The organism is Mesorhizobium sp. IMUNJ 23033 (assembly GCF_044778005.1).
Classification (GTDB): Bacteria; Pseudomonadota; Alphaproteobacteria; order Rhizobiales; family Rhizobiaceae; genus Mesorhizobium; species Mesorhizobium amorphae_A.
The window spans coordinates 57,238-170,789 of sequence record NZ_JBJACT010000002.1; the positions used below are offsets into that span (position 1 = coordinate 57,238).

Annotated in this window: 99 protein-coding genes, 2 other RNA genes and 1 pseudogene (2 of these 102 only partly in view); 62 read left to right on the top strand and 40 right to left on the bottom strand. The window is 64.0% G+C overall.

Translation table 11 applies throughout. The annotated features are described in order from the left end of the window. Positions 1 to 326: the start of a D-amino acid aminotransferase gene (locus tag ACFX5Q_RS03590; protein WP_404275430.1), read on the bottom strand. Its footprint begins 637 nt before the window's first position; the window shows 326 of its 963 coding nt (coding positions 1-326); the start codon lies at positions 324 to 326; its stop codon lies beyond the left edge, outside the window. Between the two features lie 150 nt (positions 327 to 476). Here ACFX5Q_RS03590 and ACFX5Q_RS03595 point away from each other — a divergent pair, with 150 nt between their 5' ends. Next, positions 477 to 989: a hypothetical protein gene (locus tag ACFX5Q_RS03595; protein WP_404275431.1), complete on the top strand. Its 513-nt coding sequence runs from the start codon at positions 477 to 479 to the stop codon at positions 987 to 989. Positions 990 to 1,001: 12 nt separating this feature from the next. On the opposite strand, the gene ACFX5Q_RS03600 is transcribed toward ACFX5Q_RS03595, so the two are convergent. Next, positions 1,002 to 1,316 carry a DUF2293 domain-containing protein gene (locus ACFX5Q_RS03600; protein ID WP_404275432.1) on the bottom strand — a complete coding sequence of 105 codons (315 nt, stop codon included), beginning with the start codon at positions 1,314 to 1,316 and terminating at the stop codon, positions 1,002 to 1,004. Continuing rightward, positions 1,313 to 1,819, bottom strand: coding sequence for a tRNA (N6-threonylcarbamoyladenosine(37)-N6)-methyltransferase TrmO (tsaA, locus tag ACFX5Q_RS03605; protein WP_404275433.1), 507 nt, complete (start codon positions 1,817 to 1,819; stop codon positions 1,313 to 1,315). The genes ACFX5Q_RS03600 and tsaA overlap by 4 nt, the downstream gene beginning before the upstream one ends. A gap of 146 nt (positions 1,820 to 1,965) precedes the next feature. Here tsaA and ACFX5Q_RS03610 point away from each other — a divergent pair, with 146 nt between their 5' ends. Beyond that, a complete protein-coding gene (locus ACFX5Q_RS03610; RefSeq protein WP_192180825.1) occupies positions 1,966 to 2,988 on the top strand; it encodes a metalloregulator ArsR/SmtB family transcription factor in 1,023 nt (340 codons plus the stop codon). Continuing rightward, positions 2,988 to 3,905 carry a methylenetetrahydrofolate reductase [NAD(P)H] gene (gene metF / locus ACFX5Q_RS03615; RefSeq protein ID WP_006204186.1) on the top strand — a complete coding sequence of 306 codons (918 nt, stop codon included), beginning with the start codon at positions 2,988 to 2,990 and terminating at the stop codon, positions 3,903 to 3,905. The genes ACFX5Q_RS03610 and metF overlap by 1 nt, the downstream gene beginning before the upstream one ends. Before the next feature lie 503 nt (positions 3,906 to 4,408). Here the strand turns inward: metF and ACFX5Q_RS03620 are convergent. Further along, positions 4,409 to 5,326 (bottom strand): DMT family transporter, encoded by a 918-nt coding sequence (locus ACFX5Q_RS03620; RefSeq protein ID WP_404275434.1) that lies wholly within the window; start codon positions 5,324 to 5,326, stop codon positions 4,409 to 4,411. Between the two features lie 252 nt (positions 5,327 to 5,578). On the opposite strand from ACFX5Q_RS03620, the gene ACFX5Q_RS03625 reads away from it, so the two are divergent. Continuing rightward, on the top strand, positions 5,579 to 6,799 hold the full coding sequence (locus tag ACFX5Q_RS03625; RefSeq protein ID WP_404275436.1) for an alanine racemase: 1,221 nt from the start codon (positions 5,579 to 5,581) through the stop codon (positions 6,797 to 6,799). A 93-nt stretch (positions 6,800 to 6,892) separates the two neighbouring features. Here ACFX5Q_RS03625 and ACFX5Q_RS03630 read toward each other — a convergent pair whose 3' ends face one another. Together ACFX5Q_RS03630 and ACFX5Q_RS03635 are read right to left on the bottom strand one after the other, a co-directional pair. Next, positions 6,893 to 8,071 carry a lytic murein transglycosylase gene (locus ACFX5Q_RS03630; protein ID WP_404275438.1) on the bottom strand — a complete coding sequence of 393 codons (1,179 nt, stop codon included), beginning with the start codon at positions 8,069 to 8,071 and terminating at the stop codon, positions 6,893 to 6,895. 130 nt (positions 8,072 to 8,201) lie between these two features. Continuing rightward, positions 8,202 to 9,002, bottom strand: a complete 801-nt coding sequence (locus ACFX5Q_RS03635; RefSeq protein ID WP_404275439.1) for a GH25 family lysozyme — start codon at positions 9,000 to 9,002, stop codon at positions 8,202 to 8,204. A 222-nt stretch (positions 9,003 to 9,224) separates the two neighbouring features. Between ACFX5Q_RS03635 and ACFX5Q_RS03640 the strand changes: the two genes are divergently transcribed. Continuing rightward, a complete protein-coding gene (locus ACFX5Q_RS03640; protein ID WP_404275440.1) occupies positions 9,225 to 10,604 on the top strand; it encodes a serine hydrolase domain-containing protein in 1,380 nt (459 codons plus the stop codon). Here ACFX5Q_RS03640 and ACFX5Q_RS03645 read toward each other — a convergent pair. The 3 genes from ACFX5Q_RS03645 to ACFX5Q_RS03655 all read right to left on the bottom strand — a co-directional run bounded on the left by ACFX5Q_RS03645 (position 10,601) and on the right by ACFX5Q_RS03655 (position 16,335). Next, positions 10,601 to 11,269, bottom strand: a complete 669-nt coding sequence (locus ACFX5Q_RS03645; protein WP_404275442.1) for a class I SAM-dependent methyltransferase — start codon at positions 11,267 to 11,269, stop codon at positions 10,601 to 10,603. The genes ACFX5Q_RS03640 and ACFX5Q_RS03645 overlap by 4 nt on opposite strands. Beyond that, positions 11,266 to 12,564, bottom strand: coding sequence for a DUF3419 family protein (locus tag ACFX5Q_RS03650; protein ID WP_404275444.1), 1,299 nt, complete (start codon positions 12,562 to 12,564; stop codon positions 11,266 to 11,268). The genes ACFX5Q_RS03645 and ACFX5Q_RS03650 overlap by 4 nt, the downstream gene beginning before the upstream one ends. 159 nt (positions 12,565 to 12,723) lie before the next feature. After that, a complete protein-coding gene (locus ACFX5Q_RS03655; protein WP_404275446.1) occupies positions 12,724 to 16,335 on the bottom strand; it encodes a hydantoinase B/oxoprolinase family protein in 3,612 nt (1,203 codons plus the stop codon). 179 nt (positions 16,336 to 16,514) lie between these two features. Here ACFX5Q_RS03655 and ACFX5Q_RS03660 point away from each other — a divergent pair, with 179 nt between their 5' ends. From ACFX5Q_RS03660 to rnpB, 5 genes are all read left to right on the top strand, one after another. Beyond that, positions 16,515 to 16,721 (top strand): hypothetical protein, encoded by a 207-nt coding sequence (locus ACFX5Q_RS03660; RefSeq protein WP_404275448.1) that lies wholly within the window; start codon positions 16,515 to 16,517, stop codon positions 16,719 to 16,721. Between the two features lie 190 nt (positions 16,722 to 16,911). Next, positions 16,912 to 17,631, top strand: coding sequence for a TerB family tellurite resistance protein (locus ACFX5Q_RS03665; protein WP_404275450.1), 720 nt, complete (start codon positions 16,912 to 16,914; stop codon positions 17,629 to 17,631). After that, on the top strand, positions 17,628 to 18,395 hold the full coding sequence (locus ACFX5Q_RS03670) for an N-acetylmuramoyl-L-alanine amidase (RefSeq protein WP_404275452.1): 768 nt from the start codon (positions 17,628 to 17,630) through the stop codon (positions 18,393 to 18,395). Before ACFX5Q_RS03665 ends, ACFX5Q_RS03670 begins: the two co-directional genes overlap by 4 nt. A gap of 184 nt (positions 18,396 to 18,579) precedes the next feature. Further along, complete coding sequence (locus tag ACFX5Q_RS03675; RefSeq protein ID WP_404275454.1) at positions 18,580 to 19,290, top strand: lytic transglycosylase domain-containing protein; 711 nt, start codon at positions 18,580 to 18,582, stop codon at positions 19,288 to 19,290. A 64-nt stretch (positions 19,291 to 19,354) separates the two neighbouring features. After that, positions 19,355 to 19,776: RNase P RNA component class A (gene rnpB, locus ACFX5Q_RS03680), an RNA gene on the top strand. 71 nt (positions 19,777 to 19,847) lie between these two features. Here rnpB and ACFX5Q_RS03685 read toward each other — a convergent pair. Further along, a complete protein-coding gene (locus tag ACFX5Q_RS03685; protein WP_404275456.1) occupies positions 19,848 to 20,963 on the bottom strand; it encodes a cystathionine gamma-lyase in 1,116 nt (371 codons plus the stop codon). Positions 20,964 to 21,370: 407 nt separating this feature from the next. Here ACFX5Q_RS03685 and mraZ point away from each other — a divergent pair, with 407 nt between their 5' ends. The 23 genes from mraZ (at position 21,371) to ACFX5Q_RS03800 (ending at position 48,442) form a co-directional block, all read left to right on the top strand. Further along, on the top strand, positions 21,371 to 21,829 hold the full coding sequence (gene mraZ, locus ACFX5Q_RS03690) for a division/cell wall cluster transcriptional repressor MraZ (protein WP_404275458.1): 459 nt from the start codon (positions 21,371 to 21,373) through the stop codon (positions 21,827 to 21,829). Continuing rightward, complete coding sequence (gene rsmH, locus ACFX5Q_RS03695) at positions 21,826 to 22,842, top strand: 16S rRNA (cytosine(1402)-N(4))-methyltransferase RsmH (protein ID WP_404275459.1); 1,017 nt, start codon at positions 21,826 to 21,828, stop codon at positions 22,840 to 22,842. Before mraZ ends, rsmH begins: the two co-directional genes overlap by 4 nt. Positions 22,843 to 22,846: 4 nt before the next feature. Continuing rightward, positions 22,847 to 23,242: a hypothetical protein gene (locus ACFX5Q_RS03700; RefSeq protein WP_192180841.1), complete on the top strand. Its 396-nt coding sequence runs from the start codon at positions 22,847 to 22,849 to the stop codon at positions 23,240 to 23,242. Continuing rightward, positions 23,239 to 24,984, top strand: coding sequence for a peptidoglycan D,D-transpeptidase FtsI family protein (locus ACFX5Q_RS03705; protein WP_404275461.1), 1,746 nt, complete (start codon positions 23,239 to 23,241; stop codon positions 24,982 to 24,984). The genes ACFX5Q_RS03700 and ACFX5Q_RS03705 overlap by 4 nt, the downstream gene beginning before the upstream one ends. A gap of 54 nt (positions 24,985 to 25,038) precedes the next feature. Then, positions 25,039 to 26,493 (top strand): UDP-N-acetylmuramoyl-L-alanyl-D-glutamate--2,6-diaminopimelate ligase, encoded by a 1,455-nt coding sequence (locus tag ACFX5Q_RS03710; RefSeq protein ID WP_404275463.1) that lies wholly within the window; start codon positions 25,039 to 25,041, stop codon positions 26,491 to 26,493. Further along, positions 26,490 to 27,923 (top strand): UDP-N-acetylmuramoylalanyl-D-glutamyl-2,6-diaminopimelate--D-alanyl-D-alanine ligase, encoded by a 1,434-nt coding sequence (locus tag ACFX5Q_RS03715; RefSeq protein WP_404275464.1) that lies wholly within the window; start codon positions 26,490 to 26,492, stop codon positions 27,921 to 27,923. The genes ACFX5Q_RS03710 and ACFX5Q_RS03715 overlap by 4 nt, the downstream gene beginning before the upstream one ends. Before the next feature lie 24 nt (positions 27,924 to 27,947). Continuing rightward, the gene (gene mraY, locus ACFX5Q_RS03720; protein ID WP_404275466.1) at positions 27,948 to 29,030 is read left to right on the top strand and encodes a phospho-N-acetylmuramoyl-pentapeptide-transferase; all 1,083 of its coding nucleotides are present in this window, start codon (positions 27,948 to 27,950) and stop codon (positions 29,028 to 29,030) included. Positions 29,031 to 29,038: 8 nt separating this feature from the next. Then, a complete protein-coding gene (murD, locus tag ACFX5Q_RS03725; RefSeq protein ID WP_404275468.1) occupies positions 29,039 to 30,439 on the top strand; it encodes a UDP-N-acetylmuramoyl-L-alanine--D-glutamate ligase in 1,401 nt (466 codons plus the stop codon). Further along, on the top strand, positions 30,439 to 31,590 hold the full coding sequence (gene ftsW, locus ACFX5Q_RS03730; RefSeq protein ID WP_404275470.1) for a putative lipid II flippase FtsW: 1,152 nt from the start codon (positions 30,439 to 30,441) through the stop codon (positions 31,588 to 31,590). Before murD ends, ftsW begins: the two co-directional genes overlap by 1 nt. Before the next feature lies 1 nt (position 31,591). Next, a complete protein-coding gene (gene murG / locus ACFX5Q_RS03735; protein WP_404275472.1) occupies positions 31,592 to 32,716 on the top strand; it encodes an undecaprenyldiphospho-muramoylpentapeptide beta-N-acetylglucosaminyltransferase in 1,125 nt (374 codons plus the stop codon). Then, complete coding sequence (gene murC / locus ACFX5Q_RS03740) at positions 32,713 to 34,119, top strand: UDP-N-acetylmuramate--L-alanine ligase (protein ID WP_404275474.1); 1,407 nt, start codon at positions 32,713 to 32,715, stop codon at positions 34,117 to 34,119. Before murG ends, murC begins: the two co-directional genes overlap by 4 nt. Further along, a complete protein-coding gene (gene murB, locus ACFX5Q_RS03745; protein WP_404275476.1) occupies positions 34,116 to 35,081 on the top strand; it encodes a UDP-N-acetylmuramate dehydrogenase in 966 nt (321 codons plus the stop codon). Before murC ends, murB begins: the two co-directional genes overlap by 4 nt. A 310-nt stretch (positions 35,082 to 35,391) precedes the next feature. Beyond that, positions 35,392 to 36,318 (top strand): D-alanine--D-alanine ligase, encoded by a 927-nt coding sequence (locus ACFX5Q_RS03750; protein WP_192180849.1) that lies wholly within the window; start codon positions 35,392 to 35,394, stop codon positions 36,316 to 36,318. After that, on the top strand, positions 36,306 to 37,247 hold the full coding sequence (locus ACFX5Q_RS03755) for a cell division protein FtsQ/DivIB (protein ID WP_404275479.1): 942 nt from the start codon (positions 36,306 to 36,308) through the stop codon (positions 37,245 to 37,247). Before ACFX5Q_RS03750 ends, ACFX5Q_RS03755 begins: the two co-directional genes overlap by 13 nt. Then, the gene (gene ftsA, locus ACFX5Q_RS03760; RefSeq protein WP_404275481.1) at positions 37,244 to 38,551 is read left to right on the top strand and encodes a cell division protein FtsA; all 1,308 of its coding nucleotides are present in this window, start codon (positions 37,244 to 37,246) and stop codon (positions 38,549 to 38,551) included. Before ACFX5Q_RS03755 ends, ftsA begins: the two co-directional genes overlap by 4 nt. A 67-nt stretch (positions 38,552 to 38,618) precedes the next feature. Then, on the top strand, positions 38,619 to 40,277 hold the full coding sequence (gene ftsZ, locus ACFX5Q_RS03765) for a cell division protein FtsZ (protein WP_404275483.1): 1,659 nt from the start codon (positions 38,619 to 38,621) through the stop codon (positions 40,275 to 40,277). A gap of 281 nt (positions 40,278 to 40,558) precedes the next feature. Beyond that, on the top strand, positions 40,559 to 41,509 hold the full coding sequence (gene lpxC / locus ACFX5Q_RS03770) for a UDP-3-O-acyl-N-acetylglucosamine deacetylase (protein WP_404275486.1): 951 nt from the start codon (positions 40,559 to 40,561) through the stop codon (positions 41,507 to 41,509). A gap of 217 nt (positions 41,510 to 41,726) precedes the next feature. Then, entirely contained in the window at positions 41,727 to 42,596 is an 870-nt protein-coding gene (locus tag ACFX5Q_RS03775) for an outer membrane protein assembly factor BamD (RefSeq protein WP_404275487.1), read from the top strand. Then, entirely contained in the window at positions 42,596 to 44,269 is a 1,674-nt protein-coding gene (gene recN / locus ACFX5Q_RS03780) for a DNA repair protein RecN (RefSeq protein WP_404275489.1), read from the top strand. The genes ACFX5Q_RS03775 and recN overlap by 1 nt, the downstream gene beginning before the upstream one ends. 153 nt (positions 44,270 to 44,422) lie before the next feature. After that, positions 44,423 to 46,630 carry an NAD-dependent DNA ligase LigA gene (gene ligA, locus ACFX5Q_RS03785; protein WP_404275491.1) on the top strand — a complete coding sequence of 736 codons (2,208 nt, stop codon included), beginning with the start codon at positions 44,423 to 44,425 and terminating at the stop codon, positions 46,628 to 46,630. Continuing rightward, on the top strand, positions 46,630 to 47,316 hold the full coding sequence (locus tag ACFX5Q_RS03790; protein WP_404275492.1) for a DUF2461 domain-containing protein: 687 nt from the start codon (positions 46,630 to 46,632) through the stop codon (positions 47,314 to 47,316). The genes ligA and ACFX5Q_RS03790 overlap by 1 nt, the downstream gene beginning before the upstream one ends. Before the next feature lie 104 nt (positions 47,317 to 47,420). After that, on the top strand, positions 47,421 to 48,149 hold the full coding sequence (locus ACFX5Q_RS03795) for an AzlC family ABC transporter permease (RefSeq protein ID WP_404275494.1): 729 nt from the start codon (positions 47,421 to 47,423) through the stop codon (positions 48,147 to 48,149). Further along, positions 48,146 to 48,442 carry an AzlD family protein gene (locus ACFX5Q_RS03800; protein WP_192180859.1) on the top strand — a complete coding sequence of 99 codons (297 nt, stop codon included), beginning with the start codon at positions 48,146 to 48,148 and terminating at the stop codon, positions 48,440 to 48,442. Before ACFX5Q_RS03795 ends, ACFX5Q_RS03800 begins: the two co-directional genes overlap by 4 nt. Before the next feature lie 250 nt (positions 48,443 to 48,692). Here ACFX5Q_RS03800 and ACFX5Q_RS03805 read toward each other — a convergent pair whose 3' ends face one another. The 3 genes from ACFX5Q_RS03805 to ACFX5Q_RS03815 all read right to left on the bottom strand — a co-directional run bounded on the left by ACFX5Q_RS03805 (position 48,693) and on the right by ACFX5Q_RS03815 (position 52,192). Next, the gene (locus tag ACFX5Q_RS03805) at positions 48,693 to 50,537 is read right to left on the bottom strand and encodes an aminopeptidase P family protein (protein ID WP_404275496.1); all 1,845 of its coding nucleotides are present in this window, start codon (positions 50,535 to 50,537) and stop codon (positions 48,693 to 48,695) included. Between the two features lie 141 nt (positions 50,538 to 50,678). After that, positions 50,679 to 51,551 carry a 50S ribosomal protein L11 methyltransferase gene (locus tag ACFX5Q_RS03810; RefSeq protein ID WP_404275497.1) on the bottom strand — a complete coding sequence of 291 codons (873 nt, stop codon included), beginning with the start codon at positions 51,549 to 51,551 and terminating at the stop codon, positions 50,679 to 50,681. Between the two features lie 65 nt (positions 51,552 to 51,616). Then, the gene (locus ACFX5Q_RS03815) at positions 51,617 to 52,192 is read right to left on the bottom strand and encodes an SCO family protein (RefSeq protein ID WP_282595050.1); all 576 of its coding nucleotides are present in this window, start codon (positions 52,190 to 52,192) and stop codon (positions 51,617 to 51,619) included. Positions 52,193 to 52,397: 205 nt separating this feature from the next. Here ACFX5Q_RS03815 and ACFX5Q_RS03820 point away from each other — a divergent pair, with 205 nt between their 5' ends. The 3 genes from ACFX5Q_RS03820 (at position 52,398) to ACFX5Q_RS03830 (ending at position 54,158) form a co-directional block, all read left to right on the top strand. Beyond that, entirely contained in the window at positions 52,398 to 52,886 is a 489-nt protein-coding gene (locus ACFX5Q_RS03820) for a CreA family protein (RefSeq protein ID WP_006204882.1), read from the top strand. A gap of 69 nt (positions 52,887 to 52,955) precedes the next feature. Continuing rightward, complete coding sequence (locus ACFX5Q_RS03825; RefSeq protein WP_404275499.1) at positions 52,956 to 53,597, top strand: DapH/DapD/GlmU-related protein; 642 nt, start codon at positions 52,956 to 52,958, stop codon at positions 53,595 to 53,597. A gap of 132 nt (positions 53,598 to 53,729) precedes the next feature. Beyond that, positions 53,730 to 54,158, top strand: coding sequence for a low affinity iron permease family protein (locus ACFX5Q_RS03830; RefSeq protein ID WP_404275501.1), 429 nt, complete (start codon positions 53,730 to 53,732; stop codon positions 54,156 to 54,158). 3 nt (positions 54,159 to 54,161) lie between these two features. On the opposite strand, the gene ACFX5Q_RS03835 is transcribed toward ACFX5Q_RS03830, so the two are convergent. Beyond that, on the bottom strand, positions 54,162 to 55,028 hold the full coding sequence (locus ACFX5Q_RS03835; protein WP_404275502.1) for an SDR family NAD(P)-dependent oxidoreductase: 867 nt from the start codon (positions 55,026 to 55,028) through the stop codon (positions 54,162 to 54,164). Between the two features lie 133 nt (positions 55,029 to 55,161). On the opposite strand from ACFX5Q_RS03835, the gene ACFX5Q_RS03840 reads away from it, so the two are divergent. Next, complete coding sequence (locus ACFX5Q_RS03840; RefSeq protein ID WP_192180865.1) at positions 55,162 to 55,443, top strand: hypothetical protein; 282 nt, start codon at positions 55,162 to 55,164, stop codon at positions 55,441 to 55,443. Positions 55,444 to 55,649: 206 nt separating this feature from the next. Continuing rightward, positions 55,650 to 56,837: an MFS transporter gene (locus ACFX5Q_RS03845; protein WP_404275504.1), complete on the top strand. Its 1,188-nt coding sequence runs from the start codon at positions 55,650 to 55,652 to the stop codon at positions 56,835 to 56,837. A gap of 3 nt (positions 56,838 to 56,840) precedes the next feature. On the opposite strand, the gene ACFX5Q_RS03850 is transcribed toward ACFX5Q_RS03845, so the two are convergent. After that, positions 56,841 to 58,313 carry an MATE family efflux transporter gene (locus ACFX5Q_RS03850; RefSeq protein WP_404275506.1) on the bottom strand — a complete coding sequence of 491 codons (1,473 nt, stop codon included), beginning with the start codon at positions 58,311 to 58,313 and terminating at the stop codon, positions 56,841 to 56,843. A gap of 317 nt (positions 58,314 to 58,630) precedes the next feature. Between ACFX5Q_RS03850 and ACFX5Q_RS03855 the strand changes: the two genes are divergently transcribed. Further along, a complete protein-coding gene (locus tag ACFX5Q_RS03855; protein ID WP_404275507.1) occupies positions 58,631 to 59,425 on the top strand; it encodes a L,D-transpeptidase in 795 nt (264 codons plus the stop codon). Between the two features lie 79 nt (positions 59,426 to 59,504). On the opposite strand, the gene ACFX5Q_RS03860 is transcribed toward ACFX5Q_RS03855, so the two are convergent. Continuing rightward, on the bottom strand, positions 59,505 to 60,971 hold the full coding sequence (locus tag ACFX5Q_RS03860; RefSeq protein ID WP_404275509.1) for an esterase-like activity of phytase family protein: 1,467 nt from the start codon (positions 60,969 to 60,971) through the stop codon (positions 59,505 to 59,507). Between the two features lie 322 nt (positions 60,972 to 61,293). Continuing rightward, positions 61,294 to 62,319, bottom strand: a complete 1,026-nt coding sequence (locus tag ACFX5Q_RS03865) for a LacI family DNA-binding transcriptional regulator (RefSeq protein ID WP_404275511.1) — start codon at positions 62,317 to 62,319, stop codon at positions 61,294 to 61,296. Positions 62,320 to 62,517: 198 nt separating this feature from the next. Between ACFX5Q_RS03865 and ACFX5Q_RS03870 the strand changes: the two genes are divergently transcribed. The 5 genes from ACFX5Q_RS03870 (at position 62,518) to ACFX5Q_RS03890 (ending at position 67,482) form a co-directional block, all read left to right on the top strand. After that, positions 62,518 to 63,549 carry a Gfo/Idh/MocA family protein gene (locus tag ACFX5Q_RS03870; protein ID WP_404275513.1) on the top strand — a complete coding sequence of 344 codons (1,032 nt, stop codon included), beginning with the start codon at positions 62,518 to 62,520 and terminating at the stop codon, positions 63,547 to 63,549. Next, complete coding sequence (locus tag ACFX5Q_RS03875; protein WP_404275515.1) at positions 63,546 to 64,454, top strand: sugar phosphate isomerase/epimerase family protein; 909 nt, start codon at positions 63,546 to 63,548, stop codon at positions 64,452 to 64,454. The genes ACFX5Q_RS03870 and ACFX5Q_RS03875 overlap by 4 nt, the downstream gene beginning before the upstream one ends. Positions 64,455 to 64,560: 106 nt before the next feature. Then, entirely contained in the window at positions 64,561 to 65,574 is a 1,014-nt protein-coding gene (locus ACFX5Q_RS03880) for a substrate-binding domain-containing protein (RefSeq protein WP_404275517.1), read from the top strand. 64 nt (positions 65,575 to 65,638) lie between these two features. Next, positions 65,639 to 66,436: an ATP-binding cassette domain-containing protein gene (locus ACFX5Q_RS03885; RefSeq protein ID WP_404275518.1), complete on the top strand. Its 798-nt coding sequence runs from the start codon at positions 65,639 to 65,641 to the stop codon at positions 66,434 to 66,436. Further along, positions 66,433 to 67,482 (top strand): ABC transporter permease, encoded by a 1,050-nt coding sequence (locus ACFX5Q_RS03890; protein WP_404275520.1) that lies wholly within the window; start codon positions 66,433 to 66,435, stop codon positions 67,480 to 67,482. The genes ACFX5Q_RS03885 and ACFX5Q_RS03890 overlap by 4 nt, the downstream gene beginning before the upstream one ends. A 21-nt stretch (positions 67,483 to 67,503) precedes the next feature. Here ACFX5Q_RS03890 and ACFX5Q_RS03895 read toward each other — a convergent pair whose 3' ends face one another. From ACFX5Q_RS03895 to ACFX5Q_RS03905, 3 genes are all read right to left on the bottom strand, one after another. Continuing rightward, positions 67,504 to 70,197, bottom strand: coding sequence for an ATP-dependent helicase (locus ACFX5Q_RS03895; protein WP_404275521.1), 2,694 nt, complete (start codon positions 70,195 to 70,197; stop codon positions 67,504 to 67,506). A 142-nt stretch (positions 70,198 to 70,339) separates the two neighbouring features. Further along, positions 70,340 to 71,620 (bottom strand): flavin-containing monooxygenase, encoded by a 1,281-nt coding sequence (locus ACFX5Q_RS03900; RefSeq protein ID WP_404275523.1) that lies wholly within the window; start codon positions 71,618 to 71,620, stop codon positions 70,340 to 70,342. 185 nt (positions 71,621 to 71,805) lie between these two features. Continuing rightward, positions 71,806 to 73,446: a LuxR C-terminal-related transcriptional regulator gene (locus tag ACFX5Q_RS03905; RefSeq protein WP_404275525.1), complete on the bottom strand. Its 1,641-nt coding sequence runs from the start codon at positions 73,444 to 73,446 to the stop codon at positions 71,806 to 71,808. Positions 73,447 to 73,711: 265 nt separating this feature from the next. Between ACFX5Q_RS03905 and ACFX5Q_RS03910 the strand changes: the two genes are divergently transcribed. After that, positions 73,712 to 76,024 (top strand): glucose/quinate/shikimate family membrane-bound PQQ-dependent dehydrogenase, encoded by a 2,313-nt coding sequence (locus ACFX5Q_RS03910; protein ID WP_404275527.1) that lies wholly within the window; start codon positions 73,712 to 73,714, stop codon positions 76,022 to 76,024. Between the two features lie 15 nt (positions 76,025 to 76,039). On the opposite strand, the gene ACFX5Q_RS03915 is transcribed toward ACFX5Q_RS03910, so the two are convergent. From ACFX5Q_RS03915 to ACFX5Q_RS03925, 3 genes are all read right to left on the bottom strand, one after another. Continuing rightward, positions 76,040 to 78,115, bottom strand: a complete 2,076-nt coding sequence (locus ACFX5Q_RS03915) for a putative bifunctional diguanylate cyclase/phosphodiesterase (protein WP_404275529.1) — start codon at positions 78,113 to 78,115, stop codon at positions 76,040 to 76,042. 349 nt (positions 78,116 to 78,464) lie between these two features. Then, positions 78,465 to 79,262: a methyltransferase domain-containing protein gene (locus ACFX5Q_RS03920; protein WP_404275531.1), complete on the bottom strand. Its 798-nt coding sequence runs from the start codon at positions 79,260 to 79,262 to the stop codon at positions 78,465 to 78,467. A 9-nt stretch (positions 79,263 to 79,271) separates the two neighbouring features. Further along, the gene (locus ACFX5Q_RS03925) at positions 79,272 to 80,576 is read right to left on the bottom strand and encodes a cytochrome P450 (protein ID WP_404275532.1); all 1,305 of its coding nucleotides are present in this window, start codon (positions 80,574 to 80,576) and stop codon (positions 79,272 to 79,274) included. 311 nt (positions 80,577 to 80,887) lie between these two features. On the opposite strand from ACFX5Q_RS03925, the gene ACFX5Q_RS03930 reads away from it, so the two are divergent. Then, positions 80,888 to 81,790 carry a dienelactone hydrolase family protein gene (locus tag ACFX5Q_RS03930; protein ID WP_404275533.1) on the top strand — a complete coding sequence of 301 codons (903 nt, stop codon included), beginning with the start codon at positions 80,888 to 80,890 and terminating at the stop codon, positions 81,788 to 81,790. Positions 81,791 to 81,802: 12 nt separating this feature from the next. Here ACFX5Q_RS03930 and ACFX5Q_RS03935 read toward each other — a convergent pair whose 3' ends face one another. Continuing rightward, the gene (locus tag ACFX5Q_RS03935; RefSeq protein WP_404275535.1) at positions 81,803 to 82,708 is read right to left on the bottom strand and encodes an EamA family transporter; all 906 of its coding nucleotides are present in this window, start codon (positions 82,706 to 82,708) and stop codon (positions 81,803 to 81,805) included. Between the two features lie 89 nt (positions 82,709 to 82,797). Here ACFX5Q_RS03935 and ACFX5Q_RS03940 point away from each other — a divergent pair, with 89 nt between their 5' ends. Continuing rightward, positions 82,798 to 83,274 (top strand): Lrp/AsnC family transcriptional regulator, encoded by a 477-nt coding sequence (locus ACFX5Q_RS03940; protein WP_404275537.1) that lies wholly within the window; start codon positions 82,798 to 82,800, stop codon positions 83,272 to 83,274. Positions 83,275 to 83,406: 132 nt separating this feature from the next. Here ACFX5Q_RS03940 and ACFX5Q_RS03945 read toward each other — a convergent pair whose 3' ends face one another. Both ACFX5Q_RS03945 and ACFX5Q_RS03950 read right to left on the bottom strand, forming a co-directional pair. Continuing rightward, the gene (locus ACFX5Q_RS03945; protein ID WP_192180881.1) at positions 83,407 to 83,604 is read right to left on the bottom strand and encodes a hypothetical protein; all 198 of its coding nucleotides are present in this window, start codon (positions 83,602 to 83,604) and stop codon (positions 83,407 to 83,409) included. A gap of 143 nt (positions 83,605 to 83,747) precedes the next feature. Further along, positions 83,748 to 84,233, bottom strand: coding sequence for a thioesterase family protein (locus ACFX5Q_RS03950; RefSeq protein WP_404275539.1), 486 nt, complete (start codon positions 84,231 to 84,233; stop codon positions 83,748 to 83,750). A 101-nt stretch (positions 84,234 to 84,334) separates the two neighbouring features. On the opposite strand from ACFX5Q_RS03950, the gene ACFX5Q_RS03955 reads away from it, so the two are divergent. Continuing rightward, complete coding sequence (locus tag ACFX5Q_RS03955; protein WP_404275540.1) at positions 84,335 to 85,747, top strand: FAD-binding oxidoreductase; 1,413 nt, start codon at positions 84,335 to 84,337, stop codon at positions 85,745 to 85,747. Between the two features lie 90 nt (positions 85,748 to 85,837). After that, positions 85,838 to 89,863 carry an AsmA-like C-terminal region-containing protein gene (locus ACFX5Q_RS03960; RefSeq protein WP_404275542.1) on the top strand — a complete coding sequence of 1,342 codons (4,026 nt, stop codon included), beginning with the start codon at positions 85,838 to 85,840 and terminating at the stop codon, positions 89,861 to 89,863. Between the two features lie 87 nt (positions 89,864 to 89,950). Here ACFX5Q_RS03960 and ACFX5Q_RS03965 read toward each other — a convergent pair whose 3' ends face one another. The 4 genes from ACFX5Q_RS03965 to ACFX5Q_RS03980 all read right to left on the bottom strand — a co-directional run bounded on the left by ACFX5Q_RS03965 (position 89,951) and on the right by ACFX5Q_RS03980 (position 91,749). Further along, complete coding sequence (locus ACFX5Q_RS03965) at positions 89,951 to 90,181, bottom strand: ribbon-helix-helix domain-containing protein (protein ID WP_404275544.1); 231 nt, start codon at positions 90,179 to 90,181, stop codon at positions 89,951 to 89,953. Between the two features lie 10 nt (positions 90,182 to 90,191). Further along, positions 90,192 to 90,389, bottom strand: a complete 198-nt coding sequence (locus tag ACFX5Q_RS03970) for a DUF4169 family protein (protein WP_404275545.1) — start codon at positions 90,387 to 90,389, stop codon at positions 90,192 to 90,194. 18 nt (positions 90,390 to 90,407) lie between these two features. Next, positions 90,408 to 90,941 carry an SspB family protein gene (locus tag ACFX5Q_RS03975; protein ID WP_404275547.1) on the bottom strand — a complete coding sequence of 178 codons (534 nt, stop codon included), beginning with the start codon at positions 90,939 to 90,941 and terminating at the stop codon, positions 90,408 to 90,410. A gap of 118 nt (positions 90,942 to 91,059) precedes the next feature. Next, positions 91,060 to 91,749 (bottom strand): TetR/AcrR family transcriptional regulator, encoded by a 690-nt coding sequence (locus ACFX5Q_RS03980; protein WP_404275548.1) that lies wholly within the window; start codon positions 91,747 to 91,749, stop codon positions 91,060 to 91,062. A 209-nt stretch (positions 91,750 to 91,958) separates the two neighbouring features. Here ACFX5Q_RS03980 and ACFX5Q_RS03985 point away from each other — a divergent pair, with 209 nt between their 5' ends. Then, positions 91,959 to 93,164, top strand: a complete 1,206-nt coding sequence (locus tag ACFX5Q_RS03985) for a multidrug effflux MFS transporter (RefSeq protein ID WP_404275550.1) — start codon at positions 91,959 to 91,961, stop codon at positions 93,162 to 93,164. A 139-nt stretch (positions 93,165 to 93,303) separates the two neighbouring features. Here the strand turns inward: ACFX5Q_RS03985 and ssrA are convergent. After that, positions 93,304 to 93,663: a transfer-messenger RNA gene (gene ssrA / locus ACFX5Q_RS03990) on the bottom strand. Between the two features lie 168 nt (positions 93,664 to 93,831). On the opposite strand from ssrA, the gene ACFX5Q_RS03995 reads away from it, so the two are divergent. After that, entirely contained in the window at positions 93,832 to 94,143 is a 312-nt protein-coding gene (locus tag ACFX5Q_RS03995; protein WP_192180890.1) for a DUF2853 family protein, read from the top strand. A 251-nt stretch (positions 94,144 to 94,394) separates the two neighbouring features. Then, positions 94,395 to 95,189 carry a thymidylate synthase gene (locus ACFX5Q_RS04000; protein WP_404275842.1) on the top strand — a complete coding sequence of 265 codons (795 nt, stop codon included), beginning with the start codon at positions 94,395 to 94,397 and terminating at the stop codon, positions 95,187 to 95,189. A gap of 38 nt (positions 95,190 to 95,227) precedes the next feature. Here the strand turns inward: ACFX5Q_RS04000 and ACFX5Q_RS04005 are convergent, their stop codons facing one another. Beyond that, a complete protein-coding gene (locus tag ACFX5Q_RS04005) occupies positions 95,228 to 95,434 on the bottom strand; it encodes a molybdopterin-binding protein (protein WP_006204920.1) in 207 nt (68 codons plus the stop codon). 161 nt (positions 95,435 to 95,595) lie between these two features. Between ACFX5Q_RS04005 and modA the strand changes: the two genes are divergently transcribed. The 4 genes from modA (at position 95,596) to ACFX5Q_RS04025 (ending at position 98,641) form a co-directional block, all read left to right on the top strand. Beyond that, positions 95,596 to 96,384, top strand: a complete 789-nt coding sequence (gene modA / locus ACFX5Q_RS04010) for a molybdate ABC transporter substrate-binding protein (RefSeq protein WP_404275552.1) — start codon at positions 95,596 to 95,598, stop codon at positions 96,382 to 96,384. 16 nt (positions 96,385 to 96,400) lie between these two features. Next, positions 96,401 to 97,105 carry a molybdate ABC transporter permease subunit gene (modB, locus tag ACFX5Q_RS04015; protein WP_404275554.1) on the top strand — a complete coding sequence of 235 codons (705 nt, stop codon included), beginning with the start codon at positions 96,401 to 96,403 and terminating at the stop codon, positions 97,103 to 97,105. After that, positions 97,102 to 98,214: a molybdenum ABC transporter ATP-binding protein gene (modC, locus tag ACFX5Q_RS04020; RefSeq protein ID WP_404275556.1), complete on the top strand. Its 1,113-nt coding sequence runs from the start codon at positions 97,102 to 97,104 to the stop codon at positions 98,212 to 98,214. The genes modB and modC overlap by 4 nt, the downstream gene beginning before the upstream one ends. A gap of 85 nt (positions 98,215 to 98,299) precedes the next feature. After that, positions 98,300 to 98,641, top strand: coding sequence for a winged helix-turn-helix domain-containing protein (locus tag ACFX5Q_RS04025; RefSeq protein ID WP_404275558.1), 342 nt, complete (start codon positions 98,300 to 98,302; stop codon positions 98,639 to 98,641). A 53-nt stretch (positions 98,642 to 98,694) separates the two neighbouring features. On the opposite strand, the gene ACFX5Q_RS04030 is transcribed toward ACFX5Q_RS04025, so the two are convergent. The 8 genes from ACFX5Q_RS04030 to cobF all read right to left on the bottom strand — a co-directional run bounded on the left by ACFX5Q_RS04030 (position 98,695) and on the right by cobF (position 108,520). Then, a complete protein-coding gene (locus ACFX5Q_RS04030) occupies positions 98,695 to 99,648 on the bottom strand; it encodes a D-ribose ABC transporter substrate-binding protein (protein ID WP_404275560.1) in 954 nt (317 codons plus the stop codon). Between the two features lie 32 nt (positions 99,649 to 99,680). Continuing rightward, positions 99,681 to 100,838, bottom strand: a complete 1,158-nt coding sequence (locus ACFX5Q_RS04035; protein WP_404275561.1) for an ABC transporter permease — start codon at positions 100,836 to 100,838, stop codon at positions 99,681 to 99,683. After that, positions 100,801 to 102,381: a sugar ABC transporter ATP-binding protein gene (locus tag ACFX5Q_RS04040; protein WP_404275562.1), complete on the bottom strand. Its 1,581-nt coding sequence runs from the start codon at positions 102,379 to 102,381 to the stop codon at positions 100,801 to 100,803. Before ACFX5Q_RS04040 ends, ACFX5Q_RS04035 begins: the two co-directional genes overlap by 38 nt. Next, on the bottom strand, positions 102,378 to 103,037 hold the full coding sequence (locus tag ACFX5Q_RS04045; RefSeq protein ID WP_404275564.1) for a DUF2291 family protein: 660 nt from the start codon (positions 103,035 to 103,037) through the stop codon (positions 102,378 to 102,380). Before ACFX5Q_RS04045 ends, ACFX5Q_RS04040 begins: the two co-directional genes overlap by 4 nt. 318 nt (positions 103,038 to 103,355) lie before the next feature. Then, complete coding sequence (locus ACFX5Q_RS04050) at positions 103,356 to 105,098, bottom strand: glycerol-3-phosphate dehydrogenase/oxidase (protein WP_404275566.1); 1,743 nt, start codon at positions 105,096 to 105,098, stop codon at positions 103,356 to 103,358. Beyond that, positions 105,095 to 105,871 carry a DeoR/GlpR family DNA-binding transcription regulator gene (locus ACFX5Q_RS04055; protein ID WP_006204930.1) on the bottom strand — a complete coding sequence of 259 codons (777 nt, stop codon included), beginning with the start codon at positions 105,869 to 105,871 and terminating at the stop codon, positions 105,095 to 105,097. The genes ACFX5Q_RS04050 and ACFX5Q_RS04055 overlap by 4 nt, the downstream gene beginning before the upstream one ends. Beyond that, a complete protein-coding gene (locus ACFX5Q_RS04060) occupies positions 105,855 to 107,402 on the bottom strand; it encodes an FGGY-family carbohydrate kinase (protein WP_404275568.1) in 1,548 nt (515 codons plus the stop codon). Before ACFX5Q_RS04060 ends, ACFX5Q_RS04055 begins: the two co-directional genes overlap by 17 nt. Before the next feature lie 341 nt (positions 107,403 to 107,743). Then, positions 107,744 to 108,520, bottom strand: a complete 777-nt coding sequence (gene cobF, locus ACFX5Q_RS04065; protein ID WP_404275570.1) for a precorrin-6A synthase (deacetylating) — start codon at positions 108,518 to 108,520, stop codon at positions 107,744 to 107,746. 151 nt (positions 108,521 to 108,671) lie between these two features. Between cobF and ACFX5Q_RS04070 the strand changes: the two are divergent. From ACFX5Q_RS04070 to ACFX5Q_RS04095, 6 genes and pseudogenes are all read left to right on the top strand, one after another. Beyond that, positions 108,672 to 108,902, top strand: a pseudogene (locus tag ACFX5Q_RS04070) (DUF4424 family protein); the annotation flags it as partial. A 71-nt stretch (positions 108,903 to 108,973) separates the two neighbouring features. Next, complete coding sequence (locus ACFX5Q_RS04075; protein ID WP_404275572.1) at positions 108,974 to 109,486, top strand: dihydrofolate reductase; 513 nt, start codon at positions 108,974 to 108,976, stop codon at positions 109,484 to 109,486. A 155-nt stretch (positions 109,487 to 109,641) separates the two neighbouring features. After that, positions 109,642 to 110,760 carry an FtsH protease activity modulator HflK gene (hflK, locus tag ACFX5Q_RS04080; RefSeq protein WP_404275573.1) on the top strand — a complete coding sequence of 373 codons (1,119 nt, stop codon included), beginning with the start codon at positions 109,642 to 109,644 and terminating at the stop codon, positions 110,758 to 110,760. Next, on the top strand, positions 110,760 to 111,692 hold the full coding sequence (gene hflC, locus ACFX5Q_RS04085) for a protease modulator HflC (protein WP_404275575.1): 933 nt from the start codon (positions 110,760 to 110,762) through the stop codon (positions 111,690 to 111,692). Before hflK ends, hflC begins: the two co-directional genes overlap by 1 nt. A 6-nt stretch (positions 111,693 to 111,698) precedes the next feature. Continuing rightward, a complete protein-coding gene (locus ACFX5Q_RS04090; protein ID WP_192180903.1) occupies positions 111,699 to 111,884 on the top strand; it encodes a DUF2065 domain-containing protein in 186 nt (61 codons plus the stop codon). Positions 111,885 to 112,053: 169 nt separating this feature from the next. After that, positions 112,054 to 113,552, top strand: partial view of a DegQ family serine endoprotease gene (locus ACFX5Q_RS04095; protein ID WP_404275577.1) — the 5' portion only. The gene runs 19 nt beyond the window's last position; the window shows 1,499 of its 1,518 coding nt (coding positions 1-1,499); the start codon lies at positions 112,054 to 112,056; the stop codon falls past the right edge of the window.

Below are 113,552 nucleotides of genomic sequence, written 5' to 3' on the forward strand. Positions count from 1 at the left end.
CCGGATAGCGCGACGCAATCGTGCAGGATCTCGGCGACGCCGTCGCGGTCGAACGGGATCGCCATGCGCAGCTTCTCCAGCCCGCCGAAGAAGCGGTCGAGATGCAGGTCGAGACGGAAGAAGCGGCCGTCCCAGACATGCACTGTGTCGTAGGTGGCGTCGGAATGCAGAAAACCCCAATCCATTACCGAGATCTTGGCCTGCGACATCGGCAGATACTGGCCATCGAGGAAGGCAACGCCGTCCGGATAGGAGTGCGGATCGATATGGCGCTCGGAAAGAGGCGGCAGCGGCATGGCTCGCTCCGTTGCAACGTTTCGGCTCATCGCAAACTCTCCTTGTCCAAGGCTCGATCCATGGTCAGGCTAGCGTCGCTCAGCGCGTTACATAGAGCCACCTATGCGCTGCTCTATGTTCTAGGTGGAATGTTGGTTTTCCCTTACGGTTGCCGGCGGGACTATCAGGCCGGAGGGGAGATGGTCAGGCATACGGGGCTTGGTGCAATCATCTTTGCGATGATCGTTTTCGTCGGCTGCAGCGAAGCCTTCGCCCAATGCACGCGCGAGGGCGAGGAGCTATGTCAAAGCGGCCAGACATATCGCTGCGAGAAGACCGGCAGCGAGTTGACGCCGATCTTCCAGAACGTCCCTTGCGTGGTGAATGTGCCATCCTTGACCGGCACCTGGGTCGGCAATGGCCATCAAAGCCCGGCCGGCGCCGCCGGCGCCGACTGGTCGATTGCCATGACCATCAACGACAGCGGCGCGTCGATCGACTATCCGTCGCTCAGCTGCGGCGGATCTCTCACTCAGATTTCGAGGGACAACAGCTCGGCGGAGTTCCGGGAGAGCATCACCTATGGCCAGGACAAATGCGTCGATGGCGGCACGATCACCGTCAGGTTTTTCAAGGGAAACCTGTCCTGGGTCTGGGTCGGGCAGGCAGATGGCCAGTCCTATAACGCCGTCGCCGTACTAACGCGGCAGTAGCGGTTTCTCGCGCTACTCTTCGTCGTCGTCGGAGTCGAGCAGGCGCGTGGCGCGCCAGCGGGTCAGCACGATGTTGGTCTGTTCGATGACGAAGAAACGCGCCGAGTCGCGGTCATAGCCTTCCGCCAGCAGCTTTTCGTAATCGGTGTGGACGTGACGGATATGGGCGATGGTCGCCAGCCAGACGGAGATCGACGGCGGCAGATTGTGCAAGTGCGCCCTGCCGGCGTCGGCACGGATTTTTTCGATGTCGGCATAGGGCGCCAGCGGCAAAAGCGTAGTCAGCGCCTTGGCGATGGCGCGACGGCGGTTGGTCGGCGCTTTCATGGCTCGTCCCGCCCGGCAATGGTCGCATCGGCAAAGGCGTCGGTGGAGGCGAGATAGGGTTTCAGGTCGATGACCGGCGTGCCGTCGAGCACGTCGATGGCGTCGAGTTCGATGCGGCCGCTGCCGACATCGAGCCCGACGAGCTTCGCCACATGCAACCCGACCGGGTTCGGCCGGGCAGGGGAACGCAGCGAAAAAACGCCTTTCGGCTCAGCCGCATGGCGGGGTTTCTGCACAATCAGATTCCGCGGCGCATGATGGAGCCAGGTCAGGATGATGACGTGGCTGGCGCGTTCCAGTCCCGGCAGACCTTCGCGATAGGGCGGGTCGACCAGCAGCGTGGCACCGCCGCCTGCCTCCCGCGCGGCCCTCATGTTCTTGGGGCAGGTCTCCCGGCTCGTCCATGGCGAAGCGATGCGGCCGATGAAGACGACGTGGCCATCTGGCGGCATATCGGCCGGATCAGTTTCCAGAAGCCTTTCGCCGGCGCGCGTTTCGAACATGGTTTTCGCCTCGTTCATCCGAAAACCGCTTTCCGCCTGTGGATCATGCATGCGTCATTTTCTTGTCCGGAAGCGACATGGGTCTTGCATGGTTGTCAAATTCGACATAAACATATGTTTATATCTTTTTCAAAAGAGAAGCGCTCATGCATGTCTCGCTCGACACAATGGTGGATACTCTGAAGGCGGCGGCCGAATCGAGCCGGCTCCGCATTCTGGCACTCTTGTCGCGTGGCGACCTTACCGTTTCCGATCTTACCGAAATCCTCGGCCAGTCGCAGCCGCGCGTGTCGCGCCACCTCAAGCTGCTTTTGGAGGCCGGGCTGATCGGCCGTTACCAGGAGGGCTCCTGGGCCTTCTTCCGGCTCTCGGATACGGATTCGGCCCGTGATTTCGTGATCAGGCTGATCTCAGGTATCCGCGGCGCCGATCCGCAGGTAGAGCGCGACCTCGAGCGGCTGGCGTCGGTCAAACGCAAGCGCCAGGACCGCGCCGCCGAGTACTTCTCCGAAAACGCCGCGAGCTGGGATCATATCCGCTCGCTGCATGTGCCGGATCGCGCCGTGGAAGCGGCGCTGCTGAAGCTTGTCGGCAAGCGGCCTTTCCAATCGATGCTCGACCTTGGCACCGGCACCGGGCGGCTGCTTGAAATCTTTTCGCCGCTTTACCGGCGCGGCGTCGGCATCGACATGTCGCGCGAGATGCTGACCGTGGCGCGCGCCAATCTCGACAAGGCCGGCGTTTCGAACGCGCAGGTGCGGCAGGGCGATATCTTCGCGCCGCCGGTCGAGCGCGACGCTTTCGACCTCGTCACCATCCATCAGGTGCTGCACTATCTCGACGATCCGGCCCGCGCCATCCGCGAGGCGGCAAGGCTGCTGCGTCCGGCGGGGCGGCTGGTGATCGTCGATTTCGCGCCGCACACGCTGGAATTCCTGCGCGACCAGCATGCGCATGTCAGGCTCGGCTTTTCCGACCGGCAGATCGCCGAGTGGTTCGCCGAGGCAGGGCTCGCGCTCGAGGACAGCCAGGAGTTCGAACCGCGCGGCGCCAACGAGGCCAGGCTCACGGTCAAGCTGTGGCTCGGCCGCGACCGCCGCATGCTGATCGCCGATCCGTCCAACGACAGCCAACCCACCCAAGCGTACCCGATGGGGGAAATAGCCTGATGAACCAGTTCCGCTTTTCCCGCCGTCCCGATATTGGCGACAAGGTCAGGGTTTCGTTCGAGTTCTTCCCGCCGAAGACCGACGAGATGGAGGCCAGGCTGTGGGACACCGTCACCCGGCTGGAACCGCTCAAGCCGAAGTTCGTCTCGGTGACCTACGGCGCCGGCGGCTCGACCCGTGAGCGCACCGCGCGCACGGTCAAGCGCATCCTCAACGAGACGACGCTGACGCCGGCGGCGCACATGACCTGCGTCGATGCGGCCCGCGATCAGGTCGATGCCGTTGTCAGGGAATTCGCCGATATGGGCGTCACCCGCTTCGTCGCTCTGCGCGGCGATCCGGCGGCAGGCGTCGGCACCGCCTACAGGCCGCATCCCGACGGCTACGCCAATGGCGCCGAACTGGTCGGGGCGCTGAAGGGCGCCGGCGATTTCGACATTTCGGTCTCCGCCTATCCGGAAAAGCATCCGGAAAGCCCGGACTTCGCCACCGATTTCGACATGCTGAAGCGCAAGGCAGACAATGGCGCGACGCGGGCAATCACCCAGTTCTTCTTCGACAATGATCTCTACGAGCGCTATGTCGAGCGGGCGCGGCGGGCCGGCATCTACATCCCGATCGTGCCGGGCATTCTGCCGGTGCATAATTTCACCCAGGTCGCGAATTTCTCGGCGCGCTGCGGTGCGCTGGTGCCGGCATGGCTGGCCGAGCGCTTCGACGGGCTGCAGAACGACCCGCAGACGCATGCGCTGGTGGCGTCCGCGGTGGCGGCCGAGCAGGTGCTCGACCTGGTCGAACGCGGCGTCAGCGATTTCCACTTCTACACCATGAACCGCGCCGACCTGGTCTTTGCCATCTGCCACATGATCGGCATCCGCTCGCATGAGGCGGAAGCTGCGGGATCGGCCGCAGCCTGAATTTTGTCGCGACATGAAATGCAAGAGGCCGGGTAAAAACCCGGCCTCTCGAAATTGGTTGACTATCAGCTGCTGTTTTCTTCCGCTCTGGCGGTTACGGAAGAACACCTATGATAAGGGCGCCGATGAATGCGAACGCTGCACAAATCATCAATGCGTTGATTGGCCTCGTCAGTCCCATGTCATAGCCTCCTCTTAAAGAGCTATGTCGAGAGTCTAGGGTCATTTGTGCCACAGGCAAGCGGAAAACGTGCTGCAATGCGACATGATTGTGGGTTCTGCTACCTGGCTTTCGCCGTTAGGCATTGAAACTCTTCGGCAAAAGCCGGCTCAAGGGTTGTGAATAAATTGTGGCGCGCCGGCGGCGGAAGCGAGGCATGGCAGCGCTACCGCGCCGGGCCGAAATGGAATTCGACCTTTGCCGCGCTGCTTTCGGCTCGGAAAGCAGGGAGTCAATCAAAGTGTTTAGATCGTCCCCTTGCGCGTCCAATTGAGGGGCAGCATCAACGTCGACCGAACAGGCGCCCATCTATCGTCACCAGCCCGAAGGCGATCAGCGCCATGCCGCCCATTTCGAACAGTTCAAGCCGTTCGCCGAGGAACAGGAAGCCGAGCAGCATGGCGCTGGCCGGCACGATCAGGGTGACCAGCGAAGCGTTGGTGGCGCCGGCCGAGGCGACGAGGTTGAAATAGAGGATGTAGGCGAAGGCGGTGGAAAGCAGTGCCAGCGCCAGCACTGCCGCCCAGACCGGCGGCGAAGCGGAGAACAGGCCGGCGGGACCATAGGCGATGAGCACGACCGGAATCATGATGACGGTCGAGGCCGTCAATTGTCCCGTGGCGACGATCGGCGAGGGCACACCCTTGAAGCGGCGGGCAATCATCAGCGCGACGGCATAGGACAACGAGGCGCCGATCAGCGCGAACTTCGCCCAGACCGGACCGCCGAGCCCGGCAAGCAGGCCCGGACCGATCATCACCGCCGTGCCGGCGATGCCGAGCGCAATGCCGGCAAGCTTGTTCCAGGACAGCTTTTCGTCTGATGTCAGCGCGTTGGCGAGGATCAGCGTCCAGAACGGCGTCGTTGAGTTGAGCACCGAGGCGAGGCCGGCGCCAAGCTCGGTCTGACCGGCGAAGATCAGCGAGAAGGGAACGACATTGTTGGCAAGCGCCAGCAGGAAGAACAGGCCGGCATGCGGGAAGGCGAGGCGGAAGGAGGGGCCGCGCCAGCCGAGATAAAGCTGGAGTGCTGCAGCCGCGATGACGACGCGAAACAATACCAGCACCAGTGGCGACAATTCCGACACGGCGATGCGGGCAAAGAAGAACGAGCCGCCCCAGATGGCGCCAAGCAGCAGAAGCTGCCCCCAGTCCTTGAGCACCATCGGTCCGCGCGCCGTGGCGGTTGCTGCTGTCGCCATGTGAATGTCCTCCCAGGATGCCGAATGCCAAGCCTGCCATGCATGTGATCAAGTCGGGCATGTGATCAAGTCGGGCATGTGATCAAGCCATATCCGCTCCCGCGGCAAGGGCCACCCGAAACCCGATCGATGGCGTAGCATCGCTCGGAATCCCGGTAGCGCCGTACCGCCAGAGGTGCGAGACACAGAATTGTTTTCTTTAGCCGTCAGCTTGGATTAATTGTGCGCAGCCAAGGTTCAGGGGATTCGTCCATGCAGCGATTCGAAAATGCCCGCGAGGCGGCGCTGGCGCTTCGCCCGGACGACCCGATCTATTGCTTCCGGCCGGAGGTATTGAAGGCCGACGCCAGACAGTTCATGGGCATGTTCCCCGGCAGGACCGCCTATGCGGTCAAGACCAATGGCGAGCAGATCGTGCTGAAGGCGCTGGTCGAAGCCGGCGTCACCGCTTTCGATGTCGCTTCGCCGGGCGAGTTCGCCGCCGTGCGCGCCGTCTCGCCCGATGCCGAAATGCTCTACATGCATCCGGTCAAGGCGCAGTCGGACATCAAGCTGGCGCTGGAGAAATACGGCATCCGCGTCATCTCGCTCGATCACGAGGACGAGATCACCAAGCTGACACGGGTGGTGCGGGCGCTCGACATCGACCCTGGCGCGATCACCGTGTTCGTGCGCATGCAGACGAAAGGGTCGGCGGCCTACGAACTGTCGAAGAAATTCGGCGCGGGCCCGGCCTATGCTGTCGAACTCGCCGAGCGGCTCAACCGCACCGGCTACAACGTCGGCCTCTGCTTCCATGTCGGCAGCCAGATCGAGGATCCCGACACCTATGAGCGGGCGCTGGCCTCAGCCGACTGGGTGCGCAACCGCGTCTCCTTCGACATTGCCGGGCTCGATGTCGGCGGCGGTTTTCCGGCCGAATACGGCCACGACCCCAACCGCAAGCAGATCGAGATGCCGTCGCTCGGCCAGATCATGTCGCGGCTGTCGGGCGACCTGAAGGAGTATCAGTTCGACCAGATCCCGCTGGTGGCGGAACCCGGCCGGGTGATCGTGGCGCGCTGCCTGTCGCTGATCGTGCGTGTGCTGCTGCGCAAGGGCAAGCGGCTCTACATCAATGACGGCATCTGGGCGTCGCTGTCCGATTCATGGACCGGCAAGATCACGCTGCCGGCGCGCTTCATTCCCGACCCGGCGATCCGCTCGCGCAATGGCGAGGAAAAGAACATCGTGCCGTTCAAGGTGTGCGGCGCGACCTGCGATTCCGTGGACATCCTGTCCAGACCGTTCTGGCTGCCGGAAACGGTCGATACCGGCGACTGGATCGAGATCGGTCATATCGGCGCTTATTCGCTGTCGCTGAGGACGCGTTTCAACGGCTTCTACCCCGACACCTTCGTCGAGGTGACGACGCCGTTCGACGAAGGCGATGCGCCGGAGGGATTTGCGAGCCTGGAGACAATGGCGGGATAGTGAATAGTGAATAGTGAATAGTGAAAAACTCGCTGAGGCGAGTGCGAATAAGCTTATTTCTACTCACTACTCACTACTCACTACTCACTACTTTTACAGCCTTGCCAGAAGATCCGGCGTCGGCCAGCCATCCACGGGCAATCCAAGGCGCATTTGTTCCTTGCGGATGGCTTCGCGGGTGTTCGTACCCAGGATGCCGTCGACCGTGCCGACGTCGTAGCCTCTGGCTTCGAGCTTGGTCTGCAACGCCTTCATCTGGTCGCCGCTGAGACCGGATTCAGGGGTGCGTGGATCGAATTGCGGCGCGCCGGCGAGCCGCGCGGCGAGGCTTGCCGCGGTCAGCGCATAGGTGAAGGACTGGTTCCACTCGAGATAGACGTCGAAATTGTCGTAGGCGAGGAAGGCCGGCCCCTTGCGGCCCATCGGCAGCGCCAGGCCCGCCTTCAGGCCGTTGTCGATAAGCGGCGTGCCGTTCGGATTGGTGACACCCCACTGAGCCCATTGCGACAGCGGCAGCTTGTTGGTGCGGCCGGTCTGGTCCCACGGCATGTCGTCGGGCACGCGCACTTCCTCGATGCAGGGCTGGTCGCGTTTCCAGCCGCGCGACAGGATCTTGTTGGCCGTGGTCATGATCACGTCCGGCACGCTGCCGCGCAGGTCGACGATGCCGTCGCCGTCGCCATCGACGCCACGCGTGAGATAGTCGGAAGGCAGGATCTGCGTCTGGCCGATCTCGCCCGCCCAGGCGCCGGTGACCTCGGCCGGCACGACCCCGCGGTCGATCAGCGTCAGCAACGGCACCAGCTGGGGCCGGAAAAGCTCCGGCCGGCGGCAATCATGCGCAAGCGTGACCAGTGCGCTCAACGTGTGGAAGTCGCCCTGTACCGCGCCGAAATCGGTCTCCAGCGCCCAGAAGGCGGCGATGACCGGTGCCTGGACGCCGAACTGCTGGTCGGCGCGGGCAAACACGTCGGCGTATTTCTTGAGGTTGGCGGCGCCTTGCTTCAGCCGATAGGCCGAGATCATGCGGTTCGAAAACTGGATGAAGGTCTGGGAAAACACACCCTGGGCACGATCGCGCGCCAGCACCTTGTCGTCGATGCCGGCAGCTTCCAGCGCATCAAGGCCGTGAGCGCCGACGCCAGCCGCCTTGGCTTCGACCGCCACGCCCTGCTTCCATGCCTCGAAATCGCCGCCGCATTCCTGCGCTGCCGCCGGCAACGCCGTGGCGAACAGGATGAGCGCCGCAAGGGCTTTGGAACGCATCCGCATCAGCTTCCTTCCGAAACCAGGTGCCAGAGCGTCGTTTGCGCGTCTATTGCGAACGCGCGGCGCCCTGGATTATCAGCGGGTGCAAACAATCGCCGCCGGCTGTGTCGAAAAGCAGGCGCGGGCCCCGGTGTCAACGGGTGTTCTGCCGCAGCCACTTGTTCCAGGCGGCTTCGGAGCCGTTGAAGACGTTGATATCGGATTTGCCGGTCATCCCGGGAACGATACCGGTGCCGGTGTACTGCCAGAAGGTGAAGGGATGGCTGCCGTACTTCTGACGCGGATGGCCGGCGACCGAGCGCAGCCAATAGGGGTAGCCGCGGAAGGTCGACAGGCCGTTGTCGTCGAAGAAGTCGACCGAGGTGTAGATGATCGGCTTCTTGCCGTAGTGCCGCTCGACGATTTCAAGGAAAGTGCTCATCTCCGCGCGCACCGTCGCGGCGTCCGGGCGCAGCCTGCAGGTCGGCGATTTCGGGTTCCATTCCATGTCCAGCACCGGCGGCATCGCCAAACGGTCGACGGGCACGTTTGCGATGAACCAGCGCGCCTGCGTGGCGGCGGGCGTGCAGAAATAGAAGAAATGATAGGCCGCACGGGGTATGCCGGCGGCCCTGGTGCGTGCCCAATGCTCGTTGAAATACTCGTCGAAGCGGTCGCCGCCCTCGGTCGCCTTGATGAAGGCGAAGGAGATGCCGCTGGCCTTGGCCGCCGGCCAGTCGACCGATGTCTGGTATTTGGAGACATCGGTGCCGTGGACCGCATAGTTCCACGGGGCGCCGCTGTCCCATTCGTGCGGCTTGGAATCCTCGAAACGCGGTGCACGCACCGCCATTGTCGGGTTGCTGGACGAGGATGGCGACAGCGGCGAGAGATCGTCCACGGTCGAGCAGGCGCCCAACAGCGTCAGCATGACGAGAGCCGCGAGACGGCGCATCTCTCTACTCCTGAGCCGGGTTCAGCCGGCCACTGATGGGTCGTTTCTGCTGGTGCCCCTCGATCTGGCCCCGCCGGACGATCACCCCACAGGATCGCCCGCCTTCCTCATGTGATCGCCGAACATGGTTGATATCAGGTTGACGGCGCTCGACAAGAACAGAGATTTTGCCGAAGCAATCGATGACATAAATCGAGCGCGAAAACACCGGGGGATGGAAAGATGCGGATCGTCGTCAAGATCGTCAAATGGCTGCTCGGCCTGGTCGTGCTGGCGATAGCCGCGCTGTTTGCCTGGCTCTATATCGCGCCGCCGGAACTGATCCGCGTCGGTTCGGGCTATTCGGCCAAGATCGTCTGCTCGAACGTTTTCATTGCCGGGCGCGATGCCGATGATGTGCTCGCCGTCGACGTGCAGGCGCCGGGCCATCCGCTGCTCAGGCTGATGAAGGTGTCGGTCGACAAGGAGCGTGGGATGGTCTCGGCAGGCTTGTTCGGTGTGCTCGGCAGAAGTGTCGCCGTCGCGCGTGACGGGCTGGGCTGCGCTTCGGTTCCGGATGGCAACACCGGCAAGGCGAGGCAGACGGTGACCCATGCCGAACCCGCCGCCACCAGGCAGGATGCGCTGTGGCCGGAAGGCGAACGGGTCGACGCCTCGCAGGCACCGGAGATCGCCAAGATCCTCGACGACGCGGCCATGGCGGGTACCGGCATGCGGGCGGTGGTGGTGGTGAAGAACGGCCGCATTGTTGGCGAGCGCTATGGCGACGGCTTTTCGCAGAAGACGCCGCTGCTCGGCTGGTCGATGACCAAGACGGTGAACGCGGCGATCGTCGGCACGCTGGTCAAGGACGGTAAGATGGCGGTGACCAGCCAAGGGTTGTTCGGGCCATGGAAAGCCGATGGCCGCGCCGCCATCAGCCTCGCCGACATGATGGCGATGTCGAGCGGGCTGGAGTTCAACGAGGACTATGGCGACGTCGCCGACGTCACACGCATGCTCTATCTCGAGCCCGATATGGCGGGGTTCGCCGAATCGAAGCCGCTGACCGGCGAGGTCGGCAAGGTGTTCTCCTATTCGAGCGGCACGGCTGTGATGCTGTCGCGGCTCTGGCAGGACGCCATCGGCGACAAGGACAAGGCGCTGACCTGGCCGCGGACGGCGCTGTTCGAGCCGCTCGGCATGCACAGCGCTGTGTTGGAGACCGACGAACAGGGCACTTTCGTCGGCTCGTCCTATCTCTACGCCACGGCGCATGATTGGGCACGCTTCGGCCAGTTCCTGCTGCAAGGAGGGGTCTGGAACGGCAATGAGATCCTGCCGGCCGGCTTCGTCGACTGGATGCGGGAACCTGCATCGGCCTCGAAGGTCTATGGCAACGGCCAGGTGTGGATCGAGGCACCGGGCGACGAGGAAAACCCCGGCGCCGGCGTCGCGGCCGGCCTGCCCAAGGACACCTACTGGATGGAAGGCCATGACGGGCAGACGGTCGCCATCATTCCGTCAGAGCAGTTGGTGGTGGTGCGGCTCGGGCTGACACCAGCCAAGCTCGGCTACCGGCCGCAGATGATGCTGGGGGCGCTGGTGAAGGCGCTGCATTAGCCGTTTGGCTGCCGGATCACGGCGAGCCATGCATAGCCGCGATAAAGCGTGCGAAAACGGAGGGTTGAACCGGTTCGTTCGGACTCCGATTCCAGGACGTCGCGCAGGGATTCACGCGGCGCGACGTGGAATTTCCTCAGCCAGCTGCGCAGCAAGGTCCGGAACCAGCCTGGCAGGCCTTCCTGCTGACCGAAATCGACAACATGCAGCGAACCGCCAGGCGCAAGGGCGGCGAGTGCTGCCGAAACCGTCTTCTCCCAACCGGGGATCATCGACAGCGAATAGGACACGAAGATGCGGTCGAAACTCTCGATGCCGAACAGCGCTTTGGCGTCGAAATCGGTAGCGTCGCCACGCGCCAGTGCGACGCGGTCGGACAGGCCTTCGCGGGCAATGGCGGCTGTGGCTGTCTCCAGCATCTCGGCCGAAATATCGAGGCCGAAAAAGCGGGCGTCGGGATAGCGACGGGCGGCGAGGATGATGTTGCGGCCGGTGCCGCAGCCGAGTTCGAGCACGGTGCCGCCGGGCGGCACATCCAGTCCTGCTATCAGCCGGTCGCGTCCGAGCAGATAGTATTTGCGGGTCAGGTCATAGATATGGCGCTGCCAGCGATAGACGCCGTCCATCAGTTCGGCATGGTTGGCCGGCAGCTCGCGCGCGCTCATGCGGGCCGCTTCACATAGAGGTGGAAGCCGCCATAAATGGCCGAGCGGTCGCGCGCCGAGAATTCGCGCGAAGCGTCGTCCTCATAGCTCCACTGGTCGAGCAGCGAAACTGAGACGCGGCCAGGCAGCAGGCTGGGCTCGGCCGCGGTGCGGAAGATGACGCGAGCGCCGGCCGATGCCGTGCGGGTGATCTCGGCCCACAGCGCATTGAGCTGGTCGTCGGTCATCCAGTCCTGCGCATCGAGCAGCACGAAGCGGTCGACCGTGCCGGCATCCTTGCCGGCAAGGAACTCGATCAGGTTGGCATGATGTATGGCGACGCGGTCGACATTGTCACGGATGGTCTTGTAGTTGCGCTTTTCGAGATAGGCGGGAAGGGCGGCTTCGCCGGGCTCGGGATAGCGGCGGGCAAAGGCCTGCCAGGCGAAATAGTTGGTGTTCAGCGGAAAGTCGCAGGCGAGCTTCTCCAGCCGGGCTTTCAGGACGCTCGCCATGGTGCCGTCGCCCGAGGTGATCAGCGAATCGTATTGCGCCGGCGGAATGCCCAGGCCGAACAGCGAGGCTTTTCGCGATGTCGCCCATTTCAGCAGCGGCTTCTCGAACACCGGCGCCAGCTCCTCGTTGAAGAAGCGGCGCTGCTCGCTGATGTTCCTGGCTTGCATGATGCCGGCAGGGTCGACGCCGAAGAATTTGCCGACGCGATGGCCCATGGCGATGAACAGGCCGAGCAGGCCGGTCTGGTAGAAGTTGCGGTCGAAGACGGCAATGCGACGGCGTCCGCGCCAGTTGCGGCGCTCCCAGTAGTGGCGGCTGACCGGATCGAGATGCGGCGCGACGAACCGATCGTAGGCTTCCGAATTGTGACGGGTGTCGGCAGCACCGAAGAAGCGGAACAGATCGCCTTGCGACGGCAAATGCCGCACCGCCTCGAGCTTCATGCGGTTCAGCGCGATGTGGGCGGCGTTAAGATCGACGGCATCGATCCGCTCCGGAGAGCGCGTGAGGTAGGCGAGGATGTTGCAGCCGCCCGACGCGATGGTGACAATGCGATGGCCGTGGCCAAGCTGCATGGCCTCCATGTCGACATCTGGGTCTTCCCAGATCTGCGGATAGACGAGACCGGAAAACAGGAAGGCGAAAAGCCGCTCGGAAAGGCCGGCTTTCGACAGCGGGCGGTTCTGGTAGACGGCTTTTCCAACTTCCTTGCCGCGGCGAAAAACCAGATCTCCGGAAACGTCCGTCATGGCAAGGTGATTCCCCATTTGCGTTGGCGCAAGCGGGTAGCCCAGCGTCATGACAGGCCCGTGACAGTCGGAGGTATCGATAATTCTACTGCGGCGGTCATCTGACGCGGCTTTCTGCGCTTCCGGTGCTCACGGACTTCAATGTCCGCTCCGCTCCGGTTCTCGAAAGCCACGCCACCTGACTCGCCGCAGCGAATTCTCGAAGCCTCCTTAGGCTCGTCCGAACCCACCCGGCGTCGGCGTCGTCAGGATGACGGCTTCGCCGGCGTCGAGCACGGTCTGGTCGCAGGCTTTCAGCATCTCGACCGAACCGTTGTTGCGGCGGACCTTGGTCGAGCCAGCCTCGCCGTCGCTGCCACCGCTAAGGCCCTGTGGCGGGCGGTTGCGGTGCGAGGACAGGATTGCGCATTCCATCCTTTCGAGGAAGCGGATGGTGCGCTTGGTACCGTCACCGGCACCCCATTTGCCCTTGCCGCCGGAGCCTTCGCGGATGTGGAAATCCTCGAGCAGGACGGGAAAGCGCAGTTCCAGCACTTCCGGATCGGTGAGGCGCGAGTTGGTCATATGGGTGTGGACGCCCGACGTGCCGGCGAAACCGCGGCCGGAATTCATCCGGCCAGCCGGCGAGCCCGAGCAGATCGTTTCGTAATACTGATACTTTTTGTTGCCGAAGGTGAGGTTGTTCATCGTGCCTTGCGCATTGGCCATCGCGCCCATGGCGCCGAACAGAGCGTTGGTAACATGCTGCGAGGTTTCGACATTGCCGGCGACGACGGCGGCCGGATAGGACGGTTTGAGCATGCAGCCGTCCGGGATAATTATGCTGATGGGACGCAGACACCCGGCATTCATCGGGATCATGTCCTCGACCATGACGCGGAAGGCATAGAGAACGGCGGCGCGGGCGACCGGCTCGGGTGCGTTGAAATTGTTCTTCATGACCGGCGAGGTGCCGGTGAAATCGACTGTCGCCTCGCGCTTTTGCCGGTCGACCGTGATCTTCACCTTGATGACCTGGCCGGTGTCGGTCGGATACTCGTATTCGGAACTGTCGGGCAGGCGCTCCAGCACGCGGCGCACGCTCTCGGCGGCATTGTCCTGGACGTGGCCCATATAGGCCTCGACGACATCGAGGCCGAAATGCGCGACCATCTTGCGCAGTTCGGCCACACCCTTTTCATTGGCGGCGATCTGCGCCTTGAGGTCGGCGATGTTCTGGTGCGGATTGCGGGCCGGGTAGAGGTGGTCGGTGAGCAGCGTTTCCAACTCGGTCTCGCGGAATTTTCCGCGATCGACGATGCGGAAATTGTCGAACAGCACGCCTTCCTCGTCGACCGTTGTAGCGAGCGGCGTCATCGAGCCGGGAGCGGTGCCGCCGACATCGGCATGGTGGCCGCGCGAGGCCGCCCAGAACAGGATTTCCTTCTTCGCGTCGTCGAACACCGGCGTCACCACCGTGATGTCGGGCAGATGCGTGCCGCCATTGTAGGGCGCGTTGAGGGCGAAGACGTCGCCGGGGTGGATGTCGCCCGAGTTCAGCCTGATGATGGTCTCGACCGAGCGGTCCATCGAGCCCAGATGCACCGGCATATGCGGGGCGTTGGCGACCAGCGCACCATGGCGGTCGAACACAGCGCAGGAGAAATCCAGCCGTTCCTTGATGTTGACGGAATAGGCGGTGTTCTGCAGCGTCACGCCCATCTGTTCTGCGATCGACATGAACAGGTTATTGAAGACCTCCAGCATGACCGGATCGGCGGCGGTGCCGAGCGCCGCCTGGCGGCGCTTCTTCTCGATGCGGCGCAGCAGCACATGGTTCCTGGCGGTGATTTCGGCCTGCCAGCCTGGCTCGACGACGATGGTCTGGTTGGGCTCGATGATCAAGGCCGGGCCGGAAACCCTGGTGCCCGGTTTGAGCGCCTCGCGGCGGAAGACGCCGGTGTCGCGCCATTCGCCTTCGGCGAAGATTTTGCGGATCTCGGAATGACTTACGACAAGATCTTCGGTCTCTGATTCACTTTCGTCGCGACCGCCGCCGCCAGTATCGGTGCCTTCGACGCCAACGGACTCCACGATCATCGGCTTGTCCTCGTAGACGAAACCGAACTGACCTTTGTGTGCCGCCTCGAAATCGATCCTGGCTCGCGCAATCGAGCCGTGTTCGAAGTTCACCGGCAATGCCGTGTCGGTGCCGTCATAGCGGATCTGCAGCACCGGCTTCGAGGAGACGGCATCTTCACCAATGCCCTGCGCGGCGAGTTCTTCGATGATGGCTTTTCGCAATGTCGCGATGAGGTCGTCGATCGCCGGCAGGGATCCCTCTGCCAGGGGCTGAAGCAGCGCCTGCTGGCGCGAGGCAAAGACCGACGACAGGCCGATGCCATAGGCCGAGAGCAGTCCGGAGAAGGGATGCATCAGCACCGCCTCCATGCCGAGCGCGTCGGCGACGAGGCAGGCGTGCTGGCCGCCGGCACCGCCGAAGCAGTTCAACAGATATTCGGTGACATCATAACCGCGTTGAACGGAAATCTTCTTGATCGCGTTGGCCATGTTCTCGACGGCAATGGTGACGAAGCCTTCGGCGACGGCTTCCGGCGAGCGGCCGTCGCCGATTTCGGCGGCGAGCGCCGCGAATTTTTTGTGCACGGTCCCGACATCGAGCGGCTGGTCCTGGCTCGGCCCGAAGATCGCAGGAAAGAAGTCGGGCTGCAGCTTGCCGAGCATGACATTTGCGTCGGTGACGGCGAGCGGGCCGCCACGCCGGTAGGCGGCGGGACCGGGGTTGGCGCCGGCCGAATCCGGCCCGGCGCGGAAGCGGCCGGCCTCATAGTGCAGGATCGAACCGCCGCCAGCGGCAACGGTATGGATGCGCATCATCGGGGCGCGGATGCGCACGCCGGCGACTTCGGTGTCGAAGGCGCGCTCGTACTCGCCGTCATAATGAGCGACGTCGGTCGAGGTGCCGCCCATGTCGAAGCCGATGACTCTTTCAAAGCCAGCGAGCTTCGCCGTTTCGACCATGCCGACGACGCCGCCGGCCGGACCGGACAGGAGCGCGTCCTTGCCTTGGAACATATCGGCGGCGGTAAGGCCGCCGGACGACATCATGAACATGAGACGAGGGCCGGCGCCCAGTTCTCCCGCCACCCTTTGCACATACCTCGACAGGATCGGCGAGAGATAGGCGTCGACGACGGTGGTGTCGCCGCGGCCGACCAGCTTGATCAGCGGCGAGACTTCGTGGCTGACGGAGACCTGGCCGAAGCCGAGCTTGCGGCAGACTTTTGCCACCGCCTTCTCGTGGTCGGGATATTTCCAGGCATGCATGAAGACGATGGCCACCGCGTCGATGCCATCGTGCCTGGCCTGCTCGATGGCCGGGCGGCAAGCAGCAATATCGAGCAATCGTTCGACGCGGCCATCGGCACGCACGCGCTCGTCGATCTCGATGACGCGCTCGTAGAGCTGTTCGGGCAGGATGATCTCCTTGGCGAAGATGTCCGGCCGCGCCTGGTAGGCGATCCTCAGCGCGTCGCGAAAGCCCTTGGTGATGAGCAGCAGCACGCGGTCGCCCTTGCGCTCCAGAAGCGCATTGGTGGCGACGGTGGTGCCCATCTTGATGTCGCCGACCAGCCCCGGCGGCACAGGCGCGCCGGATTTCAGCCCGAGCAGGTCGCGAATGCCCTGGATGGCTGCATCGGCATAGGCTTCGGGGTTTTCCGACAGGAGTTTTCTGGGATGCAGCCCGCCTTGAGGGTCACGGCCGATGACATCGGTGAAAGTGCCGCCGCGATCGATCCAGAAGTCCCATTTCTCGGTCATCGCAGCTCCCGGCATTTCTCTTATTTTATCTGTTAGTTCGCCATTCGTCGGACGGCAATCACCAAGCTATCTGAAGATGTTACATGCGGAAACGCAACGTTACGAAACTCATGGCCAGCTGATGCATTTTCTCTTCGACCGCTCACAGGAACGTGAGCGTTTGTTGAAGGAGAGATGTGATGAAAAAGCTCATTCTTGCGTCGCTTTCGGCGCTTGCCCTGCTCGGGGTGGCAGCGTGCAGCGACAGCGGCACAGACAACACCACCACACAGAGCACAAACCCGCCGGCAGCCGAACAGCCGATGCAGCCTGCCGCCCCGGCAGCTCCTGACGCTACGAAGCCTGCCGAACCGGCTCCGGCAGCACCTGCTGCGCCCGCGCAGTAGTATGAGATGAACGGACAAGGCCGGCATCAGCCGGCCTTGTCCTGCCAGAATACCCGCATTGCGAGCGAGCGCGATCGCGCCCGGTTGCATGGCAAGGGTTGGGTTTGCTTCGTCAGGCGTCCCAAATCGATCGGGCCTGCGGCACTGTCTTCGCTTGATAGCGGTGGGCGGTTGGCACTAAGAAGCCCTTATGTCGATTTGGGACCGCCTCGGCGACTTCATCACACGCGTTTCGTCTTCAGCGTCGTCAGGCGTCGCCGATGTCGTGGAGGCCGTGCGGACCGTTTTCTCGGGTGACCCGGATCTGCGGCGCCGTGTCGCCTTTTCGGTGGCGATGATCGCGCTGTCGGCCAAGATGGCCAAAGCCGACGGCATCGTCACCCAGAACGAGGTGCGCGCCTTCCAGGAGATATTCGAGGTTCCGCCGAAGGAGACGCGCAACGTGGCGCGCCTTTACGATCTGGCCAAGCGGGACGTCGCCGGGTTCGAGATCTATGCCGCGCGCATGGCGCAATTGTGCGGTTCGGGCCATGCGAACTGCATGATGCTTGAGGACATACTCGACGGCCTGTTCCACATAGCCAAGGCGGACGGGATGATCCACGAACGCGAAGGCCTGTTCCTGCATCGCATCGCCGAGATATTCCGGATCGAAGAGGCACATTACCAGAGTATCCTGGCGCGGCACGTCGATCTGGGTGCAGCCGATCCCTATGTCGTGCTCGGCATCGAGCGCGGAAAACCATTCGAGGAGATCAGGAAACGCTACCGCAAGCTGGTTTCCGACAATCATCCCGACCGGCTGATCGCACGCGGACTGCCGCAGGAATTCATCAAGATCGCCACGACCAGGGTCGCGGCGATCAACGCTGCCTATGAGATGATCGAGCGGGGCCTGCGGCACGTATGAGCGGTTTCCTGCCCGACGAGCCGAGCGCCGAGGTCAGGGCATCGCCGAATTTCGGTCCGCGGCGCGACACGCTCAAGCCCGACATGGTCGTGCTGCACTATACCGGCATGGCGACGGGCCCCGGTGCCGAGGCATGGCTGTGCGATCCGGCGAGTGAGGTTTCCGCCCACTATCTCGTCCATGAGGACGGCCGCATCGTCCAGATGGTGCGGGAAAGCGATCGTGCCTGGCATGCCGGCAAGAGTTCGTGGTTCGGACGCACCGACATCAACTCCTGTTCGGTCGGCATCGAGATCGTCAATCCCGGCCATTCGCTCGGCTATCCCGCTTTTCCAAGGCGGCAGATCGATGCCGTGATCGGCCTTTGCGCGGGGATCGTCCAACGCCATTTTATTCCGGCGCAAAGGGTGCTTGCCCATTCCGACGTGGCACCCGGACGCAAGATCGATCCAGGTGAGAAATTCCCCTGGAAAGCCCTGTTCGCGGCCGGTGTCGGCCACCTCGTCCCGGCGGCGCCGGTCAAGCGGGGTGCTGTGCTCCAGGCAGGCGATACGGGCCCGGATGTCGAGGCGCTGCAGTCGATGCTGGCGGTCTACGGCTATGGGGTGGAGATATCGGGTGTGTTCGACCGGCAGACTGGGATCGTGGTCGAAGCCTTTCAGCGGCATTTCCGCCCGCGTCTGGTCGACGGCGTGGCCGACGGGTCGACAATCCGCACGCTGCAAAGGCTTCTGGCTTCCGCTAAGGCAATCCTGTCAAAGTAATCCTTTTTGAGTCGATAAATTACAATCTGTCACGCAAAGTGACTTGCACCGCCTTCTTTGCCGCCAATTCGGCCTTCAAAGGCGAACCGTGCAAATTGTCGGACCTCTAGCCTCCCGGATGTACCGATATTGATTGGTGTAGCCGCGTGAAGTTCTTCGCGCGGTTCAAACAGAACAGGACCCCATGCAGAAATTGACCGTTTTAACGGCAGCTGTTGTTGCCGGTGTAATGACTTTTGCCATCGGTGCGGCGAATGGCGCACCACTGAGCCAGAGGGCAGACCAGGGATTCTCCGCCGTACCCGCCAAGACTGCCCTGCCGAAAGCGGCTCAGGCAGCAAAAGCCAAGAGGACGGCCACTGCGAAGGTCGAAAAGGCAGTTGCAGTGAAGGCTCGAAAGTCGAAGGCCAAACGGCATGTCAAGCGCAACAGGAAGAGCATCGATCTGACGACGACGGCATCGATCCGCCCGCAGAATGCCGCGGTTTCGGCAGTGGCGCCCGCTGAGGCCGGCCAGTATTCGGCTATCATCGCCCGCTATGCGGCGGCCGAAGGCGTGCCGGTGTCGCTGGCCAAGGCCGTGATCAAGATCGAGAGCAACTACCGGCCGAACATCGTCGGCGGCGCCGGTGAGATCGGGCTGATGCAGATCAAGCCGGCAACGGCGCGCATGATGGGCTATACCGGCTCGGTCAAGGGCCTGTTCAATCCCGACACCAACATCAAATACGGCATGAAGTACCTTGCCATGGCACGAGGCCTCGGTGGCGGTACCACTTGCGGCACGATCCTGAAATACAATGCCGGCCATGCCGCCACGCGCATGAACCCGGTGTCGGCGGCCTATTGCAGCAAGGTGAAGGTGCAGATGGCCGCGCTTGGGACACCTGCGTGACCGTCCAGGCATAAGCTGCTTTTTTCGTTTGCGTTTTCAGGCGTGAACCCCTTTATACGCTCTGCCAGCTGGCCGGGCGGCCGCACCCGCGAAGCCGAAAGGCTGCGGGTGAGGAAAGTCCGGGCTCCATGGAGACACGGTGCCGGTTAATGGCCGGCGGGGGCGACCCCAGGGAAAGTGCCACAGAAAGCAAACCGCCACGGCATCTGGTGTCCGCAAGGCCACTGGGATCCGCGGCAAGGGTGAAAGGGTGGGGTAAGAGCCCACCGCGCGACTGGCAACAGGAGCGGCACGGTAAACCCCACCGGGAGCAAGACCGAATAGGGACGGTGCGAGGGGAAACCCTCGAGGGCTGTTTCCGGCTCACCGTCCGGGTAGGTTGCGTGAGGCGCATGGCAACATGCGCCCAAGATGAATGGCCGCCACGTTCTCGCGCCGCAAGGCGCGAGGGCCATACAGAACCCGGCTTACAGGCCAGCTGGCAATTTCTCCCGGCGCAACATCGACGCCGATGATCTTAATTCGTGATCGGTCCTTCGAAGGCCGGGATTACGCGGTCAGCCGCTGACCCTGTCCAGCGATGCCGCGATCGCCTGCCAGAGCTCTTCCACCGGTTCGCAGCCAATCGACAGGCGTACGAAACCCGGCGCGACGGCGTCTCCGCGTTTGGCGCGCCGTTCGGCGGAGGTGTGGACACCGCCGAAGGAGGTCGCCGCCTCAATCAGCGGGCAGTTGTTGATGAATGCCTCGGCTTTCTCTTCCGAGGCCAGTTCGAACGAGACGAGAAAGCCGAAGCGTTCCATCTGGGCGCGGGCAAGATTATGTGACGGGTCGCCTTCCAGCCCAGGAAAGCGCAGCCCGCTTACGGCGCGATGATCCTTCAGCCTTTGCGCGATGATCTCCGCCGAAGAACACATGCGGTCGAAGCGCACGTCCAGCGTTTCGACGCCGCGATGCACCAGCCACGCCTCGAACGGTCCAGGGATGGCGCCCGACATCTCTCGCCAGCCGGTCACGGCAGCGATGATGTCGTCGCTGCGGCTGGCGACGTGGCCGAACAGCACGTCGGAATGGCCGTTGGTCGCCTTGGTGTCGGCGGAGACGACGATGTCGGCGCCGAGGTCGAGTGGGCGCTGGCCGAAGGGCGTCATCGCCGTGTTGTCGGCAACGAGGATCGCTCCGGCTTCATGGGCGGCCTTGGCGACGGCGGCGATATCGCAAATATCCAGTTGCGGGTTCGAAGGGGTCTCGACGAAAGCCAGGCGATAGCCGGCAAAACCACCGTCGAGAAAGGTCGATGTCGGCCGCAGGTCATAGGCAACACCGAATGGTTTGAGGAAGCGCTCGGCCAGCGCTCGCGTGGCGTGATAGCCGTCCGATGGCAAAAGCACTCGGTCGCCGGACTTCAGAAGCGCGAAGAAAATCGCCGAGATCGCGGCCATTCCGGACGGGAAGCCGATGCATCGGGCGTTTTCCAGATGGCCAAGAGCGTGCTCGACGGCATCCCAGGTCGGATTGCTGTAGCGGCCATACTCATTGAAGCCGGTCGCATCCCCTGGCGTGTGAAAGATGGCGGCCATGGTCAGCGGCAAGGGGATCGGGTCGCCCGTGGCGAATCCGCTATTGCGCAAATGGGCAAGTGCTGCGGCGCGTGACCTGGCTGTTTCGGACATCGATCTCACACCTTGTTGCCGCCGGAAGAGGACCGGGTGACGCTATGCGTGCCAACGGGTTGCAGCAAGCGCCCTCCAGTTGGGCCACGGGGCTCTAAACCCTTCGTTAGGCTTAATAGAGGATAAAGACGGGAGTGCCGTCGCAGCTGCCTTCCCAGGTTGTCGCACGCACGTTTGTGAAGCCTGTTCCCGTTGACGCCCATAGTGCCCCATGATATCCCATTTCGATACCAAAGCCTTCGTTCCGCGTCAGGGTGAAGCGTACGCCAATCGGGCAGCCGCGGCGGCTGCGCGTTTGCGCGTTTTTGCCTCGGCGGACGGAGCGAGTTTTCGGAAGGGACCGCGCAGCGGCGGTGCGGGCGAAACGATGAAGAGGGGTGCGGCGGCGGAAGCGGCTGTAGCGCGTAATGGACCGGTTTCTGTCAAGCGCGGTGAACAGGATCGATGCGAAGGGACGGGTTTCCGTTCCGGCGCATTTCCGCTCGGTCGTGCAGAAACGCGGCTATTCGGACCTCTATGGCCTGCGCTGCCTGGATATCCCGGCGATGGATGTCGGCGGTCTCGACCTGCTCGACCGCTACGAACAGCGCATCGCGCAGGAAGATCCCTTCCTGCAGACGGCGGACGACATGTCCTTCTTCTGCCATGGCGATGGGACGTTCCTGAAACTGGACCAGGACGGTCGCATCACGATGAGCGATTTCATCCGCGAGCATACCGGCATTTTGGCGGAAGTGGCCTTTGTCGGTCGCGGCAATTTCTTTCAGATCTGGGAGCCGGGGCGGCTTGCCGCCTATGGAGCGCAGGCGCGCGCCCGGCTTTTGCAGCTTCGGCAGGGGACGAAGCCTGGGGAGCGACCGGAATGATGGTGGGCGACGGCGATGATCTTCACGCCGTTGGCGGACCAGTCCGTCACATTCCGGTCCTCCTTGCCGAAGTGCTGGAGGCGCTTTCACCCAAAGCCGGCGACGTAGTCGTCGACGGCACGTTCGGCGCCGGCGGCTACACCAAAGCCATTCTTGCGACCGGTGCTTCGGTCGTGGCCATCGACCGCGATCCCGATGCCATCGCGGCTGGTCGTGTTCTCGAACAGCAATCGGGTGGCAGGCTGCGGCTGGTGCAGGCGCCGTTCTCAACGTTGGACGACCATGTTGAAAGCGCCGACGGCGTTGTGCTCGACATCGGTGTCTCCTCCATGCAGCTCGACCAGGCCGAACGCGGCTTCTCGTTCCGCAACGATGGGCCGCTCGACATGCGCATGGCGCAGGCTGGCTTGAGCGCGGCCGACGTCGTCAACAGTTTCAAGGCCGGTGATCTTGCGCGCATCTTCGGCTTTCTGGGCGAGGAGCGTCACGCCGGCCGCATCGCCCGCATGATCGAGAGCCGCCGCGAAAAGCGGCCGTTCGAGCGCACGCTCGACCTCGCCGACGCCATCGAGACGCATATCGGCCGCGCCCCGAAGGACAAGATCCATCCGGCGACGCGCGTCTTCCAGGCGCTGCGCATCTTCGTCAATGACGAGCTTGGCGAACTGGCAAAGGCGCTCTTTGCGGCAGAGCGTGCGCTTAAGCCCGGTGGGCGGCTGGCGGTGGTGACGTTCCATTCGCTGGAGGATCGCATCGTCAAGCGCTTCATCGCCGACCGCTCGGATGCGGCGAGCGGCTCGCGCCACTTGCCCGAGGCGCAGGCGCGGATGGCGACTTTTCGCAAGGCCGGCAGCGGCGTGACGGCGGGCGATGCCGAGATCGCGGCCAACCCGCGAGCACGTTCGGCCAGGCTGCGCGCAGCAATCCGCACCGAGGCGCCGGCGCGTAGCAGTGACTTTTCGATTTTCGGCCTTCCAAAGCTTCCCGGCATCGACCGGCCGGGAGAGAGGTGAGCACGTGTTTCGTACCAGCGACATAGTCCTTATCGCGGTCATGGTCTCGGCGGCCGCCCTGACCTACAAGACCAAGCGCGAGGCCGAGGAACAATTGGCGGCGGTGCAGAAGATCCAGGCGCAGATCCACTATGAGGAGGACACGATCGACCTTCTGAAGGCGGACTGGAGCCTGCTCACCCAACCGTCGCGCCTGCAGAAGCTGGCCGAAATCTACAAGTCGCAGCTGGGACTCGAGCCGGTAAATGCGCGCCAGATCGTCGGCCTCGACGATCTTCCGGCAAAACCGGTCAACATCGAGGACCTGTCGTCGCAACGGCTGGGCGGCATGGCAGACAATTCCGGCAAAGGGCCCTCGGACGGCAAGGATCCCGTGGTGACCGGAGGCATCGTCCAATGATCGCCAGACTTCCAGTAATGGGCAAACTTCCAAAGATCGGCAGCCTGCTGAAGCGTCGCGCCAGGCCCGGCGAAGACGGCTCGATCGTCGTCGATGGCGCCCGCAAGGCGACCGGCGGCAAGGCCAGGACGCGCATCGTGATGACGATGGCGGTGTTTTTCGGCATCTATTCGGCCATCGCCGGCAGGCTGGTCTATCTCGGCTTCCAGAATCCCGACATGTCGGGCGGGCCGCAGAGCCGGGTGACCGCGTCGCGGCCCGATATCGTCGATCGCAACGGCGAGGTGCTGGCGACCGACATCAAGACTGCCTCGCTGTTTGCCGAGCCACGCCGCATCGTCGACGCCGACGAGGCGATCGAGAAGTTGTCGACGGTGCTTCCCGAGATCGACTACGAACAGACCTATCACAAGCTGAAGAGCGGCGCCGGCTTCGTCTGGCTGCAGCGGCAGCTGACACCAAAGCAGCAGGCCGACATCATGCAGCTCGGCATCCCCGGCTTTGGCTTCCGTACCGAAAAACGCCGCTTCTATCCGGCCGGCGAGACCTCGTCCTACATTGTCGGTCTCACCAACATCGACAACCAGGGCATTTCCGGCATGGAGAAATATGTCGACGAGCAGGGTCTGACCGACCTTCAGGCGTCGGGCCTGGCAGTGGCCAGGGACCTGAAGCCGGTGCAGCTCTCGATCGACCTGCGCGTCCAGCACATCGTGCGCGACGAGGTGGCCACCGGCATGGAACGCTTCCACGCCATCGCCGCCGGCGCCGTCGTGCTCAACGTCAAGACCGGCGAAGTGCTGGCGATGGCGTCGGTGCCGGATTTCGACCCCAACAATCCCTACAATGCCCAGGACAAGGACCGGTTGAACCGCATGTCGGCGGGCCTCTACGAAATGGGTTCGACGTTCAAGAGCTTCACCACCGCGATGGCGCTGGATTCAGGCAAGGTGACCCTGGAGAGCCGGTTCGACGCCTCGCGCCCGATCAGGATCGGCCATCAGACCATTCATGACTTCCACGGCAAGGGGCGCGTGCTGTCGGTGCCTGAGGTGTTCATTTATTCCTCCAATATCGGCTCGGCCAAGGAGGCCGAAGCGGTGGGCATCGAAGGGCATCGCGAATTCCTGCATCGGCTGGGCATTCTCGAGAAGATGCAGACGGAACTGCCCGAGGTCGCGCGCCCGACCGAGCCCAAGGTGTGGAAACAGGTCAATTCGATCACCATCGCCTTCGGCCATGGTGTGTCGACGACACCGCTGCAGACCGCCGTCGGCTGCGCCGCGCTGATGAATGGCGGCTACCTTATCGAGCCGACATTCCTGCCTCGCACGCAGGAGGAAGCGATGGTGGTGGCCAAGAAAGTGGTCAACGAAAAGACCGTCGAGGGCATGCGCTATCTCTATGCGCTCAACGCCGAGAAAGGCTCGGGCAAGAGCGCCAGGGTTCCGGGCTATCGCGTCGGCGGCAAGACCGGAACGGCTGAAAAGGTCGTCAATGGCCGCTACTCGAAGGACAAGAATTTCAATGCCTTCGTCGCTGCTTTCCCGATGGACGACCCGCAGTACATCGTGCTGACGATCGCCGACGAACCGAAGCCGGAAAAGCCCGGCATGGGTGCCACCGCGGCCTCGAATGCGGGCGTCATGGCGGGCAATATCATCCGGCGCGCGGCTTCAATGCTTGGCGTGAAGCCAGATTTCAGCCATGAAAATGGTGCAACGCTGGTTTCCTATCAGTGATTCTTGGGGCGCGCCGGCAACTGCGCGCTATTTTGTTGCGATGAACGGGTTTCGATGCAGCTGAAAGACCTAGCCGGTATCCTGCCTGTCGAGGGAACAGCTTCCCTCGACCTGGAGGTGACCGGGATTTCCTCGGATTCCCGCCAGGTAAAACCCGGCGTCGTCTTTTTCGCGCTTACTGGTACCAAGGCGGACGGTGTGACCTATGCCGAGGATGCCGCGAAGCGCGGCGCGGCGGCGATCGTGGCGGGCAAATCCAGCGCCATTGCCGGGTTGTCGGTCCCGGTGCTTGCCGTCGGCGACCCGCGCCTGGCGCTGGCGCTGAGTGCTGCCCGCTTCTTCGGCAGGCAGCCGGAGACAATGGTGGCGGTGACGGGCACCAGCGGCAAGACGTCGGTCGCCGCCTTCACGCGGCAGATATGGGAGCAGGCCGGCCATGCCGCCGCTTCGATCGGCACCACCGGCGTGGTGGCGCCCGGCCGCAACGAGTATGGCTCGCTAACCACGCCCGACCCGGTGGCGCTGCACCAGCTTTTGCGCGAACTTGCGGATGCCGGCGTCACCCACGCGTCGATGGAAGCCTCCAGCCATGGCCTCGACCAGCGCCGGCTGGATGGTGTGAAACTCGCCGCCGGCGGCTTCACCAATCTCGGCCGCGACCACATGGACTATCACCCGACCGTCGAGGAGTACCACCAGGCGAAATTGCGCCTGTTCGACACGCTGCTGCCCAAGGGCGCGCCGGCGGTCATCTTCGCCGACGACCCGTGGTCGGAGCCGACGATCAAAGCGGCCAAGGCAGCAGGGTTGACCGTGCTGACGGTCGGTCGCCACGGCGATTTCCTAAGGCTGAAGCGGGTCGAGCATGAGCGCCATCGCCAGCGCGCCGAAGTCGAGGCCGACGGCGTGCTGCACGAAATCGACCTGCCGCTGGCCGGCGATTTCCAGATCGCGAACGCGCTGGTTTCGGCGGGTTTGGCTATTTCTACGGGAATTCCTGCCGTCAAAGCCCTGATTGCATTGGAAAAATTGAAAGGCGCACCGGGTCGACTCGACCTCGTCGGTACCACCGGCAATGGTGCGCCTGTCTATGTCGACTATGCGCACAAGCCGGACGCGCTGGAAAACGTGCTCGCTTCCGTGCGGCCATTCACCACTGGCCGCGTCATCGTGGTGTTCGGCTGCGGCGGCGATCGCGATCGAGGCAAGCGGCCGATCATGGGCGAGATCGCGACGCGGCTCGCCGATGTCGTCATCGTCACCGATGACAATCCGCGTTCGGAAGTGCCGGAAACGATCCGCGCTGCGATCCTCGCCGCTGCGCCCGGCGCCATCGAGATAGGCGACCGGCGCAAGGCGATCCACGAGGCGGTGGCCATGCTTCACGCCGGCGATACGCTGATCGTGGCCGGCAAGGGCCACGAGGAAGGCCAGACCATCGGCGCTGAGACATTGCATTTCTCCGACCACGAGGAAGTTCGTGCGGCGCTCAGGGAGCGGGCTGCATGAGTGTCCTGTGGACCTCCGAAGCGCTGGTCGACGCCATGGGCGGGCGGCCGATCGGCCCGATGCCGGAGGGTATTTCCGGCATTTCGATCGACAGCCGCAGCCTGCAGCCGGGGGACGCCTTCTTCGCCATCAAGGGCGAGGCGATGGATGGCCATGATTTCGCGACAGCCGCCGTCAAAGCCGGCGCCGGGGTGCTGGTCGTCGCCGAGGGCAAGCTGCCGTCGCTGGGGCGGCTGACGGCGCCGATGATCGTGGTCCAGGACGTGCTTGCCGCGCTGGAAAAGCTCGGTGTCGCGGCACGCGCGCGCTCCAACGCCAGGATCATCGCGGTGACCGGCTCGGCCGGCAAGACGACCACCAAGGAAGCGCTGCGCCACGTGCTGTCTGCGGTCGGCAAGGCGCATGCCTCGGCGCAGTCGTTCAACAACCATTGGGGCGTGCCGCTGACGCTGGCGCGGATGCCCGCCGATTGCGACTATGCGGTGTTCGAGATCGGCATGAACCATCCGGATGAAATCCGGCCGCTGGTCAAGATGGTCCGCCCGCATGTCGCCATCGTCACGCTGATCGCGGCGGCGCATCTCGGCTTCTTCAAAAATCTCGACGAAATCGCCAAGGCCAAGGCCGAGATATTCGAGGGGCTGGAACCTGACGGTGCCGCACTGCTCAACCGCGACGACGGGCGCTGGAAACTACTGGACAAGATGGCCAGGGCCGCCGGTGTCGAGCATGTCTTCGGCTTCGGCGAAAATGCCCGCTCGACCTTCAAGCTGGTCAAATGCGAACTGCATGCCGGCCATTCCATGATCACTGCCAGGATCGGCGGGCAGGACGTCGCCGCCCGGGTCGGCGCGCCCGGCCGCCACATGGTGCAGAATGTGCTGGCCGTGCTGGGCGCGGCGCAACTGGTTGGTGCCGATATCGGCACGGTGGCCTCGGCGCTGGCCAACCTCTCGGCGGAGCGCGGCCGCGGCAAGCGCCATGTGCTGCGCCATCCGAAAGGGCAGATCACGCTGATCGATGAGAGCTACAACGCCAATCCGGCCTCGATGCAGGCGGCTATGGCGCTGCTCAACGCAACGCCTGTGTCGGGCGAGGGCAGGCGCATCGCCGTGCTCGGCGACATGCTCGAACTCGGCGACCATTCGGCGAAGCTGCACGCAGCCCTTGCCGATCTCATCGTCGGCACCGAAACGCGCACGGTCTTTCTCGGCGGCCCTGAAATGCGGGCATTGGCGGACATCTTGCCCGACGAGATCGATACGGAGTATCGCGCCGGCGCCGAAGAGTTGAAGCCGCTGCTGCTGTCGGCGTTGAAGCCTGGCGACGTGTTGATGGTCAAATCGTCGAAAGGCATCGGTTTTTCAAAGCTGGTCGAGGCATTGCTCGGCAAATTTCCGGCGCAAGCCACATCCATTGAACAGACCTAAGACCGGCCCGGGGGACGGAGTTTCATGTTCACACTGCTCGTCGATTTCGCGGACAAGATCTCGGTCTTCAACGTCTTCCGCTACATCACCTTCCGCACCGGCGGGGCGCTGATCACCTCGGCGCTGATCGTCTTCATCTTCGGGCCAACGATCATCAATTCACTGCGCCTTCGGCAGGGCAAGGGCCAGCCGATCCGCGCCGACGGGCCGCAGACGCATTTCAAGAAGGCCGGCACGCCGACAATGGGCGGGTTGATGATCCTTTGCGGCATCATCGGCTCGTCGCTTTTGTGGGCGAACCTCTCCAGCATCTATGTCTGGGTGGTGATGCTGGTAACGCTCGGCTTCGGCTCGATCGGCTTCTACGACGACTATCTGAAGGTGACCAAGCAGTCGCATCTGGGCTTTTCCGGCAAGGCAAGACTGGCGCTCGAATTCGTCATCGCCGGCATCGCCGCCTGGGTGATCATGCATAATGGCCAGGCGCCGTTCTCGTCGTCGCTGACCTTCCCCTTCGCCAAGGAATTCATCATCAATCTCGGCTGGTTCTTCGTGCCGTTCTCCTGCTTCGTCATCGTCGGCGCCGGCAATGCGGTGAACCTGACCGACGGTCTCGACGGACTGGCGATCGTCCCGATCATGATCGCGGCGGCCTCCTTCGGCGTCATTGCCTATCTCTCGGGCAATGCGGTGTTCGCCGAATATCTGCAGATCCACTTCGTCCCCGGCACCGGCGAACTGGCCGTCGTGCTTGGCGCGGTCATTGGCGCCGGCCTCGGCTTCCTGTGGTTCAACGCGCCGCCCGCGGCGATCTTCATGGGCGACACCGGCTCGCTGGCGATGGGCGGCCTGATCGGCACCGTCGCGGTGGCGACCAAGCACGAGATCGTCCTGGTCATCGTCGGCGGTCTGTTCGTGGTGGAGATCCTGTCGGTCATCATCCAGGTCGGTTACTTCAAGATGACCGGCAAGCGGGTGTTCCTGATGGCGCCGATCCACCATCATTTCGAAAAGCTCGGTTGGACCGAAAGCCAGGTGGTGATCCGCTTTTGGATCATCGCGGTGATCCTGGCGCTGGTCGGCCTGTCGACCCTCAAGCTCAGATAGGACGCCGCTTGATCCCCGCCTCATCCTTCGCAGGCAAGCGTGTCTCGCTCTTCGGGCTCGGCGGCTCTGGGATCGCCACCGCGCATGCGCTGATCGCGGGCGGGGCCGACATCCTCGCCTGGGACGACAATCCGGACAGCGTCGCCAAGGCGGCTGCAGTTGGCATTGCGACCGGCGACCTGCGCGGCGCCGACTGGGCCGGGTTCTCGGCCTTCGTGCTGTCGCCCGGCGTGCCGCTGACGCATCCGAAGCCGCACTGGACCGTGGAGCTCGCGCGCGGCTCGGGCGTCGAGGTGATCGGCGACATCGAGCTGTTCTGCCGCGAGCGGATCTTGCGTGCGCCCGAGGCACCTTTCATTGCCATCACCGGCACCAACGGCAAGTCGACGACGACGGCGCTGACGGCGCATATCCTGAAATCGGCCGGACGGGATACGCAGATGGGCGGCAATATCGGCCGCGCCATCATGACGCTCGATCCGCCTCAGGCAGGGCGCCACTATGTTGTGGAATGCTCGTCCTACCAGATCGACCTTGCGCCCTCGATCAATCCGACCGCAGGCATCCTGCTCAATTTGACGCCCGACCATCTCGACCGGCACGGCACCATGCAGCACTACGCTTCGATCAAGGAGCGGCTGGTGGCCGGCAGCGAGACCGCGATCATCGGCGTCGACGATTCCTGGTGCGCCCAGATTGCCGACCGGCTGGATCGGGTGGGCAGGCAGGTCATCCGCATTTCCAAGCGCCTGCCTCTGACCGACGGCTATTTCGCCGACGGCGGCAATCTGATGGAAGCAGCAAATGGCCGCTATAGCCGCGTCGCCTTTCTCGACGGCATCGGCTCGCTGCGCGGCCAGCACAATGCGCAGAATGCGCTTGCCGCGGTCGCCGCCTGCCTGAAGGTCGGGCTTGAGTTGGGCGAGATCCAGGCCGGGCTCGAGAGCTTTCCCGGGCTGGCGCATCGCATGGAACAGGTCGGCCGCAAGGACCATGTTCTGTTCATCAACGATTCCAAGGCGACCAATGCCGACGCGGCCGCACCGGCGCTGTCGAGTTTTTCACGCATCTACTGGATTGCCGGCGGGCTGCCCAAGGAAGGCGGCATCGAGCCGCTGCGCGGTTTCTTTCCGCGCATCGCCAAGGCCTATCTGATCGGCGAAGCGGCGCCGGGCTTTTCAGCGACGCTCGGCGAGGCCGTGCCCTATGAGATCTCGGGCACGCTGGCGGCCGCGGTCGCGCATGCGGCCAATGATGCCGCGAAGGACGATGGCGGTGAGGCCGTGGTGCTTTTGTCGCCGGCCTGCGCCAGTTTCGACCAGTTCAAGAATTTCGAAGTGCGCGGCGAAGCCTTCAGGCAAGCTGCGAGCGCTATAGATGGTGTGAAACCCATCGGAGGGCCACGATAATGCAAAGCCGTCTCGACAAAAGTCCGGTTGCGACCTGGTGGTGGACGATCGATCGCTGGTTCCTGGCGGCATTCCTGTCGCTGATGGGGCTGGGCATCGTGCTGTCTTTCGCGGCGAGCCCGGCGGTGGCCGAACGCATCGGCCTCGACAGCTTCCACTTCGCCACCAGGCAAATCATCTTCACCGTGCCGGCACTTGGCGTGATGCTGGCAGTCTCCTTCCTGGAATCGCGGCAGATCCGGCGCGTGGCGCTGGCGATGCTGTGCATCATGCTCGTGCTGATGGTGGTGGTGCTCTACATCGGCGTCGAGGTGAAGGGAGCCCGGCGCTGGATATCGCTTGTCGGGCTGTCGATCCAGCCGTCGGAATTCCTGAAGCCCGCCTTCGTCATCGTCTGTGCGTGGCTGTTCGCCGAACACAAGCGCCAGCCCGATATTCCCGGCAATCTGTTTGCCATGCTGCTGCTGATCCTGGTCGTCTCGCTTCTGGTCGCCCAGCCTGACCTCGGACAGACCATGCTGGTGACCGGCACCTGGGGCGTCATGTTCTTCATGGCAGGCCTGCCATGGCTGTGGATCATTGCGCTCGGCGTCACCGGCGCCAGCGGCCTGTTTGCCGCCTATACCGTATTTCCGCACGTCGCCGCCCGCATCGACAAATTTTTGACCGGCGAGGGCGATACGTTCCAGGTCGACATGGGGCGCGAGGCGCTGATCAATGGCGGCTGGTTCGGCGTCGGCCCGGGCGAGGGCACGGTCAAACGGGTCATTCCCGACAGCCATGCCGACTTCGTCTTTTCGGTCGCCGGCGAGGAGTTCGGGCTGATCATGTGCTTCTTCATCATGTCGATCTTCGCCTTCATCGTGCTGCGCGGCCTCAACACCGCGATGAAGGAACAGGACGATTTCACGCGCTATGCCGTCGGTGGGCTGGTCACGGTGTTCGGCCTGCAGTCGGTCATCAACATGTGCGTCAACCTGCAGCTCATGCCGGCCAAGGGCATGACGCTGCCGTTCATCTCCTATGGCGGCTCCTCGCAGATCGCCATCGCCATCTCGATGGGCATGGTGCTGGCGCTGACACGCAAGCGGCCGGAAAAGCGCAAGCAGATGGGCTTTGCCTTCTCGCAGCGCGCCATGCCGGCGGAGTGAGATGTCGAGGGGTGTGATCCTTCTGGCGGCTGGCGGCACGGGCGGACATCTGTTCCCGGCCGAGGCGTTGGCGCATGAGCTGAGCGAGCGCGGCTGGGCGGTGCATCTGGCCACCGACCACCGTGTCGAGCGGTTTTCCAGCCATTTTCCAGGCGCCGTCCATCCGATCCAATCGGCGACCCTGGGATCGAAGAATCCCGTCGCGGTCATCGGTGCCTTCTGGAAGATCTGGCGTGGGGTGCGGCAGGCTTCCGGCATCATCGCCCGGTTCAAGCCGGAAGCCGTCGTCGGCTTTGGCGGCTATCCGACGCTGCCGCCGCTCTATGCGGCGACCAGGCGCAAGGTTCCGACGCTGATCCACGAGCAGAACGCGGTGATGGGCCGCGCCAACCGGGCGCTGGCAGCCCGTGTCGACGCCATCGCCGGCGGCTTCCTGCCTGAGGATGAAAGTGCCGCGGGCGCCAAGACGGTGACCACGGGCAACCCGGTCAGGCCGCAAGTGCTGGAGGCGGCAAAGACGCCCTACGCGGCCTCGGCAGAGGACCAGCCGTTCCGGCTGCTGGTGTTCGGCGGCAGCCAGGGCGCGCAGTTCTTCTCCGATGCGGTGCCGGCGGCCATCGCGTTGCTGACGGAGCCTCAGCGCAAACGCCTGGTGATAACCCAGCAGGCGCGCGCGGAGGACGTGGCGCGGGTCAAGTCGGCCTACGCTGCTCTCGGCGTCGACGCGCAGGTCTTGCCCTTCTTCACCGACATGGCGGCGCGGATGGCGGCGGCACATCTGGTGATGTCACGCTCGGGGGCCTCCACGGTCTCGGAAATCGCCGTCATCGGCAGGCCGGCGCTGCTGGTGCCCTATCCGCACGCGCTCGACCACGACCAGGCGGCCAATGCCGCAGCGCTCGCCGCGGCGGGCGGGGCCGAGGTGCATCCTCAATCCACGCTTTCGCCCGAGCGCATCGCGGCATTGATCGGCGGGTTGATGGACGACCCCGACAGGCTGACGGCCATGGCCGCGGCCGCCAGATCGGCCGGAAAACCGGACGCGGCGCGGTTGCTCGCCGATCTGACAGAGGCTATTGCGTCCAGGAAAACCGTTTCGGATTTCAGGAAGGAGACGCACGCATGAAGATGCCGCAGACGATCGGCCTTGTGCATTTCATCGGCATTGGCGGCATCGGCATGAGCGGCATCGCCGAGGTGCTGCATAATCTCGGCTACAGGGTGCAGGGCTCCGATCAGGCAGACAGCGCCAATGTGCAGCGGCTGCGCGACAAGGGCATCGAGTGCTTCGTCGGCCACAGGGAAGAAAACCTCGGCGACGCCGAAGTGGTGGTCGTCTCGACCGCGATCAAGAAATCCAACCCGGAGCTGAAGGCGGCGCGCGAGAAGCTGCTGCCTGTCGTGCGGCGGGCCGAGATGCTGGCCGAACTGATGCGCTTCCGCCAGGCGGTGGCGATCGGCGGCACCCACGGCAAGACGACGACGACCTCGATGGTGGCGACGCTGCTCGAAGCCGGAGGGCTCGACCCGACAGTGATCAATGGCGGCATCATCAACGCGTACGGTACCAACGCCCGCATGGGTGACGGCGAATGGATGGTGGTCGAGGCCGACGAGAGCGACGGCACCTTCCTGAAGCTGCCGGCCGAGATTGCCGTCGTCACCAATATCGATCCCGAACATCTCGACCACTATGGCAGTTTCGACAAGGTGCGCGAGGCGTTTCGCCAGTTCGTCGAGAACGTGCCGTTCTACGGCTTCGGCGTGATGTGCACCGACCATCCGGAAGTGCAGGCGCTGGTCGGCAGCATCGAGGACCGGCGCGTCATCACCTATGGCGAGAACGCACAGGCCGACGTTCGCTTCACCAACCACCGCATGGCCGGCGCCATATCGGAGTTCGACGTGGTGATCCGCGACCGCAAAGGCCGCGGCCAGATGACGATATCAGGCCTGCGCCTGCCAATGCCCGGCCGTCACAATGTTTCCAACGCGACGGCGGCGATCGCGGTCGCGCATGAGCTCGGCCTGTCGGCCGAGGCGATCAAGAAGGGCCTGTCGTCCTTCGCCGGCGTCAAGCGGCGCTTCACCCATACCGGCTCGTGGAATGGCGTCGACATATTCGACGACTACGGCCACCACCCGGTCGAGATCACCGCGGTGCTGAAGGCCGCACGCAGCGCCACCGCTGGCCGCGTCATCGCCATTGCGCAGCCACATCGCTTCACCAGGCTGCACGATCTGTTCAACGAATTCTCGGTCTGCTTCAACGATGCCGATACGGTCATGGTGGCGCCCGTCTATGCGGCGGGCGAGGAGCCGATCGACGGCGTGACGTCGGACGCGCTGGTGTCGCGCATTCGCGCCGGCGGCCATCGCGACGCGCGCTACATCGAGGGCCCTGCCGCGATTGCGCCTATCATCCGCGATCTGGCCAAGCCGGGCGACTTCGTCGTCTTCCTCGGCGCCGGCAATATCACCCAATGGGCCTATACGTTGCCCAAGGAACTTGGCGGGACAATCTCATGATGCGCGGCCAGGCGTTGATCGACAAGCTTGGCGACCGGCTTGCCCGCCTGCGCGGCCGCATCACGCCCAATGCCGAAATGGACAAGATCACCTGGTTCCGCGCCGGCGGGCTTGCTGAAGCCCTGTTCCAGCCGGCCGACGAGGAGGATCTCGCTGAATTCCTGCGGGCGGTTCCCGAAGACGTACCGCTGATGGTGGTCGGCGTCGGTTCGAACCTCCTGGTGCGCGACGGCGGCATTGCCGGCATCGTCGTCCGTCTTTCGGCGAAAGGCTTCGGCGAGGCTGAAGTCATCGGGCCAACGTCTATCAAGGCGGGTGCGGCGACGCCGGACAAGCGGGTCGCGGCCGTCGCCTACGAGGCGGGCATTGGCGGCTTTCATTTCTACCACGGCATTCCCGGCGCCGTAGGCGGCGCGCTCAGGATGAACGCAGGCGCCAATGGCGTCGAGACACGCGAGCGCGTCGTCGAGGTGCGGGCGCTCGACCGCAAGGGCAATGTCCATACGCTGAGCAATGCCGATATGGGTTATGCCTACCGCCATTCGTCGGCGCCTTCGGGGCTGATCTTCACTTCGGCGACTTTCGAAGGAACCTTGCAGGACCAGGCTGAGATCAAGGCAGCGATGGATGCCGTGCAGAACCATCGCGAGACGGTGCAGCCGATCCGCGAGAAGACCGGCGGCTCGACCTTCAAGAATCCGGAGGGCACTTCGGCCTGGAAGGAGATCGACAAGGCCGGCTGCCGCGGGCTGATGATCGGCGGCGCGCAGATGTCGCCGATGCACTGCAACTTCATGATCAACACGGGAACCGCGACCGGCTATGACCTCGAATATCTCGGCGAGACGGTGCGGGCACGGGTGCTTGAACATTCGGGCATCCGGCTGCAATGGGAAATCAAGCGCCTCGGCGATTTCCGGCAGGGCCATGCCGTGCAGGAATTTCTCGGGCAGCTGCTTTAAGGCGTATTAGCGCGCGCTGAAGTTCATGTGATGCATTAACTTCATGCGGCCCGAAATACCCGCGCGACCGTTGCTCCAAAGACTCACAACACAGTTTTCGTAGCTGTTTTCGCGGAAAGTGAATCTGTCGGATTCATAAGCACTTGCCAGCGAATCAACTCTCTGATTCTCTGCCCTAAAGCGTTTCCTGATTTGAGTCGTTCGACGCGTCACCCGCGTTTTCCGTCTGGGGGGCAACCTGCCGGGAGACTCGGACTCAATGTTGCGGAAACATTGGTTGCGGACCCGCCGTGAGAGGGGATGACGGGAAATGAAAAGTAAGCATGTGGCCGTCCTCCTGGGTGGATTCTCGTCGGAGCGGCCCGTGTCTCTGTCCTCGGGGAAAGCGTGTGCCGATGCGCTTGAGAAGGAAGGTTACCAGGTCACCCGCGTCGATGTCGCGCGCGATGTCGGCGCCGTGCTTGCTGAGCTCAAGCCTGACGTCGTCTTCAACGCGCTGCATGGTCCATTCGGCGAGGATGGTACCATCCAGGGCATCCTCGAATATCTGGCCATTCCCTACACCCATTCCGGCGTGCTCGCCTCGGCGCTTGCCATGAACAAGGAGCTGGCCAAGAAGGTCGCCAAGGCGGTCGGCGTTCCGGTGGCGGAATCGAAGGTGACCAGCCGCTTCGCCATCCAGAACAAGCATCCGATGAAGCCGCCCTATGTGGTCAAGCCGGTCAATGAAGGATCGAGCTTCGGCGTCGTCATCGTGCATGAGGGGCAGTCGCATCCGCCGCAGGTCATCGGCTCGTCGGAATGGAAATACGGCGATACCGTCATGGTCGAGCGCTATGTGCATGGGCGCGAGCTGACCTGCGCGGTGATGGGTGACGTGGCGCTCGGCGTCTGCGAGATCATCCCGACCGGCCATTCCTTCTACGACTATGATTCAAAATACGTCGCGGGCGGATCAAAACACGAAACCCCTGCTAAAATTTCACCGAATATTTACCAAAAAATACAGACACTGGCGCTCAAGGCTCACCAAGCTATCGGTTGCCGGGGCGTCTCCCGGTCGGACTTCCGTTACGACGACCGTCACTCCGAGAACGGCGAGGTTGTCTGGCTCGAGGTCAACACCCAGCCGGGCATGACGCCGACGTCTCTGGTGCCCGAAATCGCCGCGCATGCGGGACATTCGTTCGGCGATTTGTTGAGTTGGATGGTGGAGGACGCTTCGTGTCTGCGTTGAAATGGGGCCAGGGCAAGGGGACGGGCGCGGCTGGGCCGACGCTGTTCGGCGTGCCGCTGTCTTTCGACCATTTCGTGCTGCCGCGGCTGCTTCGCCGGCCGGTGCGCGTACTTGCGCGCCTGGGCGAGGGTGAGTTCACCGCGCCGCCTTTCTCCGCCGCCATCCTGTCGGCGGTCCTCATCGGATCGGGTAGCGCCTATGGCTCCTATCTTGGCGGCTACACAGACAGCATCGTCCAGGGCATCACTGCCCGCACGGGCTTCGCCGTCGACCAGATCAAGGTGGTCGGTAATCGCGAAACCTCCGAGATCGACATACTGGACCGGCTTCAGCTCGACGGCTGGACCTCGCTGATCGGCTTCGACGCCGAAGCCGCGCGCGAGCGGATCGCGACACTGCCCTGGGTCGAGGTCGCCGCGGTACGCAAGGTCTATCCGCATACGCTGGAAGTGCGTGTCGAGGAGCGTGAGCCTTTCGCGCTCTGGCAGCAGGGCAATACGCTTTCGGTGATCGAGCGGTCCGGCGAGGTGATCGCGCCGTTCTCTGGTGGCAAGCAGGCCTTGCTGCCGCTGATCATCGGCACCGGCGCGCCGGCTAAGGCCCCGGATTTTCTCGCCAAGATCAAGAAATATCCGGAGCTGGCGGCGCGGGTCAAAGGCTATATCCGCATTGGCGAACGGCGCTGGGACCTGAAGCTCGAGAACGGCATCACGATCAAGCTGCCGGAGGATGGTGAGGATCAGGCGATCGCCGACCTGGTCAGGATGGATCATGACAACGGGCTTTTGACGCGCGACATCGCCGCCGTCGACATGCGCTTGTCCGACCGCCTGGTCGTGCAGTTGACGCCGGAAGCGGCGACGCAGCGCGAGGCGGCGCTGAACGAAAAGCCGCAGAAGCTGAAGCGCAAGCCGGAGACGAAGATATGAGCTGGCTTGGCGGCAACGGTGATGCCTCCTCGCGCCGCTCCGGCACATTGACGGTGCTGGATGTCGGTTCGAGCAAGGTTTGCTGCGTGGTGGCCAAGCTGAAGCCGCGCGACGACGGCAAGCTGTTGCGCGGACGCTCGCATCGCATCCAGGTGATCGGCATCGGCCACCAGAAATCGCAAGGCGTGAAGTCGGGCGTCGTCGTCGATCTCGATCGCGCCGAGCACGCCATCCGCCTCGCCGTCGACGCCGCCGAGCGCATGGCGGGGCTGACGGTGGATTCGCTGATCGTCAACATGACGGCCGGCCGGCTAAAGAGCGAAGCCTACTCGGCCACCATCAACCTTGGCGGCCACCAGGCCGACGAGGCCGACATCAAGCGGGTGCTGGCCGCCGGCGCCAAGCAGGCGCTCAAGGCCGAGCGCGAGGTGATCCATTCGCTTCCCGTCGGCTTCTCGCTGGATTCCGAGCGCGGCGTGCGCGATCCGCGCGGCATGGTCGGTGAATCGCTCGGCGTCGACATGCATGTGCTGACCGGCGATGCGGCGCCGCTGCGCAATCTGGAGCTCTGTATCAACCGCTCGCATCTGTCGGTCGAGCGCATGGTGGCGACGCCCTATGCCAGCGGGCTTGCCGCCTTGGTCGACGACGAGCTCGAAATGGGCGCGGCCTGCATCGACATGGGGGGCGGCACGACGACAATCTCGGTGTTCTCGGAAGGCAAGTTCGTCCATGGCGACGCCATCGCCATCGGCGGCAACCATGTGACGCTGGATATGGCCAAGGGCCTGTCGACCTCGCTCGACGCGGCCGAGCGGCTCAAGGTGATGCATGGCTCGGCGTTGCCCGGCAGCGCCGACGACCGCGACCTGGTTTCGATCCAGCCGATCGGCGAAGAGGGCGAGATACCGCTGCAGGTGCCGCGCTCGATGATGACGCGCATCATCCGCGCCCGCATCGACGAAACGCTCGAGCTTTTGCGCGACCGGCTGAACAAGTCCGGCTACGGCAACGCCGTCGGCAAGCGTGTCGTGCTCACCGGCGGCGCCAGCCAGCTTTCCGGCCTGCCGGAAGCGGCGCGCCGCATTCTCGGGCGCAATGTGCGCATCGGCCGCCCGCTCGGTGTGGCGGGCCTGCCGGAAGCGGCCAAGGGGCCGGCATTCTCGACCCCGGTCGGGCTGCTGATCTATCCGCAGATGGCGAGCTTCGAGAGCCATCCGGCGAAAGGAATTTCCGGTCTCAGGATGACCGGAACGGGCGGAAAACTGCATCGCATGAGTCAGTGGTTGAGAGACAGTTTCTAAATTGACGGGGACAGCCCCATAGGCGGCCGCAGCGGCGAAGCGGCGGGAAAGGCAAAGGACGGAGACAATGACGATCAATCTGCAAAAGCCGGACATCACCGAGCTGAAGCCACGCATCACCGTGTTCGGTGTCGGCGGCGGCGGCGGCAATGCCGTCAACAACATGATCACCGCCGGCTTGCGCGGTGTCGAATTCGTGGTGGCCAACACGGACGCCCAGGCACTGACCATGTCGAAGGCTGAGCGGCTGATCCAGCTCGGCGCGCATGTCACCGAGGGGCTCGGTGCCGGATCGCAGCCGGAAGTCGGGCGCGCGGCGGCTGAGGAATGCATCGACGAGATCATCGATCATCTCTCCAACACCCATATGTGCTTCGTCACCGCCGGCATGGGCGGCGGCACCGGCACGGGTGCTGCGCCGGTGGTGGCGCGGGCCGCGCGTGAGAAGGGGATCCTCACCGTCGGCGTCGTCACCAAGCCGTTCCATTTCGAAGGCCAGCGCCGCATGAAGACGGCCGACCTGGGCATCGAGGAACTGCAGAAATGCGTCGATACGCTGATCGTCATCCCCAACCAGAACCTGTTCCGGCTGGCCAATGACAAGACCACCTTCGCCGATGCGTTCGCCATGGCCGACCAGGTGCTCTACTCCGGCGTCGCCTGCATCACCGACCTGATGGTCAAGGAAGGCCTGATCAATCTCGACTTCGCCGACGTCCGTTCGGTGATGCGCGAGATGGGCAAGGCAATGATGGGCACGGGCGAAGCTTCGGGCGAGGGGCGCGCCATGGCCGCCGCCGAGGCGGCGATCGCCAACCCGCTGCTCGACGAGACCTCGATGAAGGGCGCCAAGGGCCTGCTGATCTCGATCACCGGCGGCCGCGACCTGACGCTGTTCGAGGTCGACGAGGCCGCGACCCGCATCCGCGAAGAGGTCGACCAGGACGCCAACATCATCCTGGGCGCCACGTTCGACGAAGAGCTCGAAGGCGTGATCCGCGTCTCTGTGGTCGCCACCGGCATCGACAAGTCGGCGGCCGAAATCGCCGCGGCTCCGATCTCGATCCGCGCCGCGCCGCAAAAGCCGGTCAGCCGCCCGGCAGCCGCGATCGCGGAAAGCCGTCCGGCACCTGTCCAGCAGGCGGCCTACGAGCCGCGCGCAGTGGATCCGGTTGCCGAGGCCATCCAGCTTGCCGAGGCCAATGCGGCCGCCATGGCGCAGCCGCGTCCGGCTGCCCATGCGGAAGAGTTCCGCCCGCAGAGCAAGATCTTCCAGGCGCCGCCTGCCCAGCCGCAGCCGGTGGTTCAGCAGCAGGTCGTGCAGCCCGCACCGCTGCGGGAAATGCCGCAGCCGGTCGCCGCCGCACCGCAGCGCATGCCGCGCGTCGAGGACTTTCCGCCGGTGGTGAAGGCGGAAGTGGAAGCCAAGAGCCGCCCGGCCGACCACCATGAGAACGGCGGACCGATGGGTCTGCTCAAGCGTCTGACCAACGGGCTGACGCGTCGTGAGGAAGAGCCTGCACGGTTGCAGCCGGCGCAGCCGCGCGAACCCAAACTGCGCCAGGCGGCACCGGAAGTGCGCCGTCTTGCCAGCCAGGATCCGCAGCTCTACGCGCCGCGTCGCGGGCAGCTGGACGATCAGGGCCGGCTGACGCCGCAGAGCCGGGCTGTGCAGGAAGACGACCAGCTGGAGATTCCCGCTTTCCTGCGCCGCCAGGCCAACTGACCTGTTAACGGTCCGTAACAATTGTTAACAGGCAGACAAGCGATTGTTTGCCTGTTAACGCAAAAAGAAGTTGTAAAACAGAGTGTTACGAGAGGTGTCTCGCTCCAGGTCGCGGTTACAGCAGGAAAGAAACCGTGATTTGGAGTCTCCCAGCCGGACCACTATCTTCGCCCGGATTACCTTCGGTTTGCCGGGATTCGGGGAGTTGGCCCTGCCTGCCGATCAATTCAAGAGCCGCGCGCCCTCAGGGCTGAAGAAGCGGACTATGGCAGTTTGGGCTTATGGGGTTTGTCTTGCAAGACTATCAGACGACACTTAAATCGCGTGCAACGCTGACGGGTACCGGCGTTCACAGCGGCAAGCCCGTTACCGTTCATTTCCTGCCCGCGGACGCCGACACCGGCATCCTCTTCCAGCTTACAAATGGCGGCGACAGCCGCGAGTTCCGCGCCCTTGTCTCCGAAGTCGGCGCGACCGATCTCTGCACCATGCTGGGTGACCCGGCGGGCGAGCATCACATCGGCACCGTCGAGCACCTGATGGCCACGGTCTTCGGCCTTGGCCTCGACAATCTCATCATCGAGATCGACGGCCCCGAAGTCCCGATCCTGGACGGCAGCGCGATCGCGTTCGTGGAAGCCTTCGACCAGGCCGGCGTCGAGACGCTGCCGGTCAAGCGCCGCTACATAAGGGTGGTCAAGCCGGTTCGCATCGAGAACGGGGCGTCCTGGGCGGAATTCCGGCCCTATGACGGCACCCGCTTCGAGATCGAGATCGATTTCGAAAGCCCGGCGATTGGCCGCCAGCTGTTCGCGTCCGACATCAATGCCGACATTTTCCGCCGCGACATCGCGCGCGCCCGCACCTTCGGTTTCATGAAGGATGTCGAGCGGCTGTGGGCGGCCGGCTACGCGCTCGGCTCGTCGCTGGAGAACTCGCTGGTGATCGGCGACGACAACCGCGTCATCAACATGGGCGGCTTGCGCTATCCCAATGAGTTCGCGCGCCACAAGACGCTGGACGCAATGGGCGACCTGGCGCTGGCCGGCGCCCGCTTCATCGGCTGCTTCCGCTCCTATCGCGGCGGCCACAGGATGAATGCGGCGGCGTTGCGGCGGCTTTTGTCCGACCGTTCGGCGTTCGAGATCGTCGAGACGACACGCCGCGAACGCGGTCGGAGCGCTGAGATGAGCGCCGTCAGCGCGCCCGTCTATGCGCCCTGGATGATCTGATTCTTAACGATTTTCTGGCTTGCTGGCGGCCGGCCTGTGTTGCATGGATGCATCACGGGTTGGTGAAATCATACGATCACGGGGCTACCGCCAAACCGCCACAAAAATGTGCGATTGGCCGGAGATAGCGTTGCCGGGCAAGGCGGTTATGGTTTATGGCTGCTGCCCCAGACCCGAAATGACGACTGAAATGACGCCGAAAGGGCGGAATCCAATCATGTTCTTCAAGCGAGTTGGTCAATCGAAAGCGCCGCATAGGGCTGTTTTCCTGGCGCTTTCGGTGGTTGTCCCATCGCTCTTCCTGTCGGCCTGCATGTCGTCCGAGAAAGATGTCGACCTGTCGACCTATGTCGACCAGACCGAACCGGCCGACGTTCTGTACAATCAGGGCCTGGCCAATCTGAACGCCGGCCGTCTGGACGAGGCGAGCAAGAAGTTCGACGCCGTCGACCGCCAGCATCCCTATTCGGAATTCGCCCGCAAATCGATGGTGATGGGCGCCTTTGCCGATTACCGCGCAGGCCATTATGACGAGGCGATCGGCTCGGCCAAGCGCTATCTGACGCTTTATCCGTCGACCGACGATGCGGCTTACGCGCAGTACATCATCGGCCTGAGCTACTACCGGCAGATCAAGGACGTCACCCAGGATCAGAAGGAAGCGCGCCAGACCGTGCAGACCATGCAGGATCTGGTGACGCGCTGGCCGACGTCCGAATATATCGACGACGCCAAGGAGAAGATCCGCTTCGCCACCGACCAGCTGGCCGGCAAGGAGATGCAGATCGGCCGCTACTATCTCGAGCGCCGCGAATACATCGCCGCCGTCAAGCGGTTCCGCAATGTGGTCGAGAACTATTCCAACACCCGCCATGTCGAGGAAGCGTTGGCCCGTCTGACCGAGAGCTACTATGCGATGGGGCTGACGTCGGAAGCGCAGACCGCGGCGGCAGTGCTAGGCACCAACTATCCCGACAGCCAGTGGTACAAGGATTCCTACAAGCTCCTGCAGAGCAACGGGCTTCAGCCGCGTGAGAATGCCGGGTCGTGGATCTCCAAGGCCGGGAAGCTGATCACCGGCGCCTGATGCTTTCCAGGCTGTCGATCCGCGATATCGTTCTGATCGAGAAGCTGGACATCGACTTCTTGCCCGGCCTCTCCGTGCTGACGGGCGAAACCGGCGCCGGAAAATCCATCCTGCTTGACGCGTTGTCGCTGGCGCTCGGCGCCCGCGGCGACGCTTCGCTGGTCCGCCACGGCGCGGCACAGGGCCAGGTCATCGCGGTGTTCGACGTGCCGCGCAATCATCCGGCCCGGGCGCTGCTCGCCGAAAACGCCATCGAGGACGACGGCGACATCATCCTGCGCCGGGTGCAGACGGCCGATGGCCGTACGCGCGTCTTCGTCAATGACCAGCCGTCCAGCGTCACCCTGATGCGCGACATCGGCCATGCGCTGGTCGAGATCCACGGCCAGCATGACGAGCGGGCGCTGGTCGATCCGGGCGCGCATCGCGACTTGCTGGACAGTTTCGGCGGCCATCTCGGCGCTGCCCGCGCGACAGGCGAGGCGTGGCGGTACTGGCGAAGCTGCGAGCAGGACTTTGCCAAACACCGCGCCAAGGTCGAGGCGGCGGCACGCGAAGCAGACTATCTGCGCGCCTCGGTAGCGGAGCTGGCGAAGCTCGATCCCCAACCCGGCGAAGAGACGCAGCTCGCGGAGCTGCGCGCCACGATGATGCGGGCGGAGAAGATCGCCTCGGAAATCCATGATGCGCAGGACGTGCTGTCGGGGCCATCCTCGCCCTTGCCCCAACTGGCGAGCCTTTTGCGGCGGCTGCAGCGCAAGGTTACGGAAGCGCCCGGTCTGCTCGACGATGTGGTCAATTCGCTCGACGAGGCAATGCTGTCGCTTGACGCAGCGCAGTCGGGTGTCGAGGCAGCACTGCGCGCCACTGAGTATGACCCGCAGCGGCTGGAGAAGGCGGAAGAGCGGCTGTTTGCGCTGCGCGCCGCCTCGCGCAAGCACAGCGTGGCGGTCGACGATCTGGCGCAATTGCGCGACACGATGGCCGCCGACCTCGCCGATCTCGATGCCGGTGAAGAGCGCCTGCACGGACTGGAGAAGCAGGCCGCCGCCGCACGAGAGGCCTACGATATTTCCGCCGCACAGCTGTCGTCGCTTCGCCGTGCTGCGGCGATAGGGCTCACCAGAGCCGTGATGGCTGAATTGCCGGCGCTGAAGCTCGAACGGGCCGAGTTCATCGTTTCGATGACCAGCGACGCCGAAAGCCGGATGGAAGAGGGCATCGACCAGGTCGAGTTCTGGGTGCGCACCAATCCCGGCACGAGGTCGGGGCCGATGATGAAGGTTGCTTCCGGCGGCGAGCTTTCGCGTTTCCTGCTGGCACTGAAAGTGGCGCTGGCCGACCGCGGCTCGGCGCCGACGCTGGTCTTCGACGAGATCGATACCGGGGTCGGCGGCGCCGTGGCGGACGCCATCGGCCAGCGGCTGGCGCGGCTGTCGACGCGCGTTCAGGTGCTTTCCGTGACCCATGCGCCGCAAGTGGCGGCGCGCGCGGGGACGCATTTCCTGATCTCCAAATCCGGCGGCACCGACAAGGTTGCCACGGGGATCGCCGAGATGGACCGGGCGGCGCGCCAGGAGGAGATCGCACGCATGCTGGCCGGCGCCACCATCACCGACGAGGCCCGCGCCGCGGCCGAGCGGCTGCTGCGCGAGAATACGGCCGCGGCTTAGCTGCACGCTGTCCGACGCCGAAAGCACTGTCTTTCGGACAGAGTCAGGATATGGCTCCATCCCGCTGTTCAGGAATGATTTTCCCATGCCTGGTCTCTCCCTCATGGGAGAATCCTGTTCTAAGGTGTCGCGCCACGTTCAGGGAAGAAAAGCATGTCGGAAAAACCTGTCGATTCGCTCAGCGAAAGCGAGGCAGCCAGCGAGCTGGAGCGGCTGGCGGCGGAGATTGCCGAGCACGACCGGCGCTACCATACCGAGGATGCGCCGACGATCTCGGACGCGGAATATGACGCGCTGGCGCGGCGCAACCTTGCCATCGAGGAACGGTTCCCCGGCCTGGTCCGCGAGGATTCGCCGTCGCGCCGGGTCGGCGCGCCGCCGGCGGAAGGCTTTGCCAAGGTGCGCCATGCGGTGCCGATGCTCAGCCTCGCAAAGGCGTACACAGACGAGGACGTCACCGACTTCATCGAACGCGGCCGGCGGTTCTTCGACCGCGACAAGGATCTGGACATCGCCTTCACGGCCGAACCGAAGATCGACGGGCTGTCGGCTTCGCTGCGTTATGAAGGCGGCGTGTTCGTGCAGGGCGCAACGCGCGGCGACGGCGCCGTCGGCGAGGACATCACCGCCAATCTCAAGACGATCGCCGACATCCCGAAGACGCTGAAGGGCTCAGGCTGGCCTGACACGATCGAAATACGTGGCGAGGTCTACATGACCTATGCGGAATTCGAGGCGCTGAAGCAACGCTCGGCTGCGGCCGGCGGTCAGGGCTATGTCAATCCGCGCAACACGGCGGCCGGGTCGCTGCGTCAGAAGGATCCATCGGTCACCGCCAGCCGCAACCTCAAATTCTTCGCCTATGCCTGGGGTTATACGTCGGAGGATCCCGCACCGACCCAGTATGAGTCGGTGCAAAAGTTCGCTGATTGGGGCTTCAAGATCAGTCCGCTGATGGTGCGGGCGAAATCGGTAGAGGAACTGGTCGCGCACTACCATCTGATCGAGGAGCAGCGCTCATCGCTCGGCTATGACATAGACGGCGTCGTCTACAAGGTCGACCAGCTGGAGCTGCAGCGCAGATGGGGCTTTGTCACCGGCGAACCGCGCTGGGCCGTCGCTCACAAATTTCCGGCCGAACAGGCGATGACGACCGTGCAGAAGATCGACATCCAGGTCGGCCGCACCGGCACGCTGGCGCCGGTTGCACGGCTTGCCCCCGTCACGGTTGGCGGCGTGGTGGTCGAAAACGTCACGCTTCACAATGAGGACTACATCAAGGGTCTGGACAACACCGGCCAGCCGATCCGCGACGGCATCGACATACGCATAGGTGACACGGTCGTGATCCAGCGGGCGGGGGACGTCATTCCGCAGATCGTCAGCGTCGTCATCGAAAAGCGTCCGTCCGATGCCGCGCCTTACGAATTCCCGCATAGCTGTCCGATCTGCGGCTCGCCCGCGACGCGCGAGATCAACGAGAAGACCGGCAAGGAGGATTCGCGCCGGCGCTGCACCGGCGAACTGATCTGCGCCGCGCAGGCGGTGGAAGGATTGCGCCACTTCGTGTCACGCGGCGCCCTGGACATAGAAGGGCTGGGCGCCGAGAACATCGACACCTTCTTCAACGCGGGACTGATCAAGACAGCCGCCGATATCTTCACGCTCAAGGATCGCCGTCCCGCCGTCACCAAGGCGCTGGCCGAGCGGCGTGAGGAGCAGGCCAGGCAGCGCGAGGCCGCGTCGGGCAAGACGCGCAAGAACGTGCGCAGTGTCGAGGACCGCAACTATGAAGGCCTCGACAAGCTTTTTGCAGCCATCGACTCCCGCCGCGAGCCGGAGCTCGATCGTTTCATCTTTGCGCTGGGCATCCGCCACATCGGCGATACGACGGCCGCTGTGCTTGCCCGGACCTTCTCGACCATCGAGGAGCTGATCCGCATCGGCAAGGAGACCGCGGCGGCGGCCGATCCGCACAGCGTTTTCCCATCGATCAACGGCATCGGCGACACGGTGATCGGCGCGCTCCGCGATTTCTTCGGCAATGAACGCAACGACGATGTGCTTGATGCACTGCTCAAGCAGGTCAAGCCGAAGCCGTACCTTGTGGATGTCTCGGCCGGCGGCGAGGTCGCCGGCAAGACGATCGTGTTCACCGGCACGCTGGAAAAGGTGACGCGCTCCGAAGCCAAGGCGATGGCCGAACGTCTGGGTGCCAAGGTCGCGGGCTCGGTTTCCGCGAAGACCGACCTGGTGGTGGCGGGGCCAGGCGCCGGCTCCAAGCTGAAGGTTGCCACCGATCTCGGCATCGAGGTGATCGACGAAGACACTTGGTTGCAGCGGATCGGCAGGGGCGGCTGATGGCCGGCGTGTTCAAAGGGTTCGGGCAGAAGGCCATTCCATTCCTGAAGGCTCTCGATTTCCACCAGAGCCGGGAATGGTTCCAGGAGAACCGGGCGCTTTACGAAAGCGAGCTGCACGAGCCGTTCTGCGATCTCGTCGAAACGCTCTCCGAACGTTTCCAGGCGGCGGGCCTCGGCCTGCGCGGCGACCGCAAGAAATCGCTGTTCCGGATCAACCGCGATGTGCGTTTTTCCAAGGACAAGCGGCCTTACAACCAGCACCTTTCCGCGATCCTGTCACCCGACGGCACCAAGATGGAGCAGGGCGTGTTCTTCGTTTACATCGGGGTCGACCGCTGCTTTGCCGGCGTTGCCTGGTGGCAGCCGGGCTCGGAACTGCTTCAGGCGATGCGCAAAGCCATCATGACGAAGCCGGTCGCCTTCCGCGCCCTGGTGGCGGCGCTGAAGAAAGCTGGTCTCGAACTCGACACCGAGGGATGCCTGAAGCGTGCGCCGCGCGGTTTCGAGGATGTCACGGACGCCGACCTTGCCCAGGCGATCCGCAACCGGCATTTCGCCGTCCGGCACAATTTCGATCCCGCAACGATCCATACGCCGGCCCTGGTCGACGACCTCGTCGATTTCACCATTCGCGCCAAGCCGCTGCTCGACTGGGGCAGGGCGATCCAGGGGAAGGCTGGATAACACCACGCCCGGCGATCATTTCCGCTGATCGATTGGCTCAAGCGAATTGGTGTGACAAGAAAGCCGGCTCTCCCTACATACCACCGTTCTGGCAGGAGTGGTCGATGGCTGTGGAAGCGATCTCCGAGGGCAGCGCAAAAAGCGATTTCTGGGACGGCGTGCGGCTCTCGATGCCGGTCGTGGTGGCGTCGGCGCCGTTTGCCTTGCTGTTCGGGGCGATTGCCGTCGACAACGGGTTTTCCGTGCTCGAGGCCTTCCTGATGAGCGCCCTGGTCTTCGGCGGCGCCAGCCAGATGGTCGGCATCGAACTGTTCGGGCAGCATGTCGCGCCCTGGCTGATCGTGCTGTCGATCTTCGCCGTCAATTTTCGCCATGTGCTCTATTCCGCCGGCCTCGGCCGCCGTATCTCCCATTGGCCTGTGATCCAGCAGGCGCTCGGCTATTTCATTATGACCGATCCGCAATACGCCGTGGCCGAGGCCAGGGCGGCGTCCGGCAAGACGGTCGGCTTTGTCTGGTATCTGGGGCTTGGCCTGCCGGTCTATGTGTTCTGGGTGGTCGAAAGCGCGCTCGGCGCGGTGTTCGGCAAGCTCATTCCCGACACCCATGCGCTGGGCATCGACTTCCTGCTGCCGATCTATTTCCTCGGCCTGGTGCTTGGTTTTCGCAAGCGGCCGCTCTGGCTGCCTGTGGTCATGGCCAGCGCCGTTGCCTCGATCATCGCCTACAAGACAGTGGGTTCGCCCTGGCACGTTTCCATCGGCGCGGTCGCCGGCATGCTGTTGGCGGTCATCCTGCCGCCGCACCATAGCGGCGTGGGGGAACGGCCATGAGCACCACCTTGTGGATCATCATCGCCGGCGCGATCGCCACCTATCTCACCCGCATCGGCGGGCATCTGGTCATCTCGCGCTTCGAAAACATCCATCCGCGCGTCGAGGCGGGCTTGAACGCGGTGCCGGCGGCGGTGCTGACGACACTGGTCGCGCCGGCCGCACTTAGCGCCGGGCCCGCCGAATGGGCGGCGCTGATCGTCACTGCGCTGGCGTCGCTGCGCGGCGGCCTGATGGCGATGTTTTTGGCCGGTACGGCGGTGCTGATCCTGGCACGGCAGTTCGTCGGGTAGAGTTCTGCCGGCGCGACCGTTTCGAGCCGTCTGTGCCGCCCCTCATTGCCCTGCCGGGCATTTCTCCCCGTATAGTGACGGGGAGAAAGACGCCGTCGTCGATGGTTTCGCCAATCGCCTGCGTAGCAGAAAAAAAGAGCGCCAACGTTGCAGTCAGCCCCTTCTCCCCGTCACTATACGGGGAGAAGGTGCCGGCAGGCGGATGAGGGGCAGCGTCAGCCTTCCAAGCTGAATACTGGGCCCCTCTACGTCAGATCTTCGCGTCGTGCGGCAGCGGTGCCGCCGCCTTCTCCAGCCAGGCCAGCGTTTCACCGTCGAGCATCGGGCCGATCTCAGCCAGAACGCGCGCGTGGTACTGGTCGAGCCAGTGCAGTTCGTCGCGCGTCAAAAGGTCGGTGCGTATCAATCGCTTGTCGATCGGCGCCAGCGTCAGCGTCTCGAAACCGTGCATGGCGATGTCGCCGCCCTCTACCTGTTCGGCCGCGGTCACCAGCACGAGGTTCTCGATGCGGATGCCGTAGGCGCCTTCCTTGTAGTAGCCGGGCTCGTTGGAGAGCATCATGCCGGCGAGCAGCTTTTCGGTGCCGGTGCGGGCGATGCGCTGCGGGCCTTCATGCACCGCCAGATAAGAGCCAACGCCATGGCCGGTGCCGTGGGCGAAGTCGCAGCCATGCTTCCACAGCGCCATGCGCGCCACCGCGTCGATCTCGGAGCCGCGCGTGCCGGCGGGGAAGCGCAGCATGGAAATGCCGATCATGCCCTTCAGCACCAGGGTGAAGCGCTCGCGCATCTCTTCGGTCGGCGCGCCGATCGGCACGGTGCGGGTGATGTCGGTGGTGCCATCCTGATATTGCCCGCCGGAATCGAGCAGGAACAGTTCGCCATCGGCGAGTTTGCGGCTGGTGGCGCGCGCCACGCGGTAATGCATGATGGCGCCGTTCGGGCCGGCGCCCGAGATGGTGTCGAAGGAGACGTCGCGCAGCGGCATCTGCGTCTCCTCGCCGGTCTGCCGGCGCGTCTCCTCAAGCCTGGTGACGACCGCGATCTCGTCGAGCGTGCCCGGCTTCTGGCGATCCAGCCAGCAGAGCAGCTTGGCGATGGCGGCGCCGTCGCGACGATGCGCGGCGCGGCTGCCGTTGATCTCGGCCTGGTTCTTGGTGGCGCGCGGAATGCGAGCGGGATCGGGCGCGGCAACGACAGTGCCGCCATTGTCCTCGACCAGCATCTTCAGCTTCTCCGCCACCAGCACCGGGTCGAGCGCGATTTTTGCACCACCCTTGGCCAGGGCAGCGATGGCCGCCTCGAACTTGCCGGGTTCGTGCAATTCGGCAAGCTGGGTGAGGTAGGCAGCGACGGTGCGCGAGAACTTGCGCTGGTCCATGAACAGCTGGTGCGAACCGTCGGCGGCAAGCACGGCAAAGCCGAGCGCCAGCGGCGTGTGCGGCACGTCGCCGCCGCGGATGTTGAAGGCCCAGGCGATCGAGGACGGGTCGGTCAGCACGGCATGCGTGGCGCCATCCTTGCCGATCGCAGCCGCCAGCCGTACCAGCTTGTCCTTAGCCAGTTCGCCGGCAAAGCCGATCGGGTGGATCTCGACTGGCGCCCGGGGCGATTCGGGCTGGTCCTTCCAGATGACGTCGATCGGGTTCTTCTCGAGCGGCACAAGTACCGCGCCCGACTGCTCGGCAGAGGTTTGCAGCGCCTTGACCTCGCTCAGCGTATGCAGCCAGGGATCGAAACCAAGCCTGGCACCCTTGCCGAGATTGTCCTTGATCCAGGTGGCGGGCGGGTTGTCGACGAGGCTCTCGATCGAAAAAATGTCGAGATCGACCTCGCTGCGCACCTGTAGGGTGTAGCGCCCGTCGACGAACATGAAGGCGCGGGCGGCGAGCACGATGGCGGCGCCGGCCGAACCGCTGAAGCCGGTCAGCCATTTCAGCCGTGCCGAGCGGTCGGCGACGTACTCGCCCTGATGCTCGTCGGCGCGGGGCACGATGAAACCGTCGAGGCCGTTGGCCGCCAGCCATTGGCGCAGCAGCGCCACACGCGGCTTGCCGACAGCCGGATCGCCAGCGGAATCAAAGGTCTGGAACATGGTGGCCTCTCCTCTTGCCGCAAGCGTAACGCATGACCCCAAGGATCGGAATCGATTTCCGGCAGGGGCGTTGCGCAGGCGCAAACTGCTACAGCGCCGCTTGCCTGACAACCGGCTGGATTTGGTCCAGGTTCTCCGGTGCTACCGCTTGAGATGGATCGTCACCCAGCCTTCGCGGTGCAAGGTCCTGACGTGGCGGAACTGCTGGCCGACATAGGCCGAGACCACCGCGTCGCGCTGGCGGTCGAGAATGCCGGAGAGCACGATCGAGCCGCCCAACGATATATGCCTGGCCATTTCCGGCGCCAGCCGCATCAGCGGACGCGCCAGTATGTTGGCGACGATGAGATCGAAGGGCGCGCGCGCAGCAAAGATCGGGTGGTGGAAGCCCGGCGCCGTCACCGTTTCGACCAGCGCCTTGACGTGGTTGAGGCGGGCATTGGCGGCAGCCACTTTGACCGCGACCGGATCGATATCGGTCGCCAGCACCGGAATATGCGCGAGTTTTGCCAGCGCGATCGCCAGCACGGCGCTGCCGGTGCCGAGGTCGAGCGCATTCGCCGGATGCTCGCGGCGCACGACCTTTTCCAGCATTTCCAGGCAGCCGGATGTGGTGCCGTGATGGCCGGTGCCGAAGGCAAGGCCGGCCTCGATCTCGATGGCGAGGTCGCCGCTGCGGCGCTTGTCGCGGTCATGCGCGCCATGGACGAAGAAACGCCCGGCGCGCACCGGCTTCAGACCCTCCAGCGAGCGCGCCACCCAGTCGATTTCGGGGAGCGTTTCGCGCTCGATCGGTTTCGGCAAAGAGAGTCCGGCGAGGACGTCCTTGACCCTTGCCTCGACCACATCGACGTCGCCATCGGCATAGAGCGACACTTCGTGGATGTCACGATCCTCATCGACCTCGAGCACGGCGATCGGCAGGCCCTCGTCCTCGAAGGCAACTTCGAGCGCCGCGAAGATACGCTCGGCCTCGATCTTGCGGGTGGTGAAGTAGAGCCGCGTCTGGGTCATGAGATTGTTTCTTGCTTGAGCATGATCTTTTCCGAAAACCGGTTCCCACTTTTCGGGATCATGCTCTAGCCCGCCGCCAGCCGCTTCAGCTTGGCAATGGCGGTATCGGCGCTTTCGCCATAGGCGATGGTACCGGAGAATTCGCCCCTGGCGTTCAGCAGCAGCACCGAAGCGGTGTGGTCCATTGTGTAGTCGCCGTCGCCGGTGTCGACCTTCTTCCAGTAGATGCTGAAGCCCTTGGCCATGGCGTGGACCTTGTCCGGATCGCCGGTGATGCCGACGATGCGGTCGGAGAAATTGCCGACATAGGTGTTCATCACCTCGGGCGTGTCGCGCTCCGGGTCGACGGTCACGAAATAGGCATTCAGGTTCTTGCCGCTGTCGCCCATCGTCTTCAGCCAGCCGGCCAGTTCGAAGAGGGTGGTCGGGCACACTTCCGGGCAATGAGTGAAGCCGAAGAAGACGACGCTGGGATGACCCCTGAACGCTGCTTCGGTGATCGGGGCGCCCTTTTGGTCGACCAATGTGAACGGCGTGCCGAACGGCTCGCCGCCATAATGGCCGCGATACCAGTCGAAGGTGAGCCAGCCGATGCCCGCCGCCATCAGGACGAGAATGCCGACCAGTATTGAACGCATCATCAATGGGTGTCCGTCGTGATTGTCATGGCACGCGCCGGATGGGCGCGGAAAGCCCTTGTTCGGTGAACACTCTTACCGGTTTGGCGTTCGCACGCAAAGATGTCGCGTTGCCGCAACCGGCAGGCGGCGCACACACGATCTGCTTGCAAAGTCCCGCTGCCCGTCCCACCTGAGGTCGGCAAAACGCGAACCGCAGGAGGCTCATTTGCGAAAACTGATCGGCGGCGCCCTGGCCGCATGCCTTGTCCTCGGCACCGGTGTGGCGGCGGCAGACGAAGTGGGCAAGGTCGGCGTCGACTGGCTCGGCAACGACATCATCGTCGAGGCGATCAAGGATCCGAAAGTGGAGGGCGTCACCTGCCACGTCTCCTATTTCGATCGCGGTGTCATCGACCGCCTGCAGAAGGGCAACTGGTTCGAGGATCCGTCGGATTCCTCGATCTCCTGCCGCCAGACCGGCCCGATCACCATCGGCGACATCGACATGAGCGAAGGCGGCGAGGAAGTCTTCAAGCAAGGCATCAGCCTGATCTGGAAGAAGCAGGTGGTGAACCGCATCTACGACAAGACCAACGAGACGCTGATCTATCTGTCGCATTCGCGCCAGGTCCAGGATGGTTCGGCGAAGATGTCCGTCACCACCGTGCCGCTCTACGGCCAGAACGTGGTGTGGACCAAAGGCAAGCCGAAATAGACCCTGGCAACAGCTGACGGACGATTGGTCCCGCTTGCGGGACCAATCGTCCGGGCGTAAAGCCGCCACATGGACCGTGCCGAAAATCTTGTCCTGAAAGACCCGGAACCGCGCATTCATCCGACCGCGGAGTTGAAGGCGTGCAAGCTCGGACGCTACGCCTCGATCGGCGAACGGGTCGTGCTGCGCGAGGTGACGGTCGGCGACTTCTCCTATTTCGAGCGCCATGCGGAAGCGATCTACACGACGATCGGCAAGTTCTGCTCGATTGCCGCCAACAGCCGCATCAATGCACTGGAGCATCCCATCGAGCGGCTGACGCAGCACAAGATCAGCTACCGGCCGAACGAGTATTTCCGCTGGCTGGGCGTCGATGCGGGCTTCCGCGAGCGGCGCCAGGCAAAGTCGGTCAGCATCGGCCACGATGTCTGGATCGGCCACGGCGCGGTGATCATGCCGGGCCTGACGATCGGCAATGGCGCGATTGTCGGCGCCAACGCGGTGGTGACGCGCGATGTGCCGGCCTATGCGATCGTCGCCGGCGTTCCGGCGAAACCGCTGCGCCAGCGCTTCGGCGCCGACATTGCGGCGCGGATCGAAAGCCTGGCGTGGTGGGACTGGGCGCCGGAAAAACTAGCCAAGGCGGTCCCCGACATGCAGGCGATGCCGATCGAGGCTTTCCTCGATCGCTGGGAAAACGACATTCCCTGAATCTCGCGCAGGCGCGTACGCCGCGTTCACGAAATACCCTTGTTGGAGGGAACCCGGAGCCGCCGTGGTTGTTTCTCCCGGTGCGAGATGATCCCTTGGGATCATCTCGTCGCCGTCATTTGGGGATTGCCGATGTTCGAGAAGCTTTTTACCAGCATCGCCAACAAGGTCGCGCACCTTGCCGGCTTGCCGCTGACATTTGCCGCCTGCTGCCTGATCATCGTCGCCTGGGCGGTGACCGGGCCGATCTTCGGCTTTTCCGACACCTGGCAACTGATCATCAACACCGGCACCACGATCGTCACCTTCCTGATGGTGTTCCTGATCCAGAACACCCAGAACCGCGACGGCGCGGCGATCCAGGCCAAGCTCGACGAGTTGATCCGGGTCGGCCGGGCTCACAACACCTTCATCGGTATCGAGCATCTGACCGAAACCGAGGTCGAGGAGATCCGCGCCAAATGCGAACAGGCGGCAAAGCGGCATGACAAGAAGATCGCCGACATGGCCGCCAGGAAGGCGGTGGCCCAGAAGCGCGGCGCCAAGGGCCAGGCCGCGTGATTGTCAGTCGTTCATGAATGCCGCGAAGGCGTCCTTGTGGTCCGGGTGCCAGCGCGACAGAGCAGGGCGGTTTTCGATGATGTCGCCAATCGCCCAGGCCATGCGCTTTTCGTCCGTCGGCCGCGCGACTTCGTTGTCCGGGCAAAGGATATAGAAATCGCCATGCAGCAGCGATGCCAGCATGAAATCGATGACCTGCTCGCCGGTCCAGGCGCCGGCGGGTTTTTCCACCGCGCCTTCGGTCAGGCCGGTAAAGGTGAAGCCGGGGATGAGCAGATGGGCCGAGACCTTTGCGCCTGGCTCGTTGCGCAGGGCATGCGCGAGGCCCTCGGTGAAAGTCTTCACGCCTGATTTGGAGACGTTGTAGGCGAGGTTGCCGGGCGGCGTGGTGATGCCTTGCTTGGAGCCCGTGTTGACGATGAGGCCAGGCTTGCCCGATGCCAGCATAGCCGGCGCGAAGGCCTCGACGCCGTGGACGACGCCCCAGAAATTGATGTCGAGCAGCCGCTTCCAGGCATCGCGGTTTTCCCAGGGTTTTCCCGGATTGTCGCCGACGCCGGCATTATTCATCAGCAGCGACACGCCGCCGAAGGCGCTGTGCGCCTTTTGCGCCAGCCGGTCGACCTCGTCCGCCTTGGCGACGTCGGTGGCGACGGCGAGCACGCCATCCTCGCCGGCGATCGTGGCGACCGCGCGGGCGGCCGCGTCAAGGCGCGCGCCGCCGATGTCGGCGAGCACGATCTTCATGCCCATGGCTGCCAGCCGCTTGGCCGCGGCAAGGCCGATGCCGCTGGCGCTGCCGGTGATGACGGCGACGTTGCCGGAGGCGAGGGCGGGCAAAGCGGTCTGGATTTCGGCATCGCTGGTCATGATTTTTTCCTTGTTCGGGGTTGCGCCGAACTTAGCGTCCGATGCGCCCCAGGCAAGTCCGGTTCGACGTCTTCGGGTTGACCATATTGGCACGCGCTGCGCATGTTGCGCGAACAGAGGAAGGATTTGCCGATTGACCGACTGGATCGAGATCCTGAAGGAGCAGACCGCCACCGGCGACCAGATGGGCCGGGAGGTGCCGCAGATGCTTGCCAATCCCGACATCAGCGAAGCGCAGGTGAAGACGCTGTTTTCGGCGCTGGAAAAACAGGCCGAGTTCGTCGAGAAACTGCGCATGGCGCTGGAGAAATTCGGCCATGATTTCCCGATCATCAAGGCGGCCGAACGGCTGGAAGAGCGCTATGCCGACCTTGCCGCGTCGGTCGCCGAAAAGCTGAAGGCGATGCGCAAATAGCGGCTGCTTGTTCGACCAGCCTTTCGAAGCGCCTGTCCGGCACGAACCAGATCACCGCCACCGCCACGTATATGGCGACGCCGCCATGCTGCCAAAATTGTCAGGAGCGCGTTCGGCAAGGGGAACGGCGATCCCCAAATAGGCGTTAGGCGAGTATCCCCAAAAATGCAAAAGCAGAGGTCGAAAAGACCATCCACGCTGAAACCATGACGAGAGACAACGAACTCGGCGGTGGCGCTGCAATCGCCGTTGTCGCTACAATGATCGCGGTGCTTTTTGCTGGCAGCACGGCACTGACGCCGCTTTACGTCATCTACAAGCAGGCCTTTGGTTTCTCGCAGATCACGCTGACACTGGTCTATGCCGTCTATGTGGTCGGCAATCTCGGAGCACTGCTGGTGTTCGGACGATTGTCCGACGTCATTGGCCGCCGTCCTGCCGCGCTGGCGTCAATGGCGATTGCGGTGGTCAGCGCATTGTTGTTTCTGCTCGCCGAGAATGTCGCCTGGCTCGATGTGGCCCGGATACTGAGCGGCCTCGGCATAGGTATCGGCGCGGGAACCGGCACTGCCTGGCTTGCTGAGCTGATTGCCGGCGACGATAAATCACGCGCCGCCACGATCGCCACCAGCACCAATTTCGTCGGCCTTGGCCTCGGCGCGCTGGCGTCGGGATTGCTGGCCGAATACGCGCCATGGCCGCTGAGGCTGACATTCGCCGTCTACCTGGCGGTGCTCGCCGTGGTCACTGTGCTGATCTGGCGCACGCGCGAGACCGTTGCGCGCCACGGACGACTTGCCGATGTCTCCATGCAGCCACGCCTCTCCGTTCCCGGCGCCATCCGCGCGCGCTTCGTGGCACCCGCGGTGACCGGCTTCGGCGCCATGGCGCTGGTTGGCTTCTATGCAGCTCTGGCGCCCAGCATCCTGGCACAGCAGCTGCATGCGACCAGCCATGCCGAGGCTGGCGCACTGTTTTTCGAGTTGTCGATCGTGGCTGCGGCAACCATCCTGGCGACGACGCGGTTTTCGAGCCGCGCCACCATGCTGGCAGCGCTGGTGCTGATGATCCCGACGGTCGCCTTGGTCGTCGCCGCGCAATTCTTCGCATCCATGCCCATCATGATTGCAGCGACGGCTTGCTGCGGCGTGGCGGCGGCGCTCGGCTATCGCGGCGGCCTGCAAGTGGTGAACCAGATCGCGCCCGCCGACCGCCGCGCCGAAGTGGTGTCCGCCTTCTTCATCTGCTGCTTCTGCGGCAACGCGCTGCCGGTCATCGGCATCGGCCTTCTGTCGAGCTGGACAAGTGCCACGACGGCAAGCCTCGCCTTCGCAGGCATGATCACCATCTTCTCACTGGTGGCGCTGGGGTTTGGCGCAAAATACGCGCGCTGAGCATCAGCCGTTCGGCGTCTCCGGTGCCATGTTTGCGCGCTGGCGCGGCACGCCGAGGCCGGTGTCCGGCGGTTCGCCGGCAGCCGGCCTGTTCTCGATCATGTGCATGGTTCGCCAGCCGCCGAAACGGTAGTAGGCGGCGGCGAGCGCCAGCGAGGTGATCGAGCCGGCCGGAAAGCTCCACCACAGCGCTTCCTCGCCAATGACGCTCCGGAAAAAGTAGGCAAAGCCGATGCGCACGATCAGCACCGAGATCACCAGGATGATCAGCGGCGGCATCACCGCACCGGTGGCGCGCACCGTGGCGAACAGCACGATGGTGACGCCGAACAGGATGAAGGACCAGGACGCGACATTGTTGATATGGGCGGCGATGTCGATTGCCGCGCTGTCGGTGCTGAGGAACAGGCTGAGGATCGACCGGTCGAAAAGGAACAGCAGGTAGACCAGCGCGCCGGTCAGCACGAGGTTGAAGCCGACGCCGGAGGCGGCGATACGGCCGATGCGGTCCCAGCGCCCGGCGCCGACATTTTGGGCCGCCATTGAGGAGACGGCGGCGCCGATAGCCAAGGCCGGCATCTGGATATAGGTCCAGAGCTGCGCGGCGATGCCATAGGCGGCGGCGACCTGCGAGCCGTAGGAATTGACGATGCCCATCACCGTCAGCGCCGCCGCCGAGATGACGATCATCTGCAGGCCCATCGGCACGCCCTTGAAAACGACGATCCTGAGCAGCGCCGGATCCGGCCGCAGCAGAGCGAGATTGGCGCCGGCCAGTCGCAGCGGATGTTTGCGCGCATAGAGCACGACGAGGATGGCGATCACACTCACCGTCTGGCCGATCAGCGTTGCCGTGGCCGAGCCGGCAATGCCGAGTTCGGGGAAGGGGCCGATGCCGCGGATGAGCAGCGGGTTCAAGACGATGTCGAGCATGACGGCCAGCGCCATGAAAGAGAAGGGCGTGCGCGAATCGCCGGCGCCGCGCAGCACCGTCATGACGAAGGACAAGAGGTTCATCATCGGCACGGCGACGAAGATGATGCGCAGATAGGAACGGGCGAGCGGCAAGGCGTCGGCCGGCGTTCCCAACGTGTTGAGGATGGCGTCGACCCAGACCCAGCCGCAGACCGCCAACAACACCGAGATGAGGAAGAAGAAGGTGGCGCTGGTGCCGACGATGCGCCGCGCCTCGGCAAGGTCGCGGGCACCCACCGATTGCGCGACCAGGATGGTGGCCGCCATGCCGATGCCGAACACCGTGCCGAGGATCAGGAACAGCACCAGATTGGCATTGGAGGTTGCGGTAAGAGCTGCCTCGCCGAGGAAGCGGCCGACCCAGACGGCGTTGATCGAACCGTTGAGCGATTGCAGCACGTTGGAGCCCAGCACCGGCAAGGCGAACAAGAGCAATGTGCGCGGGATCGGGCCGCTGGTGAGATCGGCAGGGCGCCGGCGGCCAGGCATATTCTCGTCCATGGTGAGCTGCTCGGCGAAGGCTCGTCTTTGAGTCCAGTCCGTGATGATCGCCGATTTAGCGGGACAGGTCGATGCGGCGTCGGAAAATTCCGCCTAGAGCCGGATGATTTCAGGTCGAATCGACCTGAAATCTGAATCCGTCTCTAAATCAAAGAGATAGAGCATGATGTCACCCGAAAACCGCTTCACACCTTTCGGCATCATGCTCTGGCGTGCCTTGAGCCAGTCATGTTCTCAAAGCTTGCGGAATGGGATATTGGTCCTGGGTGCGAGGGGCCGCACTTTTATAGATATCTTATGGGGTAACCGGGGGGATCATGTCCGATAGTCCGCTGTTTCTTGAGCGCCTGAACCGGCGCGCGTTTCTCGGTGCATCCGCTTTGAGTGCGGCCTCGGTGGCCCTTTCGGCATGCACCACGACGGAGGTGGTGACGCCGCCAGTGGCAGCGCCGCCGCCGCCAAGCGAGTCGGCTTTCGGCGCTGCCGCAAGCATGTATGCGGCACGCGTCGACGAGGGCTATCAGCTGCCGGCAATCCCGGTAGACAAGCTCGATCCGAAGTTCGTACGCCAGATCGTGTCCGACCCCACCGGAGAAAAACCCGGCACGATCGTCGTCGATACCTCCGAGCACTTCCTCTACCTAGTACGCGACGGCGGCGAGGCCATCCGCTATGGCATCAGCCTCGGCAAGGCCGGTTTCGGATGGACCGGCAGCGCCGTGGTTCAGGCGCGGAAGAAGTGGCCGGTCTGGACGCCGCCGCCGGAAATGATCCAGCGCCGGCCGGAATTGGCGAAATACAAGGACGGCATGCCGCCCGGCCCGCAGAGCCCGCTGGGCGCCCGGGCGCTCTATCTCTTCCACGACGGTAAGGACACGATGTACCGGCTGCATGGCACGCCGGAGTGGGATTCCATCGGCAAGAACGCTTCGTCGGGCTGTGTCCGCTTCATGAACCAGGACATCATCGACCTCTACAGCCGCGTCAACGGCGTCGCGCAGGTCTTCGTGCGCCCGAACCTGTCGCCCGCCGGCAAACTCACCGCCGTGTCGAACAGGACCGCCGAGCCTATCGATGCGGGCGTGCCAAGGGACGCCGAGATCTTGAAGTAAGTGCCTTCACGGCACTCGTGGTCGTCGACAAACGGCTTGAAGGCGGACGCGCTAAACACGTCCGCCTCCAAATCCGGAGCTAGTTCGTGGCGAGGTTCGGCAGCGTGACCTGGTAGACCAGGAACATGGTGTCGACATCGGCGCCATCCTCGGCCTTGTAGGGCGCGCCGACCTGGAAGCCGTCCTGGGTCAGGAAGTCGTTGTCGTTGGCGACGAACAGGAAATAGTCGTCGGGCAGCTTGGGATCGAGCACGCTGACCAGCGACATCGCTTCCCACTTCTCCGAGAGGTTGTTCTTGTCGTTGGGCTTGCCATTGTGCAGGCCGAAGCGGCCAAGCTGGGCCTTGTCGTTGATGTCGATGAACGGCGTCAGCTTGGCCGGCGTCACAGACGGGTCGAGCACGCCCTTGGGCGCCACCGGCTTGTCGGCGGCGTCGAAGGGGCCGCCGGAGATGTCGGTCGCCGCCGAAAGATCGACGACATTGATCTTGCGCAAGAGCGACTCATCGCCCTTCAGGCCCTGGCCGTTGCCGCTGTCGCGGGTCAGCATCAGGAAGGTCTTGTCGGACAGCGCCACGATCTCGCTCTGCGCCGCGACCTTGGTCTTGTCCTTTGCATCCTTGAACACCGGCAGCGGCACGACATATTCATGCGCCAGCTTGAGATGGGCAAGGTCGGAGGCGTCATAGACCAGCGCCCTGGTGTTCTGGCGGGTTGAACCGGAATCGCCGCCATCCTGGCGCGGCGCCGACTGCAGCACGGCAATCAGGAACTTGCCGTCCGGGGTGATCGCCATGCCTTCGAGGCCCTGGTTGTTGTGGCGGCCGGTCTCGGGATCCTTCGGATCGGGCTCGGCGGCACCGGGGCCCGGATTGTCCGAGGCGAAGTTCGGCGTGCCGTGGCGCATCGGCACGAGGGCTACCGGCGGCTGCGTCGCCGACATCAAATGGCCATCGGCCGAGAAGCGGTAGATGTTGGGGCCATATTCGTCGGAGATGAACATGGTGCCGTCGGGCAGGCGCACGATCGCCTCGTTGTCGAGCGCCAGCTTGCCGTTGTCGGCCTGCGGCAGGATCGGCATGTCGCCGCTTGCTGCCCGCACGCCGTTCAGCGGATCGAGGCCGGTGGCATCAGTGCCCTTGTCGTCGGTCAGCAGCATGGTGTCGGCAAGCGTCGCCTTGACGCCGGACTGTTCCTGTCCGGTGGCGGGTGCCGCGCCCGGAGCCGTCGGGGCAAGCTCGATCGAAATCGTGTTGAGGCGGGCCCGATAGTCGGTGGTGCCGACGACATTGTAGCCGCGATCCGGCAGCAGCCAGAGCGATCCCTTGTAGCCGTTCGCGTCACGCATCCAGCCCTTGACGTCGATCGCCATCCCGGAGCCGGAGCCGAAGGTCTCGCCGAACTTGTCCTTCAGGTTGGCCGGGATACGGCCGACGCCGACCAGCCCCTTGTTGACATAGGCGACGCCATCAGCGAGCGCCGGCGTCAAGGCGGTGAACAGAGCAAGTGCCGCGCCAAGCGCGACGGTTCGGCTGAGATGTTTCATGGATATCCCCTTGTGACAAAGCAGCCCGGAGCAGGCGTCGCATTGACTTTGCCTCCAGCGCCTTTCCGCCAAGCGGTCTAGGACGCGAACATGATACTTGCGTGACAGGCGCCATTTCTTCCCTTCTCCCCCTGTGGGAGAAGGTGGCCGAGCGAAGCTCGGTCGGATGAGGGGTGTTGGAAGGATCTCTACGTTGGAGAACTAACCGCTTAAATCCCTCGATCTTCTTACGCTGCGTTTCTTCCGGCACCCCTCATCCGTCTCGGCACTGCGCGCCGATCCACCTTCTCCCACAAGGGGAGAAGGAAGAGGCGTTCTCCCGTCAATCACTCTCCCGCGCGATCAGCTCCAGCGGCCAGACCTCGCGCATGATGCGCGGGCCTTCCTCACCGGCGAAGGTGGGAAGCGAGGCCAGCAGCATTTCGGCCAGCCTTTGTCCCATCGGCTCCAGCGACGGGCGGAAGGCGGTCAGCGCCGGCGAGAAATAGCGGCAGAGCGGGGTGTCGACGATGACGATTACAGCGATGTCGTGGCCGGGCCTGATGCCCATCTCGGCCAGCGCCTTGCAGCCGCCGAGCGCCATGGCGTCATTGTTGAAGATGATGGCGGTCGGCGGATTCTTGGCGCGCATGACCTGCGGTATCACTTCGTAGCCGCCGGCCTCGTTGATGAAACCGTCGGCGATCAGGCCGGGATCGACTTCGATGCCGTGCTTTTGCAACGCCTTGCGATAGCCGTCGAGGAACAGGTAGCCGAAATTGAGGTCGAGAGACGGGCGGATGGCGGCGATGCGGCGGTGGCCGCGCGCTACCAGCCGGTCGACCGCGTCGGCGCCGGCCTTTTCGAAATCGAGGTCGAGCGAGGGGTAGGCGGTGCCGCCGGAGCGGCTGCGGCCGAGCGTGGCGAAGGGGAAGCCGGCCTGGGTCAGATAGTCGATGCGCTCGTCCTCGCGCCGTGTCCAGGCCAGCACCACGGCGTCGGCGCGGCGCGTCTCGACGACACGGCGCAGGCGCTCCTGCTGATAGTCGCCCGGCGCGCCCATCACCACGATCAGGTCGAGGCCGCTTTCGGCGAGCCTTGCCTGCAAGCCGGTCAGGAACGGAATGAAAAAGGGTTCGCCATATTGCTGGTCGCCCGGATGCGGCTGCAGCATGAAGGCGATAGAATGGGTCGAGCCGCGGCGCAGACTGCGGCCGGACTGGTTCGGCGAATAGTTCAGCTTCTTGGCCGCTTCGAGCACGCGCTGGCGCGTGTCGGCGTTGACGTCGGCGCGGCCGTTGAGCGCCCGCGACACGGTGCCGATCGATATGTTCAGGTGACGTGCAAGGTCGTGGATACTGGACGCCAAAGACTTTCTCCCCCGACTTTCGCTAGCACTGGCCGCCGCTCAGGCCAAGGCGGTTGATGACGATTTTCACGAGCGGCCAATTGACATTCTACGCCATCGGGTGTGTTGTCGTAAACGTTTACGGAAAAACGTTTACGGTGATGCCGTGAGTGCCGTGACTTCGGTCTGGAGGGACCGAACGGGGAGGAGGAGCGCTGGATGATGAATGTCGTCCTCGTCGGCTGTGGCGCGATGAGCAAGCATTGGCTCGACGCCGTGAGGCAGATTGATGGGCTCGCCATTGTCGGCCTTGTCGACCTTGACGCCGAGCGGGCGAAGGCGAGGGCGCGCGAATACGAGCTGACCGGCGCCGTCATTGGAACCAGCCTGGACGCGGTCCTCGACCAGACCAGGCCCGACGCGGTGTTCGACGTCGTGGTCCCTGCTGCCCGGCGCGACGTCGCGCTTTCCGCCTTTGCCCATAATTGCCACTTGCTGACGGAAAAGCCGCTGGCCGACAGCCCTGAGAATGCGCGCGCCATCGTCGAGGCCGCACGACGCGCCGGGCGTGTTCATGCCGTCGTGCAGAACCGGCGCTATGTCGCCAATGTCAGGCGCATCCGGCGCTTTCTGGACTCAGGCGCCATTGGTGCCGCGACCAGCATCCATGCCGACTTCTTCGTCGCGCCGCATTTCGGCGGTTTTCGCGAGGAGATGGCGCATGTCCTGCTGCTCGATATGGCGATCCACACCTTCGACGCCGCCCGCTATATGGTCGGCGGCGAGCCGGCAAGCGTCTATTGCCAGGAATGGGAGCCGGCCAGTTCCTGGTACCGGCAGGGATCGTCGGCCAGCGCCGTCTTCGATCTCGGCGGCGGCAAGGTCTTTACCTATGCCGGCTCCTGGTGCGCTGCCGGTTTCCGCACCAGTTGGGAGGGCAGCTGGCGCATCGTCGCCGAGCACGGCAGCCTCACCTGGGACGGCCATGACGCGCTGACGGCGGAACTTGTGCTGCCGGCCCGCGACGGCCTTTTCGACAAAACCGAGCCGGTCGAGGTGCCGCCGCTCGACCCCGCCGACCGCGTCGACGGCCATCTCGGCATCATTCAGGATTTCATGCAGGCCATCGAGACCGGCACCCAGCCGGAAACGCGCGGTGCAGACAACATCAAGAGCCTGGCCATGGTCTTCGGCGCCATCGAAAGCGCCGAGACCGGACGCCGCGTGGCGATCTCAAAGGAAGCACAATGACGCCAAACCCGCTTCTCGACATCCGGATCGGCACCATGGTGCGGGCCAATCTCGACGACCCGGCGGCCTACATCAGAGAGATCCTGCCACTCGGCTTCGAGAGCATCCAGCCCTTCTTCTGGCAGACGCTGGGCGGCAAGGATCTGCCACGGCTGGCCGGCCAGATCCGCGAGGCGATCGGCGATGCCGACGTCACCGTGTCTTCGATCGGCGTGTTCGGCAATCCGCTGGAGAGCGGCGAAGTCGACCGCGGCGTGCTCGCGGCCTGGGAAACGGTCATCGACCATGCGCATCTGTTCGGCGCCTCCACGGTCAGCGGCTTCACCGGGCGCATTCGTGGCAAGCCGCTGCCCGAGAGCCTGCCGCGCTTCCGCGAAGTGTGGGGGCCGCTGGCCAGGCGCGCCGCCGACAAGGGCGTGCGCATCGCCTTCGAGAATTGCGCGATGGACGGCAACTGGGCTGCCGGCGACTGGAACATCGCCCACAATCCGGACGCCTGGGAATTGATGTTCAACGAATTGCCGGACGACAATCTCGGCCTCGAATGGGAGCCCTGCCACCAGCTCGTCTACCTGATCGATCCGATGCCGCAGATCCGCAAATGGGCGCCGCGTATCTTCCACGTCCATGGCAAGGACGCGACGGTGCGCTGGGACGTGATCCGCGAACATGGCGTGTTCGGCCGCCTTCCGTTTGTTCAAATGCGCACGCCGGGCTTCGGCGACAGCGACTGGACGCGGGTGATCAGCGAATTGCGGCTGGCCGGATACAAAGGCGCCATCGACATCGAAGGTTGGCACGACCCGGTCTATCGCGGCGATCTGGAGATCACCGGGCAGGTCCGCGCGCTGGAATACCTCCAGCAATGCAGGGGAGGTGTCAGCTACCTGCCAAATCCAATGTGAGGATTGGCCGGCGGGAGGAGCCGGCCGGCCAGGAACTGCGGCGCCAAGCCGAAGCCATCGTCGAAAACCCCCTCGGCTTGCGAGGGACCAAAAGGGAGGAACGTGCATGAGCATCGCGATGAGAACGACACTTCTGCGCTCGAGCGTCGTGGCGGCGGCCACGGCGCTGTGCGCCGCAATCTCCACTCTGCCGGCGCAGGCGCTCGACGCCCAATGGTGCAAGGACGTCCATATCCGCTTCTTCGTCGGCGGCGCCGAGGGCGACGCTTTCGGCACCATCGTCTATAATGGCGCCAAGCAGGCGGCGGCCGATCTCGGGCCGAAGGTGGACTACATCTTCTCCGGCTGGGACGTCGAAAAGATGGTGCAGCAATTGCGCGAAGCGGTCGCGGTCAAGCCCGGCGGCATCGCCATGATGGGCCACCCGGGCGACGCTTCGATCATGCCGCTGGCCGAACTGGCGCACAAGGACGGCATCAAGATGATGTACCAGAACGTGCCGGTGCCGAAGGTGGTGGCGGCGTTCGGCGGCGGCTATGTCGGTGCGCAGCAGGAGCAGCAGGGCCGCGCGCTCGGCGCCGAGGCGTTCAAGCTCGGCGGGCTCAAGGCCGGCGACAAGGCGATCATGATCGGTCCGTTCGAGAACGAGAACCGCGGCGCGCGCGAGCGCGGCACGGTGGCGGCGCTGAAGGAAGCCGGCGTTGAGGTCATCCAGTTGTCCTCGCCGCCGAGCGGCGAGTGGGCTTCGGATCCGAACCTGGCCATTCCGGTGATCACCGCGGCACTGCTCAACAATCCCGATGTCAAGGCGGTCGGCTATCCCGGCGGGCAGATGCTCGGCAATGTTCCCACCTACATGCAGGCTGCGGGCAGAAAGCCAGGCGACATCTTCAACTTCGGCTTCGACACCAGCCCGCAGATCGTCGAGGGCTTCAAGGGCGGCTGGGTGCAGCTGACGGCCGACCAGCAGCCGTTCCTGCAAGGCTATCTGCCGATCCTCAGCCTTTGCCAGCAAGTGGTGCTGGGTCTTGCGCCGATGAATGTCGACACCGGCGCCGGCTTCGTCACGCCGCAGAATTACGAGATCGTCTCCGAGCTCGCCAAGCAGGCGCTGCGCTGACCCGTAACCTCGGCATGCCGGTCGGACAGGCCCGACCGGCAGCCGGAACCAAGCGAGGACCGCCATGGCCGAACGCATCATCGAACTGCGCGATATCAGCAAATCCTACGGCCAGGTCTATGCGCTTGGTGGGGTCAATCTCAGCGTCGATCGCGGCGAGGTGGTTGGGCTGATCGGCGACAACGGCGCCGGCAAGTCGACGCTGATCAAGATACTGTCCGGCGTGGTCAAGCCGACCAGCGGCGAGATCCTCGTTCGCGGCAAGCCGGTGACCGGGTGGAGTGCCGCGCGCTCACGCGACGCCGGCATCGAGACGGTGTTCCAGGACCGGGCGCTGGCCGTGCAGCAGACCATCGTGCGCAACATCTTCATGGGTCGCGAACTGACCAGCTGGCTGGGCTGGCTTAAAGTCGGCAAGGAGATCGAGGAGGCGAGCCGGCTGATGCGCGAGATCGGCTTCACCTCGAAAGTGTTCACGCCGCACTCGATCGTCGGCCAGCTTTCGGGCGGCGAACGCCAGGGCGTGGCGATCGCACGCGCCATCTATAAGCAGGCGGAGCTGATCATCCTCGACGAGCCGACGACGGCGCTGTCGCTGACCGAGACCGCCAAGGTGTTTCACTTCGTGCGCCAGGTGCGGGCGAGCGGCCGCTCGATCCTGTTCATCGGCCACAACATCCACCATGTCTTCGACATCGCCGACCGTTTCGTGGTGCTCGATCGCGGCAAGGTGGCGCTGACAGCCGACCGCAGCGAGGTCAAGTCGGCCGAAGACCTCATCAACTTCATGGAAGACGTGGCGCACCCAGGCGGACTGGCGGGGCTGCATGACGCCGGCGAAACGGAGCAGCGAGTGCGATGAGCAAGACCATGGAACCCGATCTGCAGAATCCTCTCGGTCTCCCGCGCGGCGAACCGGCCCGACCAGAATGGAAACACCCGTCCGACCACTGGCTGCGCGGTTTCGTTCTCGACAACCGCGCTTCGCTCGGCACGCTCGGCGTGTTCATCGTCATGATGGCGGTGTTCATGATCGCCAACCCGACCGTCTTCACCACCTGGTATCTTTATAGCTCCGTGCTCACCACGCTGCCGGTGGCGCTGTTCGTGGTGGTGCCGCTGGTCTTCGTCGTCACCTGCGGCGAGATCGACCTGTCGTTTCCGGCGACGATGGGTTTTGCCTCCTGGGTCTTCGCCCTGGTGGTGCAGGCCGGCTATGATCCGTTCCTCGGCATTGCCGCGGCAATCGTCACCGGTACGCTGCTCGGCTTCCTGGTCGGGTCGCTGGTCGTCTATGGCGGGCTGTCGTCACTGATCGCCACGCTCGGCATGAATTTCCTGCTGCGCGGCCTGATCCAGATCATCAACGAGGGCAAGTCGATGGCGCTGACCGGCCTGGCCGACAGCTGGGCCTACAAGATCTTCTCCAGCCAGCTCTACGGCATCCCGGTGCAGATCTTCTGGGCGATCGGCTTCGTCGTGCTGTCGGCGCTGCTCTACAACCGCCATCGCTTCGGCGCGCAGGTGAGGGTGGTCGGCGACAATCCCGACAGCGCCCAGCAGATGGGCATCGACGTCAAGCGCGTCCGGGTGAAAGTGTTCGTCTTCGTCGGCATCGGTGCCGCGATCGCCGGCACCTTCTCGGTGATGATCAACTTCACCTGGTGGCCGACCGCCGGCGACGGTTATCTGCTGCCGGTGCTGGCATCGGTGTTCGTCGGCGGCACGCCGACCTGGGGCGGCATCGGCACCGTGGTCGGCGGCGCCATCGGCGCGGTCACCGTGTCCTTCATCCAGACCGGTGTCGTAGCAGCGGGATTGAGCGGCTTCTACGTGCAGTTCTTCAACGGCCTGATCATCATCCTGTCGCTGCTTGGCCATAAATGGAACCAGGCGCGGTATCGGTGAACGCAGGTATTTTCAGGCTGCTCACACCGCCGCGACAAACCCGTCCAGCACGCGTTTCTGGCCGGCCTTGTCGAAGTCGATGGTCAGCTTGTTGCCCTCGATGGCCGAAATGTTGCCGTTGCCGAATTTCTGGTGGAAGACGCGGTCGCCGACGCTGAAGGCTGACGGTGTGTCGGCGACGGATTTGGCGACCAGCTCGCCGTCGATGGTGCGGCCCTTGACCGAGGTGCGGCCGGCGCCGTAGCCGGAATCGGTTTCGCCATAGCCGATGCGCTCGACCTGATGGCCGGAGCGCGAGCCCCAGTTGCGGTCGGTGGCTTCGGTGCGGTTCGCTTGAGCGCGCTGCCAGCCGGGCGTCGCATAGGTGTTGGAGAAGCTCCCCGCTTTCTCCTCGCCGATATTGTCAAAGCGCGAGGCGCCGTAAGGGTTCTGTCTTCCTGCCCCTTGGCCGCCACGTCCCGAGGCGAACGAGCCGCCGCCATAGGAATTGCCGTAGCCGCCGTAGGAGTTGCCGCTTTCGGCGACGTCGACATGGGCTTCCGGCAGTTCCTCGAGGAAGCGCGACGGGATGGTCGATTGCCAGAGGCCGTGGATGAGGCGGTTGGAGACGAACCAGATGTGCAGGTTCTTCTTGGCGCGCGTCAGGCCGACATAGGCAAGGCGCCGCTCTTCCTCCAGGCCGGAGCGGCCACCCTCATCCAGCGCGCGCTGATGCGGGAACAGACCGTCCTCCCAGCCGGGCAGGAAGACGGTTTGGAATTCGAGACCCTTGGCCGAATGCAGCGTCATGATGTTGACGGCGTCGAGTTCGGCATTCTGCTCGGCGTCCATGACCAGCGCGACATGTTCGAGGAAGGAGCGCAGCGATTCATACTCCTCCATGGAGCGGATCAGCTCCTTCAAATTCTCCAGACGGCCTGGTGCTTCCACCGAGCGGTCGTTTTTCCACATGTCGGTGTAGCCGCTCTCTTCCAGTATGGTCTCGGCGAGTTCGGTGTGCGGCGTGGTTTCCAGCGCCTTCTGCCAGCGCTCGAAATTGGCTGCGACTTCGCGCAGTGCGGCGCGCGGCTTCGGCTTCAGCTCATCACTCTCCGCGAGCTTGGCGGCGGCCTCCAGCATCGGAATGCGCAGCGCGCGGGCCGTGTCGTGGATCTGGCGGATGGTGGCTTCGCCGAGGCCGCGCTTCGGCACGTTGACGATGCGCTCGAAGGCGAGGTCGTCGGCGCCTTGCGCGACAACGCGGAAGAAAGCCATGGCATCGCGGATTTCGAGGCGTTCGTAGAAGCGCGGGCCGCCGATGACGCGGTGGTTGAGGCCGATCTCCATGAAGCGGTCCTCGAAGGCGCGCATCTGAAAGGAGGCGCGGACAAGAATGGCCATGTCGTTCAGATTGTGCTTCTGGCGCTGGTAGGCCTCGATGGTCTCGCCGACGGCGCGCGCCTCTTCCCCGGAATCCCAGGCAGCATGGACATGCACCTTGTCGTCCTCGGGCTCGTCGCGGTCGGTGAACAGTGTCTTGCCGAAGCGGCCCTCATTGTGGGCGATGAGATGTGAGGCGGCGCCAAGGATGTGCGCCGTCGAGCGGTAGTTGCGCTCCAGCCGGATGATGGTGGCGCCGGGAAAATCCTTGTCGAAGCGCAGGATGTTGTCGACCTCGGCGCCGCGCCAGCCATAGATGGATTGGTCGTCATCGCCGACGCAGCAGATGTTTACGGTGGCGCGGGTTTCGGTCGAAGAGCGCCCGATCTCCCCCCTTGAGGGGGAGATGTCGGCGGAGCCGACAGAGGGGGGTGGTGCCCCACCGGCCTGTCGGCGTGAGGCGCCCCCCTCTGTCCTGCCGGACATCTCCCCCTCAAGGGGGGAGATCGGCTTGCCTTCCGGCCGCTGCGCCAGCAGGCGCAGCCACATGTATTGCGCGGTGTTGGTGTCCTGGTATTCGTCGACGAGGATGTATTTGAAGCGCTTGTGGTATTCCTTCAGCACATCCGGATAGGCGCGGAAGATGCGGATCGGGTGGCAGAGCAGATCGCCGAAGTCGCAGGCGTTCAGCGTCTGCAGCCGCTCCTGATAGGCTTTGTAGAGTTCGCGGCCCTTGCCGTTGGCGAAGCTGCGCGCGTCGCCCTCAGGGATGTCGGCGGGGCCTAAGCCCTTGTTCTTCCAGCCGTCGATCATCTGGGCGAACTGCTTGGCCGGCCAGCGCTTGTCGTCCAGCCCTTCGGCCTGGATGATCTGCTTGATCAGGCGCACGACATCGTCGGTGTCGAGGATGGTGAAATCGGATTTGAGCCCGGCAAGCTCGGCATGGCGGCGCAGCAGTTTGACGCCGATCGAGTGGAACGTGCCGAGCCAGGGCATGCCCTCGACATTGCCTTCGCCGATCAGGATGCCGATGCGCTGCTTCATCTCGCGCGCGGCCTTGTTGGTGAAGGTGACGGCAAGGATCTGCGACGGGAAGGCCTTGCCGGTGGCGAGGATGTGGGCGATGCGGGTGGTGAGCACGCGGGTCTTGCCGGTGCCGGCGCCGGCCAGCACCAGGACCGGGCCTTCGGTGGTTTCCACCGCCAGCCGCTGCTCGGGGTTCAACCCTTTCAGATAGTCGGGTGCGTTGTTGTGGCCGCTGCGGGCGGCCATGGCGCGCGCGGCGATGCCGGACGGGGCCGTGGGCCGCGCATTCGGTTCGTCAAAAAAGGGCATGTCTTCCGAAAAGCCGGACATCGCCCCCGAATGTAGTGATTCGGCAGCGAAAGGCCAGAAGTGTCTCCGTTTTGTTCTCGTTTGTCAGCGCAATTGCCGGGCGCCGTGCGAATATTGTCGCCCCGGCGCCCGACAATGCGTTCAAAAGCCCGTCCGTCAGCCTTTACCGGGCGGCCGCCCGCATCCGCTCGCCGATCTTGTCCGCCACATAGCCGGCATCGCGAGCCGCACCATGGATCATGGTGGACGAGGTCGAATGCTGGAAATGCAGGCCGCAGACATAGAGGCCGGGTTCGCCCTCCACCGTGCCGCGATACTGCTTCACCCGGCCGCTGTCGTCGAAGATCGGCAGCTTGATCCAATCCAGCCCGGCCCGGAAACCGGTGCACCAGATGACGTTCGAAACGTCGAGAAGCTGACCGTCGTCGAACAGCGGCTTGCCGTCCCGGGCGCCAACAACGCGGGAGACCCGGCGGACGCCGGCGGCATCCAGAGATTGCTGCTTGACCCGGATCAGCGGCAGGCCATGCGACAGCTGCTGCGGCTTGGCCTTTCGGCCCATCGGTGTGTCGACCGTGAGCAGGCGGTGGAAAACGATGCGGAGGACGATCGGCAGCACCAGACGCATGGCGAAATAGCCATTGTAGGCGACGGGGATGTGGCCGGGATGCCGGCCAGCCAGCCAGACCTGATGCGTAGCCGCGAGATCCATAGCGATTTCCGCACCGGAATTGCTGGCACCAACCAGCAGCACGCTGCCCGGATTGAGCTGCCCAGGGTTCTTGTAGACGCCCGAGTGAAATTGCCGGATCGACGGATCGAGAGACGCCGCGAAATCCGGGATCTTCGGCTTCTGGTAGCTCGAGGCCGCGGCCACGACGTGGCTGGCGACGTACCGGGTCTGGCCGGCAGTGACGATGTAGCGGTCGCCGGAACGGGTTACCTCGTCGACCTTGACGCCGGTGCGCACCGGCAGGGAAAACTTCTTCGCATAGTCTTCCAGATAGTCGGCCATGTCGTCCTTGGTCGGGAAGGAATAGCGGGCAGCGGGGAAGGGCATGCCGGCCAGCCTGTCAAAGCGTGCCGGCGTGAACAGGCGCAGCGAATCCCAGCGCGAACGCCAGACGTCGCCGACGCGCTCGCGTGCCTCCAGGATGACGAACTTCACGCCCTTGCGGGCAAGGTGATAGCCGACGGACAGGCCATTCTGGCCGGCGCCGATGACGACGACGTCGACATGCTCTTCCCTGAGCGCGGGACGCCTTTCGTCGCCTGATGGCGCCTGGCTGCCCGCTGCCTGCAGCGTACCGGCCTCCAGTTGCATGAATGCCGCGCCTTGTTCCAGCAAGGAACCGGCGCGCGCCCTGGTCTCGGTGATGCCGACGCGGCCGTGCGGTTTCAGTACGGGGCTTGAGGTCGGACGAGGTGTCGAAATCTGGTTCATGATCGCTCCATGCGGTTTTCGTCAGCCATGGAGCGAAAATAGCGATCCGGCGCGGCGGCGCTTCGGGGAGATACCTCACGACGGAAAAGAAGCGGCATGGGGATTTTCCCCCATGCCCCCCACGCGATCTCTCGGATCGTCGTAAACGCGATCCTCGGATCGTCGTGCAAGCGATCTTTCGGATGCTAGAACAGGCCGTTCTGGAAGGCGTAGGCTGTCGCGGCGGCGCGCGAGTTGACCGCCAGCTTGTCGAAGATGTTGCTGAGATGCCGGTCGACGGTCTTTTCGCTGAGGCCGAGGTCTGTCGCGATCAGCCTGTTTGTCTTGCCTGTGGCGACAAGGCCGAGGACCTCGATCTCGCGCCGCGTCAAGCCATGCGAGGGTGTAGAAGCCGGCTGAATCAACTGATCGACGCGGGCGAGGTCGGGTGCCGCGCCCAGCGCGGTGAAAATCGACCTGGCGGCCTCGAATTCCAGTTCAGCTCCGTCCTCGTCGCCAAGCATGCGGCAGGCTTGGCCGGCCAGCACGCGAAGCCGGGCTTCCAGATAGGGAGCGCCGGCGCGCTGCCAGGTCGTCAGCGCGGCGCGGAAATGGCCAAGCGCTGCCGCGGAATCACCTCCAGCCATCTCGATCTGGCCTTTCGCCTGCGCGGCCATTGCGGCCAGGATGTCGGTGGCGAAGCGGCCGGCGATCATCTCCAACTCTTCGCAGGCTTCATGCGCTTCGTCGGCAGCGCCCGCGGCCATCGTGATCTCGACCAGCGCCGGCAGCAGACGGGCACGGCCGAGCGGCGCCTTGGTCGTGGCAAGCACGCGGCGAATGGTTGCCGCTGCCTGCTCGGCCCGGCCCTGCATGAGGCGCAGCACCGCCATGCCGGGCTGCGGCTCGAGCCCGAGCCGGCTGGCGGCACGATAAAGATCCTCGGCGGCGGCGAACTCGCCGCGTAGCCGATGGATTTCGGCCTCCTGGTAAGCCGCGCCAGCTGCCGCTTCGTTGCTGCTGGAATGGGCAAGCAGGCGCGTGGCACGCCGCGCCTCGGCAATCGAATCCTGCCAGGCGCCGTTCAACTCCATGATCTCGGCCCGATGCAACAGGCAGACGCCGTTGAACTGAATCAGCTGCGGCTGGGCTCCGCACCAGTTCGACAGCGCCTCGGTCCATTCGCGTGAACGATCGAACGCATAGACTTGCCGGCATGCGGCGATCAGGTTGCAGTAGACGAGGCCGGTGACAATGGGTGACAGCTTGCCGTCGGCAGCCGGCAGCATGGCTTCGTCGAGCGAGGCGATGCCTTCCTCGACCCGGCCCTGCCGCACCAGCGCGCGGCCGAGATAGCATCTGGCGAAGGCGATCAGGTCGATGTCGCTGCAGCGTTCGCCGATCGCCAGCGCCTGTCTTGCCAGCGCCTCCGACGCCGGGTCGTTGCCGGTCATGAGTTCCTTTTGTGCCGACAGCAACAACAGATAGCCATGCGCCGCGCACTCGCGGCCAAAGCCATCCGCCAGGCGCTGCGCCTGCTGGACAATGGCAGTTGCGTGGCCTTCCTCGCCCAACGTCAAAAGCCGGAAGCCACGGAAGAACGCCCAATACGCCGCCTGATCGTCACGGCCGGCTTCGATATGGATGTTGAAGAGACGCTCGCCGGCGGCGAAGATGTCCTGATCGCGGTTCAGCATGCCGGCCGTCCAGAGCAGCCGTTCGAGGTCTTCCGCGCCGAGAGACGTGATCTCGTCGGTCGCCCGTAGCAGCTCGAATGCGTCCGCCCATGCCCGCTGTCCATAGGCGTGGCGGGCCCGTTCGAGCAACGAGGCGGCATCGGCTTTCATAGGCAAAGCATAGCATCGCCCGACAACGGGCAGAAGAATGGCAGCCGGCATCCCGGTCATTTCAACGTGAGCAGCAACAGGACCGAAGCACATGCCAGAATGATGCCCGCAGTATCAAAACATACTGTCCTGCTAATTTGACACCTCGCGCGGTCGGGCGGAAAACTGCGGCGGCGAGATGAAACAGAATCGAAAGCGGGCTGCGTTTCCATTTCGAGACGGCGGTTTTCGGCCGCTCGCCTGCTGCGCCTGAAGGAGTGTCGTTATGGCAACCGTCCTCACCGCCGTGGTCCTTGCTCTCATCGGTCTGATTCTCGGCGGCGGCGGCATCTGGTTGGCGTCGCTCGGCGGCAGCTGGTACTACGTCATTACCGGTCTCGGCTTCCTGATCACCGCCTGGCTGCTTTACAGGCGCAAATCCATCGCGCTGTGGCTCTACGCGGCGATCGTCATCGGCACGCTGTGCTGGGCGGTCTGGGAGATCGGCTTCGACTGGTGGGAGCTCGGGCCGCGCGGCGGCATCATCGTGCTTCTGGCGCTATGGTTGCTAACACCATGGGCGAGGCGGGGGCTCACCGGTCCGGACGGACGGGCGCCGCTCATCCTCGCGGTGCTGGCCTCGCTTGCGGTGGCCGGTTACTCGATGACCGCCGATCCCAAGGACATCGCCGGTCAACTCAGCGCCGACAAGGTGACGCCGACCGCCGATCTCGGCGGCAATGTGCCCGAAGGCGAATGGCACTTTTACGGCCGCACGCAATATGGCCAGCGCTACTCGCCGCTCGACCAGATCACCACCGACAACGTCGCCAATCTGCAGCCGGCCTGGACCTACCGCACCGGCGACATAAAGGGGCCCGACGATGTCGGCGAAACCACCTATCAGGTGACACCGCTGAAAATCGGCGATGCGCTCTACATCTGCACGCCGCACAATTTCGCCATCGCCATCGATGCCGCGACCGGCAAGGAGAAATGGCGCTACGATCCCAAGATCAAACTGGACAAGGACCGCCAGCACCAGACCTGCCGCGGCGTGTCCTACTATGCCGACGCCAAGATCGCCGCCGGCCAGCCCTGTGCGGCGCGCGTCTATCTGCCGACCTCCGACGCGCGGCTGATCGCCCTCGACGCCGCGAACGGGCAGATTTGCCCGTCCTTTGCCGAAGGCGGGACGCTGAACCTGCTGACCGGGATGCCCTATCCGAAGTCGGGCTATTACTACTCGACCTCGGCGCCGCTGATATCAGGCGGCAAGATCATCGTCGGCGGTGCGGTCAACGACAATTATTCGACCGAGGAGCCATCCGGCGTCATCCGCGCCTTCGATGTCGACAGCGGCGCCTTGCTGTGGAACTGGGATTCCGGCAATCCCGACCAGACGACGCCGTTGCCGGCCGGCCAGACCTACACCAACAACTCGCCTAACATGTGGTCGACGCCGAGCGCCGACGAGAAGCTCGGCCTGCTCTATGTGCCGCTCGGCAACCAGACGCCGGACCAGCTCGGCATGGGCCGCAGCGCCAATGTCGAGAAATTCTCCTCCTCGATCACCGCGCTCGATCTCAACACCGGGCAGTTGCGCTGGGTATGGCAGACCGTGCACCACGACCTCTGGGATATGGATGTTCCGGCACAGCCGACGCTGGTCGACATCACCACCGCTGGCGGCGTCGTGCCGGCGCTGGTCGGGCCTACCAAGCAGGGCGACCTCTATGTGCTCGACCGGCGCAGCGGCGAGCCGATCGTTCCGGTCAAGGAAGTGCCGGCGCCGGGCGGCGCGATCGAGGGCGACCACACCTCGCCGACGCAACCGGAATCGGATCTCTCCTTCAATCCGAAGCCGCTGACCGGCGCCGACATGTGGGGCATCACCATGTTCGACCAGCTGGCGTGCCGCATCGAATTGCAAGGCTTGCGCTATGAAGGCCGCTATACGCCGCCGTCCGTGCAGGGCTCGCTGATCTATCCCGGCAATTTCGGTACCTTCAACTGGGGCGGCGTCGCCGTCGATCCGGTCAGGCAGGTGATGTTCGGCATGCCGACCTATCTGGCGTTCAAGTCGCAGCTCATTCCACGCGACCAGGTGCCGCCGCCGGATGAAGGGCGCGGCAGCGAGCAAGGGCTCAACCGCAACGAGGGCGCGCCCTATGCGGTGGTGATGGGACCGTTCCTGTCGCCGCTCGGCATTCCCTGCCAGGCGCCGCCCTGGGGCTATGTGGCGGGCGCCGATCTCAGGGCCGGCAAGATCATCTACAAGCACCGCAACGGCACTGTCTACGACATGACGCCGCTGCCGTTGCCGTTCAAGGTTGGCGTGCCCGGCATTGGCGGGCCGATGATCACCGCCGGCGGTGTCGCCTTCCTGGGTGCGGCGGTCGACGACTATATGCGCGCCTATGATCTGACATCGGGCAGGCAGCTCTGGAAAGCCAGGCTGCCGGCCGGCGGCCAGTCGACGCCGATGACCTACACGGTCGCCGACGGGCGCCAGTTCGTGGTCATCGTTGCCGGCGGCCACGGCTCGGTCGGCACCAAGCCGGGTGATTATGTGATGGCCTACACGTTGCCGAAATAGATGCTCGGACCGTGCTCAGGCGACGGCCTGGGCAGGCAGTGCCGGCAACATCCCGATCGCCACGGCGACGTCGTCGCGATGCGCCCGGGCGAGTATCTCGGCGAAGGGCGCGGGACGGCCGAGCAGGTAGCCTTGCGCCTCGTTGCAGCCTTCGGCGCGCAGGATCGACAGCTGGCTGTGCGTCTCGACGCCTTCGGCCAGCACCGGGATGTGGAGGCTCTGGCCAAGCGCCAGCACGGCGCGGATGATGGCCTTGGCCTGCGGGCTGGTCTCGACCTCGGACATGAACGAGCGATCGAGCTTGATCTTGTCGAACGGGAAGGCTCGCAGCGTTTCCAGCGAAGAGTAGCCGGTGCCGAAATCGTCGATGGCGATGGTGACACCCAGCGCCTTGATGCGCCGCAAGATGGTCAAGGTGCGGTTCTTGTCGGCAATGATGGTGGATTCGGTGATTTCCAACTCGAGCCGGTTCGGGCGCAGGCCGGTCTCGAGCAGGATCTCGTGGACGAGCTTCGGCAGGTCCGCATGGGCGAACTGCACCGGAGAGAGGTTGACCGCGACCTTGTAGGGATGCTCCCACGAGGCGGCCTTGGCGCAGGCGGTGCGCAGCACCCATTCGCCGAGCGGCAGGATCAGGCCGTTTTCCTCGGCCAGCGGGATGAACTCGATCGGGGGAATGTTGCCGCGCGTCGGATGCTTCCAGCGCAGCAGCGCCTCATAGCCGCGGATGTCGCCGGTCGAGACCGAGGTCTGCACCTGGTAGTGCAGGTCGAGTTGGCCGTTCTCCACCGCATCGCGCAGGTCATTGGCCAGCGCGCGGTTGGCGCGGACGGCCTCGTCCATGGCCTGCTCGTAGAAACAGACGGTCTGCGTCACATTCGCCTTGGCGCGGTACATCGCCAGATCGGCGTTGTTGACGAGGGTTTCGCGGTTGTGCGCGTCGGTGGGATAGATCGCGACGCCGAGGCTGGCGCCGGTGGCGGCTTCGAAATCGTCGATCTGGATCGGCGCAAAGAGCGCCGCTTCCAGCCGCGACACGAAATCCAGGAGGTCGGCCTGTCCTTTCATGCGCTTGATGGCGGCAAACTCGTCGCCACCGAGACGGGCGACGAATTCGCCGTCCTGCAGCAGCACGCTCATCCGTCCAGCCAGGGTTTTCAGGGCCAGATCGCCGGCGCCATGGCCCCAGAGATCGTTGATTTCCTTGAACCGGTCGAGGTCGATGCCGATGATCGCCACCTTGCCGCCGACTTCCCTGGCGCGGTCGATCTCGCGGTCGAGATACTCGTTGAAGTTCGCCCGGTTCGGCAGGCCGGTCAGCGTGTCGTTCATCGCCAGATGGTGCAAGCGGCGAAAGGCTTCCGAGCGCGTGCGATCGTCGATCAGGTAGCTCGCGAGACCGGTGCCGATCATGATCAGCCCGGCGACGGCGACGCCAAGCGCCATGGCCCGCAAGGCGGCGGGATCGGTATAGTCGCCGTGCAGTGCCAGCGGCGTCACCTGCATTGCCGCCATGGCGGTGAAATGGAGGCTGACGATGGCAGCGACCAGAATGGCGGCGGCCAGGTACTTGTGGCCAGATATGCGGTCGTTCAGGGCGACGTTGATCGCCAGACACGAGAATGCCACCGAGAGCACGACGGAGACGACGACATAGGTCGTGTCCCACTCGACAATGCCGTCGACATGATAGGCGGTCATGCCGGTATAGTGCATGCCTGAGATCGCCAGGCCGACGATGATGCCGCCGACGATGGGAGCAATGCGGGGGGCATGGCCGGTCGCGGCGATGAAGCCGGCAGCGGTGCCGGCCATGGCAATGAACAGCGAGGCGATCGTCAGCACCGGATCGAAGGCGATGGGCGCGCCCGGGTCGTAAGCCAGCATGGCGACGAAATGTGTGCACCAGATCGACGACCCGGCGCTGACCGCGGTCAGGAAATGCCAGCCGATCTGCTGCAGGCCGGTGGCCTCATGAGCGCGCAGGAACAGCCTGATCGTCGCCCAGGAACCGGCGCTGCAGACCAGCGCGGCGACAAGCACCAGCCAGAGGTTGTGCTCCATTGTCACACAGGAGATGACGCGCATCATGATCGTGACGCCTTCTTCTTGACGGAGGGCCGGGCCTTCTGCCGATCAATTCGCCGCCCGGCGTCCGTCCGTGAACGACCGACATGCCATGTCCGAGCAGGGGTTTTGACAAAGGCGAGAAGGGCAAGCCGCCCCCAAAATGCGGTTGCCTATATTCAAACCCTACCCTGAGTTTCAGCTTCTAATAGGTGGTTAATTGCATTAGGCGGCGCTTGCGCGTCTCGATGCATGGTTTCCAGAAAGTGTAGGATAATTTCGAATGATCGATAATATCGATATTTTCAGGCTGAGATAAGGCGCGGCCGCACCTGCCGTTTTTTGACGTGCCGCCGAAGCCTGGTTCGGCGCCTCAAGGCTTTCGTGCCGAAACCAGCAGATAGGACTTTGAGACCGCACCGAAATATCCTGCGAGGAGCCGGCAGACAGCGGCGCTGGCAAGACTGGTGGTGAAGCTCATCGCACCTTTGCGGTATTCCGACCCTGGCCATGCGACGAGGCTGCGACGGAAGCCGCCGAGGCACTGATCGGTGGCGTCCTCGACGGCGATATCGGTGAAACCCAAGGCGTCGAACTGCGCCTTGTAAGACGGGATGTCGGCGACGAGATTGCCTTTTGGCACGCCGAGGCGGTCGGAAATTCCGGACGCGAACAACCTTCTGAACAGGATGTCGGACAGGACGAGCGCGCCGCCGGGCTTGAGCACGCGATGGGCCTCGGCGAGGAAGGCCGCGCGGGTGTCGAAGTGGAAGGCCGCCTCGACGCAGATCACCGCGTCGAAGCTTTCGTCGGCAAAGTCGAGCTTGACCGCATCCATCTGCAGCACCCTCGCGCCGGGAGCATTTTGGCGGGCTGTTGCGACTTGAGCGGCCGAGATGTTGATGGCGGTGACCGCCTGCGGCGGATAGGAGAGCAGCAAATGCCTGGTCGAGGCGCCGAGCCCGCAGGCGACGTCCAGGATGGCGCCGCCCTTGCCTGGCAGCCGCGCCAGCAGCGTATCGATCAGTGCTTCGCTGGCCTCGCGCTGCGATGCCGCGCCGGTCGCCCAATAGCCGAAATTGTAGAAGCCGCTTCCGCCATAGTAGCGGCGCTGCTTGCTGCTTTTCATGACCCGGTCATAGATGCGGACCATGTTTTGCTGCGCGGTCATCGGCGGTTCCTATGTTAGCGCTGGAAGCGCGACCAGTTGGCGGAAGCGGCCGCGCGCCTGATCCGTACGGACAGATTCACCGCGCTCTCGCATGATCACGTCAATGTTGCCAGTTGGCGCCAGTGTTATCCTGGTGCGATAAGCGATCCGCGCGGCGGGCGATAACTCCACCGAGCGCTTCGACAGGATGGTCGCCAGGGCGATCTTCATCATCTGCAGGCCGAAGGTGATGCCAGGGCACATATGGCCGCCGGCGCCGAAGACGGGGTACTGGAACGGTGACGGCTTGATCGAGGCCCAGCGTTCCGGATGAAAGCTGTCGGGGTCCGGATAGAGCGAAGCATCGCGGTTGATGGTGAGAGCGCTGATCAGCACGCCATCGTTCATGGCGATCGGCTCGCCGCCAAGCATCGTTGCCCGGGTCGCCTTGCGCATCATCAGCGGCACCGGCGGGAAAAGCCGCATCGCCTCCTTTATCGTTGCATCGAGCAATGGCAGGGTCCCGATCCGGTCCATCGTCGCAGGCCTGCCGCCGAGGGCGCCGTCTATCTCGGCCACCAGGCTTGCCATGGCGTTGGGGTGCTGGGTGAGCAGGATCAGCGTCCAGGCCAGCGCATTCTGGCATGTGTCGTAGGCGGCGCCGAAGACGAAGCTGACAATGCCGCCGATCAGCGCGACGGAAGGCGGGTGGCCCGCCTCGTCGGCGTTGTTGACCAGGATCGACAGGATGTCCTGCGCGTCCTTGTCGCCGCGCTTTTCCTCAGCCCAGGCCAGGATGGCGCGTTCCTGCGCCTCTGCTTCCCTGATCCAGCTGAAGAAGGCCGGACCCGGAACGATCCAGCTCGCCCGAATCTGGCGTGCGATCATCTCGGCGATAGGCATGGCGCGTTCGTGGTCGTCGCCGAACAGCAGGCCAATCGCCAGATGCTTGGCCATCGTCTTGGCGGCTTCGGTGAGCGCGAAGGGCGTGCCGACCGGCCAGGTTGCGACCTGGTTGGCGGCGATGCGCGCCATTTCCGGGCTCATTGGCATGATTGCCGGACGCTTGAGCGGTGGCGCGAACAGCTTGCGATAGTGCTCGTGACGTTCACCGCGCAGCCGCGTCATGCCATAGGAGAGCCGGTTCGAAGCGTGTCCGCGTTTGCCGCGGCCGTTGATCTGGATGTTGCGCCAGGTCACGGTGTCGGACAGCACGGTGCGGTAGAGACCGGCGTCGGCGATCATGAAGATGCGGCGCGGCTTTGCCGCGGTCGAATGCGGGTAGTCGATCCGGATGAAAGGGCCGAAGGCACTATGTGCGCTATGTGCAGCCATCAGCGGTTCGGCCGCGAAATGGGCCATCAGCCCAAGCGTGCGCCATTTCCCCACCCTGTTTGCCAGCATATCCCACCCAGGCTCGGCATAGCCGCAAGACTACGGCTGTTCCCCCACCTGCACCCTACAGCATCGTCTGCGAAAGTCGGAACCGATTTTCGTAAACGCAACGGGAGAATTGCGGGCCTCGGTTCAGGGCAGCCCAACTGACGTTGCGGTTTACTGCGATAGCGGCCTCAATGATCCGGGACTGGACCATGCCAGCCTCGACCCTATCTGCGCAGCAAGGTCATCCCGACGAGGAACGTGCCATGACAAAGTCCGCCACCAGCCCCGAAGCCGCCAGGCCTGCCATCACCCAGGCGATGATCGACGCCTATGACCAATCCACGCACCTGACGCTCGACCGCCGCCGCTTCATGGAACAGTTGACCAGGCTTGCCGGATCGGGTGCCGCGGCCGCCGCGATCGTGCCGCTTCTGGCGGCAAATTCCGCCAAGGCGGCGATCGTGGCCGAGGACGATCCGCGGGTGAAGGGGCAGGACATCACCTATCCCGGCAGCGGCGGCGAGATGAAAGGTTATCTGGTCAAGCCGGCGGACCAGACCGGCAAGCTCGGCACGGTCATCGTTGTGCATGAGAACAGGGGACTCAATCCGCATATCAGAGACGTGGCGCGGCGCGTGGCGCTGGAAGGGTTCGTGGCACTGGCGCCGGACTTTTTGACGCCGCTCGGCGGCACGCCAGGCGACGAGGACAAGGCGCGCGACATGTTCACGAAGCTCGATCCGGCGCAGACAGGAGCCAATGCCGTGGCAACGGTCGCGTTCCTCAAGGGCGACAAGGACGGCAATGGCAAGGTTGGCGCCGTCGGCTTCTGCTGGGGCGGTGGTACGGTGAACACGCTGGCTGTCAATTCGCCGGACCTCAGTGCCGGGGTCGCCTATTACGGCATGCAGCCGAAAGCCGAGGATGTGCCTAAGATCAAGGCGGCGCTGCTGCTGCATTATGCGGGGCTGGACGAGCGCATCAATGCCGGGATTGATGCCTACAAGAAGGCGCTCGATGCGGCCCATGTCGAATACACGGTCTACGTTTATGACGGCGTCAATCATGCCTTCAACAACGACACTTCGGCGGCGCGCTACGACAAGAAGGCGGCGGATCTGGCCTGGGGACGAACGGTAGCTTTCCTGAAGGAGAAACTGGCGTAGCCTCGCGGCGGATCACTTTGGCGCCGGTCTGTGCACGGCGACGCCGGCGACCACCAGCGCGATGCCGAGGCAGTCGGTGAGGCTGGGGATCTGGCGAAGCACGACGACGCCGATCAGCGTCGCCGTGACCGGCAGCAGCGACAGCATCAGCGCGAAGCTCGCGCGCGGCAGCCGCGACATGGCGAGCTGGTCGCAGATATAGGGGATGACCGACGAGCAGATGCCGACGCCGATGGCCGCGAGCAGTAGTGGCGGCGACGAAAAGGCCGGCAGCGCATCGGTGAAGCCGATGGGCAGCACCATAAAGAAAGCGATCGCCATGGCCGCGCCAAGCGCGGCGATGCCGCCGCCGGCGCCTGAAGCGGCGATGCGGTGGCCGAGCACGATGTAGCAGACAAACAACGCACCGTTGAGGAAGGCCCAGAACAGGCCGACCGGATCATCCGACCATTTGACGTCGATCAAAAGCAAAGTGCCCGTGACGGCCACGGCAAGCGCGGCGAGATTGCGCGGGCTGCGCAGGCCGACAAGCGCAACGCCGATGGTGCCGACGAATTCGATCGCCGCCACCAGCGAAATCGGCAAGCGGTCCAGTGCCAGGTAGAACGAACAGTTCATCACCGCCAGGCAGGCGCCGAAAGCCAGAAGCAGCAGCCGTGCCGACCGGTCGGCGCGGGCGAAGACCGACCACGGCCGGGTCAATGGCGCAAAGACGAGGGCGGCGGTGGCGATGCGCAGCCACGCCATGCCGAGCACGCCGACATGCGGGAAAAGCAGCACGGCAAAGGCCGGCCCCAGATAATGGAACACCGCACTGACGCCGAACCAGACATGTGGCGGCAGGGAGGCCGCCATCGTGCCGAAGGCAGGGCCGGCGAGGGCAGGGTGCGTGGCCGGGGCTTGCGTTTGATCTTCCATGCGATCAGTATCGCAGGCAGATTTCTCGATTTATATGGATGAAGATCGATTTTCTCGATTATTGTCTTTCTGGATGAAAGGAGTTTTCCTTGAAACGCCTTCGAAACGAAAATCCCGAACTCGACGCTGCGGACCTGAAGATCCTTCGCCTGCTGGAAAAGGATGCGCGCACCAGCACGGCTGAACTGGCGCGTGCCGTCGGTCTGTCGGCGCCCGTGGCCGAGCGCATCAAGCGGCTGCAGGAGAACGGCGTCATCGAGATCTATACGGTCCGGATCAATCCGGCCGCCCTCGGCATGAAGCTGTCCGCCTGGCTGCGCATCAGGCCGGTGCCGGGACAATTGGCTGTTGTTGCCGACATCATCCGCGACCTGCCAGAGATCGCGCAATGCGACCGGGTGACCGGCGAGGACTGCTTCATTGCGCTGGCCCATGTCGGCTCGGTGGCCGAGCTCGAACGCGTGATCGACCGCATCATCCCCTACGCGATGGCCAACACCGCGATCATCCAGTCGTCACCGGTGGTGACGCGTTCGCCTTTGGGGGCGCTCAAGCGCCAGCCTTGATGTTCAGAGAATGAAGTGCGCGCTTGCGGCAGCGGCGTTAGAGCGGTTCGGCTTCTGATAGGTGACCCGCTCTAAGTATTTATTTTTACGTAATTCCGGACGGAACCGCTGCGCACTTTTCCTGGAACTGCTCTAGATATGACCGCGTTTCATGCGCGCCTGCTTCAGGATGGCGCGCCAGCGGATCATGTCGAAGGGGATCGGCTCGTTGTTGTTGGCGATATGAAAGATCTCGTTGTTGACGTTCTTGAGCGAGCGCCAGAAATCATAGTCGGTGATGCGTGGATCGGCCGCCAGCCTGTCCACTTCGACCTTGATGTCGGTTTTCATGCACGTTCCTCGAACCGCCTTGCCCGCCGCCGGTACCGCAACCCGATGCGTACGTTTTCAAACGCCTCACTGAGTCGTTCAACGACTCAATTGGCTTGTTCACGTTAAAACCTCGGTAAGGTTAACGTGGGCGCCAGGCACCTTCAAGCAGTCTTGCGGCGAATCCCGATCGAGCGGCCGGCGCGTTCCGGCAGCGGCAGCGCGGCATGGGCCGATCGCATCGCTTCCACCTCTGCAAGCACGTCGGCCGGGAAGGGCGCCACCTTCGGCCCGGACATGTCGACATGCAGCGACAGCGATTCGGAGGTGGCGGCGAGCCAGCCGTCGACATGGCGGATCTCCTGGTAGACGCGGAGCCGCTTGTCGTCATGGTCGATGAGCTGGAAGGAGACCACGACCTTGTGCTCCAGGTGCAGTTCCTGGACGTAGCAGACGTGGACTTCGGCCGTGTAGATGGTCAGCCGCCGCTCCTTGGCGTAGTTCGGCCCCATCCCCATCATCTCGAAGGCGTCGTCCGAGCAGCGGTCGAACAGCACGTTGTAATAGGCCATGTTGAGATGGCCGTTGTAGTCGATCCAGTCCTTCTCGATATCCATGGCCCGAGATACGAACGGGGCGGGGTTTGGCATCTTGTTTTCCTTCTGGATAGCTGGACAGGGCGTGGCAGGTGAGACTACGCATCCATAGCTGCACAACAAGGGTGGCCGCTGGTCCATTCGCGGAGGAATTCATGGCTCTGAGCGACCTCAACCCGGTCGAGCGCAACGAGGAGGGCATCGCCGCCGTGCTCGGCATCCTCAAGCAGACGCTCGGCGAGCGCTTCCAGACCGGCGAGGCGATCCGCGCCCAGCATGCCCACACCACCACCTATATTCCAACGCAGGCACCCGATGGCGTCGCCTTTGTCGAGACGACGGCGGAAGTGCAGGAGATCGTGCGCGCCTGTGCCACGCACCGCGTGCCTGTGATCGCCTTCGGCGTCGGCTCGTCGCTCGAGGGACACACCAACGCGCCGGGCGGCGGCATTTCCATCGACACGTCGCGGATGAACCGCATCCTTTCGGTCAATCCGCAGGATCTCGATTGCACCGTCGAGCCCGGCGTGACGCGGGAGGACCTCAACCGGCATCTGCGCGACACCGGCCTGTTCTTCCCGATCGACCCCGGCGCCAATGCCTCGCTCGGCGGCATGGCGGCGACACGCGCGTCCGGAACCAACGCCGTGCGCTACGGTACGATGCGCGAGAACGTGCTGTCGCTGACGGCGGTCATGGCGGATGGCGAAGCGGTGACGACCGGCAAGCGGGCGAAGAAGAGTTCGGCCGGCTACGACCTGACGCGGCTCTTGGTCGGCTCGGAGGGCACGCTTGGCATCATCACGGCGCTGACGCTGAAGCTGCAGGGCATCCCGCAGGCGATCTCCGGCGGCGTCTGCCCGTTTCCCAGCCTGGAGGCTGCCTGCAATGCGGTGATCGCCACCATCCAGATGGGCATTCCGGTGGCGCGCATCGAGCTGGTCAATGCGCTGCAGATGCGGGCGATGAAAAATTACTCCAAGCTCGACTATCCGGAGAGCCCGTGCCTGTTCGTCGAATTCCACGGCAGCGACGCGGGCGTCGCCGAGCAGGCGGAGACCTTTGGCATGATCGCCGAGGAGAATGGCGGCGGGCCGTTCCTCTGGACCAGCGTCGCCGAGGAGCGGACGAAACTTTGGAAGGCCAGGCACGATGCCTATTGGTCGTCGCTGACGCTGCGGCCCGGCGCCAAGGGGCTGTCGACCGATGTCTGCGTGCCGATCTCGCGCTTTGCCGAATGCGTCACGGAGACCGAGGCCGATATCGCCGAGATGGGGCTGGTCGCGCCAATCGTCGGCCATGCCGGCGACGGCAACTTCCATGTGCTGGTGCTGATGGATGTCGACAACCAGCAAGAGATCGCACTGGCGGAAAAATTTGTCGCCAGGCTCAACATGCGGGCGATCGCCATGGAAGGCACCTGCACCGGCGAGCACGGCATCGGGCAAGGCAAGATCGGCTTCCTGCGCCACGAACTCGGCCATGGTGTCGACATCATGCGCACGATCAAGCAGGCGCTCGATCCGCTCAACATCATGAATCCGGGCAAGATATTGCCTGGCAAATAGGCAGCAGCGGGTGGCAATCGAATTGCCTCTTTATAGACACGCGGATGCGGGTAGAGTGCGGCTGATTTTCAATCAACCCAATCGGAGCAGATGCTCGCACGCCTGTTCGTGATCTTCGGTGGCCTTTTCGTGCTGGTGCTGTGCGCGGCGCTGGTGGTGCCGCATTTCGTCGACTGGACAGGCTACCGTGCCGATTTCGAGCGCGAGGCGAGCGCCATTCTCGGCCGCAAGGTCACCGTGCAAGGTGACGCCACGGCGAGGCTGCTGCCGTTTCCTTCTGTGACCTTTTCCAATGTCGCGGTTGCCGGCGGCCCCGGCGGCCAACCGGCGATGACCGTCGAGACATTTTCGATGGATGCGGAGTTGGCGCCGTTCCTGAGCGGTGAGGTGCTGATCTTCGACATGCGGCTGGTGCGGCCGAAGGCGACGATCGATATCGCCGCCGACGGCACGGTCGACTGGGCGATGCGGCCGACCTCGCCCTTCGACATCAACCAGATTTCGATCGAGAAGCTGACGGTGACCGAGGGAGAGGTCGCGTTGCGCCATGCCGCCGGCGGGCGTGATCATCTGATTTCCGAGATCAACTCGACCATCTCGGCCAAGTCGCTCGCCGGGCCTTGGCGGATGGACGGCTCGCTGCGCTTCGACGGCCTGCGCACGGAGGTCATCGCGTCGACCGGCAAGGCGGAGGGCAATGGGCAGATGCGGCTTCGGCTCAAGGCCGATCCGGACGCCTATCCGCTGGTGATCGAGGCCGATGGCAATGCCGGCATCGTCAAGGGCGCCGCGGTGTATTCGGGTCAGTTCAAGATCTCGGCTGCCGACAAGAATGGCTCCGACGGCAAGAATGACGCCGACAAGAATTCGGCCGAGCTGCGCGGCACCGATGGCGAGCCGGTGAAGGTCTCGACCGGCAAGCCGGATCCCGGCTTCCGGCTCAACGGCAAGTTCTCGCTCGATCACCACAAACTTTCCTTCGATGAGTTCCGCTTCGAGACCGGGCCGCTCGACAATCCCTATACGGCCGACGGCAAGGCTTCGGTCGATCTCGGGATCGATCCGCGCTTCGCGATCGAAGCCAATGGCGCGCAGGTGCAGTTCGACGAGGCCGTGGGTGCCGCCGGCGCCGGGCTGACGCTGTCGCAGCGGGTCGACGCGTTGGAGCGGGCGCTGCTGCAAATGCCCAAGCCGACCATACCGGGCACCGTCGAGGTCAAGCTGCCAGCGGTGGTGGCTGGCGACACGACGGTGCGCGACGTGCACCTGTCGGCCGAGCCGACCGATGGCGGCTGGTCGGTCAAGTCGCTGGCCGCGACGCTGCCCGGCCGCGCCACGCTGGAAGCCAACGGCATGCTCAGCGTCCAGGATCACTTTGGCTTCACCGGCTCGCTGCTGCTCGCCGTGGCGCAGCCGTCCGGTTTCGCCGCCTGGCTGTCGAAAGATGTCGACGAGGCGATCCGCCGGCTGCCCGCCGCCGGCTTCAAGGCCAAGGTCGATCTCAGCGAGAAGCGCCAGGCGTTCAGCGATCTCGAACTGATCCTCGGCAAGGCGAAGTTTTCCGGCCGCATCGATTCCAGCCAGCCTGACGACGCCAGACCGTCGGTGCTGATGCGGCTGGAGGGCGGCGAGCTCGACGTCGACGGGCTGACGGCCTTCGCCTCGATCTTCGTCAGCGACAAGGGTGCCAACCGCTTTTCGGACCGCGATCTCGATTTTCAGATCAAGGCCGGGCCGGTCAGCGCTGGCGGCCTGACCGCCGACACGGTCGATACGGCGCTGAGGCTGCGCCAAGGCCTGCTTGAAATCGATAGACTGTCGGTAGGCGGACTGGCCGGCGCCTCGATCAGTGCCACCGGCCGGATCAAGGATTTCCCGGCAAGCCCCACCGGCAAGCTCGACGCCTCGGTGGTCGCCGTCGATCTGAAGCCGCTGGTCGATGTCGCCACGCAGCATTATCCTGGCAACGAGGTGCTCAAGGGCCTGGCGGCCCGCGCAGCCGCCTATCCCGAGCTGTTCCAGGACGCCCGCATCGATCTGGTGACGAGTGCGGCCGACAATGGCGACGGCACGACGGGGCTGGCAGTGAGCGCACAGGGCAAGGCCGGCGGCTCGGCCTTTTCGGCATCGCTTTCCGGCAAGGGGGTGGCCGACAGGCTTCTTGAGGCGCCGGTGATGCTGACCTTCAATGCCAGGAATGCCGACGCCACGGCGCTGCTCGCGCTTTATGGTTTGCCGGCGCTGCCGCTTGGCATGCTTGGCCAGGCAACCACCGAAATCTCGGCGAAAGGCACGTTTGGCGGTGGCCTTGCGACGAGCTTCACCCTTACGGGCGACGATTTCCGGGCGGCGTTCGAGGGAACGGTTGCCGAGACGCCGCAAGGGGCGACCGCAAAGGGCAAGATCAGCCTCGACGCCGCCGACATCGAGCCGTGGCTGATGACGACCGCCGTCGGATTGCCCGGCATGGGCACCGGCATGTCGGCATCGCTCACGTCACAGGCCGACTATGGCAATGGTCTGCTGGTGCTGGACGAGTTCAGCGGCGCCCTCAACGAAGCGGCGGTTTCCGGCGACGTCAATGTCGACGTGAAGGACGGGGTGCCGCATCTGGCCGGGGCGCTGGCGCTCGACGAACTCGACCTCGACCCGATGGCGGTGGCGCTGTTCGGCGACCAGTCCTTCCTCGCCGGCAAAGGTCCCTGGCCGACGGCGCCGTTCAGCCAGAAGTCCAACCTGCCGTTCACCGTCGATCTCGACCTTACCACCGCGGCACTTGCCGCCGGCCAGTTCGCCACCGCCTATGACGCAGCGCTGTCGCTGAAGCTCGACCAGGAGGGCATGCGCGTTTCCGACCTCAAGGCCAAGCTCTTCGGCGGCGAGCTGACCGGCCTGTTCGAACTGAAGAACAATGACGGCACCGGGCTTTTCTCCGGCCAGATGAAACTTGCCGGCGGGGATCTCTCGGCCGTGCTGCCGGGGGCCGGCTTGAGCGGCAGCGGCGATGTCTCGACGACGCTGTCGACCAGCGGCAAATCGGTCGATGCCATGGTGGCGGCGCTGTCCGGCTCGGGCACGGCGGCGCTGAAGGGCCTCGCCATCGCCGGCGTCAATCCCGATGCCTTCGGCGCCTTCATCGCCAAGGCCGATACGATCGGGCGCGATATCGATGCGGCCAAGACCGCCGGCTTTGCGCCTGAGATCGCCGCCGACGGCAGTTTCGCCGCGGGTGACACCGACATTGCCTTCACGCTTGCCGGCGGCATTCTGCGGGCGCCGCCGATCAGTCTCGAAAACCCGGCGGCAACGCTGTCTGCCGACATCTCTGCGGACCTGAACGCGAGCACCGTCGACGCAAGAGGGTCGATCACCTATCGGCCCGGCGACGAGGCGCTGGTCGGCTCCGACCCGGCGGTGAACTTCAGCGTCGTGGGCCCGCTCGGCGCTGCCAAGCGCCAGTTCGACAGCGAACCGCTGGCGCAATTCCTGACTCAGCGCGCGCTGGAGAAGGAGCAGCAGCGGGTCGAAGCGATGCAGGCGGCGCTGCTGGAGAAGCAGCGGCTGCGGCGCGAGGTGCGCTACTACGCCGCCCTGCAGACCGAACGCGACAGGGCGGCCGAGGAATTGCGGCGGCAAGAGGAAGAGGCGCGGCTGCAGGCCGAGGCCAAGGCAAAGGCTGAAGCCGAGGCAAAAGCCCAGGCCGAAGCCGAGGCAAAAGCCAAGGCGGAGGCTGACGCCAAGGCGCAAGCCGAAGCGGATGCCAAAGCCAAGGCCGATGCCGAAGCCCAAGCCCAAGCCCAAGCCCAAGCCCAAGCCGAGGCGGACGCGAAAGCCAAGGCCGATGCTGAAGCGAAGGCCAAGGCAGAGCAACAGGCGGCCGACGATGCGGCCAAGGCGCAGGCCGCGGAGCAGGAACGCCGGAAGGCGGAGGAGGCGACGCGGATCGCGTCGGAAGAAAAGGCCAGGCTCGAGGCCAAACGCAAGGCCGCCGAGCAGGCGTCAAAGGTCGACCGCTCACTTCCCGGCGTCAATGACAGTTCGGCTCCAGCGCCGCTGAAGCCCAAGGCCAATCCGTTCACGATCGACAATCTGCTGAAGTCGCTGGACGGCGGCTAGCAATTCCAGGAAGAGTGCATAGCGGTTTTCCGTCCGGAATGTGTAAAAACAAAGGATTAGTGCGGTTTAATCATTCGTTGAACCGCTCTAAGGAGAACCGCTCATCCCATGCTTCGCCCAGTCCAGCACATGCAGCCTGAGCGCGGAGGAGAGGTTGGCGTCGCGGGGGCGGGTCTCATCGATTTCGGCGACCAAAGCGGCAAGCGTCAGTTTGCGCGCCGCGGCGATGGCGACGAGATCGTCATAAAAGGGCTTTTCGAGCGAATAGCTGGTGCGGTGGCCGCGGATCGTCACCGAGCGTTTTTCGACCGGGCTCACTTGACAGCACTCACTGGTCGTCGCGACTGCCGGGCTTCTCGCGGCGATGGCCGGCGATGAATTTCCCGGCCTTGTCGGACGTCAGCCGGTCACGGTCCCGATCGGACCTGGACCGGCCGTGCAGCACCCGGTTCTGTTCGGCCAGCCGTTCTTTCTCGCTCCGCGCCTTCTGCTTGCGGGCCTGGCGGAGATTGACGACGTCGCCCATGTCGCGCCGCCTTTCGGATCACTTCTTGCGGAAGGCGTCGAGGGATACGACGTCGGCGCCCTTACCGGCTGAATCGGCCGCGGCAGGCTTCTTCTCGGCCTCGGCTGCAGCCTTCTTCTTCGACTCGGGCTTCTTCTCGACAACGGCGAGCGGTTCGGGAGCCGGTGCCGCCGGCTCGTCCTCTGCCGCGCCATCCGTTTTGACGTCGAATTCAAGTTCGAAATTGACGGACGGATCGTAGAAACCGCGCACGGCGGAGAAGGGGATCTCGAGTTTTTCCGGCACGTCGGAGAAGGACAGACCGACCTCGAAGCCGGTGTCGGTCACTTTCAGGTCCCAGTACTGGAACTGGATGACGATGGTCATCTGCTCGGGATAGCGCTCGCGCAGCCGCGAAGACACGCGCACGCCTGGTGCGCCGGTGAGGAAGGTGATGAAGAAATGATGGTTGCCGGGAAGGCCGGTGCGTGCGACTTCGGCCAGGACCTTGCGCATGACGCCGCGCAACGCCTCCTGGGCCAGAATGTCGTAGCGGATGTGGTCGTCGGCCATGTGGCGGTCGGGTTCCGTTGAATCGTGCGCCTAGCTGTAATCAAGCTTGAGCGCGGCGTAAACCGGATATAGATCGCAGGCGCCTCGAAGCGAAGGCCATTGGTGACGATTTGACGGCTCAGGCGCTGACCAGGGCGCTTTTTCTGGCCGCGTGACTCGCGCTCTTTTGTCTGCCGAAGGCGCTGAGGAAGGTGCGTACGCCATTGGTGGCGGACTGAAGCACCTCTTCGTCCTCAGGCATGGCGCCGAGCATGAAGGTTATCTGCAACTCGGCGTTGATCAGCGCAAGAAACTGGCGTGCTGCCACATCGGGATCCTCGATCGACAGGTGACCGGCATAGGCAAGACGGGCGAAGCGGGCGGCAAGCGCCGACCAGGTCCGGCCCGGCCCCTGTTCGCGCCATTCGGCAAAGAGTTCGGGATAGCGCTCGCCCTCGGTCTGGATCAGCTTGCGCAGGAACCTACCGTCGCGGTTGCAGATGCAGTTGCGGTTCATGCGCATGGCGAAGCCGATTAGATCGGCTTCGAGGTCGCTGGGCTGGTCGGGAAAGGTGGCGATGGTGGCAAAGATGCCGGCGTTGCAACGCTCGGTGAGGTCGCGCACGACAGCGACGAAGAGTTTCTCCTTGTCGCCATGGTGATTGTAGACCGTCTGGCGCGACACGCCGGCCTCGGCCGCGATCAGGTCGATATTGGCGCCGGCAAAGCCCTCGCGGCAAAAGACCGAGGCAGCAGCCTCGACAACTGAAATGCGTTTTGCCTCGTGGCTGCGTGGCGGGAAAATGTCAGGAGAAACGCCGAGCTTCATAAAAATCTATATAGCGGTGATTGACGAATTAGACAAGACTGTCTAATTTTGTGGACATAACATAAGGACATTTCGCGTCAGTGAGACGAATGAATTCGCTCTAGAGACGAACAAGTTCGCTCTGAGGTGTCGGAATGTCACGGGATGGAACGTCCTGGGGTTAGACGCCGGTTCACTGGCGGCAACCAGATTCGAAAGAAGCCCTTATCATGAGTCCCAAATTCCTCCGCATCGCGGTCGTGCTCGGCCTGTTGTCCGCCATCGGCCCGTTCGCCATCGACATGTACCTTCCGGCGCTGCCTTCGATCGGCGAGGATTTGCACGCCGGTACCTCGGCCGTGCAGATGAGCCTGCTGATCTTCTTCCTGTCGATGGGTTTTGGTCAGATACTGGTCGGACCGATCTCCGACATGGTCGGGCGCAAGTTGCCGCTCTACGGAGGTCTTGCGCTGTTCATGGTTGGCGGCGTCGGCTCGGCACTGGCACCTTCGATCGAGTGGCTGATCGCCTTCCGCTTCCTGCAAGGGCTCGGCGCCAGCGCCGGCATGGCTGTGCCGCGCGCCATCGTGCGTGACCTGCACACCGGCAACGAAGCCGCCAAGCTGATGTCCCTGCTGATGCTGGTGTTTTCGGTGTCGCCGATCCTGGCGCCACTGACCGGCAGCCAGATCATCGAGACGTTCGGCTGGCGCGCCGTGTTCTGGACGGTGACCGGTGCGGCAGCGCTCGCCACCATCCTGCTCGCGACTTCGCTCAAGGAGACACGCCCGGTCGAGGAACGCGCCGGCTCCTCCTTCGGCACGGCGCTGTCCGGTTACCGCTTCCTGATGAGCGACCGCAATTTCCTTGGCCTGGTGGCGATCGCCGGCTTCGGCATTGCGAGCTTCTTCGTCTATCTGTCGAGCTCGTCCTTCATCCTGATCGACCATTACGGGCTGTCGCCTTCGGTCTACAGCGTGTTCTTCTCGATCAATGCGGTCGCCTTCATCGGCATGTCGCAGCTGACTGGAATGCTGGCCGAGCGGTTTGGTCTTAGGCGCGTCGTACGTGTCGCGGTGACCGGCTATGCAACGACCATGGTCTTGCTGTTCGCCATCATGGCGACGGGTGTCGACCGGCTCGACGTGATGGCGGCGCTGCTGTTCGTCGGCTACGGCTTCCTCGGCCTGGTCATCCCGACGACTTCGGTGCTGGCCATGGAAGAGCATGGCGATATCGCCGGCACGGCCTCGGCGCTGATGGGCACGCTGCACTTCGCCATCGGCGCGCTGGCCATGGGTGTCGCCGGCCTGTTCTTCGACGGCACGCCGCTGCCGATGGTTGCCGGCATCACGCTGTGCGCGGTGATTTCGTTCAGCCTGGCCAAGGTGACGCTCGGCCGTTCGCGCGAAGCAGTCGAAGCGCCGGCGGAATAACTGACATCCATAGAAGCAAAGAGGCCGGGTCATTGCCGGCCTTTTTTGCGCCTGCCGCGGCCGTGTCTCACCCCAGCGGCAAGCGACGAGCAACGCCGAACGGTGTCAGGCCTTGGCTAACGCATGCATTGAAGGGAGAAGTGGAGGTTTCTGTTGCCAGGTACCTCCGAACCCCGCCTAGAAGTGCGAACCTCTAGGGCTTGATTTGAAGCGTTCGCACTGCATTAAGCAGCGAGACGAGCTTCCGCATAGTTGTCGTTGGCAACTATAAGTTTAGCCCGATAACGGTGGTACAATGCCGGGCAAAAGTACGATCTTTACACCTTCGTCGATCCTATTTCGCCCCCAGCAAAAGCCGCTCTTTTGAAAGAGCGGTTTTTGGTGGAGGCGCCGGGTACCGCCCCCGGGTCCGAACGGCTTATTTCATCGCCCATTTATCGCCATAGTCGGTCAAGCCGACAAAACGAATATAGGGGCCGATCGTGGAAAATGAAAGGCCGCAATGTCCTTTCGTGCGTGTGTCAAATTGGATCGTTGAGGGTTGACTTGCTCGCGTGCTCAACCGAAGCTTCCGAGCGGTGAGGAGTTTCAGCCTAGCGCACAAGTTGCGTCAGCGCGCCACAACCCTCATCGACCGGATCCGTGGCGCCGACGAGGGGAATTTTTCATGGCCGACTATCTTGCAGACGTGAAGAAGTACGACGCCGGCGCCAGCGCCGATGCGGTCGACAAGATCGTGAAGCATCTCGGCATTGCGCTGCGCAACCGGGATTCTTCCCTGGTGTCCTGCACCGATCCCAAGGAACTGGAGCGCGTCAGGGAGAACTGGGCCGCGAAGAAGCTCGGCGTCGCCGACGCCGGCAAGGCCGACGCGTCGATCGAAAAGACCTGCAAGGCGATGGCCGCCGACAACACCAAGAGCCGGGTGACCTTCTACTATCTGGTTGCGAAGGATCTGGGCAAGCTCGGCGCCCTCTGAGACCTTTTTGATAATTCTACTCTGGCGGCCGACTGACACGGTCTTCTGCGCTTCCGGTGCTCACGTACTTTAAGTACGCTCCGCTCCGGTTCTCGAAAACCACGCCATTCGACTGGCCAGGGCGAATTCTGAAAAAGGTCTGCACCGCATCGGCCCGAAACAGGGGCCAGGATGGTGAAGACTTCAGACAAGCGTGGCGTCAGCGCGTACTTGCGCTATGATTGGCGAAACCTCGAATCGAGCCGGAACCGATGCGCCAGTATCTCGACCTGTTGAAGCATGTGCTGGAAAACGGCGTCGATCGCGGCGACCGCACCGGCACGGGTACGCGCGGGGTGTTCGGTTACCAGATACGCTTCGACCTGTCGCGCGGCTTTCCGGTCACCACCACCAAGAAGCTGCATCTGAAGTCGATCATCCATGAGCTTCTGTGGTTCCTGGCCGGCGACACCAACATCAAATACCTCAAAGACAACGGCGTCTCCATCTGGGACGAATGGGCGGACGAGAATGGCGATCTCGGCCCGGTCTATGGCAAGCAATGGCGCTCCTGGCCGGACGGCCATGGCGGCGGGATCGACCAGATTGCTGGCCTTCTGAAGGAGATACGCAAGAATCCTAATTCACGTCGGCTGATCGTTTCGGCGTGGAACCCGGCCGAGGTGGAGGCGATGGCGCTGCCGCCCTGCCACTGCCTGTTCCAGTTCTACGTTTCTGAGAGCAGGCTCTCCTGCCAGCTCTACCAGCGCTCGGCCGATATCTTCCTCGGCGTTCCCTTCAACATCGCCTCCTATGCGCTGCTCACTATGATGGTGGCGCAGGTGACGGGGCTAAAGCCCGGTGATTTCGTCCACACGCTCGGCGACGCGCATCTCTATTCGAATCATTTCGAGCAGGCGCGCGAACAGTTGCAGCGCACGCCCAAGGCGCTGCCGACTATGTGGATCAATCCGGAGGTCAAGGACCTCTTCGCCTTCCGCTTCGAGGACTTCCGGCTGGAGAACTACTTCGCCGATGCGTCGATCAAGGCGCCGATCGCGGTCTGATCGGAAGCGCCAGGCCTTGCCTGGTGCTTTTCAATCCATCAGTCGATGCCGACCATGACGTCCGAGGCCTTGATCACGGCATAGGCTTGCTTGCCCCTTTCGAGCTTGAGGTCGTCCACCGCCTCATTGGTGATCGAAGCGGTGACGACGGCGCCTCCGATGTCGATGCGGACATGCGAAGTGGTGGCTCCCTTGACGATCTCGATGATCGTTCCCTTGAGAGTGTTGCGGGCGCTGATCTTCATGGGAGGCTCCATCGCTCTATCCGGTTAAGGTCATCGTAGGCCGAGAAAACCCCGGCATACAATGCCATAGCCCGCGAAAGCTCTTTCTTTGTTATATTCATACGGATATATCGATTGCAGGCTTTCAGCCGAACGGATTTTCAAACCCTGGGAGAGTTTTCATGCTTGATTTCGGGTTGAGGGCAATCGCCATCGGCGGGCTGACGGCAATTTTGATGGCAGCAGTGTCGGCCGCCCATGCCGAAGACAAGGTGGTCGTGTTTGCCGCCGCCAGCCTCAAGGACGCGCTCGATGCCGTCAACAAGGCCTGCGAGGCCGATGTCGGCGAAGCGGCGACCATCTCCTATGCGGCGAGCTCGGCGCTGGCCAAGCAGATCGAGGGGGGCGCGCCGGCCGATGTGTTCATCTCGGCCGACCTCGACTGGATGAAATACCTCTCCGAAAAGAAGCTGACCAAACCGGACACCGAAGTGAAGCTGCTCGGCAACCAGATCGTGCTGGTGGCGCCGAAGGATTCCAAGGCCGAGACCAAGATCGAAAAAGGTTTCGACCTCGCCAAGCTGATCGGCGACGGCAGGCTCGCCATGGGCGATTTCAAGGCGGTGCCGGCCGGCAAATACGGCAAGGCCGCACTCGAATCGCTCGGCGTCTGGTCCTCGGTCGAAGGTAAGGTGGCGCAGGCCGAGAATGTGCGCGCGGCACTGAAGCTGGTCTCGACCGGCGAAGCCCCGCTCGGCATCGTCTATGCCACCGACGCGCATGCCGAAAAGGGCGTGAAAGTGGTCGGCACCTTCCCCGTGGATTCGCATCCGTCGATCGTCTATCCGGTTGCCCAGACTGCGGATTCGAAGGACAAGGACACACCGGCCTTCCTGAAATGCCTTGAGTCCGCCAAGGCGGCCGAGCTTTTCAAGGCGCAGGGTTTCACCATCCTGGCGCCGAGCAACTGAGGCACGACACCAAGGCATGAACTGGCTGCTGGACCTCACTCCCGACGAATGGAATGCGGTCCGGCTGTCGATCAAGGTGGCGACGGTGGCGATGATCGCCAGCCTGCCGCCCGGCATATTGATCGCGCTGGTGCTGGCGCGCGGCCAGTTCTGGGGCAAGACCCTGCTCAACGGATTGGTGCACCTGCCACTGATCCTGCCGCCGGTGGTGACCGGCTATCTGCTGCTGCTGACCTTCGGCAGGCGCGGTCCGGCTGGCGCGTTCCTGGCCGAACATTTCGGCATTGTCTTTTCCTTTCGCTGGACGGGCGCAGCACTGGCCTGCGGCATCATGGGATTTCCCTTGATGGTGCGGGCGATCCGGCTGTCCGTCGAGGCGGTCGATCGCAAGATGGAAGCGGCGGCCGGAACGCTCGGCGCCAATCCGCTCTGGGTGTTTGCCACCATCACGTTGCCGCTGATCCTGCCCGGGCTGATCGCAGGCGCGATCCTGTCCTTCGCCAAGGCGATGGGCGAATTCGGCGCTACGATCACCTTCGTCTCCAACATCCCGAACGAGACTCAGACGCTGCCCTCAGCGATCTACACCTTCACGCAAGTGCCGGGCGGCGATGAAGGCGCGCTCCGGCTGACGCTGATTTCGATCGTCATCTCGATGGCCGCCCTTGTCGCCTCGGAGGTGCTGGCGCGGCGTATCGGCCGGCGGATGGACATCGAATGACGGTCCTGGTCGACATCAGCCACCGGCTTGGCGATTTCGCGGTCGACGCCAGCTTTGAGAGCGCCGGGCGGCTGACGGCACTGTTCGGGCCTTCGGGCTCGGGCAAGACGACGCTGATCAACCTGATCGCCGGGCTGATCCGCCCCGACAGGGGCCGGATCGCGATCGACGGGCGCAGGCTGGTCGATACCGATGCCGGTCTCTTCGTGCCCAAGCACAGACGCCGCATCGGCATGGTGTTCCAGGATGCGCGGCTCTTCCCGCATATGAGCGTCGCCGGCAATCTGCGCTATGGCCGCTGGTTCACGCCGGCAGCAGAACGCTATGCGGATTTCGATGCGGTCGTCGAGCTGCTCGGCATCGGCCATCTGCTCGACCGGCGGCCGGCAAAACTTTCCGGCGGCGAGAAGCAGCGCGTGGCGATCGGCCGGGCTTTGCTTGCCAGCCCGAAACTGCTGTTGATGGACGAGCCGCTGGCTTCACTGGATGAAGCCCGCAAGGCCGAGATCCTGCCCTATATCGAGCGGCTGCGCGACGAGACCAAAATCCCGATCGTCTATGTCAGCCATTCCGTCGCCGAGGTGGCGCGGCTGGCCAGCGACGTCGTGGTGCTGGCGCAAGGCAATGTCGTTGCCTCAGGAGCGACCGGAGCAATCATGCAGCGGCTCGACCTTTTGCCCGCCGAAGAGCGCGGCGAGGGCGGCGCGGTATTGGACACCAAGGTGCTGCGCCACGATGAGGCCTTCGGCATGAGCGTGCTTGGCTCGGCGGCGGGCGATATCCGCGTGCCGCGTCTGGCGGCACCGGTCGGGGCGCCGGTCCGCATCCGCATTCGTGCCCGCGACGTGATGATTGCCACCGAACCGCCGGTTGGCCTCAGTGCGCTCAACATACTGCCGGGAACGATTGTGGCCGTCAGGCCGGGGATGGGGCCCACGGTGGAAATCGCCATCGACTGCACTGGCGCAATCGTGCTGGCGCGCATCACCGAGCAGTCGAAACACACGCTGCGGCTCAGGCTTGGCGGCAAGGTCTTTGCCGTGATCAAGACGGTGAGCTTCGACAGCGCGACCACCGGTGCCGGGCTGCCGGTCGAGGCCGATGGATGACCAAAGGACAATACCGCTATGTTGCTTTGGAATAGCGATATGGCCACGGAAGGACTAGTCTGGACGTGACCGCGGAGAACAGGACATGCCGTCGCTGAGTTTGCGCATAAACCTCGATCCCGACGGGCGCGTCGGGCCTGGCAAGATCGAACTTCTGGAGCAGATCGCCGCCTTCGGCTCGATCTCGGCCGCGGCGCGCCGCATGGAGATGTCCTACAAGCATGCCTGGGACCTGGTCGAGGATATGAACCGGGTGTTCGGCAAGCCGCTGGTTGCGGCGCAGACCGGCGGCAGGAAGGGTGGCGGCGCCCAGCTGACCGCGGTCGGCCTGGCGGTCGTCAGCCGCTTCCGGGCGATAGAGCGGGCGGCGGCATCCGCGGCGGCTGCGCATATGGAGGCCCTGCAGGCCGAAATCGACGCGGGCTGAATGGCCTGCAGGGGCAGGTGAGGGGTGACCCGAAGGGCACCCCTCGTCCGACATCACTCCGAGAGCGTGAACGGAGCGGTGTATTTGTCGACATTGTCCTTGGTGATGAGAAGGCAGTCGAAAAGCTGCTTTTCGGTGGCGGCTCCGGTCTTGCCGGTCTTGATGAAGGAGTCTGCCTGCTGCACGGCCTTGGCCGAGTAGACGGCCACCGGCTGCAGCACCGTGTATTGCAGTTCGCCCGCCTTGATGGCGGCGACGGCGTCCGGCGAGCCGTCGAAGCCGCCGACCTTGATGCTCGACAGCTTTCCGGCTTCCTTCAGCGCGGCGATCGCGCCGAGCGCCATCTCGTCATTGCCGCTGGTCACGCCGATGATGTCGGGGTGGGCCTGCAGCAGGCTCTGCATCTTGTCATGGCCCTGGGTGCGGTCCCAGTTAGCGACTTCCGAGCCGACCTTCTTGAGATCTGGATACTGGCTGATCACCGTCTCGTAGCCGTTCGAGCGCGTGGCGGCGTTGTTGTCGGAAGGGGCGCCGAGCAGTTCGACATAGTTGCCCTTCTCGCCGATGTCCGTCACCCATTGCTGCCCGCCGAGTGCAGCACCCTGTGCATTGTTCGAGACGAGCTGTGCCTTGGCCAGACCCTCCTGGTTAATCTCGGCATTGACGAGGAAGACCGGGATGTTGGCGGCGATCGCCTTCTTCACCGCGCCGATCGAGCCGCTGGCGTCTGCGGGGTCGAGGATGATCGCCACTGATTTGTTGGTGATCGCGGTGTCGATCAGCTTGCTCTCGGTGTTGGTGTCCGCCTTCGAGGCGCCGACGGTCGCGGTGTAGCCAAGCTTCTCGGCTTCGGCCTTGGCGACGTTGCCTTCGGTGAGCCAGTAGGGGTTGGCGGGATCGATGACGATGATCGAGATGAGGCCTTCGGCCGAAGCTGCGGTTGTCGCGACGAGTGGAGCGGCCAGGGCGAAGGCCGAGAGCATCAGAATTCTTGCACTGCGATACATGGAGTTCCTCCTTTGGTTGGCAATCGTGCCGGTCAACCGGCAGTCTTCTCGAGAGCGGGATCGGCCGTTTGGGCCTTGTCCTTTTGTGGAGAAGTCGGGGGGCTGCCGGCCGAGCTCGGGAGCTTGACGCGGCGGCGATACTGGATGGCGTTGAGCAGCACCGCCAACACGATGACCGCGCCGGTGAACACTGTCTGCCAGTAGGCGGAGACGCCGATGATGACGAGGCCGTCGGACAGGAAGCCGATGACGAAGGCGCCGACCAGCGTGCCGCGGATATTGCCGCGGCCGCCGGTGAGCGCGGCGCCGCCGATGACGACGGCGGCAATGGCGGTGAGCTCGTATGAGGTGCCCGCGGTCGGTCCGGCCGAGGTCAGTTCGGAAGAAAGGATGAGGCCCGCCACCGAGGCGCAGATGCCGGAGAGCATGTAGACCGAGACCTGCACTCGCTTGACCGGCACGCCGGAGAGTTCGGCGGCGCGCTCATTGCCGCCGGAGGCATAGAGCCAGCGGCCGAAAGCGGTGCGGTTGAGGATGATGCTGCCGATGAGGGCGATGACCGCCATGACAAGCACGCCGACGGGGATGTCGAGCAGGCGGTTGAAGCCCAGCCACTCGAAGCCCGTGTTGCCGAGTTCCGGCTTGCCGCCGAGATCGTTGTAGGTCAGGCCGTTGGTCATCAGCAGTGCCGCGCCGCGCACCACATAAAGCATGCCGAGCGTGGCGACGAAGGCCGGAACCTTCAGCCAGGCGATGAGCACGCCGTTGACCAGGCCGACCAGCGCGCCGAGCACGCAGACCAGCACCGCGACGACCCAGACCGGCGGGTAGAGGATGACACCGAGCGCGGTCAGCTGCACGCCCTGCATGAGGAAGCCGGCGATCACGCCGGAGAAGCCGAGCGTCGAGCCGACCGACAGGTCGATGCCGCCATTGAGGATGACCAGCAGCATGCCGACCGCCAGGATGCCGAAGATGGCGACATGCGAGGCCATGGTCAGGAAATTGGCGACCGAGAAGTAGTAGGGAGACAGCAGCGAGAAGACGATGATGATGGCGATCAGCGCGAAGAAGGCGCGGCCCTCCAGCAGCAGCTTGGCCAGGCTGAAACCGCCGCCCGATGCCGTCGGACGGGAGCGGCTGCGATCGGGGCTAGCGTCGGTCACGGTGATGGCTCCTGTGTTCTTCATGGTCGGAGACAACGGCCTCGCCGGAAGCGGCCATGATCTCCTCCTTCGTGGCATCAGCGCCGAATTCGGCCGAGATCCTGCCGCGACGCATGACGATGATGCGGTGCGCGATGCTCAGGCACTCGGTGACTTCCGAGGTCGAGAACACGACGGCGAGACCACGTGCCGCGCGCTCGCTGAGCAGCCGGAACACTTCCGCCTTGGCACCGATGTCGATGCCGCGGCTGGGTTCGTCCAGCAGCATGACCTTTGGGCTGGTGGTCAGCATCTTGCCGATGACGACCTTCTGCTGGTTGCCGCCGGACAGCGATCCGATCGGCGCACCGCCGCCCGCGGTCTTGACGCGGACGTCGCGGATGGACCCATCGACCAGCGAGCGCTCCTGCGACCGGGACAAGAACATCCCCTTGACGAAGGCGCCGATGCTGGCGAGCGACAGGTTCGCACCGACCGACATCGTCTGGACAAGCCCGTCGCGCTGGCGGTCCTCGGGCACCAGCACAAGGCCCCTTGCGATGCGCTCGGCAATGCTGAGGCGGGAAATGTCATTACCTTCAAGCAGGATGCGTCCGCCGGCGGCAGACAGGCGCCCGGCAATGCATTCGAGCAATTCCGTGCGTCCGGCGCCCATCAACCCGTAGATGCAGACGATCTCGCCGCTACGGACATCGAGCGACAGCCTGTCGACGACCAGGCGTTCCGAACTCGAAACATCGGCGACGCTGACTTCGTCGACCGAAAGGGCAATTTCGCCGAAGGCATGGTCGGTGGGTGGCGTGCCGAGATCGAAATTCTCGCCCACCATGTTGCGGACGATCCATTCGAGATTGATGTGCCTGGCATTGGCGGTCGCGGTGATCGCGCCGTCCCTCAGCACCACGGCGTAGTCGGTGATTTGCAGCGCCTCCTCGAGATGGTGCGAGATGTAGACGATCGAGACGCCACGGGCCGTCAGGTCGCGGATCACCTTGAACAGCACCTCCACCTCGGTCGCGCTCAGCGCCGAGGTCGGCTCGTCCATGATCAGGATGCGGGAGTCGACCGAGAGCGCGCGGGCGATCTCGACGATCTGTTGCTGCCCCAGGCGCAGGTCCTGCACCAGCGTCAGCGGATCGATGTCTTCCTCGAGGTCTGCCATCAGCAGTCGTGTCTGACGGGCCTCCTCGGCGAAATCGACGCCGGTCGCGCCGGGTATTTCCCGGCCCATGAAGATGTTGTCGCGCACGCTCAGATTGGGGGCGAGGCTGAGCTCCTGATGGATGATCGAGATGCCGCGGTCGCGGGCATCGGAAGACGAGGAGAAGGTGACGGACTGGCCGTCGAGTTCGATGCTTCCCGATGTCGGCGTGGTCACACCGGACAGGATCTTCATCAATGTCGATTTGCCGGCGCCGTTTTCGCCGAACAGCGTCGTCACCTTGCCGCGGTGGATGTCGAAATTGACCCCTTTCAGCGCATGCGTGCCGCCATAGGTCTTGACGATGTTGCGGGCCGCAAGCACGGTGTCGCCGGCCGCTGGCTCGAATTCGGGCGCCGCATTCATTGGACGCTCAGCTTCACGGGCGTGACCAGCCAGCCCTTGGGATTGATCAGCTTGAAGACGCCGACGACCGAGATGGTCTTGCCGGTGAGCTTGGTGTTGTCGATGACCGACAGCACCTGCTTCTTCATCTCGTTGTTCAGGGCCGAGCCCGCGTTCTGATACTCGATCTGGTTGATGAACTGGCCGAATGTGATGGCGCCGGTGGCGTCGCGCAGGTCGGTGCCGTTGATCGCCGGGCCGGTCTGGACCCGAACGACCAGGGTGTCGGGCACGTCGGCGACCTTGACGGTGTAGATGCCGGATTTTCCCTCGCCGACAACGCCTGAGAATTTGACCGAGAATTCAGTGCCGACATTGGCAGGCACGCCATATTGCTTCTCCGCCGCCGCCTTGTCCTTGGCGATGGCCGAAGCAAGAGTGGGGGCATCCACGGCGCGCTGCTCGACGGCGGCTTGGACGTTCGGGAATTCAGCCTTGCCGAACGCCTCCGGGGAAAAGGCGGCCTTACGCGTGTCTTCGTCCGAGCCGATCGTGACCACCTTGGTGTCGAGGATCATCGCGGCGAGCACGACCGCTACGCTGGCCGCAAGGACAATCCAGCGTACAGCCGGGGCCGGTCGGCGGTTCGTCGTTGGGGTGGCAGGCTGCAAACTCATGATGTGACGACCCGTGTTGTCGCGGCGATCAGGGATGGCATTTCGTTACGATGGCGCGAGGCGCCGCTGTGCGGGCAGCCCGCTTGCACATCGAAAACCTCCCACGCTGCGCTCCCAAGACGCAATCGACCATACCGTGATGTTAAATTACCGTCAATGACTGTGATACTTTCCCCATATTGTAACATGTGCGTGAGCAATCTTTGATTGTGATCTAGATTATCATATTGTTTTTGTTTTCTTTTTATAGACGGGCGCAATATCTCACCAATGCTGTGATGCTGCGAGCTTTGTGGTCGTGATGAGGCCATATCGTCCTCAGGCCTGTTTGGCGCGGTCGCCCACGCCTCGCGCGTGGCGGTCGGGTTGCAGTCGCATCAAATTGCTGCCGCTGAGCTGAGCGACGACGGCGTCAATCTCCTCATCCATGCGCTGCGGACTCCAGCCGAGCGCCTGGCCTGCAACCGAGGCGATCTGCTGCAGGTCGCTCGTCGTCAGGGAACCGCTGATTGCCAGGGTCGTGCGCCGCATGACGATGTCGGCGAGATGTTCGACGAATTCGTTGCGGATGATGTAGTCGATCTCGAACAGGCTGTAGTCGTTCGAATCCGGCAAGCGGTCTTCATTGCCGGATGCGCTCCGGTGGCGCGCAATCAGCGAGGCGCTGGCTCCGTAGCGCGACAGCAACTGGTCGAGGCGAGCCACGTCGATGCCGCTGGCCGATGCGGCATCGGCCAGCCAGGTTGCGCGCGCGGCTGCGTCCATCGGAAAACCCTTGCCGCCACCGATCGGCATCGATTGCGTGCTCGCCTTGCGCTTGCTGCCGAGCCGATCGAGCACGGTGTCGGCGACTTCCTCGGCGAAACCGCGAAACGTCGTCCATTTGCCGCCGATCAGCGAGATGATCGGGAAGGGCCGTGAGGGATCCGGCTCGGCGACAGGCGCCGAATGATCCCGGCTGATCAGGCCGGGGACCGAGGCGTCGGATGAGGGCAGGGGCCTGATGCCGCTATAGGCATAGACGATCTGGTCGCGTCCGAAGCTCATGCCCGGCAGGAGCGTGCGCACGCTTTCGAGCAGATAGTCGATTTCCTCGGGCTCGCAGCGGACGGTGTCGGGATTGTCGGCCGGAAGGTCCGTCGAACCGACAAGCGCCTTGCCGAGATAGTCGTAGACGAGACAGATACGGCCGTCGTCGGCCTCGAAATAGAGCATGCGCCCAGCCAGGTTTTGCACCAGCGCATCGTGCTTCAGGAGGATGTGCGAGCCCTTGGTTCCACCGATCATTTTCGACGGTGCGCCAAGTGAATCGTTGACGTGATCGATCCATGGCCCGGCGGCATTGACGACCAGCTTCGGCCGCAGCGAGAAGGCGCCGCCATTGTCCCGCTTGAACGTTAGCACCCCGTTCGACGCCGAGATCAGCGACGTGTAGTTGGCTGCGCTGGAGCCGGCATTGGCCTCAAGCCCGTCGGCGATCAGTTCGACCACCAGCCGTTCGGGATGGCTGATCTTGGCGTCGTAATAGGTGCCGGTGGCGACGATCGATCCGGTCAGCGCCGGCATGTCGCGCAGCGCCTTGCTTCGCCCGACCAGCCGGTGGCGCGGCATCACCCGGTGCCGCGAGCCGTAGAAATCGTAGATCATGAGGCCGATCTTGATGAGGATGGCGCCACGGCTGCGCGGCGCGCTGGTCGAGCCGAGCAGCGTGCGCAGCGCCGCCCACATGCCCTTGCCCCAGGAAAAGATCGGGATGACCGTCGGCAGCGGGCTGACATAGTGCGGCGCGTTCTTCAAGAGCAGATTGCGCTCCAGCGTCGACTGCGCCACCAACCCGAACTCGCCGGTCTCCAGATATTTCAGCCCGCCATGGATCAGGCGCGAGGGCGCGGCGCTGGTGCCCGAGCCAAAATCCGCCTTGTCGACGATAAAGCAATTTATCCCTTGCGCGCAGAGGTCGCGAAACAGGCCGGCCCCGTTGATGCCGGCACCGAGAATGACGACCTCGATATCGCCGGCTTTGCCGGCCAGAGCGTCCTCCCGGGTTTCGTCGGGCTTCATGGCGTCTTTGTCTTGACGATGCGCAGCCTGACGCCCGCCTGCTCAAGCTGTTGCGCATGCTTGTCGCTGATACCGTCGGTCACCAGGACCGCCTCGAAGCTGGTCAGCTCGTCGAGCACATGCAAGGCGACCTTGTCGAACTTGGAATGGTCGACAAGCAGCACGCGCTTGATCGCAGCGGCCATCATCGCCTGCTTGACCCGCACGACATGCTGATCCTGGATGAAGGCCGTGGTGCCGCTGATCGCCGACGCCGAACAGATCAAAAGGTTGGCGCGCAGCCGCGAGATCGCATTCTCGCAAACGATGCCGATATAGGCGTTGTAGGTGCGATGGTACTGGCCGCCGAGGCAGATGAAGTCGATGTCGTCGACATTGGTCAGGAGGGCCGCGGTCGAGACGCTGTTGGTGATGACGGTCAGCGGCTTGACCTCGAGCAGCAGCGGCGCGACGGCATTGGCCGTGGTGGAATCGTCCAGGATCACAGCCTGCCCGGGCTCGACATAGTCCATCGCGGCGCGGGCCAGCGCGTCCTTTTCGGCCCTGCCCACCGTCACGCGGTAACGGAAGGCGCTTTCATAGAGACCCGACGGTTGCACGGTGACGGCGCCATGTAGCTTTCTGAGCACGCCCTGATGCGCCAGCTGGTCGATGTGGCGGTGGATCGTCATGCGCGACACGCCGAAATGCTCGACCAGATCGTCGATGCGCACTTGGCCGAGCTTGATAACGTATTCGGCGATCTCTTCGCGCCGTTCATCGGCCTTGATCATTCCGTGCCCCCATGCTTTGCCCCGCAAGGCTTTCAATCTCCGCCCATTTCGGCCTGAGCTGCTCAGCGATGCGGCCATAAAGAGAATACCGCTCGTCGAAAACGGCGCTGCGCCCCGGGTCCGGCAGATACTGCCGGCTCACCGTGCAGGTCGCGTGCGCGCCCTCCTGCGGCGAGGCGAACAGGCCGACCGCCGCACCGGCGCAAAGTGCGGCGCCGAAGGCCGCCGCCTCATCGGTCGAGGTCACGCTGACCGGAACCTTGAGCACATCGGCGAACATCTGCGCGAGGGCCGGATTGCGCGAGCCGCCGCCGGTCAGCCGTACCTCGCGAACGGCAAAGCCGTCGCGCAAGGCTTCGACATGGGTGCGGTGGTTGAAGACGATGCCTTCCAGCACCGCCTTCAGCATGTCGCCGCGGTCGTGCCAGCCGCGCAGGCCAACGAAGCTGGCGCTGGCGGAATTGCCGTAGGGCGAGCCGAACAGATAGGGGTGGAAGAGCAGGGTCGACGGCTTGTTCAGCGCAGCATCGATTTCCGCCGCCAGCCTTTCGTGGATCGAGCCGCCGGTCCGTTTGGCTTCCTCCTGCTCGGCGCGGCAGAGCGTGTCGAGGAACCAGTCGTAGTTGGCCGTCGAGGCCGGCGAGATCGACATGTTGTTCCAGCGCCCGGGATCGATGGCGTTGCGGCAGAACCAGCGGGCGTCGACGCGCGGTTCGCTGGAAACCACCTCGTTGATCGAATAGGTGCCGGCGACGATGCTGACCACGCCGTCCTCATGGCCGCCAATGCCGAGCGCCGAGGCCGTGACGTCATGCAGGCCGCAGGCGACCGGCGTGCCTTCGGCTAGCCCGGTCAGTGCTGACGCCTCGGCGGTGACGTAGCCGGCGATGTCGGCCGGATGCAGGGCCGGCGGCAAGGCCGCGAACAGCTCGTCCAGGCCGAAGACGCGCATCGCCTCGGGCGCGTAGCCTTGCGTGCGCACATCAGTGAAGGAGGTGCTCGCCTCGGTGAGGTCGGTGGCAATAGTGCCGGTCAGGCAGAAGCGCAGCCAGTCCTTGCAGCCGACGATATGGCCGATGCGGTCGAAACGCTCCGGCGCGTGCTTTTTCAGCCAGGCGAGCAGCGCCGAGGGGGCGGAGGCATGCGGGACCTGGCCCGTGAGGGTAAGCGCCTCGGAGAAAACCGGGCCTTTTGCCCAGTCATCGACGATTTCGCCGGCGCGGCTGTCGAGCGACAATATGCCGGGGCCGAGCGGTCGGCGCTCCTTGTCGAGCAGATAGAGGCCGTCGCCATGCGCAGTTGCCGCCACCGCCTTGATGTCGCGCGCCGGCCTGCCGCTGAGTGCGATCGCTTCGCCGACCGCTTCAGCGGTCGCTTGCCAGAGGCCCGCCATGTCGCGCTCGACCCAGCGCGGCTGCGGCATCGACTGCGGCACCCGGCGCCGCGCCACCGACAGTTGCGAACCGTCGGTGTCGAAGACCACCGCCTTGGTCACCGTCAGGCCGTTGTCGATCCCAAGCAGGCTGGCCATGATTTTCTCGGTCAGCGCCTGCCGGCACGCATTGCGAATTGGTGCCGAACGATGGTGGCGCTGAACATCATGGCAATTATCCTCGCCTGGATTCGCGGCTGCGATCGCGACCGCCGGATAGACAGCGGCGGGATTCGAAGCAGCACAACTGACCATACAATTCTGTGAATTTAACGTCAATATGTGTGATATCTGCCGGAAGGCTGCACTCCGCGAGGCAAGGATATGATTATCAAACTGGTATAAAACGCTGTTTTTTCTAGCTCTTGCGCGTTGCCGGCCCATCTCGCCGATCATGTTACCCCGCGCGAGACCACGAACTGTGCAAGGGAGGCTCCTCGCTAGTTGTCCTCCGGCTCGCCGGGTTTGCGCAGCAAATAGGTGTCCATGATCCAGCCCTTTTCCATTCGGGCCTTTTCCCGGACTTCGGCGATTTCCTTGCCGACATCGCCGAGGCGGCCGGACATGACGATCTCGTCGGGCGTGCCGAGATAGGCACCCCAATGGATGAGCAGGTCCTCGTCATCAAGCGTGTTGAAGGCGCATTTGCCGTCGAGCATGACCACGGTGCTGCCGGCGTTCTCCGGCATGCCTTCCTGCGTCAGGCGGCGGCCGGTGGTGATCAGGACGGGGTCGCCAATGCGGTTCAGCGCCATTTTGTGGCTGGCGGCCAGCGCCTGCACGGCGGTGATGCCGGGAATGACCTCGAGTGCGAATTCGACATTGCCCCGCAAACGCACACGTTCGAGGATGCGCAGCGCGCTGTCATAGAGCGAAGGGTCGCCCCAGATCAGGAAGGCGCCGCAGCCGTCTTCGGCAAGCTCGTCGCGAATCAGGCCCTCGTAGATCGCGGCGATGGCTTCGTGCCAGTCGTCGACGGTGGCCCGGTAGGAGGGCGACGGCTCGGCCCGCACCGGCACCTCGAACTCGACCCGGCGCGAGTTGGGGTTGGTGACGAAGCGGTCGCATATCTGGCGGCGCAGTTCGGCGAGATCGTTTTTCTTTGCGCCCTTGTCGGGAATGAACAGTACGTCGGCGCGGTTCAGGCCGTTGATGGCCTGGACCGTCATATGCTCCGGATTGCCGGCGCCGATGCCGATGACGAGAAGCTTGCGCATGGCGAAGTCCTGCCCGATCGGGACGCCGGTGTCCAGACTGCGTGGGACAAGCGTCCGCGGCTGCGCGAATGGCTTTGAAACGCCACATTGAAACGGCTAGATGTGATGCGCATCCGGGGTCATGCCTTGGATTGTTGCCGAAGGGGGGTCCATGTTTCGCTATGTCCTGACCGCAGCGCTGGCGCTTTCGGCTGCGCCGGCCTTCACCAATGATTCGATCGCCGAACTGGGCACCGGCGGGCTGATCCTGTCGCGCAGCGACGCGGTCGCCATGGAGAGCGAGGATCTCTTCATCTCGCCGGAAAAGGTGACGGTCGGCTATATCTTCCGCAACAACACCGACAAGGATGTCGGCGCGGTAGTCGCCTTCCCGATGCCCGAGCACGACATCGACATATTGCTCCTGGAGCCGTCGGACGACAGTGGCGCCGGAGAAGTCGGGAACGGCGGCTGATGGACATCGTGATCTACGTTGCCATCGCCGAAAACGGCGTGATCGGCCGAGACGGCGGGCTGCCATGGCGGCTTTCCACCGATCTCAAGCGCTTCAAGGCCGACACGATGGGCAAGCCCATCATCATGGGCCGCAAGACCTATGAAGGCATCGGCCGGCCGCTGCCGGGCCGGCTCAACATCGTGGTGACACGCGACAAGGCCTGGCGGGCCGAGGGTGTCGAAACCGCCAACTCACTGGACGAGGCGATCAAGCTGGCGACCGTGCGCGGGCGCTGCATGGCCGGCGCCGACGAGATCTGCGTGGTCGGCGGCGGCGAGATCTACGCCCAGGCGTTGCCGCTGGCCGACCGCCTGCATGTCACCCATGTGCTGGCTTCGGTCGAAGGTGACGCGCATTTCCCGCTGATCGACCCCGAGGCATGGGCAGTTGTCAGCGCCGAGGACGTTCCGGCCGGCGAGAAAGACAGCCACGCGACACGCTATACGGTCTATGAACGGCGCCGCGACTAGGCATTGAAGACGATAAAGGGTCGCGAACCGCCCAAAACGGATGGCCGGGCAGCAGATCGCGTTGAAAGCGAGGCTTGGCGTCCCTATAGAAGAACAAACATTGGATTTTGCGCCATCAGGCTGGCGCCGAGGGAATTCCAAGCGAAAGGACATTCATGCCCTGGAACGACAAAAGCGGCGGCGGCGGCCCATGGGGTGGCGGCGGCAATCAGGGACCCTGGGGGCAGGGACCCAAGGGACCGAGCGGCCCGCAGGGGTCACCTCCCGATCTGGAAGACATCATCCGGCGCGGCCAGGACAGATTGCGGCGGGCCCTGCCGGGCGGCGGCGGCGCCAGTCCGGCCGTATTCGCGCTGATCGCAGCGGCACTTGTGGTGCTGTGGGCGTTCAAGGCGGTCTATACCGTGCAGCCGGATGAGGTCGCGGTCGAACTGCGCTTCGGCAAGCCGAAGGCTGAGCTTTCCCAGCCCGGCCTGCATTTCCATTGGTGGCCTGTCGAAACAGTCGAGACCGCCAACATCGCCGAACAGCTCGTCGATATCGGCGGCGGCGGCGCGACGAGTGGCAACACGTCCGGGCTGATGCTTACCGGTGACCAGAACATCGTCAACGTCCAGTTTTCGGTGGCCTATCAGGTCTCCGACCCGAGGGCGTATCTGTTCGACGTCTCCGATCCGGACGGCATGCTGCGCCAGGTGGCCGAAAGCGCCATGCGCGAGGCCGTCGGCCGCCGGCCGGCCCAGGACATTTTCCGCGACGACCGCCAGGGCATTGCCGCGTCGGTGCGCGAGATCATCCAGACGACGCTGGACGGCTACAAGGCCGGCCTCAACGTCAACGCCATTTCGATCGAGGATGCCGCGCCGCCGCGCGAGGTGGCCGATGCCTTCGACGAGGTGCAGCGCGCCGAGCAGGACGAGGACAAGTTCGTCGAGCAGGCCAACCAGTATTCCAACCAGAAGCTCGGCCAGGCGCGCGGCGAGGCGGCCCAGATCCGCGAAGACGCGGCCGCCTACAAGAACCGAGTCGTGCAGGAGGCCGAAGGCGAGGCGCAGCGTTTCATCTCGGTCTATGACGAATATGCCAAGGCGCCAGAGGTGACGCGCAAGCGGCTCTATCTGGAAACGATGGAGAGGGTGCTGAAGGATTCGAACAAGGTCATCGTCGAGCAGGGCAACGGGCAGGGGGTCGTTCCCTATCTGCCGCTGCCGGCACTGCAGCAGAAGGCGGCGCCGCCGGCGCCCCTGGGCGCCACGACGGGAGGAACCCAGTGATGGCCAACCGTCTCCCCATCATCGCCGTCGTCGCGGCGGTCATCCTGTTCCTGATCTATTCGTCGGTCTTCGTGGTCAATGCACGCCAGCAGGCGCTCGTGCTCAGGTTCGGCGAGATCGTCGACGTCAAGAATGAACCCGGCATCTATTTCAAGGCGCCGTTCGCCTTCTTCGATGCCGACAGCGTGCAACTGATCGAGAACCGCGTGCTGCGTTTCGACCTCGACAACATCCGTGTCCAGGTGTCGGGCGGCAAGTTTTACGAGGTCGACGCCTTCATCGCCTATCGCATCTCGGACCCGCGCGTATTCCGTGCGGCGGTTTCCGGTCAGATCGAACTGGCCGAGGCACGGCTGCGGACGCGTCTCGACGCGGCACTGCGCCGTGTCTACGGTCTGCGCGATTTCGAAGCGGCGCTCTCGGAAGAGCGTGCCGTGATGATGCGCGAAGTGCGCGATCAGCTGCGGCCCGACGCCACGTCGCTCGGCCTGCAGATCGAGGATGTGCGCATTCGCCGGACCGATCTGACCGCCGAGGTTTCGCAGCAGACCTTCGACCGCATGAAGGCCGAACGCCTGGCCGAAGCCGAGCGGCTGAGGGCGCGAGGCAATGAGGCGGCGCAGCGCATCAAGGCCCGCGCCGACCGCGAAGTGGTGGAGATTGTCGCCGAGGCGCAGAAGGAATCGGAAATCCTGCGCGGCGAGGGCGAAGCCCAGCGCAGCGCGACTTTCGCGGCAGCCTACCAGCGTGATCCGGCCTTCTTCGATTTCTACCGCTCGATGAATGCCTACGGCACAGCGCTGGACAACACCGGCACGACGATGGTGCTGTCGCCGGAATCCGAGTTCTTCCGCTACTTCCGCGATCCAAGCAGCAAGGAAGCACCGGTGACGCCAACAGCGCCGGCGGCGCAGCCGGGCACCGGCCAGTAACGGCCGGTGCAGGATTTTCTGGCAGCCATAGGTCTGGTCCTCGTTGTCGAGGGCCTGATCTATGGCGGCTTTCCGAACCTCGCCAAGAGACTGGCAGGTGAGGTGCTGTCGATGCCGGAGAATGCACTGCGCATAGCCGGGCTGGTGGCGATCGCCATCGGCGTCGGCATCGTTTGGCTGGTGCGCGGCTGACGATGGCGACGATGGTCATGGGTGTCGGGGAAATGAGTCCCGGCGTAACGGAGGATTTATCCTCAGCCGATGGTCATAGCCGCAAACGTGCCGTATTTTTTGCCAACATGACGCAACGCGGCGTTTTTGCGAAAGCGCTCTTCTTTTCAGAAACATCCGGAGGCCCTCGATGACAACCAAGACCGTTCTGCGCGCTGCGAGGCGGACATTTGTCGCCGGCGCCGCCGCGCTTCTCGTCGGCTCGCTTGCGGTCCCGTCTTTCGTCACGCCGACGATCGCCGCCGACGGACCGGCTTCGGTCGCCGACCTTGCCCAGGGGCTGCTTGGCGCCGTGGTCAACATCTCGACGTCGCAGACGGTGAAAGGCTCGGAGGGACCGGGCGCGGTGCCGATGCCGCAACTGCCCGAAGGCTCGCCCTTCCAGGATTTCTTCGACGATTTCTTCAAGAACCGTGGCGGCGACAAGGATGGTGGCGCCCAGAAGGTCCAGTCGCTGGGCTCAGGCTTCGTCATCGACGCCGAGCAGGGCATCGTCGTGACCAACAACCACGTCATCGCCGATGCCGACGATATCGAGGTGAATTTCTCAGATGGCGTGACGCTGAAGGCGACGCTGGTCGGCACCGACACCAAGACCGACGTCGCGGTGCTGAAGGTCGATCCGAAGGGCCACAAGCTGACGGCGGTGAAATTCGGCGATTCCACCAAGATGCGGGTCGGCGACTGGGTGATGGCGATCGGCAATCCGTTCGGCCTCGGCGGCACGGTGACGGTCGGCATCGTCTCGGCGCGCAACCGCGACATCAATTCCGGCCCCTATGACGACTTCATCCAGACCGACGCGGCCATCAATCGCGGCAATTCCGGCGGACCGCTGTTCAACAGCGTCGGCGAGGTCATCGGCATCAACACGGCGATCATCTCGCCGTCGGGCGGCTCGATCGGCATCGGCTTCTCCATTCCCGCGCAGCTCGCCTCGGGCGTCGTCGATCAGCTTCGCCAGTTCGGCGAGACGCGGCGCGGCTGGCTCGGCGTGCGCATCCAGCCGGTGACGGACGACATTGCCGAGAGCCTCGGCATGGCGACCGCCAAGGGCGCGCTGGTGGCAGGCGTGATCAAGGGCGGACCGGTCGACAACGGCACCATCCTGGCCGGTGACGTCATCATCAAATTCGACGGCAAGGACATCAACGAGATGCGCGACCTGCCGCGCGTCGTCGCCGAAAGCCCGGTCGGCAAGGCGGTGGACGTTATCATCGTGCGCAAGGGCGTCGAGCAGACCGTGAAGGTCACGCTCGGCCGGCTCGAGGACGGCGAGAAGCTGGCCAGCGGCGAGGACGGCAGCAATACGGACCAGGACAATGGCGACAAGGCGCCTGCGGTTTCGACGGCATCCGTGCTTGGCATGACGATCGGTGAGCTCAACGACGAGACGCGGACCAAATTCGGCATTGCCGCCGACGTGTCGGGTGTCGTCATAACCGACGTCACCAAGGATTCGGCCGCGGCCGAGCGCGGCATTCAGCCCGGCGAGGTGATCACGGAGATCGCGCAGGAATCGGTTGCCACACCGAAGGACGTCATGGACCGGATCGGCGCGCTGAAGGAGCAGGGCCGCAAGAACGCGCTCTTGATGCTGGCGTCGAAGACCGGTGAGTTGCGGTTCGT

Coding starts and splice junctions, on each gene's coding strand:
- ACFX5Q_RS03595 (WP_404275431.1), top strand. CDS start 477: ATGGTCAGGCATACGGGGCTTGGTGCAATCATCTTTGCGATGATCGTT.
- ACFX5Q_RS03600 (WP_404275432.1), bottom strand. CDS start 1,316: ATGAAAGCGCCGACCAACCGCCGTCGCGCCATCGCCAAGGCGCTGACT.
- tsaA (WP_404275433.1), bottom strand. CDS start 1,819: ATGTTCGAAACGCGCGCCGGCGAAAGGCTTCTGGAAACTGATCCGGCC.
- ACFX5Q_RS03610 (WP_192180825.1), top strand. CDS start 1,966: ATGCATGTCTCGCTCGACACAATGGTGGATACTCTGAAGGCGGCGGCC.
- metF (WP_006204186.1), top strand. CDS start 2,988: ATGAACCAGTTCCGCTTTTCCCGCCGTCCCGATATTGGCGACAAGGTC.
- ACFX5Q_RS03620 (WP_404275434.1), bottom strand. CDS start 5,326: ATGGCGACAGCAGCAACCGCCACGGCGCGCGGACCGATGGTGCTCAAG.
- ACFX5Q_RS03625 (WP_404275436.1), top strand. CDS start 5,579: ATGCAGCGATTCGAAAATGCCCGCGAGGCGGCGCTGGCGCTTCGCCCG.
- ACFX5Q_RS03630 (WP_404275438.1), bottom strand. CDS start 8,071: ATGCGGATGCGTTCCAAAGCCCTTGCGGCGCTCATCCTGTTCGCCACG.
- ACFX5Q_RS03635 (WP_404275439.1), bottom strand. CDS start 9,002: ATGCGCCGTCTCGCGGCTCTCGTCATGCTGACGCTGTTGGGCGCCTGC.
- ACFX5Q_RS03640 (WP_404275440.1), top strand. CDS start 9,225: ATGCGGATCGTCGTCAAGATCGTCAAATGGCTGCTCGGCCTGGTCGTG.
- ACFX5Q_RS03645 (WP_404275442.1), bottom strand. CDS start 11,269: ATGAGCGCGCGCGAGCTGCCGGCCAACCATGCCGAACTGATGGACGGC.
- ACFX5Q_RS03650 (WP_404275444.1), bottom strand. CDS start 12,564: ATGACGCTGGGCTACCCGCTTGCGCCAACGCAAATGGGGAATCACCTT.
- ACFX5Q_RS03655 (WP_404275446.1), bottom strand. CDS start 16,335: ATGACCGAGAAATGGGACTTCTGGATCGATCGCGGCGGCACTTTCACC.
- ACFX5Q_RS03660 (WP_404275448.1), top strand. CDS start 16,515: ATGAAAAAGCTCATTCTTGCGTCGCTTTCGGCGCTTGCCCTGCTCGGG.
- ACFX5Q_RS03665 (WP_404275450.1), top strand. CDS start 16,912: ATGTCGATTTGGGACCGCCTCGGCGACTTCATCACACGCGTTTCGTCT.
- ACFX5Q_RS03670 (WP_404275452.1), top strand. CDS start 17,628: ATGAGCGGTTTCCTGCCCGACGAGCCGAGCGCCGAGGTCAGGGCATCG.
- ACFX5Q_RS03675 (WP_404275454.1), top strand. CDS start 18,580: ATGCAGAAATTGACCGTTTTAACGGCAGCTGTTGTTGCCGGTGTAATG.
- ACFX5Q_RS03685 (WP_404275456.1), bottom strand. CDS start 20,963: ATGTCCGAAACAGCCAGGTCACGCGCCGCAGCACTTGCCCATTTGCGC.
- mraZ (WP_404275458.1), top strand. CDS start 21,371: ATGGACCGGTTTCTGTCAAGCGCGGTGAACAGGATCGATGCGAAGGGA.
- rsmH (WP_404275459.1), top strand. CDS start 21,826: ATGATGGTGGGCGACGGCGATGATCTTCACGCCGTTGGCGGACCAGTC.
- ACFX5Q_RS03705 (WP_404275461.1), top strand. CDS start 23,239: ATGATCGCCAGACTTCCAGTAATGGGCAAACTTCCAAAGATCGGCAGC.
- ACFX5Q_RS03710 (WP_404275463.1), top strand. CDS start 25,039: ATGCAGCTGAAAGACCTAGCCGGTATCCTGCCTGTCGAGGGAACAGCT.
- ACFX5Q_RS03715 (WP_404275464.1), top strand. CDS start 26,490: ATGAGTGTCCTGTGGACCTCCGAAGCGCTGGTCGACGCCATGGGCGGG.
- mraY (WP_404275466.1), top strand. CDS start 27,948: ATGTTCACACTGCTCGTCGATTTCGCGGACAAGATCTCGGTCTTCAAC.
- ftsW (WP_404275470.1), top strand. CDS start 30,439: ATGCAAAGCCGTCTCGACAAAAGTCCGGTTGCGACCTGGTGGTGGACG.
- murG (WP_404275472.1), top strand. CDS start 31,592: ATGTCGAGGGGTGTGATCCTTCTGGCGGCTGGCGGCACGGGCGGACAT.
- murC (WP_404275474.1), top strand. CDS start 32,713: ATGAAGATGCCGCAGACGATCGGCCTTGTGCATTTCATCGGCATTGGC.
- murB (WP_404275476.1), top strand. CDS start 34,116: ATGATGCGCGGCCAGGCGTTGATCGACAAGCTTGGCGACCGGCTTGCC.
- ACFX5Q_RS03750 (WP_192180849.1), top strand. CDS start 35,392: ATGAAAAGTAAGCATGTGGCCGTCCTCCTGGGTGGATTCTCGTCGGAG.
- ftsA (WP_404275481.1), top strand. CDS start 37,244: ATGAGCTGGCTTGGCGGCAACGGTGATGCCTCCTCGCGCCGCTCCGGC.
- ftsZ (WP_404275483.1), top strand. CDS start 38,619: ATGACGATCAATCTGCAAAAGCCGGACATCACCGAGCTGAAGCCACGC.
- lpxC (WP_404275486.1), top strand. CDS start 40,559: ATGGGGTTTGTCTTGCAAGACTATCAGACGACACTTAAATCGCGTGCA.
- ACFX5Q_RS03775 (WP_404275487.1), top strand. CDS start 41,727: ATGTTCTTCAAGCGAGTTGGTCAATCGAAAGCGCCGCATAGGGCTGTT.
- recN (WP_404275489.1), top strand. CDS start 42,596: ATGCTTTCCAGGCTGTCGATCCGCGATATCGTTCTGATCGAGAAGCTG.
- ligA (WP_404275491.1), top strand. CDS start 44,423: ATGTCGGAAAAACCTGTCGATTCGCTCAGCGAAAGCGAGGCAGCCAGC.
- ACFX5Q_RS03790 (WP_404275492.1), top strand. CDS start 46,630: ATGGCCGGCGTGTTCAAAGGGTTCGGGCAGAAGGCCATTCCATTCCTG.
- ACFX5Q_RS03795 (WP_404275494.1), top strand. CDS start 47,421: ATGGCTGTGGAAGCGATCTCCGAGGGCAGCGCAAAAAGCGATTTCTGG.
- ACFX5Q_RS03800 (WP_192180859.1), top strand. CDS start 48,146: ATGAGCACCACCTTGTGGATCATCATCGCCGGCGCGATCGCCACCTAT.
- ACFX5Q_RS03805 (WP_404275496.1), bottom strand. CDS start 50,537: ATGTTCCAGACCTTTGATTCCGCTGGCGATCCGGCTGTCGGCAAGCCG.
- ACFX5Q_RS03810 (WP_404275497.1), bottom strand. CDS start 51,551: ATGACCCAGACGCGGCTCTACTTCACCACCCGCAAGATCGAGGCCGAG.
- ACFX5Q_RS03815 (WP_282595050.1), bottom strand. CDS start 52,192: ATGATGCGTTCAATACTGGTCGGCATTCTCGTCCTGATGGCGGCGGGC.
- ACFX5Q_RS03825 (WP_404275499.1), top strand. CDS start 52,956: ATGGACCGTGCCGAAAATCTTGTCCTGAAAGACCCGGAACCGCGCATT.
- ACFX5Q_RS03830 (WP_404275501.1), top strand. CDS start 53,730: ATGTTCGAGAAGCTTTTTACCAGCATCGCCAACAAGGTCGCGCACCTT.
- ACFX5Q_RS03835 (WP_404275502.1), bottom strand. CDS start 55,028: ATGACCAGCGATGCCGAAATCCAGACCGCTTTGCCCGCCCTCGCCTCC.
- ACFX5Q_RS03845 (WP_404275504.1), top strand. CDS start 55,650: ATGACGAGAGACAACGAACTCGGCGGTGGCGCTGCAATCGCCGTTGTC.
- ACFX5Q_RS03850 (WP_404275506.1), bottom strand. CDS start 58,313: ATGGACGAGAATATGCCTGGCCGCCGGCGCCCTGCCGATCTCACCAGC.
- ACFX5Q_RS03855 (WP_404275507.1), top strand. CDS start 58,631: ATGTCCGATAGTCCGCTGTTTCTTGAGCGCCTGAACCGGCGCGCGTTT.
- ACFX5Q_RS03860 (WP_404275509.1), bottom strand. CDS start 60,971: ATGAAACATCTCAGCCGAACCGTCGCGCTTGGCGCGGCACTTGCTCTG.
- ACFX5Q_RS03870 (WP_404275513.1), top strand. CDS start 62,518: ATGATGAATGTCGTCCTCGTCGGCTGTGGCGCGATGAGCAAGCATTGG.
- ACFX5Q_RS03875 (WP_404275515.1), top strand. CDS start 63,546: ATGACGCCAAACCCGCTTCTCGACATCCGGATCGGCACCATGGTGCGG.
- ACFX5Q_RS03880 (WP_404275517.1), top strand. CDS start 64,561: ATGAGCATCGCGATGAGAACGACACTTCTGCGCTCGAGCGTCGTGGCG.
- ACFX5Q_RS03885 (WP_404275518.1), top strand. CDS start 65,639: ATGGCCGAACGCATCATCGAACTGCGCGATATCAGCAAATCCTACGGC.
- ACFX5Q_RS03890 (WP_404275520.1), top strand. CDS start 66,433: ATGAGCAAGACCATGGAACCCGATCTGCAGAATCCTCTCGGTCTCCCG.
- ACFX5Q_RS03895 (WP_404275521.1), bottom strand. CDS start 70,197: ATGTCCGGCTTTTCGGAAGACATGCCCTTTTTTGACGAACCGAATGCG.
- ACFX5Q_RS03900 (WP_404275523.1), bottom strand. CDS start 71,620: ATGAACCAGATTTCGACACCTCGTCCGACCTCAAGCCCCGTACTGAAA.
- ACFX5Q_RS03905 (WP_404275525.1), bottom strand. CDS start 73,446: ATGAAAGCCGATGCCGCCTCGTTGCTCGAACGGGCCCGCCACGCCTAT.
- ACFX5Q_RS03910 (WP_404275527.1), top strand. CDS start 73,712: ATGGCAACCGTCCTCACCGCCGTGGTCCTTGCTCTCATCGGTCTGATT.
- ACFX5Q_RS03915 (WP_404275529.1), bottom strand. CDS start 78,115: ATGATGCGCGTCATCTCCTGTGTGACAATGGAGCACAACCTCTGGCTG.
- ACFX5Q_RS03920 (WP_404275531.1), bottom strand. CDS start 79,262: ATGACCGCGCAGCAAAACATGGTCCGCATCTATGACCGGGTCATGAAA.
- ACFX5Q_RS03925 (WP_404275532.1), bottom strand. CDS start 80,576: ATGGCTGCACATAGCGCACATAGTGCCTTCGGCCCTTTCATCCGGATC.
- ACFX5Q_RS03930 (WP_404275533.1), top strand. CDS start 80,888: ATGACAAAGTCCGCCACCAGCCCCGAAGCCGCCAGGCCTGCCATCACC.
- ACFX5Q_RS03935 (WP_404275535.1), bottom strand. CDS start 82,708: ATGGAAGATCAAACGCAAGCCCCGGCCACGCACCCTGCCCTCGCCGGC.
- ACFX5Q_RS03945 (WP_192180881.1), bottom strand. CDS start 83,604: ATGAAAACCGACATCAAGGTCGAAGTGGACAGGCTGGCGGCCGATCCA.
- ACFX5Q_RS03950 (WP_404275539.1), bottom strand. CDS start 84,233: ATGCCAAACCCCGCCCCGTTCGTATCTCGGGCCATGGATATCGAGAAG.
- ACFX5Q_RS03955 (WP_404275540.1), top strand. CDS start 84,335: ATGGCTCTGAGCGACCTCAACCCGGTCGAGCGCAACGAGGAGGGCATC.
- ACFX5Q_RS03960 (WP_404275542.1), top strand. CDS start 85,838: ATGCTCGCACGCCTGTTCGTGATCTTCGGTGGCCTTTTCGTGCTGGTG.
- ACFX5Q_RS03970 (WP_404275545.1), bottom strand. CDS start 90,389: ATGGGCGACGTCGTCAATCTCCGCCAGGCCCGCAAGCAGAAGGCGCGG.
- ACFX5Q_RS03975 (WP_404275547.1), bottom strand. CDS start 90,941: ATGGCCGACGACCACATCCGCTACGACATTCTGGCCCAGGAGGCGTTG.
- ACFX5Q_RS03980 (WP_404275548.1), bottom strand. CDS start 91,749: ATGAAGCTCGGCGTTTCTCCTGACATTTTCCCGCCACGCAGCCACGAG.
- ACFX5Q_RS03985 (WP_404275550.1), top strand. CDS start 91,959: ATGAGTCCCAAATTCCTCCGCATCGCGGTCGTGCTCGGCCTGTTGTCC.
- ACFX5Q_RS03995 (WP_192180890.1), top strand. CDS start 93,832: ATGGCCGACTATCTTGCAGACGTGAAGAAGTACGACGCCGGCGCCAGC.
- ACFX5Q_RS04000 (WP_404275842.1), top strand. CDS start 94,395: ATGCGCCAGTATCTCGACCTGTTGAAGCATGTGCTGGAAAACGGCGTC.
- ACFX5Q_RS04005 (WP_006204920.1), bottom strand. CDS start 95,434: ATGAAGATCAGCGCCCGCAACACTCTCAAGGGAACGATCATCGAGATC.
- modA (WP_404275552.1), top strand. CDS start 95,596: ATGCTTGATTTCGGGTTGAGGGCAATCGCCATCGGCGGGCTGACGGCA.
- modB (WP_404275554.1), top strand. CDS start 96,401: ATGAACTGGCTGCTGGACCTCACTCCCGACGAATGGAATGCGGTCCGG.
- modC (WP_404275556.1), top strand. CDS start 97,102: ATGACGGTCCTGGTCGACATCAGCCACCGGCTTGGCGATTTCGCGGTC.
- ACFX5Q_RS04025 (WP_404275558.1), top strand. CDS start 98,300: ATGCCGTCGCTGAGTTTGCGCATAAACCTCGATCCCGACGGGCGCGTC.
- ACFX5Q_RS04030 (WP_404275560.1), bottom strand. CDS start 99,648: ATGTATCGCAGTGCAAGAATTCTGATGCTCTCGGCCTTCGCCCTGGCC.
- ACFX5Q_RS04035 (WP_404275561.1), bottom strand. CDS start 100,838: ATGAAGAACACAGGAGCCATCACCGTGACCGACGCTAGCCCCGATCGC.
- ACFX5Q_RS04040 (WP_404275562.1), bottom strand. CDS start 102,381: ATGAATGCGGCGCCCGAATTCGAGCCAGCGGCCGGCGACACCGTGCTT.
- ACFX5Q_RS04045 (WP_404275564.1), bottom strand. CDS start 103,037: ATGAGTTTGCAGCCTGCCACCCCAACGACGAACCGCCGACCGGCCCCG.
- ACFX5Q_RS04050 (WP_404275566.1), bottom strand. CDS start 105,098: ATGAAGCCCGACGAAACCCGGGAGGACGCTCTGGCCGGCAAAGCCGGC.
- ACFX5Q_RS04055 (WP_006204930.1), bottom strand. CDS start 105,871: ATGATCAAGGCCGATGAACGGCGCGAAGAGATCGCCGAATACGTTATC.
- ACFX5Q_RS04060 (WP_404275568.1), bottom strand. CDS start 107,402: ATGGCCAGCCTGCTTGGGATCGACAACGGCCTGACGGTGACCAAGGCG.
- cobF (WP_404275570.1), bottom strand. CDS start 108,520: ATGCGCAAGCTTCTCGTCATCGGCATCGGCGCCGGCAATCCGGAGCAT.
- ACFX5Q_RS04075 (WP_404275572.1), top strand. CDS start 108,974: ATGGACATCGTGATCTACGTTGCCATCGCCGAAAACGGCGTGATCGGC.
- hflK (WP_404275573.1), top strand. CDS start 109,642: ATGCCCTGGAACGACAAAAGCGGCGGCGGCGGCCCATGGGGTGGCGGC.
- hflC (WP_404275575.1), top strand. CDS start 110,760: ATGGCCAACCGTCTCCCCATCATCGCCGTCGTCGCGGCGGTCATCCTG.